The 115343-nt window shown below is 69.4% G+C and carries 87 protein-coding genes and 3 tRNA genes (2 of these 90 cut by a window edge); 38 read left to right on the plus strand and 52 right to left on the minus strand.

The window, feature by feature from the left end:
- The 3 genes in view from BDK92_RS24135 to BDK92_RS24145 are tightly spaced (at most 52 nt apart) and all read right to left on the minus strand, a layout consistent with a single transcriptional unit that may run on beyond the window.
- Window positions 1-145: the beginning of a nicotinamidase gene (locus BDK92_RS24135; protein ID WP_121158757.1), read on the minus strand. It extends 437 nt beyond the left edge of the window; the window shows 145 of its 582 coding nt (coding positions 1-145); the start codon lies at window positions 143-145; its stop codon lies off the left edge, out of view.
- Between the two features lie 28 nt (window positions 146-173).
- Window positions 174-1460: a nicotinate phosphoribosyltransferase gene (locus tag BDK92_RS24140; RefSeq protein WP_121158758.1), complete on the minus strand. Its 1287-nt coding sequence runs from the start codon at window positions 1458-1460 to the stop codon at window positions 174-176.
- Window positions 1461-1512: 52 nt separating this feature from the next.
- Window positions 1513-4200, minus strand: a complete 2688-nt coding sequence (locus BDK92_RS24145) for a helix-turn-helix transcriptional regulator (RefSeq protein ID WP_121158759.1) — start codon at window positions 4198-4200, stop codon at window positions 1513-1515.
- A gap of 207 nt (window positions 4201-4407) precedes the next feature.
- On the opposite strand from BDK92_RS24145, the gene BDK92_RS24150 reads away from it, so the two are divergent.
- From BDK92_RS24150 to BDK92_RS24160, 3 genes are all read left to right on the plus strand, one after another.
- The gene (locus tag BDK92_RS24150; RefSeq protein ID WP_121158760.1) at window positions 4408-6054 is read left to right on the plus strand and encodes a hypothetical protein; all 1647 of its coding nucleotides are present in this window, start codon (window positions 4408-4410) and stop codon (window positions 6052-6054) included.
- A 91-nt stretch (window positions 6055-6145) separates the two neighbouring features.
- Window positions 6146-6436, plus strand: a complete 291-nt coding sequence (gene clpS, locus BDK92_RS24155; protein ID WP_121162531.1) for an ATP-dependent Clp protease adapter ClpS — start codon at window positions 6146-6148, stop codon at window positions 6434-6436.
- 64 nt (window positions 6437-6500) lie between these two features.
- Complete coding sequence (locus tag BDK92_RS24160; protein ID WP_211349657.1) at window positions 6501-6995, plus strand: DUF2017 domain-containing protein; 495 nt, start codon at window positions 6501-6503, stop codon at window positions 6993-6995.
- 93 nt (window positions 6996-7088) lie between these two features.
- Here BDK92_RS24160 and BDK92_RS24165 read toward each other — a convergent pair whose 3' ends face one another.
- Window positions 7089-7952: an aldo/keto reductase gene (locus tag BDK92_RS24165; protein WP_121158762.1), complete on the minus strand. Its 864-nt coding sequence runs from the start codon at window positions 7950-7952 to the stop codon at window positions 7089-7091.
- Window positions 7953-8080: 128 nt separating this feature from the next.
- Between BDK92_RS24165 and BDK92_RS24170 the strand changes: the two genes are divergently transcribed.
- From BDK92_RS24170 to BDK92_RS24180, 3 genes are all read left to right on the plus strand, one after another.
- On the plus strand, window positions 8081-8569 hold the full coding sequence (locus BDK92_RS24170) for a M67 family metallopeptidase (RefSeq protein ID WP_121158763.1): 489 nt from the start codon (window positions 8081-8083) through the stop codon (window positions 8567-8569).
- A 70-nt stretch (window positions 8570-8639) separates the two neighbouring features.
- A complete protein-coding gene (locus BDK92_RS24175; RefSeq protein ID WP_121158764.1) occupies window positions 8640-8963 on the plus strand; it encodes a MoaD/ThiS family protein in 324 nt (107 codons plus the stop codon).
- A gap of 11 nt (window positions 8964-8974) precedes the next feature.
- A complete protein-coding gene (locus BDK92_RS24180; RefSeq protein WP_121158765.1) occupies window positions 8975-9940 on the plus strand; it encodes a PLP-dependent cysteine synthase family protein in 966 nt (321 codons plus the stop codon).
- Window positions 9941-9990: 50 nt separating this feature from the next.
- On the opposite strand, the gene BDK92_RS38535 is transcribed toward BDK92_RS24180, so the two are convergent.
- Window positions 9991-10713 (minus strand): hypothetical protein, encoded by a 723-nt coding sequence (locus tag BDK92_RS38535; RefSeq protein WP_147457106.1) that lies wholly within the window; start codon window positions 10711-10713, stop codon window positions 9991-9993.
- A gap of 287 nt (window positions 10714-11000) precedes the next feature.
- Here BDK92_RS38535 and BDK92_RS24195 point away from each other — a divergent pair, with 287 nt between their 5' ends.
- The 5 genes from BDK92_RS24195 to rdgB all read left to right on the plus strand — a co-directional run bounded on the left by BDK92_RS24195 (window position 11001) and on the right by rdgB (window position 15649).
- Window positions 11001-11747, plus strand: coding sequence for an MBL fold metallo-hydrolase (locus BDK92_RS24195; protein ID WP_121158768.1), 747 nt, complete (start codon window positions 11001-11003; stop codon window positions 11745-11747).
- A gap of 90 nt (window positions 11748-11837) precedes the next feature.
- Window positions 11838-12983, plus strand: a complete 1146-nt coding sequence (locus tag BDK92_RS24200; protein WP_121158769.1) for a glycosyltransferase family 4 protein — start codon at window positions 11838-11840, stop codon at window positions 12981-12983.
- Entirely contained in the window at window positions 12980-14170 is a 1191-nt protein-coding gene (locus BDK92_RS24205; protein WP_484198852.1) for a glycosyltransferase family protein, read from the plus strand. The genes BDK92_RS24200 and BDK92_RS24205 overlap by 4 nt, the downstream gene beginning before the upstream one ends.
- Before the next feature lie 9 nt (window positions 14171-14179).
- On the plus strand, window positions 14180-14908 hold the full coding sequence (gene rph / locus BDK92_RS24210; protein WP_121158770.1) for a ribonuclease PH: 729 nt from the start codon (window positions 14180-14182) through the stop codon (window positions 14906-14908).
- A 126-nt stretch (window positions 14909-15034) separates the two neighbouring features.
- Window positions 15035-15649 (plus strand): RdgB/HAM1 family non-canonical purine NTP pyrophosphatase, encoded by a 615-nt coding sequence (rdgB, locus tag BDK92_RS24215; protein ID WP_121158771.1) that lies wholly within the window; start codon window positions 15035-15037, stop codon window positions 15647-15649.
- Between the two features lie 66 nt (window positions 15650-15715).
- Here the strand turns inward: rdgB and hutH are convergent, their stop codons facing one another.
- From hutH to BDK92_RS24245, 6 genes are all read right to left on the minus strand, one after another.
- Window positions 15716-17254 carry a histidine ammonia-lyase gene (hutH, locus tag BDK92_RS24220; RefSeq protein ID WP_121158772.1) on the minus strand — a complete coding sequence of 513 codons (1539 nt, stop codon included), beginning with the start codon at window positions 17252-17254 and terminating at the stop codon, window positions 15716-15718.
- Window positions 17245-18462: an imidazolonepropionase gene (gene hutI / locus BDK92_RS24225; protein WP_121162533.1), complete on the minus strand. Its 1218-nt coding sequence runs from the start codon at window positions 18460-18462 to the stop codon at window positions 17245-17247. Before hutI ends, hutH begins: the two co-directional genes overlap by 10 nt.
- The gene (locus tag BDK92_RS24230) at window positions 18459-19820 is read right to left on the minus strand and encodes a formimidoylglutamate deiminase (protein ID WP_121158773.1); all 1362 of its coding nucleotides are present in this window, start codon (window positions 19818-19820) and stop codon (window positions 18459-18461) included. Before BDK92_RS24230 ends, hutI begins: the two co-directional genes overlap by 4 nt.
- Complete coding sequence (locus BDK92_RS24235) at window positions 19817-21097, minus strand: allantoate amidohydrolase (protein ID WP_121158774.1); 1281 nt, start codon at window positions 21095-21097, stop codon at window positions 19817-19819. Before BDK92_RS24235 ends, BDK92_RS24230 begins: the two co-directional genes overlap by 4 nt.
- An 11-nt stretch (window positions 21098-21108) precedes the next feature.
- Window positions 21109-22758 (minus strand): urocanate hydratase, encoded by a 1650-nt coding sequence (gene hutU / locus BDK92_RS24240; protein WP_121158775.1) that lies wholly within the window; start codon window positions 22756-22758, stop codon window positions 21109-21111.
- Between the two features lie 66 nt (window positions 22759-22824).
- Entirely contained in the window at window positions 22825-23658 is an 834-nt protein-coding gene (locus tag BDK92_RS24245; RefSeq protein WP_121158776.1) for a MurR/RpiR family transcriptional regulator, read from the minus strand.
- Window positions 23659-23812: 154 nt separating this feature from the next.
- On the opposite strand from BDK92_RS24245, the gene BDK92_RS24250 reads away from it, so the two are divergent.
- Both BDK92_RS24250 and BDK92_RS24255 read left to right on the plus strand, forming a co-directional pair.
- Window positions 23813-24646 (plus strand): class I SAM-dependent methyltransferase, encoded by an 834-nt coding sequence (locus BDK92_RS24250; protein WP_121158777.1) that lies wholly within the window; start codon window positions 23813-23815, stop codon window positions 24644-24646.
- 69 nt (window positions 24647-24715) lie between these two features.
- Window positions 24716-25255, plus strand: a complete 540-nt coding sequence (locus tag BDK92_RS24255) for a GNAT family N-acetyltransferase (protein WP_121158778.1) — start codon at window positions 24716-24718, stop codon at window positions 25253-25255.
- 12 nt (window positions 25256-25267) lie between these two features.
- Here BDK92_RS24255 and BDK92_RS24260 read toward each other — a convergent pair whose 3' ends face one another.
- The 4 genes from BDK92_RS24260 to BDK92_RS24275 all read right to left on the minus strand — a co-directional run bounded on the left by BDK92_RS24260 (window position 25268) and on the right by BDK92_RS24275 (window position 28931).
- The gene (locus BDK92_RS24260; RefSeq protein ID WP_121158779.1) at window positions 25268-26101 is read right to left on the minus strand and encodes a protein phosphatase 2C domain-containing protein; all 834 of its coding nucleotides are present in this window, start codon (window positions 26099-26101) and stop codon (window positions 25268-25270) included.
- Window positions 26102-26295: 194 nt separating this feature from the next.
- Complete coding sequence (locus tag BDK92_RS24265; RefSeq protein WP_121162534.1) at window positions 26296-27501, minus strand: serine hydrolase domain-containing protein; 1206 nt, start codon at window positions 27499-27501, stop codon at window positions 26296-26298.
- A 151-nt stretch (window positions 27502-27652) separates the two neighbouring features.
- Window positions 27653-28291, minus strand: coding sequence for a flavin reductase family protein (locus BDK92_RS24270; RefSeq protein WP_121158780.1), 639 nt, complete (start codon window positions 28289-28291; stop codon window positions 27653-27655).
- A gap of 118 nt (window positions 28292-28409) precedes the next feature.
- Window positions 28410-28931 carry a GNAT family N-acetyltransferase gene (locus BDK92_RS24275; RefSeq protein ID WP_121162535.1) on the minus strand — a complete coding sequence of 174 codons (522 nt, stop codon included), beginning with the start codon at window positions 28929-28931 and terminating at the stop codon, window positions 28410-28412.
- Window positions 28932-29088: 157 nt separating this feature from the next.
- On the opposite strand from BDK92_RS24275, the gene BDK92_RS24280 reads away from it, so the two are divergent.
- Both BDK92_RS24280 and BDK92_RS24285 read left to right on the plus strand, forming a co-directional pair.
- On the plus strand, window positions 29089-30084 hold the full coding sequence (locus tag BDK92_RS24280) for an aldo/keto reductase (RefSeq protein ID WP_121158781.1): 996 nt from the start codon (window positions 29089-29091) through the stop codon (window positions 30082-30084).
- 10 nt (window positions 30085-30094) lie between these two features.
- Complete coding sequence (locus tag BDK92_RS24285) at window positions 30095-30682, plus strand: TetR/AcrR family transcriptional regulator (protein WP_211349354.1); 588 nt, start codon at window positions 30095-30097, stop codon at window positions 30680-30682.
- A 7-nt stretch (window positions 30683-30689) separates the two neighbouring features.
- Here the strand turns inward: BDK92_RS24285 and BDK92_RS24290 are convergent.
- Window positions 30690-30770: transfer RNA gene (locus BDK92_RS24290), tRNA-Leu, on the minus strand.
- Window positions 30771-30883: 113 nt separating this feature from the next.
- Window positions 30884-31357 (minus strand): thioredoxin-dependent thiol peroxidase, encoded by a 474-nt coding sequence (gene bcp, locus BDK92_RS24295; protein WP_121158783.1) that lies wholly within the window; start codon window positions 31355-31357, stop codon window positions 30884-30886.
- A gap of 144 nt (window positions 31358-31501) precedes the next feature.
- On the opposite strand from bcp, the gene BDK92_RS24300 reads away from it, so the two are divergent.
- Genes BDK92_RS24300 through BDK92_RS24315 form a run of 4 tightly spaced genes read left to right on the plus strand, consistent with a single transcriptional unit; the run spans window position 31502 to window position 34169 of the window.
- The gene (locus BDK92_RS24300) at window positions 31502-32218 is read left to right on the plus strand and encodes an energy-coupling factor ABC transporter permease (protein ID WP_121158784.1); all 717 of its coding nucleotides are present in this window, start codon (window positions 31502-31504) and stop codon (window positions 32216-32218) included.
- Window positions 32215-32628 carry a PDGLE domain-containing protein gene (locus BDK92_RS24305; protein WP_121158785.1) on the plus strand — a complete coding sequence of 138 codons (414 nt, stop codon included), beginning with the start codon at window positions 32215-32217 and terminating at the stop codon, window positions 32626-32628. The genes BDK92_RS24300 and BDK92_RS24305 overlap by 4 nt, the downstream gene beginning before the upstream one ends.
- On the plus strand, window positions 32629-33399 hold the full coding sequence (cbiQ, locus tag BDK92_RS24310; RefSeq protein ID WP_121158786.1) for a cobalt ECF transporter T component CbiQ: 771 nt from the start codon (window positions 32629-32631) through the stop codon (window positions 33397-33399).
- Entirely contained in the window at window positions 33396-34169 is a 774-nt protein-coding gene (locus tag BDK92_RS24315) for an energy-coupling factor ABC transporter ATP-binding protein (RefSeq protein WP_121158787.1), read from the plus strand. Before cbiQ ends, BDK92_RS24315 begins: the two co-directional genes overlap by 4 nt.
- Here BDK92_RS24315 and BDK92_RS24320 read toward each other — a convergent pair.
- The 4 genes from BDK92_RS24320 to BDK92_RS24335 all read right to left on the minus strand — a co-directional run bounded on the left by BDK92_RS24320 (window position 34130) and on the right by BDK92_RS24335 (window position 37322).
- The gene (locus BDK92_RS24320; protein WP_211349355.1) at window positions 34130-35242 is read right to left on the minus strand and encodes a hypothetical protein; all 1113 of its coding nucleotides are present in this window, start codon (window positions 35240-35242) and stop codon (window positions 34130-34132) included. The two genes, BDK92_RS24315 and BDK92_RS24320, sit on opposite strands and share 40 nt — an antisense overlap.
- On the minus strand, window positions 35239-36093 hold the full coding sequence (locus BDK92_RS24325; RefSeq protein ID WP_121158788.1) for a DsbA family protein: 855 nt from the start codon (window positions 36091-36093) through the stop codon (window positions 35239-35241). The genes BDK92_RS24320 and BDK92_RS24325 overlap by 4 nt, the downstream gene beginning before the upstream one ends.
- Window positions 36086-36604, minus strand: a complete 519-nt coding sequence (locus tag BDK92_RS24330; RefSeq protein WP_121158789.1) for a MauE/DoxX family redox-associated membrane protein — start codon at window positions 36602-36604, stop codon at window positions 36086-36088. The genes BDK92_RS24325 and BDK92_RS24330 overlap by 8 nt, the downstream gene beginning before the upstream one ends.
- 115 nt (window positions 36605-36719) lie before the next feature.
- Complete coding sequence (locus BDK92_RS24335) at window positions 36720-37322, minus strand: sigma-70 family RNA polymerase sigma factor (RefSeq protein WP_425462253.1); 603 nt, start codon at window positions 37320-37322, stop codon at window positions 36720-36722.
- Between the two features lie 109 nt (window positions 37323-37431).
- Between BDK92_RS24335 and BDK92_RS24340 the strand changes: the two genes are divergently transcribed.
- The 4 genes from BDK92_RS24340 (at window position 37432) to BDK92_RS24355 (ending at window position 42276) form a co-directional block, all read left to right on the plus strand.
- Entirely contained in the window at window positions 37432-38085 is a 654-nt protein-coding gene (locus BDK92_RS24340) for a zf-HC2 domain-containing protein (protein WP_121158790.1), read from the plus strand.
- Between the two features lie 35 nt (window positions 38086-38120).
- Window positions 38121-39782: a copper resistance CopC/CopD family protein gene (locus BDK92_RS24345; RefSeq protein WP_170208876.1), complete on the plus strand. Its 1662-nt coding sequence runs from the start codon at window positions 38121-38123 to the stop codon at window positions 39780-39782.
- A gap of 12 nt (window positions 39783-39794) precedes the next feature.
- Window positions 39795-40544, plus strand: a complete 750-nt coding sequence (locus tag BDK92_RS24350; RefSeq protein ID WP_121158791.1) for a YcnI family copper-binding membrane protein — start codon at window positions 39795-39797, stop codon at window positions 40542-40544.
- Between the two features lie 133 nt (window positions 40545-40677).
- Entirely contained in the window at window positions 40678-42276 is a 1599-nt protein-coding gene (locus tag BDK92_RS24355; RefSeq protein WP_121158792.1) for a hypothetical protein, read from the plus strand.
- 193 nt (window positions 42277-42469) lie between these two features.
- Here the strand turns inward: BDK92_RS24355 and BDK92_RS24360 are convergent, their stop codons facing one another.
- Complete coding sequence (locus BDK92_RS24360; RefSeq protein ID WP_121158793.1) at window positions 42470-43765, minus strand: glycosyltransferase family 87 protein; 1296 nt, start codon at window positions 43763-43765, stop codon at window positions 42470-42472.
- Window positions 43766-43832: 67 nt separating this feature from the next.
- On the opposite strand from BDK92_RS24360, the gene orn reads away from it, so the two are divergent.
- Together orn and BDK92_RS24370 are read left to right on the plus strand one after the other, a co-directional pair.
- A complete protein-coding gene (gene orn, locus BDK92_RS24365) occupies window positions 43833-44429 on the plus strand; it encodes an oligoribonuclease (RefSeq protein ID WP_121158794.1) in 597 nt (198 codons plus the stop codon).
- Window positions 44430-44538: 109 nt separating this feature from the next.
- Window positions 44539-44614, plus strand: a tRNA-His gene (locus BDK92_RS24370).
- Window positions 44615-44748: 134 nt separating this feature from the next.
- On the opposite strand, the gene BDK92_RS24375 is transcribed toward BDK92_RS24370, so the two are convergent.
- Both BDK92_RS24375 and BDK92_RS24380 read right to left on the minus strand, forming a co-directional pair.
- Window positions 44749-46038, minus strand: coding sequence for a L,D-transpeptidase (locus BDK92_RS24375; protein ID WP_121158795.1), 1290 nt, complete (start codon window positions 46036-46038; stop codon window positions 44749-44751).
- A gap of 248 nt (window positions 46039-46286) precedes the next feature.
- Complete coding sequence (locus BDK92_RS24380) at window positions 46287-47555, minus strand: L,D-transpeptidase (RefSeq protein WP_121162538.1); 1269 nt, start codon at window positions 47553-47555, stop codon at window positions 46287-46289.
- A 186-nt stretch (window positions 47556-47741) separates the two neighbouring features.
- Between BDK92_RS24380 and BDK92_RS24385 the strand changes: the two genes are divergently transcribed.
- Window positions 47742-47817 (plus strand) — tRNA-Lys (locus tag BDK92_RS24385).
- A gap of 322 nt (window positions 47818-48139) precedes the next feature.
- On the opposite strand, the gene BDK92_RS24390 is transcribed toward BDK92_RS24385, so the two are convergent.
- A complete protein-coding gene (locus BDK92_RS24390) occupies window positions 48140-51136 on the minus strand; it encodes an N-6 DNA methylase (RefSeq protein WP_211349356.1) in 2997 nt (998 codons plus the stop codon).
- Between the two features lie 262 nt (window positions 51137-51398).
- On the opposite strand from BDK92_RS24390, the gene BDK92_RS24395 reads away from it, so the two are divergent.
- The gene (locus BDK92_RS24395) at window positions 51399-53915 is read left to right on the plus strand and encodes a GmrSD restriction endonuclease domain-containing protein (RefSeq protein WP_121158797.1); all 2517 of its coding nucleotides are present in this window, start codon (window positions 51399-51401) and stop codon (window positions 53913-53915) included.
- Window positions 53916-54385: 470 nt separating this feature from the next.
- Here BDK92_RS24395 and BDK92_RS24400 read toward each other — a convergent pair whose 3' ends face one another.
- From BDK92_RS24400 to BDK92_RS24430, 8 genes are all read right to left on the minus strand, one after another.
- Window positions 54386-55798, minus strand: coding sequence for a hypothetical protein (locus BDK92_RS24400; RefSeq protein ID WP_121158798.1), 1413 nt, complete (start codon window positions 55796-55798; stop codon window positions 54386-54388).
- A gap of 147 nt (window positions 55799-55945) precedes the next feature.
- Window positions 55946-59551, minus strand: coding sequence for a caspase, EACC1-associated type (locus BDK92_RS24405; RefSeq protein ID WP_121158799.1), 3606 nt, complete (start codon window positions 59549-59551; stop codon window positions 55946-55948).
- Complete coding sequence (locus tag BDK92_RS24410) at window positions 59551-59928, minus strand: hypothetical protein (protein ID WP_121158800.1); 378 nt, start codon at window positions 59926-59928, stop codon at window positions 59551-59553. The genes BDK92_RS24405 and BDK92_RS24410 overlap by 1 nt, the downstream gene beginning before the upstream one ends.
- Window positions 59929-60339: 411 nt before the next feature.
- On the minus strand, window positions 60340-60696 hold the full coding sequence (locus BDK92_RS38540) for a hypothetical protein (protein WP_147457107.1): 357 nt from the start codon (window positions 60694-60696) through the stop codon (window positions 60340-60342).
- Window positions 60697-60827: 131 nt separating this feature from the next.
- Complete coding sequence (locus BDK92_RS24415) at window positions 60828-62963, minus strand: UvrD-helicase domain-containing protein (protein ID WP_121158801.1); 2136 nt, start codon at window positions 62961-62963, stop codon at window positions 60828-60830.
- Between the two features lie 85 nt (window positions 62964-63048).
- A complete protein-coding gene (locus tag BDK92_RS24420; RefSeq protein WP_211349357.1) occupies window positions 63049-63282 on the minus strand; it encodes a hypothetical protein in 234 nt (77 codons plus the stop codon).
- A gap of 98 nt (window positions 63283-63380) precedes the next feature.
- The gene (locus BDK92_RS24425) at window positions 63381-63575 is read right to left on the minus strand and encodes a DUF397 domain-containing protein (protein WP_121158803.1); all 195 of its coding nucleotides are present in this window, start codon (window positions 63573-63575) and stop codon (window positions 63381-63383) included.
- The gene (locus tag BDK92_RS24430) at window positions 63568-64449 is read right to left on the minus strand and encodes a helix-turn-helix domain-containing protein (RefSeq protein ID WP_121158804.1); all 882 of its coding nucleotides are present in this window, start codon (window positions 64447-64449) and stop codon (window positions 63568-63570) included. Before BDK92_RS24430 ends, BDK92_RS24425 begins: the two co-directional genes overlap by 8 nt.
- A 295-nt stretch (window positions 64450-64744) precedes the next feature.
- Between BDK92_RS24430 and BDK92_RS24435 the strand changes: the two genes are divergently transcribed.
- Entirely contained in the window at window positions 64745-64981 is a 237-nt protein-coding gene (locus BDK92_RS24435) for a GntR family transcriptional regulator (protein WP_121158805.1), read from the plus strand.
- Window positions 64982-65206: 225 nt separating this feature from the next.
- Here the strand turns inward: BDK92_RS24435 and BDK92_RS24440 are convergent, their stop codons facing one another.
- The 3 genes from BDK92_RS24440 to BDK92_RS24450 form a co-directional block, all read right to left on the minus strand.
- Window positions 65207-69115: an Eco57I restriction-modification methylase domain-containing protein gene (locus BDK92_RS24440; protein WP_121158806.1), complete on the minus strand. Its 3909-nt coding sequence runs from the start codon at window positions 69113-69115 to the stop codon at window positions 65207-65209.
- Entirely contained in the window at window positions 69115-72084 is a 2970-nt protein-coding gene (locus BDK92_RS24445) for a DEAD/DEAH box helicase (RefSeq protein WP_121158807.1), read from the minus strand. The genes BDK92_RS24440 and BDK92_RS24445 overlap by 1 nt, the downstream gene beginning before the upstream one ends.
- Window positions 72085-72168: 84 nt before the next feature.
- The gene (locus BDK92_RS24450) at window positions 72169-78411 is read right to left on the minus strand and encodes a protein kinase domain-containing protein (RefSeq protein WP_121158808.1); all 6243 of its coding nucleotides are present in this window, start codon (window positions 78409-78411) and stop codon (window positions 72169-72171) included.
- A 514-nt stretch (window positions 78412-78925) separates the two neighbouring features.
- Between BDK92_RS24450 and BDK92_RS24455 the strand changes: the two genes are divergently transcribed.
- Window positions 78926-80140, plus strand: coding sequence for a low temperature requirement protein A (locus BDK92_RS24455; RefSeq protein ID WP_170208671.1), 1215 nt, complete (start codon window positions 78926-78928; stop codon window positions 80138-80140).
- Between the two features lie 262 nt (window positions 80141-80402).
- Here the strand turns inward: BDK92_RS24455 and BDK92_RS24460 are convergent, their stop codons facing one another.
- Window positions 80403-83705: a S8 family serine peptidase gene (locus tag BDK92_RS24460; RefSeq protein WP_121158810.1), complete on the minus strand. Its 3303-nt coding sequence runs from the start codon at window positions 83703-83705 to the stop codon at window positions 80403-80405.
- 832 nt (window positions 83706-84537) lie between these two features.
- Between BDK92_RS24460 and BDK92_RS24465 the strand changes: the two genes are divergently transcribed.
- Window positions 84538-86130: an alkaline phosphatase family protein gene (locus BDK92_RS24465; protein WP_246017224.1), complete on the plus strand. Its 1593-nt coding sequence runs from the start codon at window positions 84538-84540 to the stop codon at window positions 86128-86130.
- Window positions 86131-86211: 81 nt separating this feature from the next.
- On the plus strand, window positions 86212-87012 hold the full coding sequence (locus BDK92_RS24470; protein WP_246017226.1) for an FkbM family methyltransferase: 801 nt from the start codon (window positions 86212-86214) through the stop codon (window positions 87010-87012).
- 62 nt (window positions 87013-87074) lie between these two features.
- On the opposite strand, the gene BDK92_RS24475 is transcribed toward BDK92_RS24470, so the two are convergent.
- Together BDK92_RS24475 and BDK92_RS24480 are read right to left on the minus strand one after the other, a co-directional pair.
- A complete protein-coding gene (locus BDK92_RS24475; protein WP_121158813.1) occupies window positions 87075-89402 on the minus strand; it encodes a carboxypeptidase-like regulatory domain-containing protein in 2328 nt (775 codons plus the stop codon).
- A 195-nt stretch (window positions 89403-89597) separates the two neighbouring features.
- Window positions 89598-90998 (minus strand): CBM96 family carbohydrate-binding protein, encoded by a 1401-nt coding sequence (locus tag BDK92_RS24480; protein WP_121158814.1) that lies wholly within the window; start codon window positions 90996-90998, stop codon window positions 89598-89600.
- A gap of 243 nt (window positions 90999-91241) precedes the next feature.
- Between BDK92_RS24480 and BDK92_RS24485 the strand changes: the two genes are divergently transcribed.
- A complete protein-coding gene (locus tag BDK92_RS24485; protein WP_342775844.1) occupies window positions 91242-92582 on the plus strand; it encodes an MFS transporter in 1341 nt (446 codons plus the stop codon).
- Complete coding sequence (locus BDK92_RS24490) at window positions 92579-93595, plus strand: TolB family protein (RefSeq protein WP_246017228.1); 1017 nt, start codon at window positions 92579-92581, stop codon at window positions 93593-93595. The genes BDK92_RS24485 and BDK92_RS24490 overlap by 4 nt, the downstream gene beginning before the upstream one ends.
- Before the next feature lie 29 nt (window positions 93596-93624).
- On the opposite strand, the gene BDK92_RS24495 is transcribed toward BDK92_RS24490, so the two are convergent.
- The 5 genes from BDK92_RS24495 to BDK92_RS39145 all read right to left on the minus strand — a co-directional run bounded on the left by BDK92_RS24495 (window position 93625) and on the right by BDK92_RS39145 (window position 98479).
- Complete coding sequence (locus BDK92_RS24495) at window positions 93625-94758, minus strand: ABC transporter permease (RefSeq protein ID WP_121158816.1); 1134 nt, start codon at window positions 94756-94758, stop codon at window positions 93625-93627.
- Complete coding sequence (locus tag BDK92_RS24500) at window positions 94755-95639, minus strand: ABC transporter ATP-binding protein (protein WP_121158817.1); 885 nt, start codon at window positions 95637-95639, stop codon at window positions 94755-94757. Before BDK92_RS24500 ends, BDK92_RS24495 begins: the two co-directional genes overlap by 4 nt.
- 150 nt (window positions 95640-95789) lie before the next feature.
- A complete protein-coding gene (locus BDK92_RS24505; RefSeq protein WP_121158818.1) occupies window positions 95790-96503 on the minus strand; it encodes a response regulator in 714 nt (237 codons plus the stop codon).
- A complete protein-coding gene (locus BDK92_RS24510; protein WP_121158819.1) occupies window positions 96500-97876 on the minus strand; it encodes a sensor histidine kinase in 1377 nt (458 codons plus the stop codon). The genes BDK92_RS24505 and BDK92_RS24510 overlap by 4 nt, the downstream gene beginning before the upstream one ends.
- Window positions 97877-97891: 15 nt before the next feature.
- Window positions 97892-98479, minus strand: a complete 588-nt coding sequence (locus BDK92_RS39145) for a TetR/AcrR family transcriptional regulator (RefSeq protein ID WP_170208673.1) — start codon at window positions 98477-98479, stop codon at window positions 97892-97894.
- Window positions 98480-98812: 333 nt separating this feature from the next.
- Between BDK92_RS39145 and BDK92_RS24525 the strand changes: the two genes are divergently transcribed.
- Window positions 98813-101038 (plus strand): MMPL family transporter, encoded by a 2226-nt coding sequence (locus BDK92_RS24525; RefSeq protein WP_121158820.1) that lies wholly within the window; start codon window positions 98813-98815, stop codon window positions 101036-101038.
- Between the two features lie 111 nt (window positions 101039-101149).
- Here BDK92_RS24525 and BDK92_RS24530 read toward each other — a convergent pair whose 3' ends face one another.
- The 4 genes from BDK92_RS24530 to BDK92_RS24545 are packed head-to-tail and all read right to left on the minus strand — an operon-like array spanning window position 101150 to window position 106224.
- The gene (locus BDK92_RS24530; RefSeq protein ID WP_121158821.1) at window positions 101150-101371 is read right to left on the minus strand and encodes a formate dehydrogenase subunit delta; all 222 of its coding nucleotides are present in this window, start codon (window positions 101369-101371) and stop codon (window positions 101150-101152) included.
- 1 nt (window position 101372) lies between these two features.
- Window positions 101373-104189 carry a formate dehydrogenase subunit alpha gene (gene fdhF, locus BDK92_RS24535; protein WP_121158822.1) on the minus strand — a complete coding sequence of 939 codons (2817 nt, stop codon included), beginning with the start codon at window positions 104187-104189 and terminating at the stop codon, window positions 101373-101375.
- Entirely contained in the window at window positions 104186-105748 is a 1563-nt protein-coding gene (locus tag BDK92_RS24540) for a formate dehydrogenase beta subunit (protein ID WP_121158823.1), read from the minus strand. The genes fdhF and BDK92_RS24540 overlap by 4 nt, the downstream gene beginning before the upstream one ends.
- Window positions 105745-106224, minus strand: coding sequence for a formate dehydrogenase subunit gamma (locus BDK92_RS24545; RefSeq protein ID WP_211349358.1), 480 nt, complete (start codon window positions 106222-106224; stop codon window positions 105745-105747). Before BDK92_RS24545 ends, BDK92_RS24540 begins: the two co-directional genes overlap by 4 nt.
- A 289-nt stretch (window positions 106225-106513) precedes the next feature.
- Between BDK92_RS24545 and BDK92_RS24550 the strand changes: the two genes are divergently transcribed.
- Window positions 106514-107278 (plus strand): SDR family NAD(P)-dependent oxidoreductase, encoded by a 765-nt coding sequence (locus tag BDK92_RS24550; RefSeq protein WP_211349359.1) that lies wholly within the window; start codon window positions 106514-106516, stop codon window positions 107276-107278.
- An 84-nt stretch (window positions 107279-107362) separates the two neighbouring features.
- On the opposite strand, the gene BDK92_RS24555 is transcribed toward BDK92_RS24550, so the two are convergent.
- Both BDK92_RS24555 and BDK92_RS24560 read right to left on the minus strand, forming a co-directional pair.
- The gene (locus tag BDK92_RS24555) at window positions 107363-109522 is read right to left on the minus strand and encodes an amylo-alpha-1,6-glucosidase (RefSeq protein WP_246017229.1); all 2160 of its coding nucleotides are present in this window, start codon (window positions 109520-109522) and stop codon (window positions 107363-107365) included.
- A 180-nt stretch (window positions 109523-109702) separates the two neighbouring features.
- The gene (locus BDK92_RS24560; protein ID WP_121158827.1) at window positions 109703-110461 is read right to left on the minus strand and encodes an aminoglycoside adenylyltransferase domain-containing protein; all 759 of its coding nucleotides are present in this window, start codon (window positions 110459-110461) and stop codon (window positions 109703-109705) included.
- A 177-nt stretch (window positions 110462-110638) separates the two neighbouring features.
- On the opposite strand from BDK92_RS24560, the gene BDK92_RS24565 reads away from it, so the two are divergent.
- Together BDK92_RS24565 and BDK92_RS24570 are read left to right on the plus strand one after the other, a co-directional pair.
- Window positions 110639-111301: a GNAT family N-acetyltransferase gene (locus BDK92_RS24565; RefSeq protein WP_121158828.1), complete on the plus strand. Its 663-nt coding sequence runs from the start codon at window positions 110639-110641 to the stop codon at window positions 111299-111301.
- Between the two features lie 157 nt (window positions 111302-111458).
- Window positions 111459-112700: an alginate lyase family protein gene (locus BDK92_RS24570; RefSeq protein WP_121162540.1), complete on the plus strand. Its 1242-nt coding sequence runs from the start codon at window positions 111459-111461 to the stop codon at window positions 112698-112700.
- 81 nt (window positions 112701-112781) lie between these two features.
- Here BDK92_RS24570 and BDK92_RS24575 read toward each other — a convergent pair whose 3' ends face one another.
- Window positions 112782-113300, minus strand: a complete 519-nt coding sequence (locus BDK92_RS24575; RefSeq protein ID WP_121158829.1) for an anthrone oxygenase family protein — start codon at window positions 113298-113300, stop codon at window positions 112782-112784.
- Window positions 113301-113427: 127 nt separating this feature from the next.
- On the opposite strand from BDK92_RS24575, the gene BDK92_RS24580 reads away from it, so the two are divergent.
- Window positions 113428-114375 carry an AraC family transcriptional regulator gene (locus tag BDK92_RS24580; protein ID WP_121158830.1) on the plus strand — a complete coding sequence of 316 codons (948 nt, stop codon included), beginning with the start codon at window positions 113428-113430 and terminating at the stop codon, window positions 114373-114375.
- Between the two features lie 66 nt (window positions 114376-114441).
- Here BDK92_RS24580 and BDK92_RS24585 read toward each other — a convergent pair whose 3' ends face one another.
- Window positions 114442-115343: the 3' portion of a pectate lyase family protein gene (locus BDK92_RS24585; RefSeq protein ID WP_121158831.1), read on the minus strand. 163 nt of this gene lie beyond the right edge of the window; only the last 902 of its 1065 coding nucleotides appear in the window; the start codon falls outside the window, past its right edge; it ends in the stop codon at window positions 114442-114444.

The raw sequence follows: 115343 nt of genomic DNA on the forward strand, positions 1-115343 counted from the left end.
TCGCCACGATGTGCCGCCACCGTTGCGGCTCGGCCGCGATCAGGTCGGAGATCGCCGCCGCGACCTCGGCGCCGCCGCCGACCGCGAGCGAACCGCCCTCGCAGAAGTCGTTCTGCACGTCGACGATGATCAGTGCTCGACTCATCTGGGTCGCCTTTCACAGATGTCTTGGTTCAGTTCGTGGGCACGACGGTGACCGGGATCGTCGGATCTCCGGCGGAGAGCTTGAGCCCCTCCCAGGGGATCGAGATGAGGCACTGGCGCAGGTGCTCCCGGGACTCGACCAGTCCGGGCAGCTCCACCGGCTCGCCTCCGACCAGGTAGCTGCGCTGGAGCAGCCGGTCGTTCGGCCGGTGGTCGGGCACCCCCTGCGAGACCACGATCTCCTCGGTCGCGGTCCCGGTCGGCTTGTGGCGGCGGATCGCCACCTTGCGACCGCCGACGGTCGCCTTGTTCTCCGAGCGTTTGACCACCGGGCGCCCGTCGACCTCGACCAGCTTGTAGACCAGCCCGGCGGTGGGGGCGCCCGAGCCGGTGACCACCGCGGTTCCGGCGCCGTACATGTCGACCGGTTCGGCGGCGAGTGCGGCGATCGCGTACTCGTCCAGGTCACCCGACACGATGATCTTCGTCTCGGTCGCGCCGAGCGAGTCGAGCAACTCACGCGAGTGGTGCGCCAGCACCGACAGGTCACCCGAGTCGATCCGGATCGCCCGCAGGTCCGGGCCGGCGACCGCGATCGCGTTCCGGATGCCCTGGGCGATGTCGTACGTGTCGACCAGCAGCGTGGTCCCCTTGCCCTGCGCCGCCACCTGCGAGGCGAACGCGGCCGACTCGTCGTCGTGCAGCAGCGTGAACGCGTGCGCGGCGGTGCCGGCGGTCGGGATGCCGTACCGCTGGCCGGCGGCCAGGTTGGAGGTGAAGCCGAAACCGGCCAGGTACGCCGACCGGGCGGCGGCGACCGCGGCCTCCTCGTGGGCGCGCCGGGAACCCATCTCGATCACCGTACGGCCCCGGGCGGCGGTGACCATCCGGGCCGCCGCGGCGGCGATCGCGCAGTCGTGGTTGAGCACCGACAACGCCAGCGTCTCCAGCAGTACGCACTCGGCGAAGGTGCCGGAGACGGTCAGGATCGGCGAGCCGGGGAAGAAGAGCTCACCCTCGGCGTACCCCTCGATGTCACCGGTGAAGCGGAACCGGGACAGCCAGGCGGCGGTCTGTTCGTCGACCACCCCGGCCTCCCGCAGCCAGGCCAGTTCGGCGTCGTCGAAGCGGAAGTCGCGGACCAGCTCGACCAGCCGGGCGGTGCCGGCGACCACACCATAGCGTCGGCCGGTGGGCAGTCGACGGGTGAACACCTCGAAGACGCACTGGCGGTCCGCCGTGCCGTCACGCAGCGCGGCACTGACCATGGTCAGCTCGTAGTGGTCGGTCAGCAACGAGGAATGAGGAGTGCTCACCCGCCTAGCCTAAGCGCGCGCCAGCGCGACCGGGACAGCATGACCGCAGCGTTCACGGTCTGGCCTTGCCGTCGTGGTCCGGCAGCGCACGCAGCGCCGGCCACAGCTCGCCGCGCCCGGTCACGCCGAGCTTGGTGTAGACCCGCTGGAGGTGGTTCTCCACCGTCCTGGTCGAGATGTAGAGCTGCTCGGCGATGTTGCGGCTCGGCACCCCACCGGCGGCCAGCCGGGCGATCTGGCGTTCCCGTTCGGTCAGTGCCGGCTGCTCGGCGGTCAGCGCCGGTGTGCGTACGGTGTCGCAGCGTTCCAGCAGCGCGCTCAGCCGTACGTTCGCCTCGTGCGCCCGGGGTGACTTGGCCTCGCGGAGCCGGGCCACCGCCATCGCGGTCGCCTCGGCGGCGTACAGGTTCAGCTCCAGCTCGTCGAAGCTGCTCGCCACGGCGAGGAGTTCGTCACCGGAGCGGGCGGCGACCGCCCGGGCGTGTCGGGCCAGCAGCGGGGGCAGAACGCCTTCGACGGTCTCGGTCAGTTCGGTCAGCCGGTGTGCCACGCTCTGCCGTCGACCGTCCCGGGTCTCCCGGCCGACCTCCAGTTGGGCGCGGTCCAGCCGGACCAGGTCGTGTAGCGCCAACACCTCGTGCCCGGTGAGACCGTCCCGCCGCAGGTTCCCGACCAGAGTGGTCAGGTGGTCGACGGCCCCTTCCAGGTTGCCGACCGACGCGAGTACGGCCGCGCGGGCCTGCTCCCGCCACGGATAGAGGATCTCCATCCCGGGCGAGTGTGTCTGGTCGGAGACGGCCATCGCGTCGGTGGCCTGCGTGGTGTCGCCCTGTAGCGCCGCCGCGTGGGCCCGTTCGGCGTGGGCCAGGCCGGCGAAGACCCGACTGGTCGCGAGCACCGCGCACGCGTCGGTGCTGGTCCGCAGCGCCTCCCCGGTCCGGCCGCGCAACCGGGCGGCCTGGGCACGCAGGATTGACAGATAACCGGAGCCGAGCCGGAAGTCGCCGGCCACCGCCAGGTCGGCGAACTCGGCGGCGACGATCTCGTCGATGCCCTTCAGGTCACCGGCGAGCGCGAGTCGGGTACCCCGGGCCAGTTCCAGGGCGAGTTGCAGGTAGGGCATGTCGCCCCGCCACAGCGCCTCGTCGGCCGCCACCCCGGTCACCGCACGCCCACTGTGTTGCAGCTCGCCCTGGGCGGCTTGGAGGTGCGCGATCGTGCACCGGGCCAGTCCCCGGGCGGAGAGTGTCGCCGCCGGCCGGTCCAGCACCGCCCGGCTCAGTCGGAGCGCCTCGGCGAAGTCGAGCTGGTGCAGGCGCATGATGGCTTCGAACGCGCGGACCCGGGCCCGCGCGGGCGGGTCGACGAGCTGTTCGGCCGCCGCCGAGATCTCCTTGACGGTCGACTGCTCACTCAGGCCCCAGTACGTCACCATGCCCCGTACGGTCAGCCACCGGCCGCGTCGCTCGTCGGTGGTGACCTGGTCGGCGACGCCGTCCAGGACGCTGATCGCCCGCTCCGGCTGATCGGTGAACATCAGGATGGTGGCGAGCAGTTCGGCGGCGTCGAAACCGCCGTCGTTCTTGAGCGCCGCCCTGGCCAGTCGGGCGGCGAGCGGTACGTCGAACCGACCGAACGCCTGGCCGGCCGCGCGGAGCAGCAGCCCGGAGTCCTGCACGGTGTCGGAGTCGAGCCGCCACACCGCCACCCGGAGCAGGTCGTCCCTCCGGTTCCTGCCAACCCGCTCCACCAGGTCGGCGAGTTCGGCCTTCAGCCGGCGGGCCCGGCTCGCCGGGCACTGCTTGCGGACCAGGTCACCGTAGAGCGGGTGGGCCAGGAACACGTTCACCCGGCGGTCGTCGTGTTCCTCACGGATCAGCCCACGATTCTGGACGGCGTCCACGTCCGCCGGCTCGGTGACGTCCTGCAACAGCCGGATGCCGATCGGTTCGCCGATGGCGACCAGTTCGAGTACCCGGCGTTCTCCGGGGCTGAGTTGCCCGATCCGGGTGTCGATCAGCTCTTCCAGGCTCGGGCCCAGTTCCACCGGGCCGGAACGGGTCCAGCTCCAGGTGCCGATGTCGTTCCGGACCAGTTCGTTGTTGGCGACCCCGGCGAGCACCAGTTCGCGCAGCATCAGCGCGTTGCCCTGGGCGTGCCGGTAGAGCTTGTCGGCGGAGATGCCGTCCAGGTGACCGCCGAGCAGTTCGTCCAGGAGTTCGTGCGCCTCGGACAGGTCCATCGCCCGCAGTACGGCGTACTCGACCAGGTCGTCCCTCCACAGTGCCCGGATCGAGAGCGGGATCTCCTCGCCGCTGCGTACCGTGCAGAACACCTTGGCGTTCGCGGAGTGTGCGATCAGGTAGACCAGTGCGGCGGAGGACTGGTCGAGCAGGTGGGCGTCGTCGATGGAGAGCACGATGTTGCGCCCGGCGGCCTGCTGCTGGAGGGCGTCGAGGGCCCAGCGCAGCACCCCGGCGGCGGAGAGACCGGCCGGCTGGTCGGCCGGCAGTACCTGGGCCAGGCCGCCGAACGGCAGCCCACTGGTGGCGATGTTGCCGGAAGCCTGCCAAACTGCGAACTTCTCCGGTGGCAGCCGTTCGACAGCTTCCCGGAGAAGTCTGCTCTTGCCGATTCCGGCTTCACCACTGAAAATGAGGCCGCGCCCACTCGAACTGGTGGCGGCGGCGGTGATACGGGCGAGTTCAGCCGCGCGGCCGACGAAGTTCCACAGAACCATCCACGCAGCATATCGATCTGACTCGTTCCGAGTGTGGCCCGCGACGCGCCGGAGTTGAGTATCGCTACGGATGCTGATGAGTAGCGGTGGTGCTCGCAGCGTGCGGGTATCGACACGTAGCGTTTTCTTCGTCCGGGGCTGAATGCCGGACTCGTACCCGTCCGGCGCGATCCGTCGGGCGCTCCATCTGGTCAGGGAGGCCGCCGCATGGAGTCCGGACCTCGGTTCACCAACATCGGTTCCGGGCCGGTTCGCACGTTCGCCGACGCCGGGGTGGGCCCGGACCGGCGTCAGGACGTGCCCACGTCGTACGCGGCGCGGCCGGACCATTCCACCACCGTCCCCACCCCACCCGAGCCCGTACGCATCGACCAGCCGCTGATCGACCCCGTACCCGACGAGCCACTCGCGGTGGTCGCCGTCGGTCCCGCCGGTGGCGGTCGCGATGCCGTGGTCGCCGCCCTGCTCGAAGTCACCGAGTCCGCCCTGCGGGTGCCCGAGGGGACGTTCCTGGTGATCCGGCACGGCCCGAGGATCACCGGCTCCGCCTACCTGCCCGGATACCGGGAGCCCCACCCGTACGGCAACGAGGCGACCGGTGCCGGACCGGCGCTCGCCCGGCCGCCCCGCCGGGTCGAACTGACCCTTCCCGAGCCGTTGCTGCGCCGCTTCGACATGGTCGACACCCCGCACACCGGCGAACTCGGACCGGCCGGCACCCGGATCCTGCTCGACGTGGTCGACCGGGCCGGCGCGCTGCTCTTCGTCATCTCCGCCGAGCAGGCGCTGACCGCACCCGATCTCGATCTGCTGACCGAGGTCGCGCGCAGCGACGCGAAGGTCTTCTTCGTGGTGACGCCCGGCGCGGGCGGCTGGCCCGACCCGGGCGAGACCGACCTGGTCACCGACGTCGACTGGACCGCCGGCCTCGACCCGGAGATCGGGTACGTGCTCACCGACGCCGCCACCGACCCGATCCAGGTGATCCTCGACGCCCACCGGGCCGCCCTGCTGGCTGCGGTCCCGTCGCTGGCGGACGCGAAATGGCTGGCCCTGGATCCCGGGCACGAGGACGCGGGCCATCTCCGCCGGGCGCTGACCGACTGGGCCGAGCCGGCGGCGATGCACCGGGTCGCCGCGCATCCCCCGGTCGCCCCGGACGCCACCCGTACCGTCCCGGTCGCGTCGACCGCGCACGACTCGGACTGGGCCGACTGGCTAGACCGGGAGGTGCACACGCGGGCGCACCGGCTACGGCAGCACCTCGCGCTCGAACTCGCCAACATCCACCTCCGCTGTGTGCAGGAACTCGTCTTCGGCGGGGGCTGCCGGGCCCTTCCCGGGGCGCTCGACCGGGAACTGCACGCGCTCTCCCTGCGGGCGGTCGACGAATCCGACCGGGGCGTGGAACGGATCCTGGCCGAGACCCTCACCCGGGTTTTCGGCACACCCCCGGACGAGGCCGTACGGCGACGGGTGGCGGTCGCCGTACGGTGGGGCTTCGACGAGGAGCGCAGCGGACGCGAACTGGCCCGGGTACTGCTGGTCACCAGCACCGGCGGAGTGGCCACGGTCACCGGGGCGGCGGCGGTGGCGGCGCTGGCGGTCTACCCCGGTGAACTGGGCGGCGTGGTGCTGCCGCCGATCGGAGCCGGTCTTTCCGGCGGCTGCTACCAGCACTGGCGCAGCCCCTCGAACGCCGACGTCGCCAAGGCCCGGTCCTGGCTCCAGCGCGCACTGCGGGAGGTCGAGCTGGAACTCGCCCGGGAACTGACCCGGCGGTTCGAAGCGGTCCAGTCGTCCCTCGGCACGGTGCTCCACGACGCGGTCGACCACGGCATCCTGCTCGCCTGAGATGCGCCGGTTCGTCGGTCACGGCGAAGTTCCGGATATCGGCGGCGTTCCGGTTCAACAGTTCCCGCGACGCAGTGGCACGATGGAGGGCATGGCGGCTCCCCAGATCGCACCAGTCGAGACGCCGGACACCGAGGAGGTGCCGGTCTCCGACCGGGCCTGGGTCACCATCGTGTGGGACGACCCGGTGAATCTGATGTCGTACGTCACGTGGGTGTTCCAGAAGCTCTTCGGCTACAGCCGTGAGAAGGCCGAGGAGTTGATGCTCGACGTGCACCACAAGGGGCGCGCCGTGGTCTCCAGCGGGGCCCGGGAGCGGATGGAGCACGATGCCTCCCAGCTGCACGCGTACGGGCTGTGGGCGACGGTCGACCGGTCGTGAAGACTGGGCAACGGGTCGACCGGGCCGGTCGAGCGGGCGAGGGTGACGGGGAAGCGGAGTGAGCATGTTCCGGCGGTACGGCGAGCACTGCGTGGCCACGTTCGCGACGGACGAGATCCGGGTCCTGCGTAAGGTCGCCGGTGAGGTTGTGGGACTGCTCACCGACGGCTTCGACCATGACGATCCGGTGGTCGGTCGGCTCTTCCCGGACATCTACCCCGACGATCCGGGCAACTCGGCCGAGTTCCGCCGCTACACCGAGGGCGACCTCAAGACCGGCAAGATCGATCAGGCCGGGGCGATCCTCGCCGCGCTCCCCCCGGAGACCGGGGGTGAGGTACGTCTCGATGCCGAGGCGGCCGAGGCCTGGCTCCGCGCCCTCAACGACGCCCGACTGGCGATGGGCGTACGGCTGGAGATCAAGGACGGCACCGACCTGAGTGACGAACTCGACCAGGCCCTCGTGGCGGACCCGACCTCGAGCCGGGTCTTCCAGCTCTCCGTCTACGCCTACCTCGGCTACCTCCAGGAGTCCCTGCTCAACGCCCTCGTCGACTAGCTCCGACGCCAAAGTACGTCGACAAGGAAGGGCCCCTTGTTATCGCCAGGCGATAACAAGGGGCCCTTCCTTGTCCGCCCGCGAGCGGGCGGCTCAGCCGAAGGTGAGCGCGGCCAGTTCGTCGTCGTCCAGGGTCAGCGCGGCGGCTGCCACCGAATCGAGGATCGACTCCGGGCGGCTCGCCCCGGGGATCGGGATGACCACCGGCGACTGGGCCAGGTGCCAGGCCAGGCAGATCTGCTGCGGGCTGACCCCACGGGACGCGGCCACGTCGGCGAAGGGCTGGAACCGGCTGCCCAACTGCGCGGCCTGGGCGATGCCGCCCAGCGGCGCCCAGGGCAGGAAGGCGATGCCCAGTTCGTCGCAGAGCATCAGTTCCGGCTCGGAGCTGCGGAACGCGGGGGAGAACTGGTTCTGCACCGAGACCAGTCGGCCGCCGAGGACCTCCTGGGCCTCCCGGATCTGCGCCGGGTTGGCGTTCGAGATGCCGGCCATCTGGATCTTGCCCTCGTCGAGCAGGTCCCGCAGGACGCCGATCGAGTCCGCGTACGGGACCGACGGGTCCGGGCGGTGGTGCTGGTAGAGGCCGATCGACTCGACGCCGAGCCGCTTGAGTGATGCCTCACAGGCGGCCCGGAGCGACTCGGGTCGACCGTCGCTGCCCCAGCTGCCGTCGCCGGGCCGGAACATCCCGCCCTTGGTGGCCACCAGCACGTCCGAGCTGTCGCCCCCGTAGCTGGCCAGCGCCCGCGCGATCAACGACTCGTTGTGGCCGACCTCGTCGGCGTGTATGTGATAGGCGTTCGCCGTGTCGATCAGGGTGACACCGGCGTCGAGCGCGGTGTGGATGGTACGGATCGACCGGCTCTCGTCGTCCGGGCGACCCTCGATCGACATCGGCATACCGCCGAGCCCGATCGCGCTCACCTCGACCGCACCGATGCGGCGGTTCTTCATGGCGGAGCCCTCCTTGCATTGAGTTTCCGCTAACAGCTTCCCTCCCGGTGGCCGGGCTAACCCGGTTGGGGTCCCACCCGATGAGGTGGCCGGAGTTGGTGCGCCGGAACAGGCGGTAGGCTGGTGCCGTGCTGAGCATCGACCGGGCGATCCGCGACGCGATCGTCGCGCACGCTCGTCGGGACCACCCCGACGAGGCCTGCGGTGTGGTCGCCGGCCCGGCCGGCAGTGATACGCCGACCCGACACATCCCGATGGAAAACTCCGCCCGCTCGATGACCTTCTACGAGTTCGACTCGATGGAGCAGTTGCGGGTGTGGCGGGAGATGGACGATCGGGACGAGGAGCCGGTGGTGATCTACCACTCGCACACCGCGACCGAGGCGTACCCGTCCCGCACCGACATCGCTTTCGCCGGTGAGCCGGGTGCCCACTACCTGCTGGTCTCCACCCGCGACCCGGACTCCGAGGAGATTCGCTCGTTCCGGATCGTCGATGGAGTGGTGACCGAGGAGCCGGTCCAGATCGTCGAGGCCGCGGTGGACCCGCACGCCGTGCAGTCCTACATGTTCGGGCAGAGCCCGACGACGGTCGACTACGAGTGTTCCGGCCGCTGACCCGAGATCGCGGGTAGCGCCCTGTCCGTAGTCCCTTCCCCTGAAACCGTCGCACTCTAGGAGTAACGCCATGGCCATCGAGGTTCGCATCCCCACCATCCTGCGCAGCTACACCGGCGGCGCGAAGGTCGTCGAGGGCGCCGGAGACACCCTCGCCGAGCTGCTGTCCAATCTCGACTCCACGCACTCCGGCCTGCGGGGCCGGCTCGTCACGGACGAGGGTGCGCTGCACCGGTTCGTCAACATCTACGTCAACGACGAGGACGTACGGTTCCTCGGTGCCCTCGACGCGAAGGTCGCCGACGGCGACACCGTGACGATCCTGCCGGCCGTGGCCGGCGGCGCGTTCGGCTTCGCGGCGGCGGCCGCGATCCTGTCGCACACCGCCCGCTGAGGGAGATCGCCGTGGCGCGGTACGACAGCCTGCTCGACGCCTGCGGCGGCACGCCGCTGGTGGGTCTGCCCCGCCTGTCGCCGACGGTGCCCGAAGGGGCACCGCCGGTGCGGCTCTGGGCGAAACTCGAGGACCGCAATCCGACCGGCAGCATCAAGGACCGGCCGGCGCTGTACATGGTCCGGGCCGCCGAGGCGGCCGGTCGGCTCCGGCCGGGCGACACGATCCTCGAACCGACCAGTGGCAACACCGGCATCTCGCTGGCGATGGTGGCGAAGCTGCACGGTTACCGCCTGGTCTGCGTGATGCCGGAGAACGTCTCCGCCGAGCGGGTGCAGCTGCTCCGGATGTACGGCGCGGAGATCATCTTCTCGCCGGCCGCCGGTGGCTCCAACCAGGCGGTCGCGACGGCGAAACAGATCGCCTCCGAACACCCCGACTGGGTGATGCTCTTCCAGTACGGCAACGAGGCGAACGCGCGCGCGCACTACGAGACCACCGGGCCGGAGCTGCTCCGGGACCTGCCGACGATCACCCACTTCGTGGCCGGACTGGGCACCACCGGCACCCTGATGGGAACGGGGCGGTTCCTGCGCGAGAAGGTCGACGAGATCGAGATCGTCGCGGCCGAGCCCCGCTACGGCGAACTGGTCTACGGGCTGCGCAACATCGACGAGGGCTATGTGCCGGAGTTGTACGACGCGACCGTACTCAACCGGCGGTTCTCCGTCGGCACCCGTGACGCGGTGCTGCGTACCCGGCAACTGGTCGAGGTGGAGGGGATCTTCGCGGGTTTCTCCACCGGGGCCATCCTGCACGCCGCGCTCGCCGTGGCACACGAGGCGGTACGCGCCGGCCGCCGCGCCGACGTCGCCTTCGTGGTGGCCGACGGTGGCTGGAAGTACCTCTCGACCGGCGCGTACGGCGGCACCCTCGGCGACGCCGAGGAGGCCCTGGAGGGCCAACTCTGGGCGTGAGTCGGACCGGTCGCCCTGGCGGTGCTACGGCCGCTCGGGGCGACCGCCGGCTACAACGCGGCGAGGGTCAGTGCCAGGTTGGCCGCGAGCGGCAGGGTGGCCAGGCTCAGCATGATCCAGGGCAGTCGGGGGTGCCGGATGAAGAGGAACGCGACCATGGTGAGCGCGATCCCGCCGAGACCCATGGCGGCGATGGTTGGTTCGTACCAGTTCGGGGCCAGACCCGCGACCACGGCGACCAGTCCGCGCAGTCCGGCCGCGAGGCCGACCAGGCCCAGGACGGTGGCCCAGCCGCACACCCCGAGGATCTGCCGGCTGGTGCCGCGCGGGCCGGCCCGCCGGGTGCAGATCGGGTGGTCGGCGGTTGGTGCGGCCCAGGGTACGTGCGGCGACCGCACGACCGGCGGCCTGCTCTCCCCGGACGTCGCCGCGCCGGTTGACGCGCCGGTCGCCGCGGTTTCGACCGCCGCCGTCGCGCCGCCCGGCGACGCGGTCGCGACTGCCAGCGTCGCGCTGCCCGTCGACGCGGTCGCCACCGCCACCGCCGCCGTCGCGCCGACCGGCGGCCTCGTCTCGGTGGACGCCGTGGATGCCGTCGCGGCGGCGGGCGCGATCGGGCGCGCGGGCCCGCCCGGCAGCGTGGCGACCGCATGATCGGCGGGCGTCGCCGGTCGGATCGATCCGGTCGCCACCAGCGGCACGGTGCCGACAGCGATCGTCGGCGTGGCCGCCCACTGGGCGCCGGCTGCCGTGGTGTCAGCTTCGGAGGGCACGGTGCACCGTCCTGGTCCAGGTCATTGCCCGCCGGGACCGGCGGACCTCGTCACCTGATGCAACGGTCAGGCGTGACAGGGCGTAACGGCGGGGTCGGTGAAGTCGTTCGGCCCAGGTGTGGGGCGGAGGTCGGACCGGTGTCACCTTGGCGACAACAAGCACGAGTTTTTTCTTGCGTCCCGGTGTCGGAGCGTAGGCTGCGCACCGTGACAGAGGCGCCGACGAAGATCGTCTACACATTGGTCGGCGGCCTGTCCGTGACCATCGGTAACTTCAGGACGACCGGATGCGACTGACAGTTCTGGGTTGTGCCGGGAGCTTTCCCGGTCCCGAGGCGGCGTGTTCGGCCTACCTGGTCGAGGCGGACGGATTTCGACTGCTGGTCGACTTCGGTTCCGGCTCACTCACCGCCCTGCAGCGCTACGCCGGACTGCACGCGGTCGACGCGATCGTCCTCACCCACCTGCACTGCGACCACATCCTCGACGCGGTCACCTACGTCGTGGTGCGCCGGTACGCCCCGGACGGCCCCTATCCACCGCTGCCGGTCTACGCCCCGGCCGGCGCCCCGGACCGGCTCGCCGCCGCGTACAGCCAGGAAGAGACGACCGTCGACGACGTCTACACCTTCTACGGCCTGCAACCCGGCACCTTCCCGATCGGGCCGTTCTCGGTCACCGTCGACCGGGTGAACCACCCGGTCGAGACCTACGGGGTACGACTGGAGCACAACGGCCGCTCGCTGGTCTACTCCTCCGACACCGCCCCCTGCGAGGCGCTGCTGCGACTGGCCCACGGCGCGGACCTCTTCCTCTGCGAGGCGAGCTACCTCGACGGCGTGGACAACCCGCCGGACCTGCACCTGACCGGGCGCGAAGCGGGGGAGATCGCCACCAAGTCGGAGGTCGGACGCCTGGTGCTGACCCACCTGGTCAGCGCCTGGGGCAGTGAGGCGCTGACCCACGAGGCCGCGGCGTCGGCGTTCGCCGGACCGGTGGAAATCGCCCGACCCGGCGCCCGGTACGACATCTAGCCATCGACGGCGACATCTTGTGCGGCACTGTTTGCCGGACGGTCAGCTGACCGTCGCCCGTCGCACCCGCACGGGTTCCACGGTGAGCGCATGCGCATCGCGATCGTCACGGAGTCCTTCCCACCTGATGTCAATGGTGTGGCGCACTCCGTTGTCCGCGCCGCCGAGCACCTGGTCCGCCGGGGTCACACCCCGATCGTGATCGCTCCGGCTCCGGCGTCGGCCACCCGCGACATCGGCGACGACCACCCCTATCCGGTGGTGCGGGTGCCGAGCGTGGCGGTGCCGCGCTACCGCGGTTTCCGGCTCGGCCTGCCCTCCGCCCGGCTCGCCGACACGCTCCACGAGCACGCCCCGGACGTGGTCCACCTGGCCAGCCCGTTCGTCCTCGGAGCCCGGGGAATGGCGGTGGCGAGCCAGCTCGACCTGCCCACCCTCGCGGTCTACCAGACCGACCTGGCCGCGTACGCCCGCCACTACCGGCTCGGATGGGGCGAGGCCGCCGCCTGGCGCTGGCTGCGTAACATCCACAACTCCGCCGACCGGACCCTCGCCCCCTCCACCCGCTCCGCCGCCGACCTGGTCGCGCACGGCGTACAGCGGGTGTGGTTGTGGCGGCGGGGCGTGGACAGTGTCCGCTTCGATCCGGCGCTGCGCAGCACGGCCATCCGAACCGCGCTCGCCCCCAACGGAGAACTGCTGGTCGGTTACGTCGGCCGGCTCGCCGTGGAGAAGCGGGTCGAACTGCTCGCCGAGACCTCCCGACTGCCCGGCGTACGACTGGTCGTCATCGGTGACGGGCCGGCCCGGCGGGACCTGGAGAAAGCCCTGCCCGGCGCGCTCTTCCTCGGCGCCCAGCACGGCGAGCAGCTCGCCCAGCTCTACGCCAGCCTGGACATCTTCGTGCACAGCGGCCCGTACGAGACCTTCGGTCAGACCGTCCAGGAGGCCCTGGCCAGCGGCCTGCCGGTGGTCGCGCCCGCGGCCGGCGGTCCGCTCGACCTGGTCGAACCCGGGGTCACCGGAACCCTGGTGCCACCGGAGGACGGCCCGGCGCTGGCCGAGGCGGTCGCCGAACTCGCCGCCGACCCGGAACGCCGCCGGGCGTTCGGCATCGCGGCCCGGGCCGGCGTCTCCGGTCGGAGCTGGGCGGCGGTCGGCGACGAACTGGTCGGCCACTACCGGGCGGTGCTGGCCGCCTCGGGTGCAGCCACGTCCCGGCGGATCGCCGCGTGACGGCGCTGCGCATCGTCCGGCTGGCGAACTTCGTCACCCCCCGCTCCGGCGGCCTGCGCACCGCGCTGCGCTGCCTCGGCGCCGGATACCGGGCGGCCGGGCACGAACCGGTGCTGGTGATTCCGGGGGAGCGGGCCAGCGACGAGATGATCGGCCCGGACCGGGTCATCACCCTGCCCGCGCCGGTGGTGCCCGGCACCGGTGGCTACCGGGTCCTGGTCGGCCGTGCCCCGCTGCGCCAGCTCCTCGAAGCGCTGGGCCCGGACCGGCTGGAGGTCTCCGACCGGTCGACCCTGCGCTGGACCGGAGCCTGGGCCCGCGCGCACGGCGTACCGTCGCTGATGGTGTCGCACGAGAGTCTCACCGGACTGCTCGGTGTCTGGGGCACCCCGGCTCCGCTCGGCCAACGGCTCGCCGACCGGCTCAACGCGCGCAGCGCGGCGACGTACGACCAGATCGTCTGCACCACCGGCTGGGCCGCGGCGGAGTTCCGGCGGATCGGCACGTCGAACCTGACCCAGGTGCCGCTCGGCGTCGACCTGGAGGCGTTCCACCCGGACCGGCGCAACCCCGAGGTACGCGCCGAGTACGTCGCCGACGGCGAGGTGCTGCTCGTCCACTGCAGCCGGCTCTCCCCGGAGAAGCGGCCCGAACTGGCGGTCGACGCGCTGGCGGCGCTCCGGGCGGCCGGCGTGCCGGCGACCCTGGTGGTGGTCGGCGACGGGCCGCGTCGGGGCGCGCTCGCCCAGCGGGCCGCCGGACTGCCGGTGCACTTCACCGGCTTCCTGCCCGACCGGGACCGGGTCGCGGCGCTGCTCGCCAGCGCCGACGTGGTGGTGGCACCGGGACCGGTGGAGACCTTCGGGCTCGCCGGGCTGGAGGCACTCGCCTGCGGTACGCCGGTGGTGGTGAACGCCGCCAGCGCGTTACCGGAGGTGGTCGGGGACGCGGGGCTGGGCGCCGACGGCACGGGTGCCGCCTTCGCCGAGGCGATCGGTGCCCTGCTGGCCCGGAGCGAGCCGGTACGACGGGCGGCGGCGCGGGCGCGGGCCGAAGGCTTCGGCTGGTCCGCATCGGTCGAGGGCTTCCTCCGGGCGCACGACGCCCCGGTCCGCTCGGACGCCCCGGTCGGCGCGTACGGACGCTCGGGGGTGCCCCAGGGCGGAGAGCTGAGGCCAAACGCATAGGCTGCCCCCATGGCACGACCTGACGGGCGGCAGCCCGATGAACTCCGGCCAGTGACGTTGACCCGGCAGTGGAGCGTGCACCCGGAAGGGTCCGTGCTCGTCGAGTTCGGCCAGACCCGGGTGCTCTGCACGGCGAGCGTGACCGAGGGGGTGCCCCGCTGGCGCAAGGGGTCGGGGCTCGGCTGGGTCACCGCCGAGTATTCGATGCTGCCCCGGGCGACCACCACCCGGTCGGACCGGGAGAGCGTCAAGGGCCGGGTCGGTGGCCGGACCCAGGAGATCTCCCGCCTGATCGGGCGCAGCCTGCGGGCCTGCATCGACCTGAAGGCCCTCGGCGAGAACTCGATCGTTCTCGACTGTGACGTGCTGCAGGCCGACGGCGGCACCCGTACCGCCTCGATCACCGGCGCGTACGTGGCGCTGCACGACGCGGTCGGCTGGTTGGCCGAGCGCAAGGCGCTGGCCGGCAAGCCCGCGTCGGTGATGCACCGCTCGGTCGCCGCGGTCAGCGTCGGCATCGTCGACGGTGAGCCCCGGCTCGACCTGAACTACCTCGAGGACGTGGCCGCCGAGGTGGACATGAACATCGTCTGCACCGGCACCAGTGACTTCGTCGAGGTGCAGGGGACCGGTGAGGCCAACGTCTTCGGCCGGGACCAGCTCGACGCCCTGCTCGACCTCGGGGTGCTCGGTTGCGTGGAGCTGGCCGACGCCCAGCGCAAGGCCCTGGCCGAGTAGGACCGGCGTGCCCCCGGCGGCCGTTCGCCGCCGGGGCAGGCAAGACCCGGCCCGCACGCGCGGGACCGGCGGTGGAATACACCAACCCGGCCGTACGGCCGGACAACCGTGGAGCGAGGAGAGCGGATGACCCGGGTGCTGCTGGCGACCCGCAACGCCAAGAAGTTGGTCGAACTGCAGCGCATCCTGGATGGCGCGCTCGGTCCACAGCGGATCGAACTGGTCGGGTTGAATGACCTGCCGGTATACCCGGAGGTGCCGGAGACCGGTCTGACCTTTGGCGAGAACGCACTGCTGAAGGCACGTGAGGGGGTCCGGCACACCGGGCTGCCGACGGTCGCCGACGACTCCGGACTCGCGGTTGACGCGCTCAACGGCATGCCGGGCGTGTTCAGCGCCCGGTGGTCGGGCAAGCACGGCGACGACCGGGCCAACCTGGAGCTGGTGCTGGGCCAGGTCGGCGACGTACCGGACGAGCACCGGGGTGCCGCGTTCGTCTGCGCGGTGGCGCTGGTCCTGCCCGGTGGCAAGGAGCACCTGGTCGACGGTCGGCAGACCGGTCGCCTGCTGCGCGCGCCCCGGGGTGAGGGCGGCTTCGGCTACGACCCGATCTTCCTGGGCGACGGCCAGGAGAAGACCAACGCGGAACTCAGCCCGGCCGAGAAGGACGCGGTGAGTCACCGGGGCAAGGCGCTGCGTGCCCTGGCCAAGGTGATCGCCAAGGTCCTCCTGCCCAACTGACCCCGCACCGCTACCGCGTAAGGAAGGGCCCCTTGTTAACGCTATGCGTTAACAAGGGGCCCTTCCTTACGCCAGGGGGCCGAGGTGGGACTCGATGGTGGTGCGCAGGTCCCGGGAGATGACGGTGGCGCGGGCGGATTCGAGCGCGGGCGCCAGGAAGATGTCCGGGCCGGGTACGCCCGCGAACCGGGCCACCACGTCGACCGCGGCCCGGCCGGCGGGTGACGGGGTCAGCGGCGCCCGTAACTGGAGCCCGCGTACGGCGGCGAGCAGTTCCACCGCGAGCAGGCTGGTCAGGTTCTCCAGCACCGTACGGAGTTTGCGGCCGGCGGCCCAGCCCATCGAGACGTGGTCCTCCTGCATGCCACTGGTCGGCAGCGAGTCGACCGACGCGGGGGCCGCCAGCCGGCGGTTCTCCGCCACGATGCCGGCCGCCGTGTACTGGGCGATCATCAGCCCGGAGTTGACCCCGGCGTCGGGGGAGAGGAACGCCGGCAGGTCCCGGGAGCGGGTGATGTCGAGCAGCCGGTCCACCCGGCGTTCGGAGATCGCGCCGACCTCGGCGGCGGCGATGGCGAGGAAGTCGGCGGCGAAGCCGAGCGGTGCGCCGTGGAAGTTGCCGGTGGACTCGACCCGGCCGTCCGGCAGCACCACCGGGTTGTCGACCACCGAGACGAGTTCCCGGGCGGCGACCGAGGTGACGAAGTCGAGGGTGTCCCGGGCCGCACCGGCGACCTGCGGGGCGCAGCGCATCGAGTAGGCGTCCTGGACCGCGTGCACCAGGTCGTCCCGGTGCGAGTCCATGATTCCGGAGCCCTGGAGCAACCGGTGGATGTTCGCCGCCGACACGGCCTGCCCCGGATGCGGGCGGATGCGGTGCAGTTCGGGCTGGAACGGCCGGTCGGTGCCGAGCATCGCCTCGATCGCGAGCGCGGCGGTCACGTCCGCCATGGTGAACAGGTGGGCGGCGTCGTCGATCGCCAGCAGCAGCATGCCGAGCATGCCGTCGGTGCCGTTGATCAACGCCAGCCCTTCCTTGGCGGCCAGCTCGATCGGGGCCAGCCCGGCCCGGTGCAGCGCGACCGAGGCGTCCTCGCGGGCACCGCCCTTGCCCAGGGTCCAGCCCTCGCCGAGCAGCGCCAGCGCGCAGTGGGCCAGCGGCGCCAGGTCACCGGAGGCGCCGAGTGACCCGTGTTCGGGCACCCACGGGGTGATGTCGTGGTTGAGCAGGTCGACCAGGGACTGCGCGACCAGTGGGCGTACGCCTGAGTGGCCGAGCGCGAGCGAACGTACCCGCAGCAGCATCATCGCCCGTACCACCTCGCGCGGCATCGGCGCGCCGATGCCGGCGGCGTGCGAGCGGATCAGCGCGTGTTGCAGCTCCGCCCGGCGTGACGGTGCGACGAAGGTGTTCGCTAGTGCGCCGAAGCCGGTGGAGACGCCGTAGACCGGGCGTCCGTCCTGCTCGATCCGGTCCACGATCGCCCGGCTGGTCTCCATCGCCTCGATGGTGGCCGGGTCCAGGACGACGGTGGCGGTGCCTCGGGCGACGGCGAGGACGTCGGAGGGGGAGACGCCGGTCGGCGTCACGGTGACTACTGACATTGCGGTACTCCGTTGTGCAGGACCTGGCGGATCAGCGGTACCCCCGGCCGGTAGGCCAGGTGCAGATGGGAGGGGGCGTCGAGCAGGGTCAGGTCGGCGCGCGCGCCCCGGCGGAGCACACCGATGTCGTCGCGGCGCAGCGCCCGCGCCCCACCGGCGGTCGCGGCCCAGACCGCCTCCGCCGGGGTCATACCCATTTCGCGTACGGCGAGCGCGACGCAGAACGGCATCGAGGAGGTGTACGACGAGCCGGGGTTGCAGTCGGTGGCGAGCGCGACCGTGGCGCCGGCGTCGAGCAGGCGTCGGGCGTCCGGGTAGGGCGACCGGGTGGAGAACTCCGCCCCGGGCAGCAGGGTCGCGACCGTCACCGGCTCCGCACCGGAAACCCAGTCGACCTTCGTCGAGGCGAGCGCGTCGATGTCGGCGCCGGTCAGGTGGGTGCAGTGGTCGGCGCTGGCCGCGCCGAGTTCGACCGCGAGCCGTACACCCGGTCCGGGTCCGAGTTGGTTGGCGTGCAGCCGTACGCCGAGGCCGGCGTCCTGGCCGACGGTGAGGATCGCGCGGGCGTGGTCGGCGTCGAACGCGCCCCGTTCGCAGAAGACGTCGATCCAGCGGGCGTAGGGCAGTGCGGCGCGCAGCATCGGCCCGCAGACCAGTCCGACGTAGTCGTCCGGGCGGTCGGCGTACTCGGCCGGGACGACGTGCGCGCCGAGGAAGGTGGTCTCGGTGGTGAACTCGCCGGCGATCCGCAGCGAGCGGGCCTCGTCGGTGACGCTGAGCCCGTACCCGCTCTTGATCTCGATCGTGGTGGTGCCCTGCCGCAGCGCCTCCATCCGCAACCGGGACACGTTGGCGCGCAGGGTGTCGTCGCTGGCGGCGCGGGTGGCGCCGACCGTGGTCCGGATGCCGCCGCCGGTGTACGGCTGCCCGGCCATCCGGGCCCCGAACTCGGCCGCCCGGTCACCGGCGAAGACCAGGTGGGAGTGGCTGTCGACGAAGCCGGGCAGCACCGCCGCGCCGTCGGCGTCGATCCGCCCGTCGGCGGCCGGGGCGTACTTCGCCGGCCCGATCCAGGCGATCCGGCCACCTTCGATCAGCACCGCCGCCCGGCGTCGGATGCCGAGTGGGCCACCCTCGCCGTAGGGCTCGTTGGTGACCAGTTCGCCGATGTTGTCGACCAGCAGGCTCGGTCCGGTCTGCGCGTTCACGGCCACACCCCGCGGATCGACCGCCCCAGTTCGGCGGCGACGTCGACCGAGACGTGCCGGCCGTCGCGGACCACCACCCGCCCGTCGACCAGTACGTCGGTGACGTCGGCGGCGGTCGCGGCGAAGAACGCGCCACCGGGCGGGACGGCTGCCGTCCGTACGCTGTCCAGGCGGACCGTGACCAGGTCGGCGCGGGCGCCGACGGCGATGGTGCCGGCGTCGGACCAGCCCAGTGCGGTGTGCCCGGCGGCGGTGGCGGCGTGCGTCAGCTCCTCCGGGGTGAAGTGGCCGCGACGTTCGGTACGCAGCCGTTCGTCGAGTTCGACCGCACGCGCCTCCTCGAACAGGTCGATCACGGCGTGGCTGTCCGAGCCGAGGCTCAGCGGGCTGCCCGAGTCGGCCAGCGAGCGGGCCGGTCCGATGCCGTCGGCGAGGTCCCGTTCGGTGGTCGGGCAGAGGCAGGCACCGGTCCGGGTGGAGCCGAGCAGTTCCAGGTCGGCGCCGCTCAGGTGGGTGGCGTGCACCGCGGTCGCGGTCGGGCCGAGTACGCCCATGTCGGCGAGGAGCTGGGTCGGCGTACAGCCGTGGGCGGCGAGGCATGCCTCGTTCTCGGCCCGCTGCTCGGAGAGGTGGAAGTGAAGCGGGTCGCCCTGGTTGCGGTAGGCGAAGGTGGCGAGCGCGCTGAGCGGGACGGCGCGCACGGAGTGCAGCGCTGACCCGATCCGGGCGTGCGGGGCGGGACGCAGCAGGTCGTGCCGTTCCGACCAGGCGTCGAGGTCACGGTCGCCGAAGCGGCGCTGGATCCCGTCCAGCGGCTGGCCGTCCACGGTGGAGGTGAGGTAGAGCGTGTCGAGCAGGGTGATCCGGATGCCGGCCTGGGCGGCGGCTTCGACCAGCGCGGCGCCCATCACGTTCGGCTCGGCGTACGGGCTGCCGTCCGGTTGGTGGTGCAGGTAGTGGAACTCGCCGACACAGGTGATCCCGGCGAGCGCCATCTCGGCGTACGTGGCGCGGGCCAGGGCCAGGTACCGCTCCGGGTCGAGCGTGCCGGCGACCTCGTACATCCGGTCCCGCCAGCTCCAGAACGTGCCGCGTTCGGTGTGGGTGCGCCCGCGCAGCGCCCGGTGGAACGCGTGCGAGTGCGCGTTCGCGAGGCCGGGCAGGGTGACCCCGGCCAGCCGGGTCACGCCTGGCGGCGCCGCCACCCCGGCGCTGACCGTACGGAACCTGCCCTGTTCGACCTCGATCAGTACGTCCAGGCTCGGCTGCTCGTGCCCGGGGAGCCAGGCGTACTCGGCGTGGAACCGCCCGTCCGGCGGTGGTCCGGCTGGTCCGGCTGGTTTGGTGTTGGTGGTCATGGCGCGTCCCCTGGCTCGGTGTCGGGGGTGGTTTCCGGTCCGGTGGCGAGGGTGGTGAGTACGTCGGCGAGGCGGGCCACTCCGGCGGCGCAGTCGATGTCCTCGGCCGTCTCGGCGGGCGAGTGCGACACCCCGGTCGGGTTGCGGACGAAGAGCATCGCGGTGGGCAGGTGTCCGGCCAGCACCCCGGCGTCGTGCCCGGCGGCGGTGGGCAGCACCGGTACGCCGCCGTGCAGGACGCGCTGGAACAGGTCGATCAGTCCGCCGTCGAACTCGACCAGCGGGGTGACCGACTCGCGGGTGAGCCGTAGCGCGGTGCCGTCGCGTACGGCCCGCTCGGTCGCCTTCTGCCCGATCGCCTCGATCAGGGTGTCGAGCGTGGCGACCTCGGCGGCGCGAGCGTCCAGCCAGCCGCGGACCAGCGACGGGACGGCGTTGGTGGCGTTCGGTTCGACCTCGACCCGGCCGACCGTGGCCTGGGCGCCGAAGCGGCGGGCCTCCTTGTTCGCGGCGAGCACGGTGAAGGCGTACGTCAGCATCGGGTCGCGCCGGTCGGCCATCCGGGTGGTCCCGGCGTGGTTCGCCTCGCCGGTGAAGTCCATCCGCCAGCGACCGTGCGGCCAGATTCCGCTGGCCACCCCGACCGGTGCGGCGAGGTCGACCAGGGCCCGCCCCTGTTCGACGTGGAGTTCGACGAAGGCGCCGATCCGGGCCAGCAGGTCGGGGCGGGCACCGGCCGGTTCGTCGCCGAGCGCCTTGGCGAGGGTGATCCCGTCCCGGTCGGTCAGCGCCGCGGCCCGGTCGACGTCCAGTTCACCGGTGAGCAGTCGGGAGCCGAGGCACGGTACGCCGAACCGGGCCCCCTCCTCTTCGGCGAAGGCGACCACGCCGATCGGTCGTCGCGGTGCCGGCCCGTGTTCGCGTATCCGGTCCAGGGCGAGCCAGGCGCTGACGATGCCGAGCGGCCCGTCGTAGGCGCCGCCGTGCGGGACCGAGTCGAAGTGGCTGCCGACCAGGACCGCGTCCCCGGCTCCGGGGTCGCCGTACCAGGCGATGAGGTTGCCGTTGCCGTCGGACTCGACCGGCATGCCCCGGTCGGCGGCCTGTTGCCGGAACCAGTCCCGTAGCCGCAGCTCCGGTTCGGTGAAGGCGAACCGCAGGTAGCCGCCGCTGACCGGGTCCCGCCCGACGGGCGCGATCTGGTCCCAGAGCTTCCGGAACGCGGCGACGTCCCCACCGTTAGGAAGGGGCCCTTCTACAACGGAATCCGATAACAAGGGGCCCCTCCTTACGCCTGGGTCATGGGGACGGTGAGAGCGGTACGGGTGGCGACGTCGGCGGCGGCGGGGTAGCCGGCGTCGACGTGGCGGAGCACGCCCATCGCCGGGTCGTTGGTGAGTACGCGTTCGATCTTCTGCCCGGCGAGCGCGGTGCCGTCGGCGACGCAGACCTGCCCGGCGTGGATCGACCGGCCGATGCCAACACCACCACCGTGGTGGATGGAGACCCAGGACGCGCCGCTGGCGGTGTTGACCAGTGCGTTGAGCAGCGGCCAGTCGGCGATGGCGTCGGAGCCGTCGGCCATCGCCTCGGTCTCCCGGTACGGCGAGGCGACCGACCCGGCGTCCAGGTGGTCCCGCCCGATCACCACCGGGGCGGAGAGTTCACCGGAGGCGACCATCTCGTTGAACCGGACCCCGGCCCGGTCCCGTTCGCCGTAGCCGAGCCAGCAGATCCGGGCCGGCAGCCCCTGGAAGGCGACCCGTTCGCCGGCCATCCGAATCCACCGCGCCAGTGATTCGTTCTCCGGGAACAGGTCCAGCACGGCCCGGTCGGTGGCGGCGATGTCGGCCGGGTCACCGGAGAGCGCGGCCCAGCGGAACGGGCCCCGACCCTCGCAGAAGAGCGGCCGGATGTACGCCGGCACGAAGCCGGGGAAGTCGAAGGCGCGCTCGTATCCGGCGAGCTGCGCTTCGCCCCGGATCGAGTTGCCGTAGTCGAAGACCTCGGCCCCGGCGTCGAGGAAACCGACCATCGCCGCCACGTGCCGGGCCATCGAGGAGCGGGCCCGGTCGGTGAACTCGGCCGGCTTCGCGGCGGCGTACTCGGCCGCCTCGGCGAGTTCGACCCCGACCGGCAGGTACGACAGCGGGTCGTGCGCGCTGGTCTGGTCGGTGACGATGTCGATCTCGACGCCGCGTACCAGCAGCTCGGGGAAGACCACGGCGGCGTTGCCGACGACGCCGACGGAGAGGGGGCGGCGCTCCCGTTTCGCGGCCAGCACCGCCTCGATCGCCTCGTCCAGCGAGTCGGCGACCTGGTCCAGGTAGCGGTCCCGGACCCGGCGGGCGAGCCGCTCGGGGTCGACGTCGACGATCAGGCAGGCGCCGCCGTTCATGGTCACCGCGAGCGGTTGGGCGCCGCCCATCCCGCCGCAGCCGGCGGTGAGGGTGAGGGTGCCGGCGAGGGTGTCGTTGAACCGCTTGGCGGCGACCGCGGCGAACGTCTCGTAGGTGCCCTGGAGGATGCCCTGGGTGCCGATGTAGATCCACGATCCGGCGGTCATCTGGCCGTACATGGTCAGGCCGAGCTGTTCCAGGCGGCGGAACTCGGGCCAGTTGGCCCAGTCGCCGACCAGGTTGGAGTTGGCCAGCAGGACCCGGGGCGCCCATTCGTGCGTACGCAGCACCCCGACCGGCCGACCGGACTGGACCAGCATGGTCTCGTCGTCCCGGAGCTCGGTGAGGGTCCGGATCAGCGCGTGGTACGAGGGCCAGTCCCGGGCGGCCCGCCCGGTGCCGCCGTACACGACCAGATCCTCGGGGCGCTCGGCGACCTCCGGGTCGAGGTTGTTCATCAGCATCCGCATGGCCGCTTCCTGGGCCCACCCCACGGCGGTACGGGTGCTGCCGCGCGCGGCGCGAACGGGTTGGTACATCGGGGTCTCCTCCGCAGCGTTGGGGAGTGGTCGGGATTCGGGTGCGGTTGGTGGTGGCGCGTCGGTTCAGTTGAGGAACACCTGGCGGCGGGCGGCGGACTGTTCGAACTCCTCCAACCGGCGCTGGGTGTGGCTGGGGGCCGCGTCGCAGATCGCCTGGAGCAGCACCATGGCCAGGGTCATCGGGGCGGTGTGCAGGTCGAAGACGAGTTGGGCGCCGACGGCGGCGGGGAGCACGATGTCGGCGTACTCGGCGGCGGGGCTGACCGCCGAGTCGGTGATCACGACGACGGAGAGTCCGGCCAGCCGGGCCTCGCGGAGCGCGTCGAGCGATTCGCGCGGGTAGCGCGGCAGCACGATCGCCAGCAGGGCGGTGGCCCCGGCCGTCTGGGCCTGGTCGAGCCGGTCGGCGAGGAGGCTGCCGCCGGTGTCGAGCACCCGTACGTCCGGGTGCACCTTGGCCGCGAAGTAGGCGAAGTACGCGGCGAGCGGGGCGGCGGCGCGCAGGCCGAGCACCGGCAGGGGGCGGCTGTTGGCCAGCAGTGCCCCGGCGGCGGTCACCCGGTCCGGGTCGACCAGCTGTTCGGCGAGCCGGTGCAGGTTCTCCACCTCGTCGCGGACCGCCCGCTGGAGTTCGTTGCCGACGGGTACGTCCGCGGCTGGTCGGCCGTGTCCGGCGGCGGTGATCTCGCGGAGCCGGCGGCGTAGGGCCGGGTAGCCGTCGTAGCCGAGCGCGATCGCGAACCGGGTCACCGAGGGTTGGCTGACCTGGGCGAGTTCGGCGATCTCGGCGGCCGACAGGTAGGCCGCCGAGGCGGCGTGCTGGACGAGGCTGTGCGCGATCCGGCGCTGGGTCGGGGTCAGCCGGACGCCGTGGAACAGGTCGAGCACCTGGTCCATGGGGGCTGCCGCACCGGAGACGAAGACCGCATCCCGGACAAGTGAATCCTCATTCACATGCGCACTCTATGCATGAAAACATTCACATGGCAATGAGGCGCCGCCGAACGTGGCGGGACCGTGACCCGCGCGGCGACGTGATAAAACCAACCCCGTGGATGGGACCCGGTTCCGACGCACGATCGCCCGTACCCCCCTCGCGCCCGTGGCGGCCTTCCCCAAACGGCTGCTCCGGGTCGCCCGACACGACGCCCGGGTGCTCAGCGTCTCGGCCCGCTGGCTGCTCACCTCGCGCGAACACCACAACTACACGTACGACCTGACCCGGCTGAGCCGTGAACACCTCGCCTGGTTCGTCAGCGTCCTGACCGACACCCCGGTCAAGCAGGTCCGCGACTACCTCGCCGAGATCGAGTCCGACCAGGCGCTGCGGCAGCACATCGAACGGACCACGGCGACCTCGGCGCGGCGCGGCCTGGCCGACCGCCAGGTGCGCTACGCGCGACGGATCGGCTGGTACGCGATCGTCCGCGCCACCCGACCGGCGCACGTGGTCGAGACCGGTGTGGACAAGGGACTCGGCACCTGCGTGCTCGCCTCCGCACTGCTCCGCAATGCCGCCGAGGGCCACCCCGGCCGGGTCACCTCGCTCGACATCAACCCGGAGGCCGGCTACCTGGCCCGGGTGGAGCCGTGGGCCGGCGTGGTGGACCTGGTCATCGGCGACTCGATCGCCTCGATCCGGGCGCTGGATCGCCCGGTCGACCTGTTCCTGCACGACAGCGACCACAGCGCCGGTCACGAACGCAACGAGTTCGAGGCGGTCGAGTCGAAGCTGTCGCCCGACGCGATGCTGCTCACCGACAACGTCACGGTGACCAACGTTCTTGCCGAGCACGCCGAGCGGACCGGTCGCCGCTTCCTCGCCTACCGCGAGACCCCGGCCCGGCACTGGTTCCCCGGTGACGGCATCGGGGTCGCCTGGTAGACCCGGCGACCTACGGCCCGCACACTCGACTGAACCAGCTATCGCAACGCCTGTGGTAGCAATGTCGCCATGCCCGAGTTGAGCCTGCCTACCGTACGCGTGCGTCGATCCTTCCTTGACGCCATGGCCGAGTTCCGCGGCGAAGGGCGGGGAGATCCCGCCGACACCAGCATGATCGGCAGTGAGCTCCGCGATTTCGGGCACCGTTGGTCGTCGCCGGACGGCTTCTCCACGTACGTCGACTGGCTGCGGTCCCAGGTGCGGGAGGACTCACCCCGGCCGGACGGCCACGTGCCGTCGACGACACTGTGGTGGGTCGAGGACGACGACTACCTCGGTCGCCTCGCGATCCGGCACCGTCTGACACCCGGCCTGCTTGAGTACGGCGGTCACATTGGCTACGACGTTCGGCCATCGGCGCGGCGCCGTGGTTACGCCACCGCGATGCTGCGCGCCGCGTTGCCGGTGGCGCGGGGCCTGGGCATCGAATCCGCGTTGGTGACGTGCGACGTCACCAACGTCGCCTCCCGCAAGGTGATCGAGGCCAACGGCGGGGTCCTCGAGGATCAGCGCGGTGACAAGTGGCGCTTCTGGCTGCCGACCTCCTGACCTTTGGCCGGGTCACGGGCCAGGTAGCAGGGCGGGTTCCGCGTGCGGCGGTCGGGCCGTGCCGAGGTCGGTGCAGTGCGCGATCGTCGCGTCGTCCGCCGCCACCGCGTGACGCGCCTCCGCCTGCCGGACCCGGCGGATGATTTCGGCGGGCCCGCTCGATGCCAGCACGGCCATGACCTCGGGCCAGTCGGCGAGGCGGAACCGGTCCACGATGCGGCTGGCCCCATTGCTGAGTAGGACCGCGCTGGTCAGCTCGGAGATCGGAGAGCTTCCGGTGATCGCCTCGTCCGCCGCGCTCGGATCGTCCTTGGCCACCCAGAATCCGCCCGGCTGGTTCCGGTTGGCGCGCAGGTCCCGGAGAACCCGGTGGTACTCGTCGCTACCCTCGCCGGCGGCCTCGAGCGCGGGCAGGTACGACCGGCTGATGACCACCTCGCGAGGATCGGATACGACGTACGGCGGACCGTCTGCTCTGTCCAGCACGAGGACCGAGTCACCGAGCACCAGGTGCTCGATGAGGCCGTCGGACAGGCGCAGGATTGCCACGGTCGCCGACGGGCTGATCGGGTCGGCGACGTCGCAGGTGTGCCGGTGATCGTCCGTCACCTGCTCGATGGCCTCGGCGAGCAGCGCCGAGAGGCTGCGGCCCGGTACGCGTGACAAGAGGCCGAGCAGGCTGCCGCCGAGGCGGTTGGCGTACCAGGCCACGCCGTGCCGGCAGATCGATTCGGTGCCGGGGATGCCGGCCCCGTCGATCAGCACCGCTGCCGTCGGTACGGCGCCGGTGAAGTCCTCGTTCGCGCGTCCAGCCCGTGCTGCGGCGCTCGTCATCGTCACCCGCATCTCCGACCGCCTCCCTCCCCCCCATCAAACGCCTGCCCCCCCGCCTCCCTCCCCCCGCCCCCCGCCCCGCGATCTAGGGCGAAACCGCGTGGATCGATCTTCGACGGCAACGATTTGCCCTAGATCGGCGAGGCGAGGCGGGTGGGCGAGGGGGGAGGGCGAGGGGGGAGGGGGGAGGGGGTGGTGCTTGGGGGTTAGCGGAGCTGGGCGGGGGGTAGGAGGCCTGGTGCCGGGGTGAGCGGCAAGCCCCGCGGTACGGAGATACGCGCCGCGTCGACGGTCTCACCACCACAGAGTGCGGCGTCGACGAGTTGGATCGTCGCCGCGCTGATCGGGTCTGCGGGGTACTGGTAGTGGCTGACGTTCAGCGCCACGCTCACCTGCCGTTTCCCGTCCGGGGAGTGCAGCGACAGCGTGTGGTAGCCGAACACCTGACCGTCGTGTCCGTACGCGTCGCCGCAGGCCAGCGGCAGCGACAGGAGGCCGAGTCCGTAACGCAGGCCGGTCGGGTCGGCCGGGTTGGTCGGCAGGAACCGCAACAGTTCGGCCTGTTGGGCCGCGCGCAGTAGTCGGCCGTCGAGCAGCGCGCGGTAGAAGCGGTCCAGGTCGGCGGTGGTCGAGACCAGCTCGCCGGCCATCTGGCCCCAGGACATGTTGTAGTCGGTGAAGTCCCGCAACTCGCCCTCGTACCAGGGCACGTAGCCCCGGCTGTGCGGGCCGGTGATGCGCGGCTCGGTGCCGGGGAAGTAGGTGTCGCGTAGTTCCAGCGGGCGCAGGATCCGGCGGCGGATCTCCTCGGCGGCCGGTCGGCCGGTGACCCGCTCGACGATCAGCCCGGCCAGGATGTAGTTGGTGTTCGAGTAGGCGAAGGCGGCACCGGGCGGGTTCGTGCGCGGCATGTCGAGCCCGGTCCGGACCAGTTCGCGCGGAGTGAACGTGGTGGTCCGGTGCTGCTCGACCTGCTCGGCGGTGGCGAAGATGACCTGGTCGTAGCTGCCGATCCCGCTGCGGTGGTTCAGCAGCATCCGTACGGTCACGGCGTCGTCCGGCATCAGGCCCGGCAGGTAGCGCCGGACCGGTGCGTCGAGCGAGATCCTGCCCTCGCCGACGAGTTGGAGCACTGTGGTGGAGACGAAGGTCTTGGTGATGCTGCCGACCCGGTGCCGGTAGTCGGGGCGTACCGGTCGGCCGGTGGTGATGTCGGCGATGCCGCCGGCGCCGCGCCAGGTGGCCCGGCCGTCGCGTACCTCGGCGAAGACCCCGACCATGCCGGCATCGGTGATTTCCCGCAGCGCCGCGTCGAGCGCCGCGACCGGCAGCCCGCCGTCGGTGTGACCGGTGGCTGCCGGCTCCGCGGCCGCCGGGGCCGTCAGACCCCCGACGAGTACGGCTGTGGCCAGCGCTCCGGCCAGCGACGAGGACAGCTTGCGTGGTGGTTTCCGCATGTTTCCTCCCGGATGGACGATCCGGGGACGACCGTAGTAACGCTTTGCAACTCTTTGCCGCGATCGACGTCGGCTGTCCTGTTCGCCGTACGTCCTGTGCGCCGGTTCAGCCGACCGTCCGCTGGAGCTGGTGTGGCATGTTCCAGCCGTCGGCGAGCCGGGACGGGTGCACGTTCTTCCCGCCCCCGAAGAACTCGCAGAACTTCATGATCAACGGGTCCCAGCCGATCGGGTCGACGTGACGCGTACCGGGAATGACGAGGCTCTCCTCGACATGGGTGCGGAGCACCTCGACCTGGAAGGCGGTGCATTCGGGCGTCGGACCACCGAACGGGTACGACGAGACGACCCGGCACTCCAGTTGGATCGGACACTGCGCCACCCGGGACGGCTGAACCAGTTCTGACGGCTGTTCGGTCAGCCCGGCCAGGGCGAACTTGTTCGGCTCGTACCGGTAGCCCTGTTCGCGTTTGTGTACGGGCACCGCCGCGCGACCGGTGGTGAGTGCGATCCGGTCGACCGCGTCGACCATCGACGACGACGGCAGGTTGAGTACGCACTCGCGCTCGCGGAGCAGGTTCGCCGTCGTCTGTCCGCTGTTGCCGAGGCCGAGCATTGCCGACTGGTCCAGCCACCAGGCCGAGGAGATCGGGGCCAGATTGGTGCTGCCGTCGGGGTTGCGGGAGCTGATCAGCACCACCGGGGTCCCGAAGTACAGCACCTTGAGTCCGGGAACAACGTGCATCGTCGCGCCTTTCGCGAGAGTGGGGGAGCGGTCCGCGTTCCGCGACGCCGGCCGTCAGCCACTCTTCGCGCCCGTACCGCCGTTTGCTGGCGGTGTTCGGACTTCGCGTTCCGGCTGGTCAGACCAGCGGCAGCCACATCAGGATCTCGTCGCGGTCGTCGCCCGGCGACAGGCGCAGTGCGGCCGGCAACCGGCCCACCTCGCGGTAGCCGCACCGCTGGTAGAACCGTTCCAGGTTCAGCCCACCCCGGACGGTCACCTGGAGCGCCTCCAGCCCCAGTTCGCGGCCGACCCGTTCGGCCTCGGCCATCAGTGCCACGCCGTTGCCGGTGCCCTGGAGGCCGGGGTGGACCATTACCCGCTTGAGCACCTGCCAGTGTTCCTTCAGCGCGAACCGGTTCGAGGTGAAGATCAGGAAGGCGGCCGGTCGGTTGTCGTCGGTGTAGCCGACCAGCAGGCGGTCGGGACCCTCGGCGATGCCGGCGAAGGCCGCTTCCGCGACGGTGCGGACCTCGTCCTCGCTCACCGGGGCGACAAAACCGACCGCACCGCCTGCGTTGGTCACCACCGTCCAGAGCGTGACGATCTGTTGCCGTAGCTCTGTGGTCAGCTCGGGATCGAGTGCGAAGCGGAGGGTCACCGGGTCATCTTCGTCGGATTCGTACGGGGCGTCGGGCGGGCGGCCGGGCATGGTGACGGCGGTAACAGCGATGACCGACTGACAAAATTTGAAATCTGTCATCTGTCGTTACATACTTGGCTCCGTACCTGAGGGCGTTTCGGGAGGAGAACTGATCATGGAAAAGCGCAAGCTCGGCTGGACCGGTCCGCAGGTGTCCGCCATCGGCCTCGGTGCCATGGGGATGTCCGACCTCTACGGCCCGGCCGACGAAGCGGAGAGCACCGCCACCATCCACGCCGCCATCGACGCCGGAATATCCCTGATCGACACCGCCGACTTCTACGGCATGGGCCACAACGAGATGCTGATCGGCCGGGCGCTGCGCGAACGGAACCGGGACGAGGTCGCGATCAGCGTCAAGTTCGGTGGGATGCGCGACCCTGACCTCGGCTGGCGCGGTCTCGACGGGCGCCCCGAGGCGGTCCGCAACTTCCTCGCGTACTCGCTGCGCCGGCTCGGCACCGACTACATCGACGTCTACCGAATCACCCGGCCCGACCCGAAGGTCCCGTTCGAAGAGACCATCGGGGCGATCGCCGAGCAGGTGGAGAAGGGCCACGTACGCCACATCGGCCTCTCCGAGGTCGGCGCCGACACCATCCGACGGGCCCAGGCGGTGCACCCGATCAGCGACCTCCAGATCGAATACTCGCTGCTCTCCCGGGGCATCGAGGCGGAGATCCTGCCCACCGTCCGGGAACTCGGCATCGGCGTCACCGCCTACGGAGTCCTCTCCCGGGGCCTGCTCAGCGGCCATTGGGGCGCCGAACGGGAACTCACCCCCGGCGACTTCCGCAGCTTCGTACCCCGGTTCAACGGCGACAACCTCGCCGCGAACCTGCGCCTGGTCGACTCGTTGCGGGAGATCGCCGATGCCCGGGGCGCGAGCGTCGCGCAGGTCGCCATCGCCTGGGTGCTCGCCCAGGGCGAGGACATCGTCCCGCTGGTCGGTGCCCGCCAGCGGGACCGGCTGACCGAGTCGCTCGGTGCGCTGGAGTTGACGCTCAGCCCCGACGACCTGGCCGCGATCGAGCGTGCCGTGCCGGCCGGATCGGCCGCCGGAACCCGTTATGCCGCCCCCGACATGGCCCGCCTCGACAGCGAACGGTGAGATGGTGCCCATGGCCGACACCACTCTGACCTCCGGGCAGATCCTCGAAGCGGCGGAGGACGTCCTCCGCCGCTTCGGCCCCGCCAAGACGACCGTGGTCGACGTGGCCCGGGTCCTCGGGGTCAGCCACGGCAGTGTCTACCGGCACTTCCCCAGCAAGGCGGCGCTTCGGGAGGCGGTCGCCGAGCGGTGGCTGGAGCGAGCGCACGCGCCGCTACCCGCGCTGACCAGCGCCGACCTGCCCGCATCACAGCGGTTGCGGGCGTGGCTCACCACGCTCGCCGCCGAAAAACGCACCAAGGCGCTGGAGGACCCGGAGCTTTTCGCCACCTACATGGTGCTGGTGCGGGAGAGCAGCGCGGTGGTCGCCGAACACGTCGAGGACCTGATCCGGCAGATCGCCCTGATCATCGAAGACGGCGTGGCGGACGGAGACTTCGCCGCGACGGACGTGCACCGGACCGCGCGGGCGGTGCTCCAGGCCACCGCCCGCTGGCACGACCCCGTGCACGCACCTGACTGGGTGGAGCCCGGCGTCGCCGACGCCCTGGAGGCGGTCTGTGACCTGGTCCTCGACGGCCTACGCGTACGGAACTGACTGCTCGTGCGGGAGAGGGGAGTCGAACCCCCACGCCCGAAGGCACAGGAACCTAAATCCTGCGTGGCTGCCATTACACCACTCCCGCTGGCGGTACGAGTCTAGAGCCTGTACGGCGACCGCGTGCACGTACATCCGGCGGGCGGCTTCGGCTGACCGGACCGCCACGCCCCGGCGACGGTCCGCGACGAACGGAGCGAATCAGTCCAGGCCGAGATCGCGGCGAAGCTTCGCCACGTGCCCGGTCGCCTTGACGTTGTAGAGCGCCCGTTCGATCCGGCCGTCAGCGTCGATGACGAAGGTGGAGCGGATCACTCCGGTGACCGTCTTGCCGTAGAGCTGCTTCTCGCCGTACGCGCCGTACGCGGTCAGCACCGCCTTGTCCACGTCGGCGACGAGCGGGAACGTGATCGCGTCACGTTCGCGGAACTTCGCCAGCTTGGCCGGCTGGTCGGGGGAGATGCCGACCACCTCGTACCCGGCGGCCTGGAGCGAGGCCAGCGAGTCCCGGAAGTCGCACGCCTGCTTGGTGCAGCCGGGCGTCATCGCGGCCGGGTACGCGTAGAGCACGACCTTCCGTCCGCGTAGCTCCTTCAGGGCGAGTGTCTTGCCGTCGTCCGTCGGCAGCGTGAATTCTGGCGCCAAATCGCCCGGCGTGAGGCGAGGACTCGTCATGGGACGTGACATTACCCGCTCCCACCAGGCACGATCTTGAACGGTCTTCCTCGTTGTTGCAAAATGCTGGCAACAGAGGCCGTTGGGCAAATACGCTGAGTTCCCGCTGGCGCGGACCCCCTCGCCGCGGATGGGGAGGATGTAGTGCAGAACATCGCGATGCACATCTCCAACGGGATCATCAACGGTCCCGTTGCCGCGATCTACGCGGCGTTCGCGCTGGTGGTGCTCACCTTCTGCGTGATTCGCGGCCGGCGCGACCTGGACGACCGGCTGGCACCGATGGCCGGACTGGTGGCGGCGTTCATCTTCGCCGTACAGATGCTCAACTTTCCGATCTTCACCGGCGCGGTCAGCGGACACCTGCTCGGTGGGGCGCTCGCCGCGATGCTGGTCGGCCCCTGGGTCGGCGCGCTCTGCGTGTCCGTGGTGCTGATCGTCCAGGCACTCGTCTTCGGCGACGGCGGCGTCGCCATGCTCGGACTGAACATCACCAACATGGCGATCATCGGCACCGCCGCCGGTTACCTGCTGATCGCCCTCCTGCTCCGGGTCCTGCCGCGTACGCCGGCCGGGCTCGCGGCGACCGGCTTCGTCTCCGCCGTGGTCAGCGTCGTGGTCGCGTCGCAGGGCTTCATCCTGCAGTACTGGCTCGGCGGCACCACCGATCTTGGCGGCTCGCTCGGCGGGCTCGCCGGCACCATGGCCGGCGCGCACCTGCTCATCGGCATCGGCGAAGGGCTGATCACGGCCACCACCGTGGTCACCGTCGCCAAGGTACGACCCGATCTCGTCTACGCCCTGCGCGGCCTGCGGACCGTGCCGGCGCTCTCGAACCCGGTTACCGGAGGTGCGCGGTGAAGCAACGACACTGGGGATTCATCGTCGGCGGACTGATCGTCGCGTTCCTGCTCGCCGGGGTGGTGAGCAACTTCGCCTCGTCCCACCCGGACGGGCTCGACTCCTCACTCCGTGCGGGCTGCACCTTCGACGCCGACGACAACATCACCGGCGGAAGCTGCCCGGCTCAGCAGACCAGGGACCACGAACTCGCCGACAGCCCGCTCGCCGACTACGGGGTGAAGGGGGTGGAGAACGCGTACCTCTCCACCGGTCTCTCCGGGATCGCCGGAGTGCTGATCACCTTCGCCCTCGGCGGCGGCCTCTTCTGGCTGACCCGTCGCCGGGGCACCCGCGCCGACGGTACGGAGCCGACCGGCGCCGACATCCCCATGGCCGGCGCCACCGCCGGCACCGAAGCGGTGAAGTAGGTGGGCGCCGGGCACGCGCACGTGCTCTACCGGGCCGGAACCTCGCCCGTGCACCGGCTGCCCGCGGAGGTGAAGATCACGGCGATGGTCGCGTTCAGCATCGCCGTGGTCGCCACCCCGCGCGAGGCGTTCTGGGCGTACGGCGGCTACGCCCTCCTGATCGCGGTGGTGGCCACACTCGCCCGGATCGGCCCGGGCTGGCTGCTCAAGCGCTCCCTGATCGAGCTGCCGTTTGTCTTCTTCGCCTTCGTGCTGCCCTTCCTCGGCACCGGGGAGCGGGTCGAGTGGCTCGGCCTGCACCTCTCCGTCGACGGCCTGTACGGCGGCTGGAACATCCTGGCCAAGGGGACGCTCGGCGTACTGGCGTCGCTGCTGCTGGCCGGGACCACCACCATGCGCGACCTGATCCTCGGCCTGGACCGGCTGCACTGCCCGCAGATCCTCACCCAGATCGCCACGTTCATGCTGCGCTACCTCGACGTGCTCGGCGGCGAGGCCCGGCGGATGCGGGTGGCCCGCATCTCCCGGGGCGACGACCCGCGTTTCCTCTGGCAGCTGCGCGGCTTCGCGGCCGGGGTCGGCGCGCTCTTCCTGCGCGCCTTCGAACGCGGCGAGCGGGTCTACCTGGCGATGCTCTCCCGGGGGTACGACGGCCGGATGCCGACCATCTGGCAGTCCGCCGGTGCCGCCACCGCCGGCCACTGGGTAGTTGGCGCGACAGTGCCGCTGACCGCGGCCGGCATCGCCGTCACCGCGCTGGTGCTGTCATGATCGGTGCCGTGGAGACTCCCGCCTCGCTGGACGTACGTGACCTGTGGTTCGCCTACCCCGACGGCCACGTCGCCCTGCACGGGGTCGACCTGAGCGTGCCGAAGGGCGAGCGCGTCGCCCTGCTCGGGCCGAACGGCGCCGGCAAGACCACGCTGGTCCTGCACCTGAACGGGATCCACACCCCGACCCAGGGCAGCGTTACCGTCGGTGGCCTGACCGTCGACCGCGACCGGGGCACCCTGGCGGAGATCCGGCGCCGGGTCGGCATCGTCTTCCAGGACCCGGACGACCAGCTCTTCCTGCCCACGGTCGCGGAGGACGTGGCGTTCGGTCCGGCCAACCTCGGGCTGCGCGGTGCGGAACTCGCGGCCCGGGTCGACGAGGCGCTGGCGGCGGTCGGGATGGGCGAGCACCGGGACCGGGCACCGCACCACCTGTCGTTCGGGCAGCGCCGCCGGGTGGCGGTCGCCACCGTACTCGCCATGCACCCGGAGATCCTGGTCCTGGACGAGCCGTCGTCGAATCTCGACCCGGCCGCCCGGCGTGAACTGGCCGAGATCCTGCGCGGGCTGCCGGTGACCCTGCTGATGGTCACCCACGACCTGCCGTACGCGCTGGAACTCTGTGACCGGTCGGTGATCCTGGACGGCGGCCGGATCGTCGCCGACGGGGGCACCGCCGAGGTGCTCGCCGACGCCGACCTGCTCGGCCGGCACCGGTTGGAACTGCCCTACGGGTTCGACCCGGTGGCGGCGGCCAGCCGGGGCTGATCGTCGGTCCCCGCCGGGGGTGCCGTCCGGTCGGGTGGCGTGGCCCGCAGCCGCAGCACCCCGACCAGGGTGCCGCCGACACCGATCACGATCACCGCGGCGACCAGGAGTCGGGCCGACCCGGCGGGCCAGCTGACCGGTGCCACCGACCGGCCGAACACCGCCGCGTTCGCCACCCCGGCGAAGAGCGCCAGGCAGGCCCCGGCCAGCGCCAGGGCGAAGTCGGCGGCCGGCCGTCTGGCCAGCGCGTACGCCGCCGCCGCGACCGCACCGAGCCCGGTGAGGACCGGCCAGATCTGCCCGGCGAGCAGCCCTTCGAGCACCCCGCCGGCCCCGGCCGCCCCGGCGTCGAGTTCCCGGCCCACGGCGAGTACGACCGCACCCGCACCGGCCAGGGCGAAGCCCACGGCCAGGGCGGAGGTCACCGTACGGCCGGCCCGGCCGGCGGTGGGAAGCAGCCCGAGTGCGCCGACCAGGAGCGCGCCGACCACGCATGCGAGCCACCATGTGCCCGGGTTCGGCGGCGGCACCCAGTCCAGGGTGCCGCGCAGTTCGATCGGGGTCACCCCGTCGCGCAGCGGCACCGTCCAGTCCCGGATCCGGTGGGTGTGCCCCGGGTCGGCGCTGACCTGGGGCGGCCGGCTCTCCTCCACCCAGTGCGTACGCCGGTCGTGCCAGCGGGCCACCGGCTCGGTGCCGGTCCGTTGCCAGGCCGGGGGGAGGGTCGGGTCGGCGCTCGCCGGTGGTTCGGTGTCGGCGTCGAGGGTCTGGTTGATGTACGTGGTGGGGGAGTTGCGGTTCTCGTACGCCCCGTCGGGCCGGATCTCCAGGTAGGGCTCGCCGGAGTAGCCGAGCACCTCGATCGTGCGACCGGTCCGGTTGGTCAGCTCCAGCCGGGCGCCGGCCTCGATGAGACGCACGGTGAGTCCGGGCAGGTCCGGGGCGAGTGTGGTGACGGTGGTCCGGAAGTCGGTTCCGTCCGGTGCGTCCGCGCCATGGGCGAGGGCGGGCGTGCCCACCGCGAGCGCGCCGAGCAGGCCGGCGGCGCACGCGGTGAGCAGGCGTCGGATCACTTGGTGGCCGCTGCCACGGCTGCCTTGACGTCGTCCGGGTTCGGGTTGACGCCCTTGCCGTTGACCAGCACCGTCGGGGTGCTGTTGATGTTCGCCCGGCTCGCCGCCTCGGTTACATGCGCGGTCCACGGCTTGAACGTACCGTCACGTACGCAGGAGCCGAAGGCGCCCCCGTCGAGGCCGACCCCGGTGCCGATGCTGATCAGCTCGTCGTCGCTGAGTCCGGCGCTTCCCTCGGCCGGCTGACGGTTGAACAGCGCCTCGACGTACTCCCGGAATTTGCCCTGGTTCGCCGCGCAGCCGGAGGCGGCCGACGAACGGGTGGAGTACTCGGTGGAGGAGGCCCGGTCCAGGTACGCGACCGGGTGGTACAGGATCCGGACCTTGTTCTCGCTGACGAGCTGGTCCAGCGTGCTCCCGGTCGACTTCTCGAACTGCCCGCAGAACGGGCAGATGAAGTCCTCGTAGATGTCGATGGTGACCGGCCCGGTGCCGACCGCGATCGCGTTGCCGTCGGTGGTCGCCCCGGCCGGGGCGGTGAAGTCGCTCGTCGATTGTTGGCTGGACAGGACGCTCCAACCGATCAGGCCGGCGACGACGAGCACCACCACCGCGATCAGTGAGGTCCAGAGCGTGCGGCGGCGGCGTCGCTCCCGGGCCAACTGTTCCCGGACCACCCGGGCCGAGCTCTTCTTCGGGGCCTTCTGCGGCTGCTGCTGCGCTCCGCGTTGTGCCTTCTGCGGCGGCTGTGGTCCGCGTTGTGCCTTCTGTGGCGGCTGCGGTCCCTTCTGGGCTTTCTCCGGTTTCCGTCCCGGGCCGCCCTGGCGGCCCGCTCCCCGTGGACTACTCATCCTCGTCCTCCAGACGCTGCCCGCCGGCCATCCACCGGTCGATCGAAAACGGGCTGCGTGGCCAGCGCAGCAGGAAAGCCGCCATGATCAGGAAGCCGATGTCCCGAAGGATCTCCGGCAGGTAGCTCGGGGTCTGGCCGACGGCGAGCGGACCGCCCTCGCTGAAGCAGCCGCAGTCGATGGCGAGGCCCCTGATCCAGGCCGAGCTGATGCCGGCGATGAAGAGCAGCATCAGGAGCGCGGAGATGCCGGCGGCCAGTCGGATGGCCAGACCGAGGAGCAGGAGTACGCCGAGCGCGATCTCGACGAACGGCTGTGCCGCCCCGATCGCCCTGGCGACGTCGAAGGGAAAGATCTGGTACGCGTTCACGGCGCGCCCGGCAGCGGCCAGGTCACCGATCTTCGTGCTGCCGGCCCAGAACCACACCGCCGCGAGTCCGAGCCGGACAGCCAGCCCGAGCCACGGTTGGACCAGATCCCAACGCGCGCGTGCTGAGGTCACCATGGTCATGGTCCCTTAGTCGCCGGGCAGGATCATGAGGTTCCGTTTCCCAGCCAAGTACCAGCCAGTCCCAGGAACCTCCCAGCCGGCCGTGTTCCGCCTCGCCCGGCCGGCCGTGTCCGGTTCAGCTCGCCAGCGCATCGCCGACCGCCTCGACCAGTTCCGCCCGCGCCCGGGCCACCCGGGAGCGGATGGTGCCGACCGGGACCCCCTCCACCGCCGCCGCCTCCGCGTACGACAGGCCGAGCACCTGGGTCAGGACGAACGCCTCCCGCCGGTCGGCCGGCAGCCGCCGGAGCAGGTCGGTGGCGCCGAGCTGCCCGGCCGGATCGGGGTACGGGTGGTCGGTGTGCGCGGCCACGGCCATCCGCTCGTCGAGCCGGCGTCGCCGGACCACGGTACGGAGATGGTCGGCACAGGCGCGCCGGGCGATGCCGAGCAACCAGGTCCGGGCACTGGACCGGCCCTCGAACGCGGGCAGGGCCCGGAACGCCCGCAGGTACGTCTCCTGCACGAGATCGTCGGCGCTGTCCCGGTCGATCAGCGCGGCGGTGAAGCGCCACACCTCCGCCTGGGTGGCCCGGACGAACGCCGCCTGGGCCACCGGATCTCCGCCCTGGGCACGTAGGGCCCAGTGGGTGGCGTCGTCCAGGGCGCGGGTCCGGTCCACCACCGCGGCATCGACAGCGGCGCTGACCAGGGCGGATTCGCGCGGAACGGGGATCACGCCATCCGAGGTTACGCGTGCGACCGGAGCACGGGGGCGGCCTTGCCGGGCTTCGGTGCGGTTGCGCACCTCCGGGAACTTTTCTGCCACGTACGCCGACTATTTCCCCATGACCTGCGACGAGGTACGGGTCGCGCTGTCGGCGCGGCTGGACGGGGAAGATCCGCGCGCGCCGATGGAGGCGCTCGACGCGCACACCGTGACCTGCCCGGGGTGCCAGCTCTGGCTGGCCCGTGCGGAGGAACTCGACCAGGTCATGCACCGGGCGCAGGCGGTCGAGGTGCCCGACCTCACTGCCACCGTACTCGCCGCCGTGGCCGCCGACCCGGTCACCGCCGCCGCTGCCCGCCGATCCGCCTCGGCCGCGTACGGCCGCCGTCAGATCCTCCGGGTGGCGGTCGCGGTCGCCGCCGTCGCCCAGTTCACCATCGCGCTGCCGATCCTGCTCGCGGGCTTCGGTGTCCAGGTCGACCTGCACACCAGCCGGGAGATGGCATCGTTCGACGTGGCGCTCGCGGTCGGGTTCGCGCTCGCCGCGTACCGACCGGAGCGGGCGCAGGCGTTCGTGCCGGTTGCGTTCGTGCTCGCCGTCTGCCTCGCCGGGACCAGCGCGGTCGACATTGTGAACTCGACCACGGCGGTGGTGCACGAGATCGGTCACCTGGCCACGGTGGTCCAGGCCGGGCTGCTCTGGGCGCTCGGCCGGGTCAGCCGGCGGACCGATCCGCCGCTCGCGGCGGTGCCGGTGACGGGGCGCGGGTGACACCAGGTCGCGCCATGGCGGGTTTCTGGGCGAGCATGTCCGGCATGACTGCCGCACAACGACGATGGGTGTCGCGCGCCGGCGCGATGCTCGGCCTTCTGCTGGCGACGTTCGCCCTGCTGTTCGGACCGGCCAGCCCGGCGAGTGCCCACGCGGTGCTGGTGAGCAGCAGCCCGCTCGCGGACGCGGTGCTGCCCAGCGCGCCCAGCGAGGTGGTGCTCACCTTCAGTGAGGGTGTCCGCAACGTTCCCGACAAGATCCGGGTGCTCGGCCCGGACGGCGCCCGGGTGGACCGGGGTGAGCCCGCCTTCGACGGCGCCGTGGTCACCATTCCGGTCGACCCCGGCGGACCCCGGGGCACCTATCTCGTCAGCTACCGGGTGATCTCCGCCGACAGCCACCCGGTCGCCGGCGCCTACACGTACTCCGTCGGGGCCCCGTCGAGCCCGCCGGAGGACACCGCGAACGACACCGTCGACCCGGGCATCACGGCCGCCGTCGCGGTCGGCAAGTACCTCGGCTACGCCGGACTGGTTCTGCTGGTCGGTCCGGTGCTGGTGCTCGGCCTGCTCTGGCCGAGGCGACTGGACCGCACTGGGCCGGCCCGGCTGGTCTGGACCGGGTTCGGCCTGGTCGCCGCCGCGACCCTGATCGGGATCTGGTTGCAGGTTCCGTACACCACCGGGGGCGGGCTCTTCTCGATCAGCGGCAGCGCGCTCAGTGATGTGCTGGCCAGTACGTTCGGCGCCGTGTTGCTGGTCCGGCTCGGCATCCTGGTGGCCGCCGCCATCCTGCTCCGGCCGCTGCTGCGGGGCAGCGCCGGTCGTGCCGACCACATCCTGCTGGCCGTACTCGGGGTGGCCGGGATCTTCACCTGGCCGCTCGCCGGGCATGCCTCGGCGTCACCCGTACCGGCGGTCTCGGTGCTGGTCGACGCGGTGCACGTGGGGAGCATGGCGGTCTGGCTGGGTGGGCTGCTGATGCTCGTCGGCTTCCTGCTGCGCCGGGCCGACGAGCGGGAACTCGCCGCGATCCTGCCGATCTGGTCCCGCTGGGCCGCGGTGGCGGTTTCCGCGCTGCTGCTCGCCGGGATCGTGCAGGCGCTGATCGAGGTGGCCACCCCGAGCGCGTTGATCGACACCACCTACGGTCAACTGATCATCGCGAAGGTGGTGCTCTTCGCCCTGGTCATCGGGGTGGCGGCGTACTCGCGACGGCTGGTCCAGCGCCGGCTCGTCACCGAACGGCCGGGACGGATGCGTCGGGCGGTCTGGACCGAGCTGGGCGTCACCGCGGTGATCCTCGCCATCTCCGCCGTACTTGTGCAGACCCCGCCCGGCCGGACCGCCGAGTCGAGTGACGCGGCCGCCGGTGGGGGCATCTTCACCACCACGCTGACCAGTTCGCTGCTCTCCGTCCAGGTGGAGGTGGACCCGGCCGAGACCGGCAGCAACTCGATCCACCTGTACGCGTACACGCTGGAGAACAAGCCGCAGCCGGTGGTCGAGTGGACCGGAACGGCGGCGTTGCCGGCCAAGGGGATCGAACCGATCGAGATCCCGCTGCTGCCGTTGACCGACAACCACGCCACCGGCGAGATCAGCCTGCCCACCCCGGGCGACTGGCAACTGCGCTTCACCGTACGTATCTCCGACATCGACCAGGCCACGGTGACCGCCACCGTGCCGATCACGTAGGAAGGCGACTCCATGATCCGTCCCCGGCGTACCGCGACCGCGGCAGCCCTCGCCCTCGGCGCCACCCTTGTCGGCGTGTTGGGCCTTGCCCTGCCGGCCTCCGCGCACGTCACGGTGAACCCGAAGGAGGCGAGCCAGGGTGGCTACGGCCGGGTGGCCTTCCGGGTGCCGAACGAGAGCGACACCGCGTCGACCACCAAGATCGAGGTGAACCTCCCGGAGAACGCGCCGATCGCGTCGGTGTCGACCATTCCAGTGCCGGGCTGGACGGTGGAGTTGGAGAAGCGCAAGGTCGACCCGCCGCTGGAGGTGCACGGCAGCAAGGTCACCGAGGCGGTGGCGAAGATCACCTGGACCGCCACGGCCGACGCGGCGGTCAAGCCGGAGCAGTTCCAGGAGTTCGGCGTCTCGATGGGTCCGCTGCCCGAGGTCGACCAGTTGATTTTCAAGGTGTTGCAGACCTACTCGGATGGCGAGATCGCGCGCTGGATCGATGAGCCGGCGGCGGCCGGTGCCGAGGCTCCGGAGCACCCGGCGGCGGTGTTGAAGCTGACCCCGGCGGCGGCTGCGGCGTCGGCCGGCGCTACTCCGGGAGCCTCGGTGGCGGCGGTCGCCCGTACCGAGGGCGACGACGAGGACGAGGGGAGTTCGGCCGCGCTCGGGCTCGGCATCGCCGGTCTGGTCGCGGGTCTGGCCGGCCTGGCGCTCGGCGGTCTGGCGTTCGCCCGGACCCGTCGTCCGGCCGCTCCGCCGACGGTCTGACCTGCGCTGATCCCACCCTGTTCGCTGGCCCGTCGGTGATCCGGCGGGCCAGCGCCGTTTTGGGCAATAAGACGCGTTAGACCCATTTAGGTCGGTATCGTCTGAAGATACATTGATCAGGGGGGAATAGCGCATGCGCGTCGTACGCACCTTCGCCGGGGTGCTGCTGCTCACGGTCGGGTTGGCGGTCCTGCTCGTCGGCAGTGCACTGTGGATGGTCGCGGAACAGCGTGGCACCCGCGACGCCTTCGGCGCGTCGCTGGAACGGGTGGAGACACCCGGCCGTGCCGTCGTCGTACCCGACCTGGACGCACTGCTGCGCCGGGACGCCCCGTTCACCCGTACCGCCGGAACCCGGCTGCGGATCAGCGCCGGAACCGACGCGCGGCCCGCCTTCATCGGCCTCGCCCCCACCGCCGAGACCGGCCGCTACCTGGCCGCGATGCCGTACGCGCAGATAGAACGGGTGAGCGTGACCCGGGGACGACTGCCGGTCCAGGTCGCCTCGGTGTCGCGGGTCGGGGTACCCGCCGCCGCCGTCGCGACCCCGGGTGAACAGTCGTTCTGGGTACGTCAGGCAGCCGGCACGCTCGACCTCTCCCCGGCCGACCTACGCGGGCAGCGGCTCAGCCTGGTGGTGATGTACCCCGACGCCGGGAGCGGAGTCGCCCTCGACCTCCGCACCGAACTGCGGGTCGGTTGGATCGAGCCGACCACCTGGGGACTGCTCGCCGCCGGCACCCTGTTCGCCCTGCTCGGTGTCGCCATCCTGGTCTGGCCGACCCGGCCACGGGAGGTGGTCTTCGTGGTCGAGCCCAGCCAGTTGCCGCTGCTCAGCGCCCGGCTCGGCGTACGCGCCCTGGACGATCTCGGACGGCCCACCTCCGGTACGCCCAGGACCCGCGAGCCACTCCGGTCCGGGTCGTCCGCACCCGTCGCCCCAGCCGGTCCCGCCACCGGTGCCGTGCCACCCGGCTGGCCGCTTCATGCGAACCTGCCGACGGCGACGCGGCCGGCGACGCTCGCCGACCTCCTCGCCCAGCCTCAACCGAACTCGTCCCGGACGGGCAGGCCGACCGGGGATGCCCCGACGGCCCGCGAGACGGGCGTCATCGTGCCCGCCCCGGTGGACCGTCCCCGGGTCGACCCTGACACTGTCCCGGCCGATACCGCTCACCCCACCGCCCCGGCTCACGGCGCAGCCGATCCTGCTGTCCCGGCCGAGGCCGCTCGACCGGGAGGTGTCGGTGCTCATGCCGTCCCGGGCGACGACGATGGCGGCCAGGCCGGCGGCGATGGCGGCCACGCTGACGGTGCGCCGGCCGGGCGCGCTTCCCACCCCGCTGTCTCCGCGATGAGGGAGAACAACCTCGCGCATGCCTGGCCGGCGAGTAAACCGCCGCCGGCCAAGCTCGCGCTGAACTGGCCGCCGCGCGCGGCGGACAAGGCGCCCGCCCCGGCGGTGGATCCGGCCCAGGTTCTGGACCCGGTGCACCCGCCGCAGCCCGTTCCCACGACCAACGTCGCGGGCCGAGCGGCGACCAGCGGCCGCCCCAGGAAGTGCAAGCCCGGGTCGCCGGAGGCGGACGGGACGGAGGCGTCGATCGACAACCGGCCGGAAGACCCGCGCAACGGCGTCCGTACGCCGCAACCGGTGAACGAGCCGGCCGGACCCGTCGAGCCGGCACCTGGCAGCGAGGCGACGGCGGGCAGCGGTCGGGTTCCCGGCTGACGCACGGTCCCGGGGCTGTGCGCCCGTACCCGGACCGGCAAGCGGCCCTCCGTGCTGCCGACACGAAGGGCCGCTCTCACCGGGGGATCGGTGTAACTGAAGAAACGTTTCTGGCGTTGGTTCTAGATTAGCCCCAAGGGGACAAGTAAGGGAGATCTGTCCAATTGGTGCAACTTTTGCTGTTACCGGACAGTCAGCGGGTGACCGGGACACCGCTGCGCGGCGGACTGCTCGCCGGTGCCATCCGGACCAGGTGCCGGGTCGGGAGCACCACCAGCAGCACCACGGCCAGCAGCACGTACATGTTGCGCAGGACGAACTCGACCGGCGAGTTGGTCGGCTCCGGGGCGCTACCCCAGTCGTGGAACGAGACCACGCCGTAGACGACGCTGCCGTACACCACGGCGGCCAGGACGAGCAGGGTTCGGCGGCGGCGTCGGCTGGTCCCGGCGGGCTCCCAACCGGGCGGCGACGCCATGCCCGCGTCGGCCAGCACCAGCACCGCCGGGATGAACCAGTAGACGTGGTGGGTCCAACTGATCGGACTGACCAGCGAGCCGACCAGCCCGGTCAGGGCGAGTCCGGCCAGCCCGTCGCCCCCGCGAGCGGCCCGGCTCGCCCGCCAGAGACCGTAACCGCCGACCACGGCCACGAGTGACAACCAGAGCAACTGGTCGGGCTTGTCGGGCACGGTGAAGCGGCTCAAGAGGCCGAACAGGGACTGGTTGCCGGTGTAGTCGGTGCGGCCCACCCGGTTGGTCGACCAGAGTTCGTGGGTCCAGAACCGCCATGAGTCACCGGGTGCGACAGCGGCGGCGAGCAGGGTCGCCACGGCGGCGGTCGCGCTCGCCACCGTCGCATCCCGCCACCGCCGGGCGGCCAGCAGGTAGATGATGAAGATGCCCGGGAAGAGCTTGAGCGCCGTCGCCAGCCCGATGCCGACGCCGGCCCAGCGCGAGTTACGGGGTACGGCAAAGAGCAGGTCGGCCAGGATCAGCACCACCAGCAGCATGTTGATCTGGCCGAACGTGATCGTCTCCCGGGTGCTCTCCGCGGCGAAGACCAGTGGAATGGCCGCCCCGGCGGCGAACCAGCGGGGGATGCCGCGCCGGTCCGCGATCGGCTTCATCAGCCACCAGGTGGTCACCACCACCGCGAGCGAGGTGAGGATCGTGAAGATGGCGACGGTCACACCGAGCCGCAGGTCGGCGAAGGGACGCAGGAGCAGTGCGCTGAACGGCGGGTAGGTGAAGTAGAGCTCCCCCTGCACCCGGTCGGGTTGGGCGTAGTCGTAGAGGGGGTGGCCATCCGCCCAGAAGCGCATCGCCTTCATGTAGATCTTCAGGTCGAAGAAGTTGTGCGGCGTGCCGAGCAGATAGACCACCGGGACGACGGCGGCGAGCACCACCGTCACGACGAGCCGGCGGGCGGTGCGACCACCTGGGTCGTCCGCGGCTGTCGTGGGTGGGGCGGGGTGATCGGCTGACACGGGAAAACCCTAGCGGTCGGTTATGGCTGCCGCGTTGAGGCGCGGGTTGCCGGGCTGCGCGTAGTCTGTGGCGGTGGCTGATCTTCTTGTCTGGATCGACTGTGAGATGACCGGGCTCGATCTCGGCAAGGATGCACTGATCGAGGTCGCTGCTCTGGTTACCGATCCGGATCTCAACGTTCTTGGTGAAGGTGTCGACGTGGTGATCCACGCCGACGAAGAGGCGCTGGCAGGGATGCCGGAGATAGTACGGGCTATGCATGAACGCTCGGGCCTGACCGAGGAGGTACGTCGTTCCGCGGTGAGTCTCGCCGAGGCCGAGGACCTGGTCATGGAGTACGTGACCAGCCTGGTCAAGGACCCGCGCAGCGCTCCGCTCTGCGGCAACTCGATCGCGACCGACCGGGGTTTCATCGCCCGGGACATGCCCCGGCTCGACGGGTACCTGCACTACCGCATGATCGACGTCTCGTCGATCAAGGAGCTGTGCCGGCGCTGGTACCCCCGGGTCTACTACGGGCAGCCGGCTAAGGGGTTGGCCCACCGGGCGCTGGCCGACATCCGGGAGAGCGTCCGGGAGCTCGAGTACTACCGCCGTACCCTCTTCGTGCCGTTGCCCGGCCCGGACGTGGAGACCGCGAAGTCGATCGCCGCCCAGCTCTGAGTCGTACCGGCAGGGGCGGTGCCAACCCGCTCGACGCGGTGCGGGTGGGTGTGGCTATGATTGGTCGTCGCACCGCCCGGGGTTCGGATTTCCGGGCGTGGACGGCATGGTGGCTGTAGCTCAGTAGGCAGAGCACCGGGTTGTGGTCCCGGGTGTCGTGGGTTCAATTCCCATCAGTCACCCCACGTCAAGCCCCCTCTTCGGAGGGGGCTTGTTTCGTTTCCGGGTGTTGGTTGCCCGGTGCTGGTGAAACGGCGGGCAGGAAAACGGCGCGGGCCGGACCGGGGAGCCTCCCGGACCGGCCCGCGCCGTTCTTCGCTCAGTTGGTGGGCGTGCTGCTCGGGTCGGCCCCGGCCGGCTCGTCCGCCGACGGCGGCTCGTACGGGATCGCACTGCCCTTGATGTACTCGTCCCAGCTCATGTTCCAGTCGGTCCAGCCGTTGCCGTTCTTGAGCTGGACCTCGGTGCCCTTCACGGTGATCGGGTCACCGATGGTGGTCACACCGAAGAGCCAGGCCGCGTTCTCCTGGGACATGTTCACGCAGCCGTGCGACACGTTGGTATGCCCCTGCTGCGCCACCGACCAGGGCGCTGCGTGGATGAACTCGCCACCCCAGGTCAGCCGCTGGGCGTACTCGATGTCGGTCTTGTAGCGGTTCTCCGGCTTCGGGTCGTCCATCGTGTCGAAGACGGTCTTGCGCAGCTTCTCCATCACGATCATGGTGCCGCTGGAGGAGGGGGTGCTCGGCTTGCCGAGGCTGATCGGGAAGGTCTTGAGGACCTTGCCGTCCTTGGTGACGGTCATCTTCTTGGTCTTGTTGTCGACCGTCATCACCACCGCCGGGCCGATCTTGGCGTCGATGGTGAGGTCGGCGCGTCCGTACCAGCCGTCGCCGAGCGGCAGGCCGCCGGCCTGGATCTTGTAGTCCAGCTCGGTGTTGGCCTTCCAGAAGGTCTTCGGCCGGTAGTGCACCTCGGTCGGGCTGATCCACCGCCAGGAACCCTCCTGCGGAGGGGTGGTGGTCACCGTCATCCGGCGCTGGAGGTCGTCCCGGTACTCCTCCGGAATGGCCCGGGAGAACTGGACGATCGCCGGCATGCCCACCCCGACGACCGAGCCGTCGCCGAGGAAACTGGTGACCCGGACCTGGTTGGCCGGCTTGGCCATGGTGGTGAAGCTGCTGTTGACCGTCGCCGGCTTGCCGTCGTCGCCGGTCGCGGTGACGGTCGCGGTGTAGGTCGTGCCGTACTCGAGCGCCCCGCTCGGGAGGAAACTCGTACCCTCGGCGTTGACCTTGCCCTCGACGACCTTGCCGGCGCCGTCCTTGAGCTCGAACTTCGTCTCGGTGGCGTCCTTGCTGCCGAAGGAGATCTCGGTCGAGGCGGGCACGTCCTTGGCGTCAGCGGCCGGACTGGTGACCACGGCGCTGGCCTTCGGGAGTTCGGGGGCCTTGCCACCCTGCCAGGCCGGTGAGTTGCCACCGCCGCCGCTGCTGCAACCGGCCGCGAGTGCGAGCACCCCGGTCAGCACGACCGTCACGAGCGTGCGTGCGGTTGCCCGACGCCGTCTCGCGGTCTGCCTCATCAACTGGTCTCGACTCGCGCGCATTGTCCCCTCACAGTTCTCATCCCCACGTCTCATCCTCTCCCAAAGACGCCACGCGGCAAATTTTGGTTTCACGACGTGGCGAGAAACCCATATTTGGGAGTTGAGATGTCGGTATAGTGGCTGATTTGTCCTTGCCGATCTTGCCTGCTGGGGCCGTGGATCAGCAGCTTGGCGTCGGGCATGAACTACCTCTGCCACCACCGGGGAAAGGTACGAAAAGTGCCGCTCGCCGAAAATGATTACTGAAATCAGGAACTGGGCGTCACACCGGCCGACGGGCTGGCCGGAGCGCTCCCCGTGGCGGCCGGAGCCGTCGAGACCGGCAACGCGCTGCCCTTGACGAACTCGTCCCAGCTCATGTCCCAGGCGGTCCAGCCGTTGCCGTTCTCGAGCCTGCGCTCGGTGCCCTTGACCGTGACCGGGTCACCGATCTTCGTCCGCTCGAAGAGCCAGCGCGCGTTCGGGGTGGAGAGGTTGACGCAGCCGTGCGAGACGTTCGTACGGCCCTGCTGCTCCACCGACCAGGGTGCGGCGTGGATGAACTCGCCACCCCAGGTGAGGCGCTGCGCGAAGTCGATGTCGGTGACGTACCGGTTGGCCGGGTTCGGGTCGTCCCTGGTGTCGAAGACCGTGGTCTCCTTCTTCTCCATCACGACCATCGTGCCGCTCGACGACGGGGTGGCCCGCTTGCCGAGGCTGACCGGCATGGTCCGGACCAACTTGCCGTTCTCGAAGACCGTCATCTGCTTGGTCGAGTTGTCGACCTTCATCTCGAAGCTGTCGCCGATCCGGGTACTGGCCTTCCGGTCGACGTTGCCGTACTTGCCGTTGCTCAGCGGAATGCCCTCCAGGCCGATCCGTACGGTCAGCTTCGTCTCCGGCTGCCAGAACTTCGGTGCCCGGTAGAACGCCTGTGTGCCGTTCGCCACCCAGTGCCAGGCGCCCGGCTGCGGCGGGTCGGTCCGCACGAACATCCGACGCTGCACCGCCGCCCGGTCCTTCTTCGGGATGCCGGGGGAGAACTCGACCACGACCGGCATCGCCACCCCGTAGACCTTGTCGTCGAAGAGGTAGAGCCCCGAGCCGATCTGGGAACGCGGCTTCGCCATCGTGGTGAAGGAGGTGGTCTTCGTCTCGACCTGCCCGGACGGACCGGTGGCGGTGACCGTGGCCTCGTACTGCTTCGCGTACTTCAGCGGTCCGTCCGGCACCCAGGAGGTGCCGTCCTCACGGAGACTGCCGGGAACCTTCGTGCCACCGGTGGTCAGCGTCACATCGGTGATCTTGCCGCCGGTCACGGTGGTGCCGATCTCCGTGCTCACCGGCTGCTTGGCGGCCCCGGTGGCCGGGGTGATCGCCAACACCACCGGTTCGGCTGGTGGAGTGGGACTCGTCGTGGGCTGGCCGGTGGCGTTGACGAAGCGTGGCTTCTCGCCCTCCCCGCACCCCGCCAGGGCCATCGGTGCGACCACCACCAGGGCAGCGATCATCGCCCAGGCCCGCCTGACGTTAGCCATCCCCACCCCGTTCATCCGCATCCTGGGCCACATCGTGCACCATCCGTACCAAAGTCCGGGGCCCCGAAACGACCCTCGGCAGGGTTTCGCCCGCTTTGCTGGCACCACCGCCCGTACGGCTGGTCGGGGGTATCTGATTGGAGTCGGCTCCCAGGTGCGTGCTAGGGTTTCACCCGTTGTCAGAGAGCGCCGCTAGCTCAACTGGCAGAGCAGCGGACTCTTAATCCGCGGGTTCGGGGTTCGAGTCCCTGGCGGCGCACCACTGAGATAGGCCCCGATCCGGCGTTAAACGCCGGATCGGGGCCTTCTTCATGTCGTGCCAAAGGTGGAGTGCTCGACGGGTGCTCGGAAGCGGTTGGACCGCCGCGCGGGCCGGTGGACGGCGTCGTGATCGTGGACAGGAGCCGATCGAGCCCTGTGTTGCGGTGGGTGCGCTGGGTGTCGGCGATAGTGTGACGGCCAGCGGGTGTGACTCGAAGGCATCGGGATCGGGCCGGAGGATCAAGACGTTGCGTTCTCGCCGGTGCTGGCCAGGGTCGCTGCGCTGTGGCTGGAGGAGTGGTGGCAGGAGACACTCGAGTCCGTCACTCGAGTAGCTCCGTGACGATGGCCTCGACCTCCGAGGCGGCCGGGTGCCGGGCGAGTTCGCCTCGGACCCGGCGGCGCATCGTCACGAAGTTCATGCCTTCGTCGAGACTGAGTCCAGCGACAGCCTGGGATTGGTCACGGCCGAGATCCGCGAGCCGTTGATGTGCTGCGTTCCCAGCGTCGTACATCGGGATGGGCAGGTTCCACAGATGCTTATCGATGTGCCGCTCGTCCTTTCCATAGGACATCAACGGACGGGCGAGCGAAGTGAGGATGGGGCTGTTGAGAATCGCGCTGAGGTAGTGGCCTTCGGCTCGTGTGTAGATGGCGCAGTAGTAGAGGCCGTGCTCGATGATTGCGGCTGGGTCGTCGACGATGGCGGCGGCGACGTGCATGCCGGATGCGGCATAGGCCAGTCGCAGCGATGGCGCGGGCAACTGGGCGGTGAGTTTGTGTCGGAAGTCGAGCTGCTCGGCGAGGGTGAGGCGGTCGCTGCTTCGATGCACTCTCCAGAGCGCTTCCGCCTGCCGCCACCAGTCAGCGAGACCTGGATGGTAGTCGAGCCGGGAATCGGTGCCAGTTAGCAGGACCGAGCCGTCGAGCGGGAGAACCGCTTGCCTGGCGGGCAGGATCTGGTACGGCAACAGGTTCTCGCCGAGCAGGACCCGCCGGACGAACTCCGCCTCCACGACCCCTTGAAGGGTCGGTAGGTCCTTCCACGGCGCCTTCTCGAGATTGCTGCGCGCCGAGCGTACGGCGCGGCGGCCGGCACTGAGGCCCAGCCTTCCTCCGGAGTCTGCTTCGACGAAGAACAGGACCTTGGGGAAGATCGTCGCCCCGTTCTTCACCTGTGGCTTGTACGGTGACTCGGCGAGAGACGCCCGCCTCTGCGCCAGGTCGACGCGCTCGCGGTGAATCAAGGGCTCGACCTGCTTCCACGTTTTGGCATCGGCAGGAAGGCGTCCGGTCCACTGCTCGGTGATCGAAGGCAGTCGGTGGTAAGTGCTCCAGGTGGCACGATCGCCGAAGATGACGCTGGCGCCTCGCGGAAACGGGTGCGGGCGTAGCCGCCGCAGGTCCCAGGAGTCGCTGAAGGCGACGGCAGCGGGCTCAATCTCGTCCTTGTACCACCCTCTGCGGAAGCCCTCGTAGTGTTCGCGATCGAGCGCAGCGTTAGGCAGGACGAAGGCGAACGTCCCGCCGTCGGTGAGGTACTGCTGGATCGCTCTTGCGACGAACAGGCCGGAGAGGTCCTGCTGTGTTGCAAAGTGTCTGCCGTGCCACAACCCGCGGTCGTGGGAGAGCTTCTTGAAGGTCGTCTGCATATCGCGCGGCATGTGGCGGTAGGAGAGCCACGGCGGGTTGCCGAGCAGGACGTCCACCCGGTTTTCGTCCTTCGCTAGCCAGACCGGCCGGGCCAGGTTGCGCAGATAGTAGCTCCAGATGTGGTCGCGTCCCTCATCGTGTAGTCGGCACATCGCCTCGAAGGTGCCGAGGATCATCGGCTGGTCGCCAGACACGATCTTCATCCGATGGAAGAACCCGGCCAGCGAAGGCGGACTGTCTGCATCCCGTGGTTTTGCCGCGATGCTGGCGAGCCCCGCGACGATCTGATCGAACCGGCTCGGCTCCTTGAGCAGGTCCTTAGGGAAGCGGAGCCAGTCCTCGACCTGGCTCGCGTTGTGGCCGGCGCTGATGCGTACGTGGTCCTCAGTAAAGAGGTCTCGGCGTTCCCGCCACTGCATGCTGTCGCCGAGGTAGACCGGGATGGTCATGGCCCCTCGCTGATCGGTCAGGCGCTGGTGCCCGATGGCGAGCAGGTAGGTCACCCGTGCGAGCGCTACGGCGACGGGGTGCAGGTCAACACCGATCACTTGGTGGGTGAGCCGCGTCAGCGCGATGTCGAGCGGAACGCCTGCCTCCTCGGCCGCAGTGAGGTAGCGGCGTACGGCGTGGAAGAGGAAGGTGCCTGAGCCACATGCGGGATCCAGCACCCGTTGCCGCAGCGGGTCGGTGACGACGGTGTCGACGAGATGTTCGGCAAGCCAGTCCGGTGTGTAGTACTCGCCCATCCGTTTGCGCGTTTCTGCGCCAATCATCGACTCGTACAGCACCTTCAGGATGTCGTGGTTGGCCCTCGCCCAATCGAACCGCGCCAACCGGCGGGCGAGCCCGTGGATGAACTCGCGACCGCCGGCCACCTCCGTGGTCCAGCCGAAGAAGTCGTGTTCGACGACGCCGAGGATGCCTGCCTGGTCGAACCGTTGCCCGGTGATCAGATCCTGCGGCTGCAACTCCATGACGTCAATGCCGACGACCAGGTGCGCGATGATGTGCGCGCTGTTCATGAGCAGCGTGTGCTCCACGAAAAGGTCCGGGTCGTTGACGAACTGCGTACCCAGCGCACTGTCCAGCAGCTCTGCCCACAACTGTCGCTTCAACCGCACCGTTGGCGACTGTGCGTGCTCTTCGTAGAGAGCGGCCAGCGCCGTGCGGTCCAATTTGTGGGACATGCTCGCCGAGCCGAGTCGGCGGGCTACCTCGGCGGGGCTCGGGGGAACGCGCTGGCTCGTCGCCAGTACGCCCTCCAGCCAGTAGAACAGGGCCAGCCCGTCGGGGCGGGCGAGAGTCACGGCGTGGCTGTCGACCAGGGCCAGAGCGCCGGCCCGCAGCTGGTAAGCACGCCAGGTGACGCCGTCAGTGAGGATGCCGACGTACCGTTGCCCGGTTTCCTGGCTCCGCGACCTGACATAGCCCGCCAGTTGGTGCTCGGCCTCCTGGAGGGTCCGGCCGGGCTGGAGCCGTTTCTTGACCTCGATGACGGTGAAGCCGATCTCGACGTCGATGCGGCGGCCACGGCCGGCCGGAGCTTCGAGGTCGACGTCGACTTCGAAATCGAAGAGCCCGAAGTCTCCGGCCAGCAGAAGCTGTCGGATGTCGGCCTGGAGGGTCGCCTCGCTGCGAGGGGTACGGCGATCGGCGATGCGTGCCACCAGGGATTGCAGCGAATCCGGGAGCCTATTCGAACTCTCCTCGGGCCTGACCGAATTGTGGCGGCTCCGGGTTCCGTTGGGCGTACCGTCCAAGCGAGCCATACATCAGTTTGGATATTGAGCGTCGCCGGATCCAAGTGGTTGTGAACTACTGTCAGGTTTTCGACAGCTACCGGTCGTGACTGTAGGTTGCTCCGCTGACCGATGCTCTGGTTGTCTAGCCGACTTAGGGACGGTCCACAGTGATTGAGGAGCCGGTTACATGGTGGCGGCACACGAAACGACGCTGCGGGAGTTGCTAGAGGGCGCGAAGCAGTATCGGGTGCCGCTGTACCAGCGGACGTACTCGTGGACGGACTCCCAGCTCGACCGCCTCTGGGAGGACATCCGCAAGCTCGCCGAGGAGCGGATCGAAGACCCAACCCTCACGCACTTCATCGGCTCGCTGGTACTCGCGCCCAGCCCGAACCATGGGCCGGCGGTCTCCGAGTTCTTGGTGGTGGACGGTCAGCAACGACTCACCACCCTGTCGATCCTGCTCTGCGCCATCCGCGACCATCGGGTGCAGCACGAGAACCCAGATCATCGAGATCGCATCGACCAGGAATATCTGATCAACAAGTACAAGCCTGCTCACCGGTTCAAGCTCGTCCCGACTCAGGCTGACCGGCCGGCGTACGAGGCATGCCTCGATGCGACCCCGCAGGCGGGCGGAACGGACCGGGTCGGTGCGGCGTACCGGTTCTTCAAGTCACAGCTCGCTGCCGTCACCCCGGACGACTCGTTGGACATCGAGCGCATCGAGGACGCCGCTATCTCCGGGATGGCGCTGGTGTCGGTCGTCGCGCAAGCGGGCGACAACGTCTACCGAATCTTCGAGTCGCTGAACAACACCGGCCTCAAGCTCACTCAGGCCGACCTGCTGCGCAACTATCTCTTCATGCGGTTGCCGAACCGGGGCGAGGCCGTCTACGGCTCCCTGTGGTTCCCGCTGCAGCAGCAGTTGGACTCCGGGGAGCTTGAGCAGTTGTTCTGGCTCGACCTGGTGCACCGCAATCCCGAGGTCAAGCAGACCGACACCTACACCGGTCAGCAGGCGCGGCTCAACCGCTTGCACACCGAGGCGGAGATTGAGGCAGAGGTACGCCGGTTCTGTCGGCTCGGTGCCCTGCTGCGGATCATCCTTCACCCCGAGGAGGAAGGCGACCCGGAGGTGCAGCGGCGGCTGGCCCGGCTCAACGCCTGGGACACGACTACCGTGTACCCGCTGCTGCTGCACCTTTTGGACCGTCGGGAGCAGGGGACGGCGACGTCGGAGCAGATCGCCTCGGCGATGCTGTATGTGGAGAGTTACTTCATTCGGCGCCTGCTGATCGGCCGGGCCACCGCGAGCATTAACCGGATCCTGCTACGCGTCGTGACCGACATGGGCGCGGATTTGCCGGTCGACCAGGCGGTGCGGAAATACCTGTCGGTTGGCCGGAAGTACTACGCCAGCGACGCCAGTGTTCGGGCGGCGATACGGTCCATCCCGTTTTATCTAAACGGGCGCGCCACCCAGCGGAAGCTGGTGCTCCAGTGGCTGGAGGAGTCGCATGGCAGCAAGGAGCCAGTGGCGTCGGACTCGCTGACCATCGAACACGTCATGCCGCAGAGTCCTACTGCGGAATGGCGGCAGGTGTTGAGTGAGGATCTGCAAGGCGAGGAGAGCTTTGCCGAAGTGCACGAGGCCCTGGTCCACACGCTGGGCAACCTGACCCTCACCGGCTACAACGCCGAGCTCAGCAACAGCTCCTTCTTGGTCAAACGGGCCAAACTGGGCAAGAGCGGGATCTCGCTCAACCGGGACATCGCTGAGCAAAAGCGTTGGGGCCGCCCGGAGATCTACGCCCGCGCCGATGCGCTTGCCGAGCAGATCATCGTCCATTGGCCCGGACCTACCGAGGAGGCAGGCAGCCGGTCCGAGGTGCCCTGGGACGTCATGAACAAGGCACTCGCCGCACTGCCAGCCGGCTCCTGGACCGCGTACGGCGATGTGGCCGCGCTGATCGGCAGTCACCCCGTGTCGGTCGGCGCCCGGCTGGCCAGCCAGACGGCGCCGAACGCACACCGGGTGCTCCAGGCCGAGGGCACCGTGTCGCCCGGCTTCCGGTGGCTCGACCCGTCCCGGACCGAGGACCCGCGCGATTTGCTGCGCGCCGAGGGGGTCGAGTTCGACAAGTACGGGCGGGCCAGCCAGGCACAGCGCTTTGGCGTTGAGGAACTGGCCCAGGTTGCCGGCATGCCACAGCAGGATGCGTCCGGGCAGCTGGTTCGCCCACGATCTCGTCGTAACGATCTGCTGGATGACCGGTTCGTCGAGCAGTTGACGGATCTGCAGGATGCGCAGGTGGTGGTGGGCGCGCTTGCCGTCATCGAAGCCTGGACCGAGATGGGCGGCAGTCCGCTCTACGGTTCGGGCGGCGAGACGTCTTGCTTTCTAATGGCACGGGGGAAGGACCACGAGCTCGGCAGCATCTGGCCCGCGACGATTTACCCCAGCGGGAAGTTCGAGGTTGTGTTCCAGCATCTGAGCATTCGGACACCGTTCGACGAGATTGCGCTCCGCGAGGAGTTCCGCCAGCGGTTGAGCGAACTGCCGGGCGTGAAGATCGCTGCCGCCAAGCTCGCCCTCCGCCCCGGTTTCCCCCTGGACGTCCTTGCCGACGCCAAGACCCGCGCGGCACTGATCGACCACCTCGCCTGGTTCTACCAACAGGCGGTGCGCCCCGGAACCTGACCTCACCTCCCTGCCTCGTCCCACCCCTTGAATGCCTCTCGTGCCGCACCTTGCCTTCGCCAAATGATCAGTCGCCCGGCGAGTGACAGAGGTAGCTGGAATATCGCGGTCGAGCGCACACCGGATGCTGGTCTGGTCTGGTTGCACGGAACAGGGCTTGTGAGCCGGTGGCTGTTCCGAGGGGACGCCACCACACCTGGGGTACGACGCGACAGCCCTGGGCTCTGGGTTACTCGGCCGGGATCTCTCGGCTTCCAGACACCCGGGCCCCTGCGGGGCGGGCAGCGGCGCTGGAGCGTGTGCCATCTGCTCGCCCTGCTGTCCAGGAACGTGTCGCGGCAGAATCTCGGTCGGCGTGAGCTGTTCCGGCGCTTGCCAGCGTCGCGCGTGGGTGAGGTCTTTGCCAGAAACGCGATGGTGTTGGGACGTCGATGGAAAGAGGAGGGTGCTGCGGATGTCGGTGAGGGCGATTAGAAAAGCGGATCCTGCGGATGCGTCTGGTGCGCGTATCGCCTGGCTTTCGTGCCACGGCTACGTGTGCGTTTCGCGCGTTCCCTGTTCGACTCGTTGCTGCTTTCTCTAGCTAAGACGACGCTCCGGCCTTCCTCAACGCGTCTCATTACTAGGTTGCGCAGTTGGGTGACGCTGGTCCCGACGGTTCCGGTAAGTCCATGTTTGACCAGTTCGATGAATTGGGTGTTGACGAGGTGGCGCTCGACCTGGTCGTACCCGAGGAGTCGGGCCTGGCTTCCTGTTCTGCTGCCCAAAGTGCAATCGTCGGCAAGGAGTAGGCGAACGTAGGAGACCGGGAGGTACATGCCCGGTGTAAGCCCCTTAAGCGAGGGTGAGTCGTATCCGGCGGGCCAGTAGGCAAGCTTGAGAAAGCAGGGGTCTTTTCCGAGTCGCCACTCGGCCGGTCGTTCCGGTGTACCGCTAAGTCGGGTCAGCTCTTCAAGTCGATCGAGTTGCCGGAGCAGCCTGTCGTCAACGCGCGTCGAACGCTTGTGTGGGTCGAGGCGTTTGTACTGAACAAGCACGAAGCTTTTCGTCGGCTCGTGGTAGTAAATCATGTCGGTTCCGAAACGAGCTTCGACTCTCGTTGCGTTGACATTCACCACCTCCAGGCGCCGACCTTGGTCGTCTTGCAGCACGTGGATGTCGCACCTGCCATCATGCTGGCTCAGCCACTCGCGGGACAGGCCGAACGCATCTCCGGTGACACGTATGTCGTGATCGATTAGGCTGTGCTCCACGGGCTGAGGTATTAGCCCGGCGAGGTAGGGCGCATCCCTCGACTCAGGGCGCCGCCAGGCCGCGAAGGCGGCGCTTGGAAAGTCCGCGATGCGTACGACGGTGCGCGTGGCGTCCTGCTGCTCCTGCCACGCCCGATCGGCGGCGTCGTCGCTGTTCAGTGCCGGAGGGCTTGCCTGGGCGATTAACCAGTCCAGTAGGGGTATCAGTCCCGGATGCATTGTGCGGAGGGCCCTGTCGAACGCTTCCCAAACCGTGCGATTGCATTCGCCTACTCCGCCGTGCGGAGCGCCTCGCTCAAAATCGTCTCGCAAGTTCTTTGGCAGAAGTGTGAGTAGCCCTTCCTGTCCGTCGAGGAGAATCAGCTCGCGGCATTCCCGTAGCGGATCTACGGTAATGCTTTTATCCACTGCGCCCACTACGCCGTGTTTGTCGACAACTCCCAACCATGCGAGATGGCGAAGTCCTTCGTTGTCGCCCGGTTTGCCCAGCACTAGGACCAAGGGTGGACCGGCCATCGTTGAGTCTAGGGGCACTCCTTTCGGAAGGGCCTTGGTGAGTCGCTGTTCGATTCTCAATCGTTCCTTCAGCGATGCCAGATTGTCGGAGTCGAGCGTTACAACGTAGGCCACAGTTGCAGCATATCGTCGTTGCTGACAGCGGCCTGGGGGCCCGCGCAGGTTCCATACGGGCGACGAGTCTACGTTTCGGGCGGTACGGGCGGGCCTCAGTCGATCTGCGCAAATTAAGGACCAGGCGGGGGTAGCCGCAATGCCGTGCTAACGGTCGTTCGGGGCAGCTGGCGTGCTTCCGAGCAACCGGTCGAGGTGCTCCGACAACTCTGCTGCCACCTGCTCCGGGTCGGCCAGGCAGCGCCATGCTGGCACCCGTCGGACGATTGTATGGTCGGCGGCGATATCGAGACGCGCGAGTACCTTGCGTAACGTGCGGCCGTCGGAGTCGCCCGCCGGGTCGTCGATGAAGAGGGCGACCTCCGAGCCGGCCCGCCGCACAACCAGGTCGGCGGTTTGCCCAGACACGATGACGTCCCGCTGGACGGCGAGGCCCGCCTTTCGTAGGGCAAGATGAAGCCGGTCGGCGGGTCCCGGCGTGGCGTCCGACGCAGCCACGGGTGGCCGTGGGCCGGCGGCCAGGGCGGTCAGCAGACCACGCTGACCGGACCACCACGACCGGTCGCCGACCACGACGAGCTGGGACCGGGCCCGGGTGATGGCGACATTCCACAGGTTCGTCTGGTGGACAAGCCAGTCCCGGGTGCGGTCGCGGATGCCGTGCGCTCCGACCGGCGAGACGACCATGATGTCGCGTTCGCTGCCCTGAAACCTGTGGATGGTCGCGCAGAGCAGATTCTCATCGAGGCCGGCGGAATGCAGGGCTGCGGCCAGGCCACGCTGATGCGCCGCCAGCGGTGTGACGACCCCGATCGACGCATCGGGGTACGACGCCCGCAGCTGCACCACCTCCGCCACCACCTCGACGATCTCGGCGTCATTACGTCCCGACCCGGTGGGCCCATAATTGAACGTTCCCGCCACGTCCCGCCAGCGCACGGCTGGGTCGGCCCAGGCGGTGAGCCGGGCCGGGTTGGTCAGTACCGTGAGGCGGCCCTGGTACACCTCACGGTTGGGCACGTCGACGATGTCCGGATGGCACCGGTAGTGCTCGTCGAGGAGGTGGGTCGCGCCGGACGCGGCGGCAAACGCGTCGTATGCGGAATGGCGCGCGTAGCCCAGCCTGCGGGTGGTCAACCACCCCGTTCCCAGGCCGGCTTTGGCCTGCTGCGCGAGGTCATCGGCCTCGGGAAGGTCGACGACTGGCGGGAGCTGGCGTGGGTCTCCGATGATTAGCGCACGCTTGGCGCGGTAGAGCATCGGCAGGATCGCCGGCACGGTGCACTGGGCCGCCTCGTCGATCACCACCAGGTCGTACATCGCGGGAATCCTGCGCAGCCGCCGCGCGGACAGTGCGGTGACGGCCCAACCCGGTAGCACCCGTAGCAAGTCAGGGAAGTACGCCCAGCTGTCGGACTGCGGCTTGGCCATTTCATCGGCCCGGTTCTGCAGCAGCCGTACGTCCGCGGCCACGCGTCGGGCGATCTGGGCACGTAGTAGCCCAACGCTGACGGCGGGTCGATCGGTGCCGACAAGTTCGACCAGTCGTCGCCAGGACGCGTCGGTTTCGGGCAGCTCGGCGAGGCGCTGCCGACGTTCCCGCCAACGCAGCTCGATCACGGCCCGTTCGGCGAGTGACCCGATGGCGTCGCGGTCGGCTACGCCGTGCCGGCGTAGCCGCCACCGGTACCACCAGCCGAACCATCGGCTCGCCAGGGCGCGATCGGTCAGGTGGACGAGCTGCGTCAGGGCGGTGTCGTCGGCCGGCAGGGGAACCACAGCGGCCCGCTCGGCCTGGCGTTCAAGCGCCAGGTCCGCCAGGTCTCGCTCGATCAGGCGCCGCTCGTCCAGGGTCCGTCGCAGGTCGCCGGCCTCGTCGGCCAACAGCCGCAGTTCGTGTACGGGCGTACGCTCGTCCAGCTCCCGGAGCTGCTCTGCCGGCGGATAGGCCGCAAGTATGTCCGAGATGTGTTTCGGCTCCTGTAGCCGGTGTTCCTTGTTACCGGTACGCAGTATCAGGCCGGGACCGATTAGGTCGATGACCCGGTCGACCACGGAGTCGACAGCCTGGTTGCTGGTGGAGCCGATCAGCACGCTCTGTCCGGCGGCTGTGGCGGTAGCCAGCAGGGCGGTGAGCAGCTGACTCTTGCCTGTTCCGGGTGGGCCCTGCGCGACGGTCATCCGCTGTGACATGGCCGCTTGAATGATCTCTTCCTGTGCCTCGTTCACGGGGCTCAGGGTCACCGTCAAAGCCGGCGCTGGGACGACGGCGGCCGAGCGCAGCGCCAGCGCGCCCAGTGCGGTTCGCTCGATGAGTTTCGGGTTTTTGACCATCCCCTGCAGGTCCTCGACGAGCTGTCGCTGCGGCGAGTCTGCGGCGTCGACCGTGTAGAGCACCGCCGCGTTCTGCACCCGGTCTAGCGGCGCCGGCCGCACGGTACCGGAGAGCGTTGCCGCGTCCAGGTCGACCACCGGGGTCAGGCCAAACGTCTTCATCAGCAGATCGACGGTGGCAGCGAGGGCTTCCGGGTTACCAGGAACGAAGACCTGCTCGATTCGCAGCACCAGCTCGTCGGCCTCCACCTCGGAGAGCTGAAATAAATCGAGCAGCGCGGGGCTCGGGCGGGGTGGGAACATGGGGTGCAGGACGTCGTCCGTACCCACGGTCACGTCGCAGACCAGCAGTGGGGCGAGCCGTACCGGCTTCTGCCTGCTGGGGCGTACGGCAACAACCGGATAGCCGTACTGCAACTCCTTACCGTCGGCGCGGGCCCGGGTGGCCAACGCGGACGCGCGACCACTGAGCTGCACCGGTGCGGTGGCCGTAAAGACGGCCTCGGCGCCGGACGGGGCCGGGATGTACGTGTCGCTCGCCTGTGGGTCGATGAAGGACTGGAGGGCGGTCGAACGTTGCATACAGTTGATGTAGTACGCGACCAGTCGACGCCATTGGTCGGTATCGAAGGGGGCGTCGTCTGTAGGGGGCTCGACGGCGACCATGGTCTGACGGGCGGCGGCTTCGGAGCCCGGCGCGGCGACCAGGCGAATCGGCTCGGAGACGCCCTCGCTCGACTCGACCGGTGTGTGCTGCCGGCGCCGAGCCATTTCGGCCAGAACGTACCGGGAAAGATCATTGGTAGTGATCCAGCCGTCGTCCGCCGTCCCCGCGGCCGCACCCCGCAGCCCATCGAGGAGCACCTCGGTGAAGACCGACGGGCGGTTCGAGTCCTGCGCCTTTGACGACTTCATGTGATTGCTAGAGGTCAGAATGACAGTGCCACGCTCGCGCTTGGCGCGACGCGGTTCCTCGCGTACGCCGCCGCGGAAGCGGTGTCGTGCGGTGAAGGCGCCCGAAAAGCAGCAGTCGAGCAGAACCACCTTCTGACTGGCCTTGGTGATGTTGAGAAGGTGGCGCAGGGTGCCGTCAACGTCGAAGGCCGTCGTGTGTGGTTGGCCGACTACGGTGTCCGTAGCGGCCAGAAACAGCGACTGCTGGTCGTCGTGCAGCACCCCGTGGCCGGAGTAGTAGAGCAGCGCCAGGTCGCCGGTGCGGCGTGCGCCATAGAACTCTTCGATTGCCTGGCGCAGGTGCGCGGCTGGCAGATCCAGCCCGTCGTCCACGGTGTCGAATCCGCCGGAGCTGTCCAGCAGAGTCTTGAGCTGCGTCAGGTCCTGACGTACGGATGGGAGCGGCTGGAGCTGGCGGTCGGCGTGGTGAACGGCGGTTCCGAGCAGCAGCGCATGGCGGCCCATCAGCGAGACCGATCGATTGCGGCCTGGATGGTCCGGATTAGCTCGGCGGTCTCGTTATGGGTTGGCTGATCGATGGTCAGCTCAATGTCGCCCACCCGCAGGTGGACGCGGCGGCCGGTGTGACGCTGTAGGAACGCCACAACCAGGTCAACCATGGCCTGCACGTAGCCTGGGTCGACACCTGCCAGCACGGTCACGGTGTTGAGCGTGAGCTCGGCGATGCCCTTGTTGTCCGTGCCCGAGACCTGCTTTCGGACACGCTCTACCAGACCGATCTCGCGGAGCTGGTCTGTCAGCTCCTCGGTCAACTGGTCGAGAACGAACTCGTCGTCCTCGACCAGCGGCGTGAAGTTGATCTGAATGCGAACGTACGACACCCGACCTCCCCGTCCTCAGTCATCAGAGGCTACGGAGGGGCCGCCGGGAGCGGTTGAGTTTGTCGGCTATCGGATGAACTTCCGGTCGGCGTTGACGGGCGTACGCGTCGCAGCGGCGATTGCAACCGGGATCGGACGCCGCCGGCCCGGCGTGGATCGGACCTACCGCTGGACGTGTCGAAAATTGGTGTCGAGACTTGCCGACGTCCCGAGATTGTGTTGGCGGGTGCCGGCAGCTCGTCCCGACAACGAGGTAGAACCCGCAGACTGCGTGCGCCAATTGGCGGCACCGCGGTTTTGCCTGCTCACCGTCTGGGTCATCGCATCGTCTCCCGGCTCCCCGTCCGTGGACGTACCCGGGCCTCATGTCGAACTTCTATGTCGTGGGTATTCGACACGCGGTTGTAGGGCTTAGCTGAAGTGGTCGCGCAGGGCTCCCCGGCGAAACGCCACCAGGGTGAGCACTTCACTCGAGGCTTGTGAACCCACCGTGGTCTGGGCGAGCTTCCTCAGTATGAAGGGGTTCCACAGATGCCAAAGCAGTACCCGAGGGATGCACGGAATCATGCGGCGCGATTGGTTATCAAACGACGTCTGACCGTCAGCTACGGCTGCGACGGACTCGGCCGCCGCTCCAACCGCGAAAACGCAGGCACCAACAGCAAATTCCTGTATGACGGCACCGACACACTCGGCGGACGCTGGATCGACGCCGTTGAACTCCGCCACGGCCAATGGCTCAAAACCTCCGCCGGCCACCTCGTCCAAGTCGCAGGTACCAACGCCCACACCCAACACGCAACCGTCTACAACCTCAGTTTGATTGGGAAGGTGCGGATAGCTGGCTGGGCCGCCTTGAGGGCGGGTGCGGGATGTTGCCGCCCTGGAGTGTGCGCGTCCTATGGCAGGAAGGGACTCGCCGTCCCGTTCCAGGAGACATGCAGCGCTTCCCGGGCCCGGGTGCAGGCGACGAAGAGCACGCAGCGTTCGCGGAGCAGGTCGCTGTCGTGCTGAATGCGGTCTACCTCTGGTGGGGTGATCTCCTTGGCGAAAGGCACCGCCTTGGCGGTCACCCCCAGCACCGCGACGCAGCGGAACTCCAGACCTTTCATCGCATGCATGGTGGCGAGGCGTACGCCGTCGACGTCCGCACCGGGCTGGTCCTTCACCCGGACGGTAGGAATTCCCGCCCCTTCCAGCTCGTCGCCCACCCGGTCCAGCAGCAGGTTGAACCGGGTGCAGACGGCGATCTCGCTCGGCCTGACTCCCTGGTCGAGCCATTCCCGTACCCGTTGCGCCAGCGCTGAGACCTCGTCCTGCTCGCTCGGGTGACCTCCGGCGTACGGACGCCTGCCGTGCAGCAGAGAGCGGTATCCCGCGAGGCTGTCGCTGCCCTCCCCGCCGAGGTCCTCGACCCGCGAACCGTCGAGTAGCCCGGTCGACCACGTGAGGATCTCCTCGGTGCTGCGGTAGTTGACGCGTAGCCGGCTGCTGCGCCCGGCGGTGGCGATGCCGAGGGCGCCAAGCGCTACCCGCGAGTCGTAGATCCGCTGATGCGGGTCACCGGTGATGAACAGGTCGTTCGGCCCGTTGGGTACGGCCGCGCGCAGCACCCGCCACTGCGCGGGGTGCAGATCCTGTGCCTCGTCGACCACCACGTGCTCGAAGCCGTGCGTGGCGAGATCGGCCTCGCCCAGCAGCCGGGCCGCCTCGGCGCAGAGTTGCAGGTGGGTGCTGGTGCCGGTCGCGTTCAACTCGGCCTGGAAGACCCCGATCGCCTGCCAGACGCGTTCCCGCTGCCGGGGGCCGATCGTCGAGCCCCGGCCACGCCGGACGACCCGCTGGTATCCGGCCAGGTCGTCGATCTGGTGGGCGAGGATGACGTGCCGGAACTCCTGGGCCAGGAACTGTTCCGTCCAGGGCAGGTCGAGCTGGCGGCGTACGCGTCGCCAGACCTGCCGTTCGTCGGCGTCGCCGATCAGGGACGGCACCCGCCCGACCAGGTTGCGGACGGTACGCACCGCGAAGGCGTTCACGGTGGTCACCTCCACCCGGTCGAGCTGTTTCGCGTCGTGGTCGAGGAGCAACGCCAGGTTTTCCCGCAGGGTCCCGGCGAGCGCGTTGGTGTAGGTGGTGAGCAGCACCCGGCTGTCGGGGGAGCGGGCGAGCAGGTGCTTGACCCGGTGCAGCGCCACCACCGTCTTGCCGGTGCCGGGTCCGCCGGTCACCTGCGCCGGCCCGTTGTACGAGCCCCGGTAGGCGACCCGCCGCTGGGACGGATGCAGGAAGACTCGCCACGCCGCGAACGGCTTCTCCAGGATCTCGGCCAGGTCGTTGGCGCTGGTCACGAGGGTGATCCGGCTGGTGGTGTTGGCGATCGCCATGGCGAGGCTGTCGACCGTGTGATCGTCGGCGTCGGCGGGCCGACGTTCGGCGACCACGTCCCGGTAGACCTCGTCGGGGGTGAAACCCTCGGCGAGGTATTGCAGGACCTCGAACTGGTCCTCCGGGAAGAGCGCGCTGAACGCCTCCAGCTGCGGCTTGTCGATGATGGTGCGTACGGCGCGGAGCACCTGGTCGTCGATGCCGAGCTGGCGCAGCACCTTGTCGGAGCGGTTGGCGAAGAGCAGCGCCGACGCGTTCGCCGCAGCCTGTTCCAGCGCCGGGGTGAGTTGTTCGATCGCGACGACGTTGCGCACCTCCAGCGCCCGGGTGGCGGTGTTGACCGTGTAGAGGCGCTTCGCCGCCCACCCGTACGCGTCGTTGTGCGGCACGACGTAGAGCAGGAGGAACGTGTCGCTGCCGTCGTCCGGGGCGAGCACCACACCGCGCCAGAAGTCGCTGATCCGGATGGTCCGCATGCGCGGGTCCCGCGCGTTGTGGACCGATTCCAGGTGCAGACCCTTGTCGGCGTGCAGCTCGGCGATGGTGAGCTGCTGAAATTTCGCCATCGCCTTGCGTACTCCGGCTTTCACCGGTTTTTCGAGCACGTCGTAGCTTTCCCAGAAGCTGTTGGCGAAGGCGAGTTGCGGCACGGGCGGGACCTCCGGCGTGGTCGATCGATGACGGCGGAAGCGACACTACCCATCGCGTACGAGTCGTGACGGCCCGGTGGGGCACCTACACGCGTCCGAAGTCGCCTTCGGGTTCGCGGTGGAGGATTTCCAGCAGCGCTGGGTCGCTGTGCACCTCGGCGGTGTGCCGCCACTGGATCAGCAGGACGGCTACCGGGGTCAGGTTGTCCAGGGAGGAGGCCCCCTGCGTCACCGTCACCAACTCGGACAGGAGTTGGTCGACGTCTGGCTCGGGGAGCGCGGTGACCCACGGCAGTGCCTCGGCCAGGACTCGGCGCACCGTATCCGAGGCGTCGGACCGGATCAGGCCCGGGAGCAGCCGTGCGCTGAAGTCGGCGCCCGGCGGTTCGCCGGGCGCCGTGCTTCCGGCGTACGGTGTCAGCGCCTCGACCTGGCCGCGTGGATGAAGGCGGTCCAGGCGCCGGGGGAGAAGGTGAGCATCGGCCCGGCCGGGTCTTTGCTGTCGCGTACGGCGACGATGTCGGCCAGGTTGTCGGCGACCTCGACGCAGTTGCCGCCGTTGTCGCCACTGCGGGTGCTCTTGCGCCAGTGGGCGCCGGTCAGTTCAGCCATGGTAGATCTCCTCGATGGTTTTGTTGATGAGCTGTCGGGACTGCTGCTCGTTCAGGGCGAGCGTTTCGAGGCTGGCCCAGACCTGCTCGTAGGCGGCTAGTTCTTCCTTGCGGTCGAGGTAGAGCGCCCCGGTCAACGACTCGCTGTAGACGACCGAGGGTTCGGGTTCGACGCGTTTGCCGGGTGGGAAGTCGAGCAGCACGAAGGCCCCGGCGACCGTGCCGAAGTGCGGGCCGGCGGCGAGTGGCACCACCCGGATCGAGAGGTGGGGGAGGCGGCCCATTTCCAGCAGGTGCCGGAGTTGTTCCGCCATCGTCGCCGAGCCGCCGACAGTGCGCAGCAGCACCGCTTCGGAGAGCATGACGTCGAGCCGGGGCGGGGCAGGCAGCCGACGCCGGAGCAGGGCCTGCCGTCGCAGCCGCAGCCCGACCAGGCGCTCCCGTTCGTCGTCGGCCATGCCGGAGCGGTTGCCATAGAGCCCGAGGGCGTAGGCGCGGGTTTGCAGGAGTCCGGGGATCAGCGCCTCGTCGTGTTCCCGGAGTCGACAGGCGGCGGACTCCAGGCCGACATACAGCTCGAACCACTCGGGGACGGTGTCGCCGTACGAGTGCCACCAGCCTTTGGTTTTTGTCTCGCCGGCCAGGGCGATCAGCGCGCCGGTCAGCTCGGGGGTGGCGGCGTACAGCTCGCACATCGCGCGGACGTCGAGGGCCCGCACGGGGCCGAGGCCGTATTCGATCCGCCACACCTTCTGCCGGCTGCACTGCAACGCCTCCGACGCACCGTCGAGCGTCATCCGCGCCTCGGTGCGCAGCTCCCGCAGCTCCCGCCCGAGTTGCCGTCGAGGCACCGTCGACCCCATGTCGTCAACCATCCGCTCCCCGCCTCCCGCGCCACTCCGCCGCGCCGTCGCACCGCGAGGTCGCCTGAAGATCGGGTACGACATGCGCCACCGTCAGCCGCCGCCAGCGCACCGGCACATCCCCGTCCGGCGCCACCTGCCCGACCAGGTCAACCCCGACCTCCCCCGGCCGCAAGAACCACTTCCATCGCCTGCCCATGTCCCCCCTGCCGTCCTCGTACGACGAGCCTACCTCAGGCTAACTAGGATTCCTAGCAAACCCAGGGTTACTCGTCTACCTGCTGATCCAGAGTGATCCCATCAAGCTATGCCTTACGCCACGCCCCTCTGGAGATCCATACGTGATGATCTTCGGGCCAGGATCAAGGCGGGCTTGTTGAAGCCGGGTGAGAAGATCCCGACGACGCAGAAGCTCATGGATCAGTACTCGACAAGCTCCGCAACTGTTCGGAGAGCTGTAGACCTGATGATTGAGTCCGGCGAGCTTGTCGGCCGGCAAGGATTAGGCGTCTTTGTCGCTGACGCCTCTGAGCGAAATTCTTAATGCGCCAACGAAGGCTCCCCCCTCGATCCTTGATTCATCTATGGGGCCGCCGTCTCTCCTTTCGGGTCGCTAACCGTAGCCTGCTTCCGGCTTATTTATTGGTGGAAGCAGGACATGATCTCCGAATAGCAACCGCTGCTGCCTTCGGTTGAACTGGTCCATCATCAGATTGACGAGGTCAAGCGTTTGCTTGCCAGATGTAACGGCAGCCTTTCGTATATTGCGTCATGCTTTGTCGAACGCGTTCAGGACGAGGTCCCGAGTTCGGTAGGTGCCAAATTTGCGGTTTTCCTTACGTTCGAGTGTAGGAAACGTCGTAAGAATGTGTGCTAACTGAGTGCGACTGACCTTGAACACGTGCTTAGCAAGTATGGCGTCAATGGCTGCTTGCGCTTCGGCTCGGGCGTTGTCGTCAATGAGTGCTTCGGGTGAAATTTGTCCCTCCGGCACGGGGGGCACCCAATTGAACTGAGCCATCCTGTTCCAAAAGGGAGTCATTTCTGGGCCGGTGCATGTGAGGCGAAGGGTGAGTGGAGCAAGGCGGTCGACAATCGGGTTGCCCGGGTGAAGGCGTGGGAAGGGAAGACTATCGAGCACGCCCAGCTGAATATGCAGCGATACCTTTTTGCGAGCGAGGAAATCGAGGCATAGTGAATTCGCCGCACCTAGCCAGAGGAGATACGACCATTCGAACTCTTCCTCGAAGGTGATCGTTGGAACCGAATGGCCGCAGATTACTTGAGGTGGGATTAAGGTCGCTACTAGTGATCGCTCATTTCGGGGCGAGGTGACATCACAGAAACCTAAACGGAATCGATTGATGCGATCCTTGACCTTGTTCGGGATGTTTCGTGTCGGCACTACCCACTGTGGTGCTATGGCTTTCTTCGCGGAGCCAAACTCCAGTTCATCCCAGACTGCGGACCGGCCTCTGCCGGAGACGTAGGCCTTTGCTCGATGATCATACTGTGCTACCATCCTTCCTTCGTAGAGAGGGAGACCTGGTTCCTCGTCTGTATACCGATCACGGTCATTTCCCATGTGAATCTCTGTTTGGTATGCGCGACGTGGGTAATCATCCGAAATTATCGCGAAGGCCGGCCATTGGCGATATAGGTGATCAGTGATCTCGGCATCATCTCCTCCGATAGTGTCACTGATCGCCAGTGCCTCCTCCGATTGGCTACGTACGGTTTCAACCAAGAGTCGAGGCGGGTTCTCCAGCGCGGCAGCTAGGTCACCGGGGTCCTTGAGCTGGAATCCGACGGAGAATTCCGTTGTGCTGCCCGCCCGACGTGCTGAATAAGCACCGAAGCGCATGGTGCTATCGGCTCCGTCAAACCACTCTTCACCTTTGTTGATAAAGCCCAACATGAGCTTTAGCTCCCAACGGTTGAAGAGCTCAGCTCGGATCGCCTGCGCGTTGGCGCCGTTATAGATGCCCGACGGCGTGACCTGTGCAACTGTACCGTCTGGACCGGTCAGGGCGAGGGCGGTCTCCACGAACATTCGATAAACGTTGAAGTCGCCCTTACCTAGGTTGCCCTGAGAAAATAGGCGATAGCGCTCGCTCCGCTTGATGAAGTGGACCAAGGCATAGATGTCACGTCGTGACGTCTGCCACCGTTCCTGGATTGCCGGGCTTTGCGTAAGTCGGGCGACGGCTGCTTGGCGCTCATCCTTTTTCAGGCCTCGGAAGTTCGGGTCGTAAGTAGAAAAGAATTCCTTTTCGTCTGGGCTTAAGGTGTCCCAGGGGGGATTTCCTAGTAGGCATGAAAAGCCGCCTGTCCATCCAGGGGAATCTGCCTTCTCGTCATCAGAAGACACCCGGAATATTTCGGGAAATTCGAGGTGCCAGTGGAAAAAGCTGTATCTGTCAGCTAGTTCCATGATCTTTTGGCGTGTTTCCTTCGGAATTCCATCACCGTCTTGGGTCGTTAGAGCTCGAAAGATCTCTTGTGTCACCGGACGTGGAGCATCCTTCGTCTTCTCCCAAAAGAAAGAGGAGCACCAGGCGTCGGCTACGTGAACGGCATGTAAGAACGTTTGGGTGTTCTGCAACCTGTGGAACGCTGCGGCTTGTGCCCGTACGTCTCTCAAAGTTTCGGCCCTGCGGGTGGTGATGCTGTGTAATTCGTCTGCGAAAGTTGCATTAGAGATTGGAATTTCGCGCCTGGTATCGGACAGAAAAAGGGTCACGCGGCCTTCGTGTTCCCTTTTGTTGATGCTTTTTAGGTCGGTGGCGAAGTATTCGTCGTCACCCTCGATTGAGGTGAATGCAACTGTGGGGATTCCCCGAGAAAGGAGGGCGGGCGTTGCTCCAACGAGCGCATTTCCCTGTTTGATGTGAGCATCGAGAAAGCCCAATGGTTTGCCCGGCTCCAGCGCCTCCAGCCATAAAGACACCTTGGCTAGCTCGACCGCCATTGGATTCTTGTCTACGCCGTATATGCAGTGAGTTACCACTTCCCCCATTGCTCCACGCAGGGCTTCCGCGGTCGGTTCTGGACTACTTTCCCGAATTGCCGCGAGCCGCTTCGCGATGCGGCGAGCGGCGGCGACGAGAAAATGACCCGATCCACAGGCGGGATCACAAACCGTCACTCCCAGGAGTTCCTCGATAATGAAGGCCGTTTGGTTAGCGTTTGCCGACAAATCGGCCCGCCTAAGGCCTCGCTCCACGGCGTCGTTTAGTACGGGGTCGAGCGCGGAATCGAGTAGGCACTCGATGATCGCGGAGTGGGTGTAGAAAGAACCTGTAGTTTTCCGTGCATTGCCACCGACTTCAACCATCTGAGCGGCACGCTTGTTGGCAGATGAAATTAGGCGGAGTTCAAGTAAAAACTCATAAATTGATCCAAGTTCATCTGCACCTAAATGTTGGTAGTCTATTGCGCGGTAGCGATTTGAGTTCGTGTCTCTTATTTGAGATATCTGTCGGATAGCAGACAGAAGAGCCTGGTTCGAAAGTGAAAGGCCGTCCAGTGGTCGGTCTGCGTCGGTTTCCTCAAATATGCCACCGAGAGCCGGAAGTCCTAGTTCTGCCCGCCCCTCGTTCCTCCCCAAGCTGTCCAGAACAAGTCTCAGGGCCAGATATAGGTCCGTATGTTGACTGCCTCTTCGTCGCCGTGCGACCTGCCGTAGTCGAGCGGTCGACGCATATTGCGCATATCGTTGTGCGATCTTCGCGTCGGTGCTTGGGGGGTGCAGAATGCCACGGTCCTCGGCCACGAAGACGAAGAGTAAGCGATAGACGAAGCGTAGTAGCGCGTGTTGTAGCGCGTCTGTATCTAAGTCCTTTCGAAGGCGATCGTTGGCTGGATGCTGCAAGAATCCCGTCGCGAGCAACGCGATAGCTTCCTGAACTCCAATACGAATCTGCTTAAGCGCCCGGATGCCTGTCTGAATTGCTTCCGTGCGCCACTTCTCCAGCCAGCAGGTCGACGGGGCGGTGCCTTCGGCCACGTCGAAGCGGGAGACGTGCAGCAGGCGGTAGAGCAGGACGAACTCGCTGAACAGTTCGCCGTCGAAGATCGCTTCCAGGTCGAATTCGACGTACGCGGCGGTCGCGAGCGCGCTGGAGTCGCGCAGCAGCCGAAGCTGGCGGCCGTTGGTGAGCACGGCCCACAGGTGCGACTCGGAGCGGTTCAGGCACTCCTGCACCAGCGACTGCGCCGGCACCGTCCCGGCACCGCCGGACCGCTTGTCCAGGATCGCGTTCCAAGGGATCAGATGCAGCGGTACGTGATTCCAGCGGTGACTGATCGCGAACGTCTTGCCGCCGTCGTCGGCGGTGATGCCGGGGGCCCCGATCTCGGTCAGCCGGCCGAAGCCCAGCTCGGAGAAGAGGGGTTCGAGCCACTGCGTGACGGCGAGCCCGGTCGGGTCGGCCGGGGCTGCCGCCTCCTGGGCGACCGGGAGCTTCTGCCGCAGGTCGGCCCAGACCGACTTGAGATAGTCCCAGTGCCGTTCGGCGTCGTCGCGCACCGACCGGGTGCCGACCAACCGGTAGTCGGCGGGGGAGGAGCCCTTGACGTCCCGGCCCTCGGAGATCCGGACCAGCATGTCGGCGGGAATGAGCCCACCGATCGTGTGTACGGCGGAAAAGACCTGGTTGCGGGCGATGGCGGACATCAGGCGTTGCCTCCGGCAGCGGCGACGGTGGGGGTGGAGGAGACCGGCAGGTAGACGTACGCGCCGAGGATGTCGGCGGGCCGCTGCGCGGTGACGTTGACGCCTCGGACGATCTCTCCGGCGGCGCTGCGGACCCGGCGGTGCGAGGCGAGCAGTTCGGCGGCCAGCTCCTCGCCGTACGCCTCCAACCGGCCGTTGACCTCGGGCAGTGCGTCGAGCAGCCGGCTCATGGTCCGTTCGCCGAACGTGGGGTCGGTGTTCTCGTCGGCGGTCGCCTCGAGCAGCGCCAACGCGTCCTCGGTGGAGAGCCAGTCGGCGTTGCCGGGGGAGCCCCGGAAGGCCAACAGCCGGGCGTCCTCGGCGACGAGCTGCCGGGTGTCGGCTCGGGACGGCAGGGTCAGGTGGAAGCGGTAACGGACCAGCAGCAACGTCGTACGACCCGATACCGCCTGGGTGCGGATCACGCCACAGCGGCGGGCCGGGCGTGGGCCGGCGGCCTGGTCGTCCAAGGCGGCGTTCAGCACGTAACCGGCGAGTGCCACCACCGCCGGATCGGTCCGGACGAGTGCGGCCTCACCGCGCGCGACGGCTGCCGTGGCCCGGAACGGCACCGGGCGGCCCAACTCGACGGCGTCGCCGCCGAGCACCGGCGCCAGCGCGTCGCGTAGCCCCGCCGGGGTGCCGCTCACGTCCGCGCTGAAGTCGCCGACATTGTCGGGATCGCCGCGCAGCACCCCGCCGAGCGCCCCCAGCGACTCGCGTACGAAATCTTTGATCTCACCGGCCCGGCCCAGGGTGTCGCGGATCGCGGCGACCTCCCGGGCGACCTCCTCCGGGTGGATGGAACGCTGGGCAAACCGGGACCGGGACGTTTTCTCCCGCTCCGCCGCCGACTGCCACTCCGCTGCCAGCTTCGCGGCCCGCTTGTCGACCTCGCGGTACTCCGCGACGTCGAAGAGGCTCGCCTGTGCCTCCTGCCGGCCCCGCAGCAGCAGCCATTCGACGATCGCGTTGGTGACCCCGCTCGACGCCGCGTCCGGGACCGAGACGGAGACGCCGAGGTCCTTGCGGATCTGCCGGTGCTTGCGGATCAGGACGTCGAGGACCAGGCCGTCGATGCCGTTGTCGCCGCCGTAGAGGGTGATGACCCGGACGATGTTGCGCCGCTGGCCGTACCGGTCGACCCGGCCCTCGCGCTGGTCGTGCCGGGTCGGGTTCCAGGCCAGGTCGTAGTGGACCACGGCGTCGAAATGATGTTGGAGGTTCACGCCCTCGGAGAGACAGTCGGTCGCGATCAGGACCCGCCGGGCTGCCGGGTCGTCGCCAGCCGCCTCGGCCAGCTCCTCGATCCGTTGCAGCCGCTGCTGCGGGGAGAGCGTGCCGGTGACCGCCCGCACCACGGTCTTCTTGCCCAGCTTGCCGTCCAGGTGCTCGGCGACATATTCGGCGGTCGGGATGTAACGGCAGAAGACGATCGGGTGATAGCCGTCCTTGAGTAGCTCCTTGAGGTGCTTGACCAGCTCCCGCAGCTTCCGGTCCTCGTCCGGGCCCTCCAGCTTCGCGGCTCGGTCGGCCAGCTCGGCCAGCCGGTTGCCGGCGACCAGGGTCGGGGCCCCGCCGGGACCACCGGCCTCGCCGGTGTCCGCGCCCGGTGCCACGTCGAGCCCTTCCAGGGCGTCGCTGTCAGCGGAGTCGCTGGTCAACGGGGCGCCGAGCCGGTCGGCCTCCTCGGCGGTGTTGGCCGTCGCCGCCGCCGAACGGGTCCGCAGCGTCTGGGCGGCGGCGCGCGGCGACGAGACCAGCGAACGCAGCAACGCGATCGCCGACCACCAGGCAATCCGGGCCTCCCGCCGACCCTTGCGGTCCGCGGCGGTCACCCGCTCGCTGGCGTACGCGATCGCGTCGTCGAGCAGAGCCCGATACTCCGGCGAAAGCTTGTACGTCTCATCCCGGAAAAGCCGGTCGGCCGGGAAAGCGGTCTCCTCGGCGAGGCTGTTGTCGGCCAGCCCGTCGTCCTTGGTGAGATATTGCCGCACGTCGGCCCGCCTGCGGTGGACGAAGTGCGCGGCCAGCAGCCGCCGGCCCGCCTCCGAGTCCAGCTCGACCGTGGCCAGCTCCGGCCGGATCAGGCCGAGCAGGTTCCGGAAGGCAGTCTCCTTGCCGCTGTGCGGGGTCGCGGTCACCAGCAGCAGGTGCCGCTCGGTGTCGGCGGCGATCCGTTGCAGCAGCTCAAAGCGGAGCTGGTTCTGCGTCGAGGTGGTGTCGTCGGCGGCAACGCAGGTGTGCGCCTCGTCCACGATTACCAGGTCCGGGCAGTGCCGGACGAAGTCGTCGCGGTGCCGGGTCGACTTGATGAAGTCGGTCGAGACCACCACGTACGGGTGCTTGTCAAACAGTGACTGGCCCAGATCCAACCCGCGCTCCAGCCGGGAGACCGTGGAGGCGAGCACCAGCTCGGCATCGATGCCGAACTTCGTCCGCAGCTCCTCCTGCCACTGCTCGGCCAGGGCCGGCGCACACAGCACGGCGAGCCCTCGGGCGCTGCCCTGGGCGAGCAGCTCACACGCGATCAGCCCGGCCTCGACGGTCTTGCCGATGCCGACATCGTCGGAGATCAACATCCGTACGGTCCGCTGCCGCAACGCCATCAGCAGCGGAACGAGCTGATAGGCACGGGGCTCGACGGCGATCCCGGCGAGGGAGCGGAACGGGCCGGCGCCGGAGCGGAAACCGACCCGCAGCGCGGAGCGGAGCAGCCCAGCGGCGCGGGCGTCACCGAGGTCGCTGGCGGACGGGGGTGCGAACTCGGCGCTGCGCACCTGCTCGAAGGTCGGGAAGACGGCGGCGATGTCGTCGTCCGACCCGCCGAGCGGACGAAGCACCAGCATGTCGGCGGCGCTCTCCGGGAGCACGACCCAGTCCCGGCCACGGGCGGAGACGAGGGAACCAACGGCGTACGGGGTGGTCATCAGGAGGGGGCTTCCTGTCGAGGGGGAGGGGTGTCGTCGGTGCGGCCGCCGGACAGGGGGGTGCCGGGGCAGCCGACCGGGAGGTCAGCCGCTCACGCCGGTCCCAAAGTAGGTCGGGTGCCGCTTCGCGATCGCCGACCAGTCGGCGTCATGCGGGAACCGGACAACCTCCCAGCCGCGGTCGTACAGACGCTCCTCCGCCTCACGGTCGCGCGCGGTGATTGCGGCGTACTCGTGGACCGGCCCGTCGACGAAGACCGCGACATTGGCGCCGGGCAGCCGAAAGACGAAGTCCGGGTGGGCCAGCGCCTCTGGCAGGAAGACCTGGGCGTCGTCCGGCAGACGCAGGCCGCGCTCCTTCAACCAGGTGATGAACTTGGCCTCAAGTGCGGTGTCCGAGTGGCTGGTCAGTCGGGCCAACTGCTCCGTCCGGGATTCCCCCGCGCCGGTCGTCCTTGCCTTGCCGGCGGCGAAGCGCAGCAGCAGGTTTCGGACCTTGTGCCGGTCGATGAGCGCGTGGTTGAGCTGGTTGCCATAGGTGAGCAGGCACTCGTAGCAACCTCTTGCACACGGACGGTCGGGGTGCGGGCCGCCCCGGTCGGTGCCGTCGGCGTCGAAGTGGCAGATCGCCAACGCCTCGGCGGCGGCCCGGGCCAACGCGCCCCGGTCGGACTGCATCAACCGCAGCACCCCGGCGCCGCCCTCGGCCGCCTCGGTGAACAGGATCCGGTCCCGAGGGCCGTCCACCGGCGGCAGCAGCTCACTGGTCAGCTCCGAGTCCTCCAACTCGAAGGCGGCCTCGATGCCGCGCTCCAACGCGTACATCAGGGAGACCGCGACCGGCTCCGACAGCGGCTCGTCTAGCTTCAGCACCAGGATGTTGCGCCGGTCCTCGACGTACGGGATGACCCGCTTTTTACGGCGCTTCTCGTTGCCGGCGGTGTCCACGACCGGCATCTCACTGGAGTCGCCGGACGCTTCACCCGCATCCCGCTCGTTCATCCAGCGCCCGTCGGCCGGGTCGAGCCAGAAACCGTCCGGCTCTTTGGGCTTGACCCGCACTCGGCCGATGTTGGTGATCCGTACGGTCGCCGAGTCGCCGTACGACAGGGTGGCGAGCTGGCCGGCGCCGTCGATGACGATCGCGTCCTGCCGGCCGAGGCGGGCGCCGTGGTCCTGGAAGCGGTAGGAGGTGACAAGCCGGAAGCCAGCACGACGCCGCTCCTCCTCGTCCGAGGAGATCCGCTCCCGGCGTTGGGTGTAGACCGTGTGCAGTTGCAACATGCCGGGGGTCGGGGCCGGCAGCGGTTCGTGGCACATCTGACACCGGTCGGCGCGGTCCCGGACGTCGTGGTGGTATCCACACCGCTTGCACCGGGTGGCCTCCGTGGTGACCACCTCGCCCGAGGAGTCCGGCGGCAACTGGATCCGGGTGACCTGGTAGCGGGACCCCTCGTGGTAGATCAGCGCGCCCGGCCCGAACTCGCGGATCGCGAGGAACCGGGGCCGCTGAAGGTAGTCACCCTCGCCGAACCGGCGCCCCGAGGTCGGGATGTACGCGGCGAGCGGCAGCCGGGGGAACGAATAACCCGGCAGGAAACCCTCACTGGCCAGATAGCGGTACGGGTTGAAGTCCGAGAGCACCGACTTGCTGTCCACACTCTCGTTCTTGAGCAGGTTGAGCTGCGTCTCGGCCTCCCGCCGCCGGCCGACCGCGTGCTTACGGTCCCGCTCGGAGAGGGTGTGGTCCAGCACCCGTCGGTTCTGCTCGGCCTGGTCGACGAGGGCGGCCTTGAACAGGTCCCGCCAGCGGTCGAAGGCCTCCCCGAACCGCTCGGGCGCGGTCCGGACCTTGTCCTCGATCCACTGCTCGTCCCACCAGGTGGTGGCCCGGAAGTCGGTCAGCAGGCCGCCGAAGACCTGCCGGGCGGCCACCGCGGCCCGTCGTTGGGCAGCGGTGTCACGCAACGCCGCCTCGACGTGATCGAGCAGTTCGAGCCTGGGGTCGGGCTTACGGGCGTCCTCGGCATAGCTGATGTCGATCACGTCGGGGATCGCACGCCCCAGCTTGAGCCCGGTTTCAGCGAGCCAGATGGCCTGCACATGGGAGCGGACCAGGTCCTCGTTCGCGAGGTCGAGCCGGGGTGGGGCGACCGCCCCGGCGACCATTCGCTCCGAGCGGCGGAAATAGTACTGGTCGTGGCTGTTGCCGGTGGCGCAGTAGGTGGTGACGAGTGCGGGTTGTCCCGACCGGCCGGCCCGACCGCTGCGCTGCGCGTAGTTGGCCGGCGTCGGCGGCACGTTGCGCATCATCACCGCGTTCAGCTCGGAGATGTCGACGCCCAGCTCCATCGTCGGCGAGCAGTAGAGCAGCTTAAGCTCCGCTTTGCGGAACGCCTCCTCGCGTTTCTCCCGCTCCTCGGGGGCGACCTGCGCGGTGTGCTCGCGGGCGGCGAGGCCACCGAGAGCGCCGGCCGCGTTCCGGTACAGGTCCCGGAAGAAGACGTTGACCCGTGGGCCGTCGCCGCTGGCGTAGGTGCGGGTAAGCGGGTCATGGGCACCGGTCTCGCCGGTCCCGGCCCGCCAGATCAGACAGGCCGCCGATACGCGGTAGCCGGTGACGGCCGGGCCGGCCGCTCGGGCGAACCGGCCCGCGCGCTGCGGGGTAGCCTGGACCTTCTCCACGAAACCCGCCTTGGCCAGCACCTCTAGCAGCTCCGCGATGATCTGCTGGCTCTCCTCGGTCGGCTGCGCCGAGCCGAAATGCACCCGCCGCAGATATTTTCCGAACTTGCCGCGCCCCGACAGGAACAGACCGGAGCGGTCCAGACCGGGCTTCGAGCCCTGCGGGTACGCGGTGCCGACCCGGGGTTTGTCGCTGGTGGTGAGCCCCCAGGGATCGATCAGGCGTTCCTCGCTGGCCCGCTGGAGTGTGTCAAAATCCTCCCGGAAGTGCTGCACGTCGATCGCCAGCGACCGGCGCATCTCGTCCAGCAGCGTCCGTATGATCTCGGCCCGCTGACCGCCCTCGGCTTCACGTAGCAGCCGATGGCAGCCGGTCCACCGTTCCTGCTGGTCGGCGAGCCAGTCGAGGTCGGCGTAGTCGATCTGGAGCAGGCCAGTCTGCTCCAGGTTGGGCATGGTGACCCGCCAGCCGCGTTCGAGGTCCAGATAGAGCCGGAACGCGATGACGTCCCGCAGCGTCTTCGCCGCGTTGCGGGCCAGCATGGGGGTCGGGTCCGGGGCGCTGACATAGTCGGCGATCTCCAGGTTGAGCGCCTCGGAGACCTCCTTGGCGAGGTCCTCGTGGGCGATGCCGGTCTCGCCGGCCTTGACCGCCGCCTGGTAGAGCGCGCCCCGGAGCTGAACGACCTGTACGAAGTCGTTGAAGTGACCGGCCTGCAGCGAAGCGTCCTGCCGGTTATCGACAAAGGTCAGCAGCTTGCGGGCCTTCTTGTCCAGCGCCTCGGCCGGCGCCTCCTTCAGCGAGCGGACGATGGAGGCGGAGACCAGCGAGGTCGCCGACGAGCGGCCCTCCTGGTCTAGGGTCGCCAACTTGGCGAAGTCCCGGCCCCGAGTCTGCTCGTAACTCACCCCGCAGTGCAGGCAGAACAGAAACGGCGAGGGGATGAAGGCTGCCTTCAGCCCGCCACGTCCCTCGAAGCCGTACGGGTCAACGGTGATCGCCTTCGGCAGCCGGGGCCGGTACGACTCACGGACCAGCTCGTTACCCTGCTCGTCGGCTTCCAGCCAGGAGTCGGGCAGCCGGCGGTTGTCGATCGCCTGTTGCGCGTTATCCGGCCAGGGACGGTCGGAATCGATGTAGAGGTAGCCGTCCCCGGCCCGTCCGCCCGACGCGTTGGTGTCCCGGCGCGGCTCGAAGAACACACTGCCGTGCTTCTCCGTACGCCACACCGTGAGGTATTCCTGGCCGCACTCCCGGCAGAAGGCCAACGGCAGCAGGATCTTTCCGTCAGTGCCGGGTTGGACGAGCTGATAGTCCCGGGTTCGGTACCGGGTCTGCTTGTCTTCGAGGGTGACGTAGACTGTGTCGCCCTTGGAGAGGAACTGGTGCAGCCGGAAGGCGAACAGCGGGCGCTCAGTGACCGGGTTCCGCGCCTCCGAGCCGGCCTTCAGGGTGTCCCGGATCGCCTTGACGCAGTCGGCCTCGGGCACCCCGCTATCCCGCGACAGTGCGGCGGCGGCTTCCTCGATCTTGGCGGGTTTTTGCCGTACGAGTTGCCCGGTCGAGTCCGAGGTCAGGCCGAAGTGGGTTTCGATCCACCGGGCCAGCGGGTCCTTCACCAGGTCGGCGTAGGCACGCGGAGCGTCCGGGGCCAGGAGCCGATCGGCCGGGACTGTCGCCGGCGCCTCGTCGGTGGCGCGGACCAGCGTTTCGCCGATGATGTTCTCCTCGGCCACCTCGGTGCCGAACAGGGTGCTGGCGACCCGGGCGACCACCTTCCGCTGGTCCTTCGCGCTGCCCTCGCTGGAGATGGTGGCGGAGGTGCCGATGCACTGAAGACTTTCGGCCTGGCAGGCCTCGCGCACTCGCCGGATGAGCAGGGCGACGTCCGCGCCCTGACGGCCCCGGTAGGTGTGCAGCTCGTCGAAGACGAGGAACTCCAACCCCTTCGCCATCTCGATCAGCGAGCTTCGGTCACCCGGACGGGTGAGCATCAGCTCCAACATCACGTAGTTGGTGAGCAGGATGTCCGGTGGATTCCTCCGAATCTCCTGACGCTGCTCGTCGCCCTCCTGACCCGTGTACCGGGCGTAGGTGACCGGCTCGTGGCCGGCGCCGTAGCCGTCACGCAGGTACTTGTCGAGCTCCTTGAGCTGGCTGTTGGCCAGCGCGTTCATCGGATAGACGATGATCGCGCGTACGCGCTTGCGGGCCGTGCGTGGCTGCCGCTCTCGGTCCCTTAGCACCTTATCGACGATCGGCACGATGTAGGCGAGCGACTTTCCTGAACCGGTGCCGGTGGTGAGCACGTAGGAAGCGCCCGACGCCGCCACGTCGATCGCCTCACGCTGGTGACGGTGCAGGGTGAGCGGACGCCCGTCGCACTTAGAGCTGCCCTCGGTCTTCTTCGCCTGGAAGATTCGGGCACACTCGGGGTGCAGCACCCCGCTGGCGGCGAGCTCGGAAACACTGCCACCGGAGGCGAAGAACGGGTTCAGCGACACCCACGGATCGGGCCACTGCGATTTCGCGTTCAGCGCGTTCTCGACGAAGGCGGCGATCCGCCCGTCCCGGATCACCGTGCCGCCCTCGGTGAACGCGCGGTAATCCTCGATGAGCTTGCGATGTACGCCGAAGACATCCATGCTGGCGCCGCTTAACCGGCCTTCGGTGGTGTACGCCGGCCCGGTGCCAGGTCCCGAGACCCGGTTCTCGGCCCGCACGGCCGCCAGGTGGCGTACCGGATCGAAACCTTCCCAACCGATGACCGATGCCTCGCCGAGGGCAAGCGGCAGCAGCGCCTCCCGGACCGCGACCGCGTCGGCGGGCCGATCGGCTGGGTCCTTGGCGAGCAGCCGTTCGACGAGCCGAGCCAGATCGCTCGGTACGTCGCGCCGGAGGAGCCGCACCGGAGGCACCGGCTCTTTCTGGTGCTTCTCCCCGAGCTCATAGGCGGACTCGCTGACGAAGGGCGGAGCCCCGGTCAGCAACTCGTACAGCACGCAACCGAGCGCGTACAGGTCGGCGGCCTGGGTTACCGTCGAGGAGGTGAACTGCTCCGGCGCCATGTAGCGGGCCGTCCCGACCGTTACCCCGGTGCTGGTCAGACGGCCAGCCTCGATGTCGTCGACGATCCGCCCCATCCCGAAGTCGAGGACCTTGACCACTCCGCCGCGCAGCAGCATCGCGTTCGCCGGTTTGAGATCGCGGTGGATGACACCGACGCGGTGCGCGTCGGAGAGGCCGTCCGCGATCTGCGCGCCGAGGGCCGCCACCCAGGAGACAGGCAGCTGTGGATATTCGGCGATCAGGTCTCGCAGGGTCTCCCCGTCGAGCAGTTCCATGGCGAGGTAAGGAAGGCCGTTGTCGTCCACACCGCCCGCGATGGTGCGGGGGAGGTTGGGATGGTTGAGCCCGCGCGTGATGCGGACCTCGCGGGCGAAACGTTGGACGGCGTCGTCATCGGCGCGAGAGTCGATGAGCGCACCAGAGCGGCTGCGCAGGACCAGCTTTACCGCGACCACGCGGTCCGGAGAGCCCTCAGCAATCTGCGTATCTTCGGCCCGGTGGACCTCTCCCATGTTGCCCTTGCCGATCGCCCCCAGGAGACGGAACCGACTCGCCACCCAGTCCGGGTTCACAGAAGCTCCTCGCTCGCACTCGCTGGGCCAGACGGCCGACCAGCATTGGCAGATCCTGCCTGGACGTCCAAAGTCGACAGAGGCACGTTTTGCCAGAATACATCGATGGATGGCGCAATGGCGTCCGCGATCCGGCCGGCCTCGGCCGAGTTAGGCCAGAAAATCTGGGCAAGTAGCCGATGGCGCTGACTACGAGCTCGGGTCGCCCGGGAGCCGACCTCGCGGCGATTGACTGAGTGAATTCGGGAAATTCAAGTCACGATTACTCTAAGCGACCGAGATGGCTCGTACTCGAGGTCGATCCTGCGATTCATCATTGGAGGCCGTCGGCGCCCGGGCAATCCCGGTCACCCTGACCGCAAGCCGCAATGTCGTGGCCCCGCCGGTCAACGCCCGCTAGGCATTGATCAACGGCGCCGTGCGCTCCCCGCGCGATCATCAACCACGTCCGCCGAGTGGGGCCAGTCGGCCGGAAGCGGCTACGTCCCGGCCGGTGCCCCGATATGGTGTGGCGGTGGGACGCCAGCCGGCGGAAAAGCCGGTGACCTGGGAAGAACTCTTCTTCGACCTGGCCTTCGTCTTCGCCCTCACCCAGTTCTCCCACCTGCTGCACGAGGAACACACGTGGGCAGGGCTCGGCAAGACCCTCATCCTCTTCATCAGCGTCTACTGGATCTGGGGCGGGGTCGTCCTCTACACCGACCAGCAGGACGTCGGCAGGTCGCCGGGGCGGGCCGTGGTCCTCGCGCTCGGCTTCGGCAGTCTGCTGCTGGCAATGACCATCCCCGAGGCGTACAGCGACCGTGGTCTGCTCTTCGTCTCTGTCACCCTGGCCGGCCGGATCCTGCTGGGTGTCGTGACGTTTCGTAGCTTGCCCGTCTGGTGGGGCTTTCTCCACGGACCGCACGGGGTGGTCCTGGTGACCGGGCCACTGCTGCTTGCCGGCGCCCTGACGGAGGGGGCGCCCCGAATCGTGCTCTGGGCGGTCGCCGCCTGTGTCGACCTGTTGAGTCCCCGGTTGGCCCGCCGGACGGTGGGGAAGATCCGGGTCCAGCCACGGCACTACACGCACCGTTATGGGCTCCTGATCATGCTCGTGTTCGGTGAGTCCGTGATCGAGGTCGGTGCCGTGTCCGTCGGCGAACCGTTGACCGCCGTACGGGTGACTGCCATGGCCGCCGCGTACGGCCTGGTCTGCGCGCTCTGGTGGGTGTACTTCGGGTACGGGGTGTCGGCATTCCGGCGGGCGTTGGAGCGGGCCGAGGACCAGGCGCGCCTGCGGCGGGCGATCCTGGTCTACGGGCACCTGCTGTTCAGTCTGGCGATCATCGGAATCGCCGACGGGTTGGGCGGTGTGGTGAGACAGCCGGAGGAGCCGTTGCCCGGCGGCGAGGTGGGCCTGTTTTTCGGCGGTGCCGCCCTCTTCCTGGCCACGTTCGCCTACGCCGGATGGCGAATCCGTCGGGGGGTCGCGTGGCGGCGGGTCGGTGCGAGCGTCACCTGCCTGGCCCTGCTGCCGGTGGGCGCCCTGCTGCCGGCGTTGGCCGCACTCGGGGTGCTGATCCTGGTGGTGGTCGGGCTCGGCGTGACAGAGGAGATAATCCGGCGCCACGCGGTGGCTGGCTCCGGGGTGAGCCGGCCGGGCCGGCGCCCCGACCCGAGTTCTACGGAGGAAAACGACCACGGCGCCCCGGACCAACTGGACCGGGGCCCGGTGGCGGGCGACTGAACAAATGAGGCACTGAACCAGTCGAGGCCCGGTCGTCGGTGACCCGGACGGGTTCCGTGACGCCGGAGCGCCGCCGTCAGTTCACCGCGAAGAGGACGAAGGTCTGCGCCGTGTCGAGTCCGTGGAACGCGTCCTTCAGGGGCCCCGCTGCCCAGCCGGCCCGGGCGATCTCCTCGGCGATGCCCGAGACAGCCGTGCGCCGTGACCGGAATCCCGATCACGGCGCACGTTGTCGCTGAACTGTTGGTTCTTCCCGCCCGGTCTAGCGGCGGATCGGTACCTCCGACTTGACCACGGTCACGCCGGGCAGTGCCGCGCCCGCGACCTCGGTCGTGACCACACCCTTGCCGACCTCGGCAGGGACAACGTCCACCGTGTACGACACCGAGGCGCCGGGGGTCTGCGCGCTGCTGGTGATCCGCAGATCCTCGGTCGGCAGTACGCCGACCGGCAACTGCTCGCCGCCGGAGCCGTCGGCGTTCTCGGCTCCGACGATGAACGGCTGCTCACCCGGTGCGGCCGGCAGTGCCGACGGGTCGTACGCGAAGACGACGTCCTCTTCCCCGTTCAGCCCGATCCAGACCTGGAAGTGCCGGTTGGAGTTGGTGCCGAAGACGTTGACCTGCCACTCGACCACCAGCCAGTTGCCCACCCCGTCGTTGAGGAGCTCGTGGCGGATCCCCTCGGCGCCGGTGCCGTCCAGGTCGGTCCAGAACGGCGCCAGCACGTTGTTGGGGCGGACCGGGTCCGGCACCGGCGTCAGCTCGCAGCAGTTGTTGTCCTCGGAGGTGGCACCACCGACAACCAGGTAACCGTTGGAGTTGACGCCGATCTTCGTGTACGGCTTGCCGCCGTAGACGAACTCCGGCACCTCGTAGTTGAGGAATTCCTCGTCCCCGACCGACACGGCAGGGGTGCCGAAGGTGGACAGCGGGATGTACCCGGCGGTCGTGCCGGGCGCCAGCGACGGTGCGCCAGGCACCGCGCCGGTGAGCGCGACACCGTTCTTCGTCGCCGTACGCGGTCCGCTCTGCGTCGCACCGTCCACGCCGACGATCTTCAGGTTGTCGTTGACGGTGGTCGTGAAGTCGGCCACCGCGTCGCCGAACGAGTCGTTCGTCGCCGTGATCGTGCAGGTGTCACGCTGGTCGACCGTGAGCTTGTCCGGGCAGTCGCTGGTCACCTTGACGCCGGTCTGCTGCGGCACGAACGCCACCGGCACCCGCAGGGTCGGCAGGTCGGACTGCACCGGGTCAAGGACGATCTGGCCGAAGTACTGACCGGTGGGCGCCGTCGACGTGATGGTGATGGTGAGCGTCTTCGACTTGCCGGCCCCGAGCGTGAAGCTGTTCGGGGTGACCGTGATCTTGCTCTTCGTCGGAGCGTTGACGTGCACCGCGTACGTCTGGCTGCCGCTGGTCACGTTCTTCACGGTGCGGGTCGTGGTGAGTTTGCCCGGCAGGACCGGGGCGTTCACCGACGGCAGGTTGAGGTGCACCGCGTTGACCGGGTCGTTGCCCAGCGCCAACATCCGCGCGGCCGTCTCGTCAATGGTCAGGCCGGGCTTCTGCGCCTTCTTGAGGTCGATCCGACCGCTGCCGACGTCGAACGGGTCGGCCGGGGTCTTCAGGTCCTCCTTGACCACGCCCTGGGTGGCCGTGGTCATCATCGCCGACTTGATCTGCCCCGGGCTCCAGCCCGGGTGCAGCGCCTTGAGCAGCGCCGCCGAACCGGCGACGTGCGGCGCGGACATCGAGGTGCCCGCGATCGCCTGGTAGTACTCGCCGGCCGGGCCCTCGTCGGCGGTGTCCGGGGTCGGCGTCATGCCGGCCAGGATCTGCACGCCGGGCGCGGAGATGTCCGGCTTGATGCCGAAGCCACCCGGGCCACGGGACGAGAACGCCGCCATCGCGTCGGCCGTCCCGTTCGCCTTGACCCCGGCGGTGAAGGTGCCGGTGACCGTGGCGTGCGCGGTCATGAACGCCTTGAACTCCGTACCGTCGGCCAGGTGCACCGCCGGCAACCAGTGGTTGTCGGTCTCGATGTCGGCCAGGGTCGGGTTGTAGAGGACCATGCCGGCCGCCCCGCCCTGCGCGACGTTGTACCCCTTGTTGATCCGGGCGTTCCCGCCCCGCTCGCAAGCGACGATCTTGCCGGTGAAGACGCCCGGGGCCGCCGGGGTGTCGCACAGCGACCCGTAACCGGCGAGCGACTCTGCCAGCACGACCGGGGTCTCTGCGGTGACCCCGGCGGTGATCGAGGCACCCGTCAGGGTGACCGTGTCGTCGCCGCCGTGCAGGACCAGCGTCGAGTTGAACTCGCGGGTCTGGGTCGACGCCGCGACGGTGGTGACCCACGGTCCGACGTGGTCCGTGGTGGCCGCGCCCGGTCCGCTGTTGCCGGCGGACGCCGACACGAACACACCCGCGGCGTACGCGTCGAGGAACGCCAGCTCGGCCGGGTCGGTGAACGGGCTGCCGCCACCCGAGATGGAGTAGTTGATGACATCCACCCCGTCGACGACGGCCTGGTTGATCGCCGCGGCCAGGTCGGAGGCGAACCCGCCGCCCGCACCGAGGGCCTTGTAGACCGAGACCCACGCGCCGGGCGCCACACCCTGGACCGGGCCGCGCTCCACGCCGAGCACCTTGGCCGAGTCGACGACGTCACCGGCGGCCGTGGACGCGGTGTGCGTACCGTGTCCACCGCTGTCGCGCGCGGTCACGTACTTCTCGTCGTCGTTGACGGAGAGGTACGTGTCGAGGAAGGCGGCGCCGCCGATCAGCTTGTTGTTGCAGACGAAGACGTCGGTCTGCGGGGTCAGCGGGTTGTCGCCGAAGTCGCACTCGCGGGCGGTGCCGTCACGCTTCGCCGGCGCCGGGTTCAGGTTGCCGTTGTCGGCGAAGGAGGGGTGCTCCGGCCAGGCGCCAGTGTCGATGACGCCGACGATGATGCCGGCACCGGCGTTCTTCTTGCCGCCGAGGGCCGGGTAGGTGCTGGGGGCTCCGATGAAATCGGCGCTGGAGTCGGTGAGCGGCTGACGCAGCTCGTCCTTCTGCACCGCCACCACACCGTCGACCCGCAACAGGTCACGGACCTTGTTCGCCGGTACGGTGGCGGCGACGCCGCCGTACACGGTGCGCAGCCGGTTGCCGACCCGGGCGCCGGGAACCGCCTTCGCCAGGTCGGTGACGAACTTCTGCTCACGGTCGGCGACATACCGCCCGTACGCCTTCTCGGCGTTGCTCTGGCCGATCTTCTGACCGGTCTGGGCCGGGCTGGTGGCGGCCAGGCCCGCGACGCCACCGCCGTAGGTGGCGACCGAGTCGTAGTCCAGCTTCACCAGAACCGGGATCCGCTCCGACGAGGTGCTGTCGAGCAACGTCGGGTCGGTCTGGGCCATGCGGCTGGTCGGTGCCTTCTCGGCACTCACCCGCTCGGTCACCGGCACGGGGGTGGCGGTGAACCTGTCCGCCGCCGACGCCGAGCCGGTCCAGCCGGCCACCGCCAGCGGGGGAATCAGCGCGGCTGCGAGTGCGCCTCGCAGCCACTTTGGTTGTCGCATCGGTTCCCTTTCGAAAGGAATAGCTATACATAACTTCATCGTTGTTTGGCGTACACCAGGAACATCGACGAGTTACGCCGGGGGGTGCGGGCATCGTTCCACGCGTCCCGTCGATCGCACCAGAGCATTGGGAGCCGCGTACGCAAATTGTTGTTTTCTCCCCGTTGCCAGGGGGACGCCTGCTCATAACGCTACGAACATGATGACGACGCGTTCTGCCTCCCGTCGCAGGATGCGACCTTCGGGGGTGTCCAGAGTGGTGTAACGGTGCGCAACCGGTTGCCGAAAATCGATGCTGTACGATTGATTGGGCTCTCGGGCAAAGGTGGTCGCGATAGTCGGCCTGGTGCAATTCCGATTCAGGATGGCCGCGCGGGTCGACCGCATCCATCGAAGAGTGCGCAATTCACGATCCACGCTCGTGGTGCGGGGCGGCGGGCCCGGCGATAGCGCCGATCCGCGCGAGAAGCAACGGACCGGCCGGCCCCGGTGGCATGTCCGAGGGCGGTGTGGTGGTCGAGAGCGGGATCTCGTCGGGGCGGCGCGTCAGCCGCCAACCGGTTCGTGCCGGGGCGACCGAACCGACAGGCCGCGTTCTGCGTACTCATGATGGGGGTCGTATCCGCCCATCCTGGAGAAACCGCACCACCGACGCACACCGCGCGCGGGCTGACGCGGTGCGACCGCGAGTCGGATCAGCACCGCGCATCACATGGAAGGCCGTGACATGTCGCTTCTCGCCCGCTTTCGTCGGTTGTCGAGGCAGGACCGGACGGAAGCGGTGGATGACCCGGCAGGCGATCCGGCGACCGGCCGCAGTACGAAGCGTCGGGTGGCGACGGCTGTCGGCACCGTACTGAGTTTCCTGTTCGTGCTCTTCGCCCTGATCGCGCCGAACGACGTCAACCGTTTCACGCCGGGCGCGTTCGTACGCATCCCGCTGGAGGCCCTGCTCGGAGCGGCCCTCGTACTCGGGCTGCCGGCCGGGGTGCGGCGGCCGGTCGTGGCGGTGGTCGGGGCGGTTCTCGGGCTGCTGCTCGTACTCAAGATCATCGACATGGGGTTCTTCATGGTCCTCGCCCGACCGTTCGACCCCGTGCTCGACTGGACCTTCATCACCGCCGGTGTGGACTTCCTGACCGAGTCGATCGGACGGGCCGGCGCGATCGGCGCCGTCGTCGGGGCGGTGGTCCTCGTCGTCGCCGTACTCGTCCTGACGATCCTGTCGGTCCTGCGGCTGGCCCGGGTCGTGGTCGCGCACCGGAAGACGACCACCCGTACCGTGGTGGTCCTCACGATGGCCTGGGTGAGCTGCGCCGTGCTCGGCGCGCACATCGTCCCCGGGGTGCCGATCGCTGCCGACAGCGCGGCCATGCTCGCCTACGACCACTCGCAGCAGGTGCGCGCGGGCCTGCGGGACGAGGAGGTGTTCGCCGCCCAGGCGGCCGACGACATCTTCCGCGACACCCCGGGCGACCAGTTGCTGACCGGCCTGCGTGGCAAGGACGTCATCATCTCCTTCGTGGAGAGCTACGGGCGCGTGGCGATCGAGGACCCGGAGCTGGCGCCGCAGGTCGACGCGGTGCTGGACGAGGGCACCCGGCGATTGCGGGCCGCGGGCTTCGCCTCCCGCAGCGCCTTCCTCACCTCGCCGACGGCGGGCGGCGGGAGTTGGCTGGCGCACGCCACGCTGCTCTCCGGTGTCTGGGCCGACAACCAGCAGCGTTACAACAACCTGGTCACCAGTGACCGGCTGACCCTCAACGGCACCTTCCGGCGCGCGGGCTGGCGCACCACCCTGGTCATGCCGGCCCTCACCCAGGCGTGGCCGGAGGCCGACTTCTTCGCTTCCGACCGGGTCTACGGCGTCGACGACCTGGGTTACCAGGGTCCGAAGTTCAGCTTCGCCCCCATGCCAGATCAGTACACGCTCTCCGCCTTCCAACGCCTCGAACGCGCGCAGCCGGATCGTGCCCCGGTGATGGCCGAGATCCCGCTCGTCTCCAGCCATGCCCCCTGGACACCGATCCCGCAGCTCGTCGACTGGAACGACGTCGGCGACGGTTCGATCTTCGGGCCGATGGCGAAGGGCGCGGACGTGGCCGATGCCGGGCGGGGCGACTCGAGCCGGGTCCGCACCCAGTACCGACGTTCGATCGAGTATTCACTGAACACCCTGATCTCCTACGTGGAGACGTACGGTGACGACAACCTCGTGCTCGTCTTCCTCGGAGACCACCAGCCCGCCCCGGTGGTGACCGGTGCGGGCGCCGGTCGGGACGTACCGATCACGATCGTCGCCCATGACCCGGCGGTGCTCGAACGGATCTCCGGGTGGGGCTGGCAGGACGGGCTCAACCCCGACCCGAAGGCTCCGGTCTGGTCGATGGACGCCTTCCGGGACAAGTTCCTGAAGGCGTTCTGACCAGCCGACCGAATCTTCCCGGGTCGGTTGTCCGCACCCGCCCCGACCATGAACCCGCACCCCGCGACGAGAGGACAACCCGTGAGATCCGATCGGTGGCACGTGCAGCGCACGCTCGGCCGAGTCTGGGGCATGACCCGATCCATGGTCATCTACCACGGTCAGCCGAGCAAGCACCGGCGAGCGCTCCGGCTCTACCGCGAGTTCCTCGGACCGGGCGACATCGGCTTCGACATCGGCGCCCACGTGGGGGGCCGGGTCCGGATCTGGCGGCGGCTGGGCGCGCGGGTGGTCGCGGTCGAGCCACAGCCCGACTGCCTCCGCGTGCTGCGGTTCCTCTTCCGTCGGGACCGGGACGTCGTCATCGTGCCCGAGGCGGTCGGCGCCCGGACCGGGCGGGCGAACCTGGCCGTCTCCACCGCCACACCCACGGTCTCCTCGATGTCGCCGGACTGGATCGAGTCCGTCACGGCTGACCGCAGCTTCGCCCGGGTGCAGTGGGACAGCTCGGTCGAGGTGCAGGTGGCGACCCTGGACGATCTGATCGCGATCCACGGCACCCCGGCCTTCTGCAAAATCGACGTCGAGGGTTTCGAGGCCGACGTGCTGGCCGGGCTCAGCCAGCCGCTGCGCGCGCTCTCCTTCGAGTACCTGCCACCGGCGCACGACGCCGCCCTCGCCGTACTGGACATGGTGCAGCGGCTCGGCGCGCAGGCGGGCGGGTACCGCTACAACTACTCGCCGGTCGAGACGATGCGGTACGCCAGCGACCACTGGCTCGACCTGCCGGAACTGGTACGGCTGCTCGAGCAGTATCGCCCGCTGGGCCGCTCCGGCGACGTCTACGCCCGCCTGGCCAGCGCCGGTGACGCAACCGTGTGACGTGACGCGAGCAGGGGCACCCGCGGCGGGTGCCCCTGCTGCTGATCGTGCTGCCGTACGGGTCAGCTCGCCGGGAAGGTGACCTGGACCGATCCGGACCGGGGGATGGCGACCGCCGTGGCGCTGTCGAAGTCGGTGCCGCCGTACCAGCGGACGGGCCCGGCGTCGCGGAACTCCAACTTCACCTTCTGGGCTCCGATCACCGGGAACCGCACACCGGCCGTGAAGGTCTCGCTGTCGACCACCGCGATCGGGTCACCGGTGACCGAGTTGCGGATCGTCACCCGCCCCCAGCCTGACGTACCGGGCACGGTGACGACCACGGTCGTACCCCGCTTGAGCTGGTAGTCGTAACGGGTTGCCGGGCCGACGGCAGCCGTCACCAGTTCGGCGATGAGCCGGTTGCCGACACCGCCGCTCCACTGGATCGGGTGGTCGGCCGCCTCGAACTGCAACGGCCACCGGTACGGGCCGAGCCAGTCGATCCGGTAGGTGCCGTCGGCGGCGACCTGCGCGTACCGCGTGTCGACGCCGGCCGCGGGTGGGACGATGCCCACCGTCCCCTCGCGGACCGGTCCGCCGTCCGCACCGGTCACCGTGCCGGTGATGGCGGCGCGGGGGTCCAGCTTGACCGTCGGTACGGCCTCGGTCTCGCCCTCGTCGAGGGTGACCTGGCGGGCCTGGCCCTGGTCGCCGGTGCCGCCGTCCTGACCGACCCACTGGGCCCCGTACGGGCTGCTGGTGCCGGGCAGTACGAACAGGTTGTAGGTGCCTGGATCGTCGACCTTCAGGCTCACCGCGCCGGTGGGCCCGGTGAGGGCACTGCACCCGTCCGGGAAGGCGAACGTCCTGGTCTTCCGGACGATGACGCAGATCCCCGCGACCGGTGCGCCGGTGGCCCGGTCGGTGACCGTGGTGTTGATCGTGCCAAGGCGGTGCAGGGTCAACTGCACCTCGCTCTGCTGGTCAGCGTGGACGGTGACGGTTGCTGCCGAGTCCTCGTACCGGTAGCCGTTCGCCCTGGCGGAGATGGTGTGCGTGCCGATCGGTATGTCGGAGAGGATGAGGGAACCGCCCGCACCGCTCCCCGACATGCTGCCGATCTCGGCGGAGAAGTTGCTGATCGCCGAGCCGGTGACGCTGTCCTTGGCGGTGATCCGGACCGTGCCGGTGGGCAGCCGGCTGTCGTCGACCGTGGTGGTCTGGTTCGCCACTACCGTGATCGGGTCGGCCGTCTCCGGAGTCAGCTTGCCGTAGGCGTACTGGACCAGGTTGATCCGCCAGCCGTTGAACTGCACCTCGTAGCTGCCGGGGAAGACCCCGTCGATCCGGTAGCGGCCGTCGTTCCCGGTTTCGGTCGAGAGGTAGTCGCCGCCGCCGGAGAGGAGCACCTGTACACCCGCGATGCCCTGGCCCACGCGGTCGGTGAAGCGGCCGTCGACCGCCCCGCTCGGCAGTAGCTGCTCGTCGACCGTGGTCGACGAGCCGGCGGTGACGTCGTACGCCCGGGCGGTGTCCTGGTCCCGGGTCTGCGGTGACCACTGCCGGGCACCGGAGGGCAGTTGGAAGTAGACCCGGTAACTCGCGGGTAGGAGATTGGTGAGCTGGTAGACGCCGTTGTCGTCGGTGGTGGCGTACCCGAAGTCCGTGTTGCTCTCGGCCGCGACCCGGTAATCCGCGGCCGGGCTGCCGTCCGCCCGGGTCAGCCGGCCGGTGATGGTCCCGGTGGTCAGCTTGGTGTCGTTGACCGTCACCGTCTCGCCGACCGTGACCTGGATCGGTGTCGCGGTGTCGGGGGTGGCGGCGCGGTAGGCGTACTGCACGCCGTTGCCGAAGCGGAAGGAGACCCGGTAGGTGCCCGGCAGCGCGGCGACCGAGTAGGAGCCGTCGACGTCGGTGTGTACGCCGACTCCGACTCCGACACCGTCGCCGTCGAACGGGCTGGCCTCGACCCAGGTGCCGGCCACGCCGTTGCCGGCCGAGTCGGTGAACCGGCCGCTGATGGTGCCGGTCGGCAGCAGGGTGTCGTCGGCGATCGTGCGTCCACCGGCCGTGACCGAGTAGCGGGTCGCGGACTCCTCGTCGACCTGGCCGGGGACGTACTGGCGCGGGTGGCCCGGTGCCTCGATCATGATCAGGTACGCGGACTCCGCCGCCGGCACCTCGGAGAGTTCGTACTGGCCCAACGCGTTGGTGACCGCGCTGCCGTTGAATCCGTCGTCGCTGGTGACGTAGACCTCGACGGTCGGCACCGGAGCGCCATTGTCGGTGATGGTGCCGGCGATCACGCCGGTCGCCTCGGCCGCATGCGCTGGTGCGGCCAGGGCGAGGGTGGCGACGAGCGTCGCGACCACCACCGACCCGAGCCCGCGCAGACGTGAGCTGCTCATGCTTCTTCCTCTGGCTGTGAGGGAAAAGGGCACGGGGTATCGATCGAATGCCGAATCCCCGTGCGGTGCACCCTAGCCGCGCGGTACGACTTGATGATCGACAGCCGTGCGCCCGCACTGCCGCCGCGTACGCCGGAAGACGCTGTGGGCGGTGCGCCCCGCTGGCCGGGTCACACCGCCCACAGGAGACGGAAATCAGTGGCAGGCGCTGGTGCCGCTGTCGTTGTAGGTCTTGCCCGCCTCGGGCACGAACTGCCAGTCGTAGCTGTTGGCGTGCAGGGTGAACTTCAGTACGCCGAACGTGTCGCTGTTACGCGCCTCGCTGTTGGCCTGGATCGTGCCGAAGCTGTAGTGGTCGGCACCACCCATGCCGGCCACGAACGAGCGCAGGCCACGGCTGGTGTCCCGGCCGCCGGTCGGGTTCTGCGGGGCGAACCGCTCGTACTGGTGGTTGTGGCCGAAGACGACCACGTCGGCGTTGTAGTCGTACAGCGCCTGGTAGAGCGGACGGGTCGAGGCGGACGGGGCGTGGTTGGCGCCCGAGGTGAAGAGCGGGTGGTGCCAGTACGCCAACGTGCACGACTTCGGGTTGGCGGCGAGGTCGTTGCGCAGCCACGTCTCCTGGGCCGAACCCGCCGACATGCTGATGTTCGAGTTCAGCGACACGATGTGCCAGTTGCCGAGGTTGTACGAGTAGTACCCCTGACCGGACGGGCCGGCGACGGAACCGAAGTAGCCGTAGTAGCCGGAGGCGCCGGAGGTGTTGTAGTCGTGGTTGCCCGGCGACGGCTTCGTACGCGCCTTGTGCCGGCCCCAGGTCGGTTGGTAGTAGCTGTTGAACTCCGAGGCGGTGCCGTTGCTGTAGACGTTGTCGCCGGTGGTGAAGACCGTTCCGGAGATGTTGTCCAGCAGCGCTGCGGTGGCGCTGTCGCCGGAGCCCGAGGTGGCGATGTCGCCCGCTCCCACCAGGACCGGGTCACCCGAGGGCGGGGCCGTGGTCGGGGTCGGCGACGGGGTCGAGGTGCCGGTCGTGATCACCAACTGGGGTGCGTCGGCGCCGCTCTCCCGGCTGTCGTAGTAGGCGCCGTCGGTGCTGGTGGAGGAGGCTCCGAAGCTGAAGGTCCCGTTCCCCTTCACCGCCGAGGCCACGTTCACCTCGTACCAGCCGTCGGCGGTGACCGAACCGATCGAGCCGAGCGACGCGCCGTCGATGGCCGGCTGGTTGTTCCAGGTCGTACCGGTCTCCGACCAGGTGTTGCTGGAGACCACCTTGAACGCGCCGCCGTTGTTGCTGCCGTCGTTGCCGCTGATCGTGCGCAGCCGCAGCTTGGCGCTGGTCACCGTGCCGCTGACGCCGGTCACGGTGAAGCGCAGGAACATCCGGCGTACGGGCGAGTTGTCGACCGTGATCTGGTTCGACGTGCCGTAGTTGGTCGACGCCGCGTCGCCCTGCACGTACGTGTCGGCGACGGGTGTGAACGTGGACGTGGCGGCCGAGGCGGGGCCGGTCGCCGTGAGCACGGCCGTGGCGGTGGCCGCGACCAGGACCACCGCTGTGCCGGCGGTCAGTCCCAGTCGAATGTGGCGGGTACCCATTCAATGTTCCCTTCGAGCGAAGTGGGGTACGGCGGTCGGAATCTAGGGAATTGAATGGAACGGGATACCCGCCTACGGGTGAACTTTCAGGTGCACAGTGGGCAAAGCCCGCGACGATCCGGATTGTTCACCGAACGCATACCTTCCCGGCGCCTGTCCTGGGTTGTCCGACCGGTTCCGCGCATAGACAGTGGTGCACCGGCGGCGCGAGCCGCGACCGGAACTGGAGGAGGTGCGAGGCGCTTGTACCTGTCGACCATCGGCCGGCCCAAGACCGCGGACGGTCCACCGACCGCCGAGGGGGGCCGGTCCGACCGCCAGCGGCGTCGGCGCCTCGCCCTGGTGAGCGGCAACGTCGTCGCCCTCGGCACGGTCAGCCTGATCACCGACGTCTCCGCCGAGATGGTCAGCGCCGTACTCCCGCTCTACCTGGTGCTGGGATTGCAGCTCAGCCCGCTCGCGTACGGCATGATCGACGGCATCTACACCGGTGCGACCGCGGTGCTGCGCATCGTCGGCGGTTACCTCGCCGACCGGGTCCGGGCGCGCAAGCTGATGGCGGGCATCGGGTACGCGCTCTCCGCCGTGGCGAAGCTGGGCCTGCTCGTCGCCGGCCGGTCGATGGGAGCGATCGGGTTCGTGATCGCGGTCGACCGGATGGGTAAGGGGATCCGCACCGCTCCCCGGGACGCCCTGATCACCGCGTCCAGCCCGCCGGAGGCGCTGGGGCGGGCGTTCGGCGTGCACCGGACCATGGACGCGATCGGCGCCTTCCTCGGACCGTTGGTCGCGCTCGCCGTGCTGGCCGCCGCCGGGCAGTCGTACGACGCGGTCTTTGTCGCCAGCTTCTGCCTGGCCACGCTCGCCGTGGTGGTGCTGGTCCTCTTCGTACGCGACCACCCCGGGTCGGCGCCGGAGCGCGCCCTGCCGGTGCCGGTGCCGGACCGCGCCCTGCCGGTGCCGCGTCGCGAACCGGTCAGTGTGCGCGAGGCGTTGACCCTGCTGCGCGCCCGGCCGGTCCGCCGGCTCACCGCGGCCGCCGGTCTGCTCGGCCTCGCCACGATCGGTGACGGCTTCGTCTATCTGCTCCTGCAACGCCGGGAGGAACTGAGCGTGGTCTGGTTTCCGCTGCTGGCGGTCGGCACCAGCCTGGGTTACCTGTTGCTGGCGGCACCGCTGGGCATGCTCGCCGACCGGTTCGGCCGGCTGCCCGTGATGGTCGGCGGCTACGTCGCGCTGACGGTGACGTACCTGCTGCTCTTCGGGCCGATCGGCGGCTGGCCGCTGCTGGGGCTGGCGCTCGCCCTGTACGGGCTCTTCTACGCGGCCACCGACGGCATCCTGATGGCACTCGCCGGCCCGGTGCTGCCGGAACGGCTGCGCGCCACCGGGATCGCCCTGATCCAGACCGGTCAGGCGCTGGCGTACCTGGTCTCGTCGGTTCTCTTCGGTCTCGCCTGGCAGCAGTGGGGGCCGGCGGTGGCGAGCCGGCTGGCGGCGGCGTGCGTGGCGGTGGCGGTGGTGGCCACCGGATGCCTGCTCGCCACCGAGCCGGCCCTGAGCCGCCGGCGGGTGACCTCGTGAACGGGTTGACCTCCCGGGGCCGGGTGGTGGTGGCCGCGGTCAGCGCGGTGCTCCTCGCCGCGGTCGCGGTCGGCTACATCCGGTTCGCCGCCGACCGGGACGCCGCCGACCGAGACGACGCCGACCGGGCGGTACGGACCTCGGCCCACGGTGAACAGTTGACCCTGGCACCGGGGCCACGGCTGTTGGCCGTGACCGACCGGCACCTGGCCGTCGTCGCGGCCGACGACCCGTCCGGCGAGCGCACCGTCTCCGACGTCGAGTGTGTCCGGGCGTACGCGGCCGCCGGCACCGGCGTCTGCCTCCGTCCCGACTCGCAGTGGGCGTACCGGCTGGTGGTGCTGGACGCACGGCTGGCCGAGACGCGGTCGTTCCCGATCCCGGGGCTGCCGAACCGGGCCCGGGTGTCGGCGAGCGGGCGAATGGTGGCGTGGACGACCTTCGTCGGCGGCGACTCGTACAACAGCGGTGGGTTCTCCACCCGTACCGGAATCCTGGACACCCGCGCGGGGACCCTGGTCAACTCGTTGGAGGAGTTCGCCGTGGTCCGGGACGGGCACCCGTACCGGTCGGTCGACGCCAACTTCTGGGGCGTCACCTTCGCCGGTGACGACAACCTCTTCTACGCGACCATGTCGACCGGTGGGCAGCGTTACCTGATCCAGGGCGACTTCGCGGCGCGTACGGTGCGCACCCTGACCGGCAACGTCGAGTGCCCGTCGCTCTCTCCGGACGGCACCCGGATCGCGTTCAAGCAGGCGATCGGGGGCGACCCGACCAAGGGGTGGCGGCTGAGCGTGCTCGACCTGGCCACCATGGCGACCAGGCCGCTGGCCGAGACGAACAGCGTGGACGACCAGGCCGCCTGGCTCGACGACGCCACCGTCGCCTACACCCTGCGGCAGGCCGACGGCCGGCCGGACATCTGGTCCGTGCCGGCCGACGGGTCGGGCTCGCCCCGACTGCTGGTTCCCGAGGCGGAATCGCCGGCCACTCTCGCCCCGGTCGGCTGACCGGGGCGGGAGCGGCCGGGTCGAGCGGTTCAGCCCCGGTCGCGCCAGGCCGCCGCGAGGGTCGTCCGCCCGTTGGTCCGCAGCAGCGAACCCTCGTAGAGGCGGGCGGCGAGCAGGAGTACGGCCACCGCCCCGGCGAGCAGGACCACCAGCGCCAGCACCGGCTCCCAGGGGGCCGCCTCGCCGAGGAAGAGCCGTACCGGCATGGCGGTGGGTGCCGAGAACGGCACGTACGACAGCACGGTCATCAGGGTGCTGTTGTCGTTGCCGAAGACGACCGCGAAGAACGGCACCAGGACCAGCAGTTGGACCGGCATCGAGACCGATCCGATGTCCTCCTGGCGGCTGACCAGGGCTCCGGTCACCGCCCAGATGGCGGCCAGCAACACGAAGCCGACCACGAAGAACGGGATGAACCAGCCGATCGCCGGGGCGAGTTGGCTCATCATGGTCCCGCTGTCGGTGACCGCCATGCCGACCACGGCGGCGAGTGCGATCAGGACGATCTGCGCGATCGCCAGGGTGCTGGCGGCGACCACCTTGCCGGCCAGCAGTGCGCGTACGGGCACGGTGGCGACCAGGATCTCGACGATCCGGGTCTGCTTCTCCTCGGTGACGCTCTGCGCGATCTGGACCCCGAAGGTGATCGACGTGAAGAAGAAGATCATGCCGAACGCGAGCGGGATCAGGGTGCGTACCACCGGGTCCGCCGCGTCCGGGTCGAGCAGTTGCACCGGGGGAGCGCTGCTCAGCGCCCTGACCACGTCGGTCGGCGCCTCGTCGAGTGCCAGCACCCGGACCCCGGTGGCGTCGGCGACCACGGCCGCGTCGACCTCCTCGTTCAGCACCAGGTCCCGGGCGGCCTGCTCGTCGGCGACCGTGCGCACCTCCAGCCCGGCCCGGTCGAGCGCCTCCGTGGCCTGACTTCCGACCACGGCGACGCTCGACGGCCCGCCGGCGAGCAATGCCGGCAGCACGGTCGCGGCGAGGGTGGTGAGGAGGAAGAAGATTGTGCTGAACAGGAACGCCTTGTCGCGCAGCTTGGTGCTGATCTCACGGCCGGCGACCAGGCCGACGGCCTGCCAGAACGAGGTGGTGGCGCGGGGTGTCCCGGTGCCGGTGGTGGAGGTGTCGACCGGCCGGGTCTGGTTGGTCAGCGTCATTGTGCGATCTCCCGGAAGATTTCGGCGAGCGACGGAACGATCGGGCGGAAGGCGCGGACCGGTTCCCGTTCCAGGACCCGTCGCAGCACCTCCTGGTCGTCGCTGGGCGAGTGGATGTCGATGACCGCCCGCGCCCCGTCGAGGTCGACGATGGTGACGCCGGGCAGGTCCCGTACCCATCCGGCGTCGGTGTCGACGACGAGTTCGTAGCGGGGCGACGCGTGCTGCCGGCGGAGGCTGTCGCGGCTGCCAGCGGCCCGGATGGTGCCGTCCGCGATGATCACCAGGTCGTCGCAGAGCCGTTCCACCACGTCGAGTTGGTGACTGGAGAAGAGGACCGGTACGCCACGCGCGGCCCGGTCCCGCAGCACCCGGACGATCACGTCGACCGCGAGCGGGTCGAGCCCGGAGAAGGGTTCGTCCAGGACCAGCATGACCGGGTCGTGGACCAGCGCCGCGGCGATCTGCGCCCGCTGTTGGTTGCCGAGCGACAGCGTGTCCAGGGTGTCCCCGGCCCGCTCGGTCAGCCCCACCTGCTCCAGCAGGTCGTCGCTGCTGCGCCGGGCCGCCGGGGCGCTCATCCCGTGCAGCCGGCCCAGGTAGACGAGCTGCTCGCGGATCTTCATCTTCGGGTACAGGCCGCGTTCCTCGGGCATGTAACCGAAGCTTCGGCGCGTTGTCCTGGTCAGCGGAGCGCCGTCCCAGGTGACCTCACCCGAGTCCGCGGCGAGGACGCCGAGGATGATGCGCATCGAGGTGGTCTTGCCGGCACCGTTGGCCCCGACGAAACCGGTCATCCGACCCGCCTCGATGGCGAACGAGATGTCGTGCAACACCCGGCGGTCGCCGAACGTCCGGCTCACGGACGCGACGCGGAGCATGCGGTCTCCCTCTGCTGGCGTGGCTCCGGGCCGGGCGGCCCGGAACGTCTTCGCTGAGCGTAGGGGGAGCGACCCGCGTTGACGTCCGGCCCGCGGCGGACCCGCCGGGTCCGCCGCGCGACGGACCCGGCGGGCGCGCCGGGGTCGGCCTCAGCCCTCCGACGTACGCGGGGTGACCACGCCGTGTTCGTACGCGAAGACAACGGCCTGGGTACGGTCGCGCAGTCCCAGTTTCATCAGCACCCGCGACACGTGGGTCTTCACCGTCGCCTCACCGAGCAGCAACTGTTGCGCGATCTCGGCGTTCGACGCGCCCCCGGCGAGCAGCACCAGCACCTCGTGTTCCCGTTCGGTCAGCCCGGCGAGCGGCTCGGCGGCCCGCGCGACCCGGGGCACCGGCACCGCCCCAGCCGCCGGCATCCGCGCTGGCGCCGGTGTGGCGAAGGTGGCGATGACCCGCTTGGTGAGCTGCGGGGCGAGCAGGGCGTCGCCTCGGGCGACCACCCGTACCGCCTCGACCAGGTCCTCCGGGCTGCCGTTCTTGAGCAGGAAGCCGCTCGCGCCGGCCTGTAACGCCGCGAAGAGGTAGTCGTCGCGGTCGAAGGTGGTCAGAATCAGCACCGAGGCGCCGCCGGTCGCCGACCCGGCCACGATCCGCCGGGTGGCTTCCAGGCCGTCCATCACCGGCATCTCGACGTCCATCAGCACCACGTCGGGGCGGTGCCGGATGGTGAGTTCCACCGCCTCCGCACCGTCGGCGGCCTCGCCGACCACCTCGATGTCGTCCTCGATTTCGAGGATGACCCGGAAACCCGCGCGGACCAGACGCTGGTCGTCGACGAGCAGTACCCGGATCGGGTTCATCCGGCCGCCACCCCGCTCTCCGTCACCCGTGCCCCCGTTTCCGGGGCCTCAGTTTCCTGACCCGCCGGGATGTCCGTCTCCGCCTCCAGGGGGAGGCGGGCCCGGACCCGGAATCCGCCGCCGGGTCGGGCGCCCAGTTCCAGCACCCCGCCGTGCGCCGCGACCCGCTCCCGTATGCCGATCAGTCCGAGTCCGCTGCCGGTCGGGTGCGGTCCGCCGTCGGCGACGGGCGCGTGAGCGGTCGCCGGTGCGCCGTGACCGTTGTCGGCCACGTCCACTTCGATCTCCTTGCGCAGGTATCGGACGCGTACGTCGATCAGGCTCGCGCGGGAGTGTTTGATGGTGTTCGTCAACGCTTCCTGCATGATCCGGTAGATCGCCAGCGAGAGCGAGTCGGTCAACGGCACCGGGTCGCCGAAGGTGCGGTAGTCGACCGTCAGGCCCGCTTCCCGGGCGCCGTTCAGCAGTGTCTCCACCTGGTCCAGCCGGTGCCCGGTCAGCGCCTCGGGGCTGGAACGGTCGGCCTGTCGGAGCACCCCGAGCAGGCGCCGCAACTCGTCGATGGCGGTACGCGCGGTCTGCTCGACCGAGGCCAGGGCGGTCTTCGCCTTCGGCGGGTTCTGGTCCATCACCCGCCGTGCGGCGGCGGCCTGTACACCCATCACCGCCACGTGGTGGGCGACGACGTCGTGCAGTTCGCGGGCGATCCGTACCCGTTCCTGGATCACCGCGCGTTCGGCGAGTTCGGCCTGTGACCGGCGCAGCGCCTCGGTCTGCACCTGCACCTCGTGGTGGCGCAGCGCGGAGAGCCACGCGGTGTTTCCGAACAGGTACGCGAAGACGAAGAACATCAGGTTGAACAGCACCGACATGCCCAACGCGGCGAGCAGTGGCGGCACCGGACCGCTGGCGCCCTCGAACGCGTCCGGTGGAATGTCCGCCACCGACCGTACGGCGCCGAACGCGAGCCAGCAGAACATGGCCACGATGACGACGATCCGGAGTACGGCGGAGCGTCGACGGTTCCGGCCCCAGGCGCCGAGGGTGTAGATGGCGACGAAGAGCGCGACCGGTGAGGCCAGGGTGTCGACGGTGGCCCGTGCCTGGGCGCCGATGAAGAACGCGGCGGTCAGCAACGTGGTCGCCTCGGGCCAGCGGCGTCGCCAGGCCATTGGTGCGGTGACTCCGAGTATCCAGGCGATCTGTTCCGGCCACGATGGCGGTGGGCCCAGCACGAACGTTCCGGAGCTGTTCAGCAGCAGCACGCCGAGCAGGCCGCAGCCGGTCAGCAGCACGCTGAGTTGCCAGTCGTGCCGGCGCTGTCCGGCGGTGGGTCCGGGACGTGCCCAGGCTTGCGTCACCTGCTCGGTCATGGTGCCGGAGCCTAGCTAGCTGGACCGGGGTCGGCGCAATCCGAGGATCTTCCGGCCGACGTCCAGGAGCAGGTCGCGCAGGGTCTCGTCGTCGAGTTCGCGCAGCTCCGGAGTGGACGCCGCGCCGACGATGCCGAGCAGCGCCACCTGGGCGCAGACCTGCCGGCCCGGTCCGGAGAGGTGGCTGGCGAGCAGGTCGCGCGGCTGGTCCAGCAGGATCGAGGCGTTCTGTTCTTCCTTCAGGTGCGGCTTGACCGCGGGATCGGTCTGGAGCAGGCCGATCAGGGCCCGGTGTCGCAGCGCGAGATCCACCCAGCCGGTCAGCATCCGTTCCGCCCGCGCGGTCGGCGTGCGTTGGGCCGAGGCCTCGGCGATCAGGTTCTTCACGTCCTCCACCGCCGGCCGGATCACCGCCGCGAGGATCTCGTCCCGGGTCTTGAAGTGGTGGTAGACCGCCGCCTTGGTGACATGCAACTGGTCGGCGATCATCTGCAACGAGGTGCCGGCGAAGCCGCAGTGGGTGAACAGGTCCAGGGCGGCGTCGATCAGACGGGCACGGGTGCCCTCGGCGGCGACCGGCGCACGCGACGTACTCGAGGTCATCTCTCCTCCTCGAAGGTGCTCGGCAGGACGCGGCCCTAAGCCTAGCCTGCCGCTCAGCAGGCGCTCAGCTTGTCGATCGACAGGCCGCGAGCTAGTCGATCGACCGGACGATAGCTTGCCGATCGGCTAGGTGCCAGCTAGTCGATCGTAAGGTTCGTCACTTGCCGATCGGCTAGTATCGTCCTTGCCGATCGGCTAGCTTCAGGGCCTACCGGCGACACCGTGCCACCGTCTCCTGCTGCTCCTTCGACAGGGCACCCGCCGGCCACGTACGACGCCTTGCTGCCACGAGGCACAAGGACGACATCCCTATCTGTCTCAGGAGCGGATCCCGTGGCAACGTTTCTCTACCGGATAGGCCGGTTCTCGTACCGTCGTCGATGGCTGGTGACCGGCCTCTGGGTGCTGCTGCTGGCGCTGCTGGGCGTCGGCGCGGCAACCATCTCCGGCACCATGTCCAACTCGTTCAGCGTCCCCGGCACCGAGGCGCAGCGCGCCATCGACCACCTCGCCGAACGTTTCCCACAGGCGAATGCCAGCGGTGCCACCGCCCGGGTGGTCTTCGCGGCACCCGCCGGCCAGCAGCTCACCGACCCGGCGAACCGGGCAGCGGTGGGCGACGTGGTCAGGGAACTGGCCCAGGCGCCGAAGGTGGTCAGCGTGGTCGACCCGTTCCAGGCCAACGCGGTCTCGCCCGACGGGCGGTACGCGGTCGCCCAGGCCCGGTACGCCGTACAGGGGCCGGCTCTGGAACCGGCGGACCGGGACGCGCTGACGCACACCGCCGAGGTCGGCCGCGCGGCCGGTCTGACCGTCGAGATCGGTGGCGACGCCCTGCAGACCTCACCCGAGACCGGGATAACCGAGGTGATCGGCATCGTCATCGCCGCCGCCGTGCTGGCGATCACCTTCGGGTCGCTGCTCGCCGCCGGCCTGCCGCTGCTCACCGCGCTTGTCGGAGTCCTGGTCGGACTCGCCGGCATCGCCGTCGCCAGCGGGTTCGTCGACATCAACTCCAACAGCACCATCCTGGCACTGATGCTCGGCATCGCCGTCGGCATCGACTACGCCCTCTTCATCGTCTCCCGGTTCCGGCACGAGGTCGCGGTCCGCCGGGACCCCCTCGAAGCCGCCGGACGGGCGGTCGGCACCGCCGGCTCCGCGGTCGCCTTCGCCGGGCTGACCGTGATCATCGCCCTGGCCGGGCTCTCCGTGGTCGGCATCCCGGTGCTGCGCTCGATGGGGCTGGCCGCCGCCGTCACCGTCGCCATCGCGGTGCTGGTCGCCCTCACCCTGCTGCCGGCCCTGCTCGGCTTCGCCGGCGGTCGGGTCACCGCCGGTCGCCGGATCACCTCCGGCCGGCGCGCCCGCGACCCCGAGTCCGACCTCGGGCCGGCGCCGATGGGCGAGCGGTGGGCCCGGTTCGTCACCCGTCGGCGGGTGCCGGTGCTGGTGCTCGCCGTGCTCGGGTTGGCCCTGGTCGCGGTCCCCGCGGCCGACCTGCGGCTCGGTTTCCCCGACGACGGTACGGCGTCCGCCGAGACCACCCAGCACAAGGCGTACGAGCTGCTCACCTTCGGATTCGGGCCGGGATTCAACGGCCCGCTCACGGTGGTGGTGGACGCCGGTGACGGTGCCGCCGGCGCGGCGGCCGCCGAGGCGACCGGCACGATCAAGGGGCTCGACAACGTCGCCTCGGTCAGCCCACCCGTGATCAGCCCGGACGGCGGCACCGCCCTGCTCAGCGTCATCCCGGGCACCGGTCCCAACGACCCGGCCACCACCGACCTGGTCAACGACATCCGGGCACACCAGGCGGAGCTGCGTACGGCCACCGGCGCCCAGGTCTCGGTCACCGGCTCGACGGCGGTCAACATCGACGCCTCCGACCGGGTCAACGACGCGTTCCTGCCGTACCTGGGGCTCGTCGTCGGCCTGGCGTTCCTGATCCTGCTGCTGATGTTCCGTTCCGTGCTGGTTCCGTTGAAGGCGACCCTCGGCTTCCTGCTCAGTGTCGGGGCCACCTTCGGGGCCATGGTCGCGGTCTTCCAGTGGGGCTGGCTCGGGTCGGTGTTCGGGGTCGAGGAGGCGTCGCCGATCGCACCCATCGTGCCGGTGCTGCTGATCGGCATCCTCTTCGGCCTGGCCATGGACTACCAGGTCTTCCTGGTGACCCGGATGCGTGAGGACCACGTGCACGGCCGGTCGGCCCAGGAGGCGATCGTCACCGGTTTCCGGCACGGCGCACGGGTGGTCACCGCCGCCGCGATCATCATGATCAGCGTCTTCGGTGGCTTCATCTTCGGCGACCAGGTGATGATCCAGTCGATCGGCTTCGCGCTGGCCTTCGGCGTACTCGTGGACGCGTTCGTCGTACGGATGACGATCGTGCCGGCGGTGATGTCGCTGCTGGACCGGGCCGCCTGGTGGCTGCCCCGGTGGTTGGCGCGGATCCTGCCCGAGGTCGACGTCGAGGGGGAGAAGTTGGGCCGGTCCGAGCCGTCGGCCGCGACCAGCCCCGTCGTCGACCCCGAGCTCTCCGCCGCCGGCACCCGCTAGCCGCCAGCCGGCGCCCAGCACGTCTCGCCGACCTGGCATCCGGCACACGGAAGGCGCGCGAACCTGGACCTGAGGTTCGCGCGCCTTCCGTATCGGGTTATGCCGGTGGAACTACTTCTCTGCGAGCAACCGGGCCGCCGCGAGCGCCAGCGGGTCCAGCTCGTCGGGTTCGGACTCGACCCGACGATCCAGCTCGGCCCGCATCCGCGGGTCCCAGAAGAGGCGGATGTGCTCGGCGATCTGGGCCGCCGCCTTCTCGGGTGTCTCGTGGTGGAAGTGCGCCGCGATCTCGTTGGCGAGCCGCACCGAGGGCGAGGTGACCTGATGTGCCATGTCAGTCCGCCAGCACCGGGATGAGCAGTTCGTCCTGCGCGGCCTGGGCGGCGGGCTTGGGGTGCTTCAGCCCGACCTGGACCGCGGTGACCTTGTACTCCGGGCAGTTCGTGGCCCAGTCGGAGTTCTCGGTGGTGACCACGTTCGCGCCGGTCACCGGGTGGTGGAAGGTGGTGTAGACGACGCCGACCGGCATCCGGTCGGAGAGGACCGCGCGCAGCGAGGTGGCGCCGACCCGGCTGGCCAGGGTCACCTCGTCACCGTCGCTGATGCCGCGCACCTCCGCGTCGTGCGGGTGGACTTCGAGTACGTCCTCGGAGTGCCAGGCCACGTTCGCGGTACGCCGGGTCTGCGCCCCGACGTTGTACTGGCTCAGGATCCGGCCGGTGGTCAGGATCAGCGGGTACTTGCGGGTGCTGCGTTCCCGGGTCGGTACGAACGGGGTCTGCACGAACCGCCCCTTGCCGCGTACGAAGCCGTCCACGTGCATCGTGGGCGTTCCCTCGGGAGCGGCCTCGTTGCACGGCCACTGCACACTGCCGAGCTTGTCCAGCTTCTCGAACGAGACACCGGAGAAGGTCGGGGTGAGTGCGGCGATCTCGTCCATGATCTCGCGCGGGTGCTGGTAGCTCATCGGGTAGCCCATCGCCTCCGCGATCTCGCAGACGATCTGCCACTCGTGCTTGCCGGTCTTCGGTGCCATCACCGGCCGTACCCGGTTGATCCGGCGTTCGGCGTTGGTGAAGGTGCCGTCCTTCTCCAGGAAGGAGGTCCCGGGCAGGAAGACGTGCGCGAACTTCGCCGTCTCGTTGAGGAAGAGGTCCTGGACCACGACCAGTTCCATCGCGCCAAGCGCGGCGAAGACGTGCTTGGTGTTCGGGTCGGACTGGGCGATGTCCTCACCCTGTACGAAGATCGCCCGGAAGGTTCCCTCGACCGCGGCGTCGAACATGTTCGGGATGCGCAGCCCCGGCTCGGACAGGAGCGGCCGGCCCCACATGTTCTCGAACACCGTCCGTACGGCGTCGTCGGAGACGTGCCGGTAGCCCGGCAGTTCGTGCGGGAAGGAGCCCATGTCGCAGGAGCCCTGCACGTTGTTCTGGCCGCGCAGCGGGTTGACGCCGACGCCCTCGCGACCGATGTTGCCGGTCACCATGGCGAGGTTCGCCATGCCCATCACCATGGTCGAGCCCTGGCTGTGTTCGGTGACGCCGAGGCCGTAGTAGATCGCGGCGTTGCCGCCGGTGGCGTAGAGCCTCGCCGCGGCCCGCAGTTCCTCGGCCGGTACCCCGGTGATCTCCTCGACCGCCTCGGGGCTGTTCTCAGGCCGGGAGATGAACTCGGCCCAGCCGTCGAAGTCCTCGCACCGCTCGTCGACGAAGGCCCGGTCGTAGAGGCCCTCGGTGAGCACCACGTGGGCCAGCGCGTTCACCACGGCGACGTTGGTGCCGGGGGCGAGCTGGAGGTGGTGGGTGGCCTCGATGTGCGGCGAGCGGACCAGGTCGATCCGGCGCGGGTCGATCACGACGAGCTTCGCGCCCTCGCGCAGCCGGCGCTTCATCCGGGAGGCGAAGACCGGGTGTCCGTCGGTGGGGTTCGCGCCGATCACCAGGATCACGTCCGCCTGGGCGACCGAGCGGAAGTCCTGGGTGCCGGCCGAGGTGCCGAAGGTCTGCTTCAGCCCGTACCCGGTGGGGGAGTGGCAGACCCGGGCACAGGTGTCGACGTTGTTGTTGCCGAACGCGGCCCGGATCATCTTCTGCACCACGTACACCTCTTCGTTTGTGGTGCGTGAGGAGGTGATGCCGCCGATCGCGCCGACGCCGTGCCTGGTCTGGATGTCGAGCATCCGGGTGGCGACGTAGTTGATCGCGGTGTCCCAGTCGACCTTCTGCCACTCGTCGGTGATCTTGTCCCGGACCATCGGTGAGAGCTGCCGGTCGGGGTGGGTGGCGTAGCCGAAGGCGAACCGCCCCTTGACGCAGGAGTGGCCCTCGTTGGCGCCGCCGTCCTTGTACGGCACCATCCGGACCAGTTCGTCACCGCGCAGTTCGGCCTTGAACGAGCAGCCGACCCCGCAGTACGCGCAGGTGGTGATGACGCTGCGGCTCGGCATGCCGAGCTGTACCACCGACTTCTCCTGCAGTGTCGCGGTCGGGCACGCCTGGACGCAGGCGCCGCAGGAGACGCACTCGGAGTCCATGAAGAGCTCGCCGGCGCTCGCGCTGACCTTGGAGCCGAAGCCGCGCCCCTCGATGGTCAACGCGAAGGTGCCCTGGATCTCGCCGCAGGCGCGTACGCAGCGGGAGCAGGCGATGCACTTGGAGGACTCGAAGTCGAAGTACGGGTTGCTGGTGTCCTTGGGCGCGTCGAGGTGGTTGGCGCCCTCGTAGCCGTAGCGCACCTGGCGCAGCCCGACCGCCCCGGACATGTCCTGGAGCTCGCAGTCGCCGTTGGCGGAGCAGGTGAGGCAGTCCAGTGGGTGATCGGAGATGTAGAGCTCCATCACGCCCTGGCGGAGCTTCTCCAGCTTCGGGGTCTGGGTGCGTACCTTCATTCCGGGGGCGACCGGGGTGGTGCAGGAGGCGGGGGTGCCGCGCCGGCCGTCGATCTCCACCAGGCAGAGCCGGCAGGAGCCGAACGCCTCCAGGCTGTCGGTGGCGCAGAGCTTCGGGATGTCGACCCCGCTCATGGCCGCCGCGCGCATCACCGAGGTGCCCTCGGCCACCGTGACCGGCATGCCGTCCACTTCGATCGACACCGTTGCCGGTCCGGGTTTGGCCGGGGTGCCGAGGTCGGGTTCCTTCAACAGGCTCATGGTTGTTTGGCCTCCTCGTAGCGGGCGGTGAAGTCGTCGGGGAAGTGCAGCAGCGCGCTGCGTACGGGATTCGGCGTCAGCCCACCCATGGCGCACAGTGATCCCTCGGTCATCAGCTCGCAGAGATCACCCAGCAGGGCCAGGTTCCCGTCCGGGTCCTCACCCGCAACTATCCGGTCGATCACTTCCACACCGCGTACCGCACCGACCCGGCAGGGGGTGCACTTGCCGCAGGACTCCTCGGCGCAGAACTCCATCGCGAAGCGGGCCATCGATGCCATGTCCACGGTCTCGTCGAAGACCACGATACCGCCGTGGCCGAGCATCGCATCCGCTGCGGCGAACGCCTCGTAGTCCATCGGCAGGTCGAGATTGGACGCCGGCAGGTACTGCCCGAGCGGTCCGCCGACCTGGACCGCGCGGACCGGGCGCCCGGAACGGGTGCCACCGCCGTACTGGTAGATCAGGTCGCTCAGGGTGATGCCGAAGGCGGTTTCGAAGACCCCACCCCGGGCGATGTTGCCGGCGAGCTGGAACACCTGGGTGCCGCGTGAGCGCTCGACGCCGAGGTCCCGGTACGCGGCGGCCCCGTCGGCCAGGATGGCCGGCACCGAGCCGAGCGTGAGGACGTTGTTCACCACTGTCGGCTTGCCGAAGAGCCCGGTGATCGCCGGGATCGGGGGTTTGGCGCGGACCATGCCGCGCTTGCCCTCCAGGCTCTCCAGCATCGCGGTCTCCTCACCGCAGATGTACGCCCCCGCGCCGACCCGTACGAAGAGGTCGAAGCGCAGCTCCGAGCCGAGCACGTGCTCGCCCAGCCACCCCTGGGTACGGGCGATGTCGATCGCCTGCCGGAGCGCGCGTACGGCGTCGGGGTATTCGGAGCGGACGTAGATGTAGCCCTCGCTGGCCCCGACCGCGTGGGCGGCGATGGTCATGCCCTCGATCAGGGTGAACGGGTCGCCCTCCATCAGCATCCGGTCGGCGAATGTCCCGCTGTCGCCCTCGTCCGCGTTGCAGCAGATGAACTTGAGCGGGCCGGGGGTGTCGAGCACGGTCTTCCACTTGATGCCGGCGGGGAAGCCGGCGCCGCCGCGTCCGCGCAGGCCGGATTCGGTGACCTCGGCGACCACCTCGGCCGGGGTCAGGCTCAGCGCCCGGCGGAGCCCGGCCAGGCCGCCGTGCGCGACGTAGTCCTGCGGGGAGAGGGGGTCGGTGACCCCGACCCGGGCGAAGCAGAGCCGGGTCTGGTCCCGTAGCCACGGCAGGTCCTCGACCACGCCCTGGCAGAGGTCGTGGTCGGCGCCGTCGAGCAGTCCTTCGGCGACGAGTCCGGCGACGTCGTCCGGTCCGACCGGCCCATAGCCGATCCGGCCGCGTTCGGTCTCGACCTCGACCAGGGTTTCCAGCCAGAGCATGCCGCGTGATCCGTTGCGGACCAGTCGGATCGGTCGGCCGGCGGCTGCCGCCTCATGTTCGATCGTCGCGGCGACCAGGTCGGCGCCGACGGAGAGCGCGGCCGAGTCGCGGGGTACGTAGATCGTGACCGGGGTCGTCATGAGCTCACCGTTTCCGTGACCAGGATGGCGTCCAGCCGCTTCGCGTCGACCCGGCCGAGGACCCGGCCGTTGACCTGGGCGGCCGGGCCGAGGGCACAGTTGCCGAGGCAGAACACCTGTTCGAGGGTGACCGAGCCGTCCGATGTGGTCTGTCCGACCTTGATGCCGAGCACCTGTTCGGCATGTGAGACGACCTGTTCGGCGCCGACCGACTGGCAGGCTTCGGCTCGGCAGAGCTTGATCGTGGTGCGGCCGGCGGGTTCGGAGCGGAAGTCCGAGTAGAAGGTGATCACGCCGTGGACGTCGGCGCGGGAGAGGTTCAGCTCCGCGGCCAGCACCGGCACGATCTCCTGGTCGACCCAGCCGAATTCCTCCTGGATCCGGTGCAGGATCGGCAATAGCGCCCCTCGATCGCCTCGGTGTGCCGCGACCAGCGCACGCACCCGGTCCTTGACCGAGGTATCAGGACTGTCCACTGCCATCCCACCTCCACATTGCCCACCGCTACCGGTGTTTACAATACTGTAGCCTGAATATCGTATGCAATACTGGCTCGTTTTGCCCCGCCACACGGGCCGGCACCAGCCGGCTGACCTGGGGTCCCTGCCGCACACCGAAACGATTTCCGGATGTGCCGTGGGTGGCATTCGTACCCCCGGGACGGTCGGGGTCGTGCCGACGAGGCGGCGTCCTGCGTCCATCATGCTGCACCGGACGCCACCATGACAGGTTGATCTTTGTTGAGATATGTGCGACGTTGCGCCGATGGGGATTCGGCAGCGGGCACTCGTCACCGGCGGATCACGCGGCGTCGGCGCGGCCGTCGCCGTCACACTCGCGCGGGCCGGCTACACGATCGCCGTGCAGTGCCGGGCGGACATCACGTCGGCCCGGTCGGTCCTCGAATCGCTCCCCGGCGACGGGCACACCATCGTCACCGGTGACCTGGCCGACCCGGCCGGGGCGCAGGCGTCGGTCACCGCCGCGGTCGAGGCGCTCGGCGGGGTGGACCTGCTGGTCAACAACGCCGGCCGGTACGTCGAACTCCCCGTCACCACCACCTCGTACGCCGACTGGCAGGCGAACTGGCGGGAGACCCTCGACGTCAACCTGCACGGCGCCGCGAACGTCACCTGGTGCGTGGTGCACCACCTGCTCGGCCGCCCCGAGGGTCCGGCGGGTGGACGGATCGTCAACATCGGTTCCCGGGGCGCGTTCCGGGGCGAGCCGCACGCGCCCGCGTACGGCGCCAGCAAGGCCGCACTGCACTCACTGACCCAGTCCCTCGCCGTCGACCTCGCCCCGCACGGCATCGCCGTCGCGGCGGTCGCGCCGGGCTTCATCCGTACCGAGATGGTCGCGCCCCTGCTCGACGGCCCGGACGGTGACGCCGTCCGGGCGCAGAGCCCGTTCAACCGGGTCGCCGAGCCGGCCGAGGTCGCCGCCGCGGTCGCCTGGCTCGCCGCACCGGAGGCGGTCTGGGCCAGCGGTGCGATCCTCGACCTCAACGGCGCCTCACACCTCCGCTGACCGGTGCCCCACGACGATGGGCTGAGCCTGCGACACGCGACGGGGCCTGCGGCACGCGACGGGTCCTGACCCCGGGCCGGGGCGTCAGGTCATCGCCTGGACGGACGCCTCCGACCCGGCCGCCTCGACGTTCCACTGTTTACCGAGAGCGGTCAGGCCCTCCAGGGCGATCCGCCCGTACTCGACCGGCACCTGCGGGTCGGCGACGAGTCGGCCGTCGTGCACGTCGAGGCCGAGCATCGTACGGACGAAGAGCATCGGCGCCGCCGCCGACCAGGCCTGCGGGCTGCACGCGGTCGGGTACGGCACCGGCAACCGGCCGTACGAGCGGTCGTAGCCGGAGAACGCCTCGGGCAGCCGGTAGCCGGAGTACTTGGCCGCCTCCATCATGGCCATGATGATGCGGTTCGCCTCCTGCCGGAAGCCGTAGCGGGCCAGGCCGGCGGCGATCAGCGAGTTGTCGTGTGGCCAGACCGTGCCCGAGTGGTAGCCGATCGGGTTGAACCCCCGGTCCTGGCTGGAGGTGGTACGGATGCCCCAGCCGGAGAACATCGCCTCCGACATCAACTGGTTCGCCAGGATGATCGCCCGCCCGGGTGTGACGATCCCGCTCCAGAGCAGCTGACCCATGTTCGACGTCATCGAGTCGATCTTGCGCTTGTCGCCGTCGAGTCCGACCGCGTAGTACCCGCCGCGCTCGTCGATCCAGAAGTCCCGGTTGAACCGCTCGTACAGCTCGGCGGCCTGGGCGCGTTGCCGCTGGGCCAGCTCCGGGTTGCGTAACGGACCGTCGGCCAGCTCCGCGACGCGCCTTCTCGCGTCGTAGGTGTAGCCCTGGATCTCACAGGTGGCGATCGGCAGCACCGGGATGGACCCGTCGGCGAACTTGATCCCGTCCCACGAGTCGCGCCAGCACTGGTTGCCGAGTCCCTGGCTGGAGCGGGTGGCGTACTCGATGTAGCCGTCCCCGTCCGGATCGCCGTAGTGGTCCATCCAGTACAACGCGGCGTCGATGTTCTCCCGGAAACCGAGCACGAACTCGTCGTCGTGGGTCCACCGCCAGTACTCGGAGAGCAGGATGAGCCAGAGCTGGGTGGCGTCGGCGGTGCCGTAGTACGGGTCGTGCGGCTTCTGCTTCAACTGGGTGAGCTCGCCGCTGCGGATTTCGTGCAGGATCTTTCCGGGCTCCTCGTCCCGGAAGTCGTCGAAGTGGCGGCCCTGGGCGGTCGCGAGCGCGAGCAGCGTGCCCCTGGCCAGGGTGGGCCCGAAGGCCATTGTCTGATAGGCACTGATCAGGGAGTCGCGGCCGAAGATGGTGAGGAACCAGGGCAGCCCGGCCGCGGGGAGGATGATCGGTACCCCGCCCGCGGACTTCTCGATCCGGAGTGCGCCCAGATCCGACTTCGACTTCTCCATCACGTCGCGGAGCAGTTCCGACTCGAGCCGCCAGGTGGGACACTCCCTGCTCCAGGTACTGATCGCGTCGTCCCGATCGCTGTCGAATGCCTCACCGAAACGCCGATGTTTCGGCGCCACCTGCAGCGGGCCGAACTCGAGCGGGATCGTGAGTTCGCAGCGCCATGCCTGGTCCGGTTCGAGGTCCACCCGCCAGATCAGTTCGTCGCCCTCGGTCCGGTCGGCCGGCGGCACCGCCTGCACCCGGGTGCTGGCACGGAAGGTGCCGTTCGTATATGAGAAGTCCAGGTACGTGCCATCCGACCCGTGCCGGCGGGTGATCGTCTCAGAGCGGTCCGAGATGCACTCCTTGATCTCGAAGAGGTCGGCGAAGTCGGTGCCCGCCGACAACCTCAGGTCGAACGAGATCGGTTCGTTCGTGAAGTTCTCCAGTTCGACCCGCTCGTGCATACCGTCACTGATGAAGCGCTGCCGCCGTACGCCGATGCTGCTCGACGGTATGCCGTCGATGTCGGCGTTGGTGAGGAAGAAGGCCGCCGAGTAGTCCTCCACCGTCCCGGAACTCAGCAGCAGGAGCGGTTTGTCCGCGATGCGGAGTTCCCACCGGCTGAGGAACCGGGTGTCGTCGTGGACCAGCCCGCCGATGGAACCCTGCGGAATGTCGCCGGTCGCGTCCGAGATCATGAACGATCTGCCCTCGACCACCGCGACCGCGTCCGGGCCCAGCTCCGGCGGCAGATCGCGGACAACCGCGCTCGGTACCTCGGTTTCCGAGACCACCCCGGGCATCGGGTCGGCCGGAGTTGGCCTGCGCGCTCGGTCTGTCACGTACGCCTCCAGGGAAGAGGAACGGTGACGCCATCAGCTTGGTCCAGCCTAGTTCCCGTCGTAGCGGGCAGTCGGACAATCCAGCTGCTGAGCAGCGGAGACAGGGCTGCCAAGGGGGATCACCGCAGCGGGCGGGCTGCGGGAGAACGGGACGGCCGGGCCGTTGTCACCGAGGCGGCGCTAGTCCTCGCCGGTCGCGGCGAGCAGAGCGCGGGCCTCGGCCACGAAGCGGGCGCCGGGGCCGGACAGCACCCGCCGGTCCCCGCTCTGGTGCAGCACCAGCGCCTCGGCGACCAGCGGATGGTGCGGATGTCGGGAGAGGTACCAGCGGCCCGCCTCGACCTTGGCGCAGAGGCGCCCGTCGGCGGCGAACCGCAGGGCCCGACACGCGTTGAGTACGGCCTCACCCTGCCTGCCCTGGGCCAGTGCCCAGTCGAGCTGCTGGCAGATGGCCCAGCGCAGCCGTTGCGCCGGAACCGGGGCGAAGACCCGGTCCGGCGGCGGGCCGGTCACCGCCAGGCCGTACCGGCGGCAGACCTCGACCTGGAGTACCAGTTCGGGGCTTCCCGGATGGCCGGTACCGGGGATGACGTGGGCGCTGCCGTCGGTGGCACCGGTCACCCGTACCTCGAACGGGCAGGTGCCGAGCGTTCGGGCGGTGGCGGTGGTGACGGCGGTCAGGTCCAGTCCCCGGCCCGGGCAGCGGTCGATCGTCCGGCCGAGCGCGGTCCCGACCCGGAACTGGTGTGCCGCGCTGCCGGCGCGGGCCACCACCGCCAGCACCTCTACATCGCTGTGCGGGGGAGCGAATCCTCCCAGCACCGCCGAGCCGTGCAGATAGAGGCCGATCAGGTCGGCACCGGACAGGGTGTGCATGACCGTGGCGAGCTGCCGCGCGTACCCGACCACCCGGTGAGGGGCGCGCGCAGCGACGGTCATGAGTACAGATGGTAGTGGTCAATCGATTCCCGTCCGACCCGCCAACGGTCAGACCGATCTGCCGATAACCTGGTCTGCGCCGCCAGCCCCACGCCGCCGCGTTAGGAAGGGCCCCTTCCTATCGAAAGCGATAACAAGGGGCCCTTCCTTACATCGGGTCGTAGCGCGAGGAGCCGCATGCTCGACACACGCCTGTTCCACCATCTGGTGAGTTGGCTGGGGCAGTGGCCCACCCGACGGCCGTTGCACGTGGTGGGCTCGGAGCGGCGGATCCTGCCGGCGTGGGACGGTCAGGTCCGGCCGGCGCTCGGGGTCGCCGCCCCCGAGGGCACGGTGCTGTCGGTCCCGCCCGACCGGGTGGCTGCCGTACGAGAGTTGACCGACCGCCCCCTCGACGACCTGCTCGCCGCGCTGCCAGCGGCGGTCGGCGACACCGGTTGGCGGACGTACCCGGCGGTGTTCCGGTACTCGCTTGCGCCGACACCGTTGCCGGACGCGGGGCAGTGGGTCCCCGCGGACGATCCGACGCTGCCGGCGTGGCTGCGCCCCTTCGGTGACGTACTGGTGGCCCGGGACAGCGACGGCGAGTACCTCGCCGGGGTGGGGATCAAGCGGCACGACCGGTACGGCCACGAGTTGTCGGTCGGCACCTCGCCGGCCGCCCGGGGGCGGGGTCTGGCCCGGCGTCTGGTGGCGCAGGCCGCCCGCCGGGTGCTGGACGAGGGCGCGGTTCCGACCTACCTGCACGCCCCGGAGAACGCCGCCTCGGCCCGGGTCGCGGAGGCCGCCGGGTTCCCGTCGCGCGGGTGGATGTCGTACGGGGTCTTCAAGGCGGAGTAGTCCCGATCTGGATCTGCTGACCGGTTCCCTGGTGGGTCACCGGTTTCCTTTGGTTGGGCTGTGGTGGGTTGACAACGTATCGACCAGGATGGTCGTATCGATAGCAGTTAACACTCCTTACAGTTTGATGTCGGCCGATCCTGACCAGGAGGACCTGATGTCCCAACCATTCCGGCGCGGACGGTGGGCGTTCGCGGTCACCGCCGCGACCGCCCTGCTCTTGACGATCGCCCCGGCCGCCTCCGCGCGTGAGACCGGCGCGGCGGACGGCTCGGCCCGGACCGGCGACGTCGTGGCCGCCGCACCCGCCACCTTCACCCACCCGGGGGTGCTGGTCAGCCGCCCGCAGCTCGACTTCATCCGGTCCCGGGTGAACGCGAACGCGCAGCCGTGGAAGGCCGCCTACGACCAGATGATGGCGAGCCGGTACGCCTCGCTGACCCGTACCGCCCGGCCACGGGCAGTGGTCGAGTGCGGGTCGTACTCGAACCCGAACAACGGCTGCACCGACGAGCGTGAGGACGCGCTGGCCGCGTACACGCTGGCGCTCGCCTGGTACATCACCCAGGACAGCCGGTACGCCACCAAGGCCATCCAGATCATGGACGCCTGGTCGGCGACCATCCAGGACCACACCAACAGCAACGCGCCGCTCCAGACCGCCTGGGCCGGATCGTCCTGGCCGCGCGCCGCGGAGATCATCCGCTACACCTACAGCGGCTGGTCGGCGGCGAACATCACCCGCTTCGGCACCATGCTCCGCAACGTCTACCTGCCCGAGATCATCAACGGGAACACGTACAGCAACGGCAACTGGGAACTGAGCATGATGGAGGCGTCCATCGGCATCTCGGTCTTCCTCGAGGACCGGTCGGTCTACGACCGGGCACTGGCCAAGTTCCGTGCCCGGGTGCCCGCCTTCATCTACCTGACCAGCGACGGCGCCTTCCCCCGTGGGCCCGCCGGCAGCACCATCGACACCCGGGCCGAGGTCGCCAGCTACTGGCAGGGGCAGAACACCTTCGTGGACGGTCTGTCCCAGGAGACCTGCCGCGACTTCACCCACACCGGGTACGGCATCTCGGCCATCGCGCACGTCGCCGAGACCACCCGCCACCAGGGCCAGGACATCTACCCCGAACTCCAGGACCGGCTGCGGCACGCGCTCGGCTTCCACGCCAAGTACCAGCTCGGCGAGGCGATCCCGAGCTGGCTCTGCGGCGGCAGCCTGACCACGGGCCTCGGCCCGGTCACCGAGGTCGGCTTCAACGCGCTGAACAACCGGATGGGCATCGCGATGACCAACACCCAGCGGCTCACCGAGCAGCAGCGGCCCGCCGGCACCAACAACCTCTTCGTCGCCTGGGAGACCCTGACCCACGCGGGCAACCCCAACTGACCGTACGGCGCCACGGGAAGTCGCCGGCACATCCGCGCCCACGGGTGTGCCGGCGCACCCGTACCGGTGCGGCGCCCCCGGTCAGGGTTGGCCGTCCGGCAGTGTCCAGAACAGCAGGCCCGCACCGACCAGCAGCAGGCTGACCAGGCTGGCGACGGCGCGTAGCGTGTTCCAGCCGGTCCAGCGGGAGGCGTACTCCGCCCAGCGTCGCGCCGCCTCCGCCGGATCCGCCGGTACGCCCGCAGCCGCCAGCGCCTCGTTCATCGGCACGTTGACCAGCATCGTCGGCAGGAACGCGCCCAGCAGGTAGGTCGCCGAGGCGAGCAGGAACAGCAGGGCCGCCGTCCGCTGCCCGAGCACCAGCAGAAGTACGCCGGTGAGCGCCGCCGCGATCGGCGTACCGACGAAGGTGAGCAGGAAGACCGGGTTCAGGATCTTCTGGTTCATGCTGGTCATGCCCCGGATCGCGGTCTGCGCGTCGGTGCCGGTCAGGCCCGGCAGCACCGAGTTCGAATAGGCGAGGAAGACGCCGCCCACCGCCCCGGTCAGGGCCACGGTCACCGCCGCCGCGACCGCGACCAGCGTGTTCGTCGTACTCATTCCGGCTCTCCGCTCTCCGTCATGCCACCGAGTCAACCCGGGCACAACGGCAGCGGGAATCCGTCAGGCTCTCGCCCCCATACGTCGGCGTCCACGTCACCGCTCGCCCGGCGCTAGCCTGGCCCGTATGGACGCACTCGCCGGGTTGCTGGACGGGCCGAGGGCACGCGGTGCGTTCCTGATCCGTTCGGTCTTCGACCCACCCTGGGCGGTACGGATCCAGGACGGCGCACCGCTGACCCTGATGTCGATGCAACGCGGTACGGCGTGGGTGCTGCCCGAGCGGGGCGAACCGGTCCGGCTGCGCCCCGGCGACGTGGCCATCCGGCGGGGGCCGGAGCCGTACACCGTCGTCGACGATCCGGCCACCCGGCCGCGTGCGGTGATCCATCCGGGCGAGCGGAGCACCAGCCCGGGCGGCGACGAGCTCTGCGAGGTGATGGACCTCGGCGTACGCACCTGGGGCGAGCGCGCCGACGGTGCGGCGGTGCTGCTCAGCGGCACGTACCAGTTCGAGGGGGAGGTGAGCCGGCGGCTGTTGCGGGCGCTGCCGGACCTGCTGGTGCTGCCCGGCGAGGCGTGGCACAGCCCGCTGGTGGGCCTGCTTGCCGAGGAGATGACCAGGGACGAACCGGGTCAGGAGGTGGTCCTCGACCGGCTGCTCGACCTGCTGCTGATCGCCGTACTCCGGGCCTGGTTCTCCCGTCCGTCGGCGGCGCCGGCGTGGTTCCGGGCGCACGGCGACCCGGTGGTGGGGCGGGCGCTGCGGTTGCTGCACGAGGACCCGGCACGGTCGTGGACGGTGGCGGAGTTGGCCGCCGGGACCGGGGTGTCCCGGGCGGCACTGGCCCGTCGCTTCACCGACCTCGTCGGGGAGCCGCCGATGGCCTATCTGACCGGCTGGCGGCTGGCGCTCGCCGCCGACCTGTTGCGGGAGCCGGACGCGACGATCGGTTCGGTGGCCCGCCGGGTGGGTTACGGCAGCCCGTTCGCGCTCAGCGCGGCGTTCAAGCGGGTTCGCGGACTTTCCCCGGCTGAGTACCGCCTCCAGGGACCGGCAGGGAGCGGATGCTGAACCGGCCGGCGGACGGGTCCGGGACGGTGTCGCCCCGGACCCGGCCCGGCCGCGGCGGGCGGCGGCTCAGAGGCCGATCCTGCCCACGCCCACACCGGCCGAGACGGTGGCCGGCACCGTTGCCGGATCGTCCACGGTGTACGGGTAGTAGGTCCGGGGCTCGACCACCGTGCCGGCGGTCTGCGGCGCACCGGAGTTGACGTAGCGGTTGTTCCGTTCGACCACGCGGCCCGGTCCGCTCTTGTCGTAACCGACGTAGATCGGATGGGCCACGTTCTCGAAGTAGTTGCCCTCCACCATCAGGCCGGCGTTCTCGGTCGACGCTATGCCGTAGAGAGCGTTGTTCCGGTAGTAGTTGTTGAACACGTGCACCGGGTCGGCGAAGCGCACCCGGGGGTGTCGCTGGTCGGTGCCGTCGAAGAAGTTGTGGTGGTACGTGACCCGCAGCTTGCCGATGTCGGCCGGGTAGTTGTCCGAGTGCCCGACCAGGCTCGACTTGCTGTGGTGGTGGAAGTGGTTCCACGACACGGTGACGTAGTCCGACTCGCGTTTGATGTCGAGCAGACCGTCGTACCCGTCGGAGAGGTCGTTGTGGTCGATCCAGACGTGGTGGGCCTTGTTGGTGACGCTGATCGAGTCGTCCTCGGCGCCGGTGAACCTGATGTTGCGGATGATGACGTTGTTGCCCGGCCGGGTGGTGGAGCCGAGTTGGAGGCCGCCGCCGGTGATCTCGGCGGTGCTGCCCACGCCGAGGATGCTCTTGTTGGCGACCACGGTGACCATGTCGGAGATCTGGATCCGGCCGGAGACCCGGATGACGTACGGCCCGGCCCGCCCGACGTAGTCCTCCAGGGCGGCGCCGGTGGTGACGGTGACGGTGGGTCCGCCAGCGCCACCGGTGGTGCCGTTGAAGCCGAGGGCGTTCACCGAGGCGAATCCGATCGGGGTGTCGGCCAGCGCGTTCGTGG

The organism is Micromonospora pisi (genome assembly GCF_003633685.1).
Classification (GTDB): domain Bacteria; phylum Actinomycetota; class Actinomycetes; order Mycobacteriales; family Micromonosporaceae; genus Micromonospora_G; species Micromonospora_G pisi.

Coding starts and splice junctions, on each gene's coding strand:
- BDK92_RS24145 (WP_121158759.1), bottom strand. CDS start 4,200: ATGGTTCTGTGGAACTTCGTCGGCCGCGCGGCTGAACTCGCCCGTATC.
- BDK92_RS24150 (WP_121158760.1), top strand. CDS start 4,408: ATGGAGTCCGGACCTCGGTTCACCAACATCGGTTCCGGGCCGGTTCGC.
- clpS (WP_121162531.1), top strand. CDS start 6,146: ATGGCGGCTCCCCAGATCGCACCAGTCGAGACGCCGGACACCGAGGAG.
- BDK92_RS24160 (WP_211349657.1), top strand. CDS start 6,501: ATGTTCCGGCGGTACGGCGAGCACTGCGTGGCCACGTTCGCGACGGAC.
- BDK92_RS24165 (WP_121158762.1), bottom strand. CDS start 7,952: ATGAAGAACCGCCGCATCGGTGCGGTCGAGGTGAGCGCGATCGGGCTC.
- BDK92_RS24175 (WP_121158764.1), top strand. CDS start 8,640: ATGGCCATCGAGGTTCGCATCCCCACCATCCTGCGCAGCTACACCGGC.
- BDK92_RS24195 (WP_121158768.1), top strand. CDS start 11,001: ATGCGACTGACAGTTCTGGGTTGTGCCGGGAGCTTTCCCGGTCCCGAG.
- BDK92_RS24200 (WP_121158769.1), top strand. CDS start 11,838: ATGCGCATCGCGATCGTCACGGAGTCCTTCCCACCTGATGTCAATGGT.
- rph (WP_121158770.1), top strand. CDS start 14,180: ATGGCACGACCTGACGGGCGGCAGCCCGATGAACTCCGGCCAGTGACG.
- rdgB (WP_121158771.1), top strand. CDS start 15,035: ATGACCCGGGTGCTGCTGGCGACCCGCAACGCCAAGAAGTTGGTCGAA.
- hutH (WP_121158772.1), bottom strand. CDS start 17,254: ATGTCAGTAGTCACCGTGACGCCGACCGGCGTCTCCCCCTCCGACGTC.
- BDK92_RS24230 (WP_121158773.1), bottom strand. CDS start 19,820: ATGACCACCAACACCAAACCAGCCGGACCAGCCGGACCACCGCCGGAC.
- hutU (WP_121158775.1), bottom strand. CDS start 22,758: ATGTACCAACCCGTTCGCGCCGCGCGCGGCAGCACCCGTACCGCCGTG.
- BDK92_RS24245 (WP_121158776.1), bottom strand. CDS start 23,658: ATGGACCAGGTGCTCGACCTGTTCCACGGCGTCCGGCTGACCCCGACC.
- BDK92_RS24255 (WP_121158778.1), top strand. CDS start 24,716: ATGCCCGAGTTGAGCCTGCCTACCGTACGCGTGCGTCGATCCTTCCTT.
- BDK92_RS24260 (WP_121158779.1), bottom strand. CDS start 26,101: ATGCGGGTGACGATGACGAGCGCCGCAGCACGGGCTGGACGCGCGAAC.
- BDK92_RS24270 (WP_121158780.1), bottom strand. CDS start 28,291: ATGCACGTTGTTCCCGGACTCAAGGTGCTGTACTTCGGGACCCCGGTG.
- BDK92_RS24280 (WP_121158781.1), top strand. CDS start 29,089: ATGGAAAAGCGCAAGCTCGGCTGGACCGGTCCGCAGGTGTCCGCCATC.
- BDK92_RS24285 (WP_211349354.1), top strand. CDS start 30,095: ATGGCCGACACCACTCTGACCTCCGGGCAGATCCTCGAAGCGGCGGAG.
- bcp (WP_121158783.1), bottom strand. CDS start 31,357: ATGACGAGTCCTCGCCTCACGCCGGGCGATTTGGCGCCAGAATTCACG.
- BDK92_RS24315 (WP_121158787.1), top strand. CDS start 33,396: ATGATCGGTGCCGTGGAGACTCCCGCCTCGCTGGACGTACGTGACCTG.
- BDK92_RS24325 (WP_121158788.1), bottom strand. CDS start 36,093: ATGAGTAGTCCACGGGGAGCGGGCCGCCAGGGCGGCCCGGGACGGAAA.
- BDK92_RS24330 (WP_121158789.1), bottom strand. CDS start 36,604: ATGACCATGGTGACCTCAGCACGCGCGCGTTGGGATCTGGTCCAACCG.
- BDK92_RS24340 (WP_121158790.1), top strand. CDS start 37,432: ATGACCTGCGACGAGGTACGGGTCGCGCTGTCGGCGCGGCTGGACGGG.
- BDK92_RS24345 (WP_170208876.1), top strand. CDS start 38,121: ATGTCCGGCATGACTGCCGCACAACGACGATGGGTGTCGCGCGCCGGC.
- BDK92_RS24350 (WP_121158791.1), top strand. CDS start 39,795: ATGATCCGTCCCCGGCGTACCGCGACCGCGGCAGCCCTCGCCCTCGGC.
- BDK92_RS24355 (WP_121158792.1), top strand. CDS start 40,678: ATGCGCGTCGTACGCACCTTCGCCGGGGTGCTGCTGCTCACGGTCGGG.
- BDK92_RS24375 (WP_121158795.1), bottom strand. CDS start 46,038: ATGCGCGCGAGTCGAGACCAGTTGATGAGGCAGACCGCGAGACGGCGT.
- BDK92_RS24380 (WP_121162538.1), bottom strand. CDS start 47,555: ATGGCTAACGTCAGGCGGGCCTGGGCGATGATCGCTGCCCTGGTGGTG.
- BDK92_RS24395 (WP_121158797.1), top strand. CDS start 51,399: ATGGTGGCGGCACACGAAACGACGCTGCGGGAGTTGCTAGAGGGCGCG.
- BDK92_RS24405 (WP_121158799.1), bottom strand. CDS start 59,551: ATGGGCCGCCATGCGCTGCTGCTCGGAACCGCCGTTCACCACGCCGAC.
- BDK92_RS24425 (WP_121158803.1), bottom strand. CDS start 63,575: ATGGCTGAACTGACCGGCGCCCACTGGCGCAAGAGCACCCGCAGTGGC.
- BDK92_RS24430 (WP_121158804.1), bottom strand. CDS start 64,449: ATGGTTGACGACATGGGGTCGACGGTGCCTCGACGGCAACTCGGGCGG.
- BDK92_RS24435 (WP_121158805.1), top strand. CDS start 64,745: ATGCCTTACGCCACGCCCCTCTGGAGATCCATACGTGATGATCTTCGG.
- BDK92_RS24440 (WP_121158806.1), bottom strand. CDS start 69,115: ATGTCCGCCATCGCCCGCAACCAGGTCTTTTCCGCCGTACACACGATC.
- BDK92_RS24445 (WP_121158807.1), bottom strand. CDS start 72,084: ATGACCACCCCGTACGCCGTTGGTTCCCTCGTCTCCGCCCGTGGCCGG.
- BDK92_RS24460 (WP_121158810.1), bottom strand. CDS start 83,705: ATGCGACAACCAAAGTGGCTGCGAGGCGCACTCGCAGCCGCGCTGATT.
- BDK92_RS24475 (WP_121158813.1), bottom strand. CDS start 89,402: ATGAGCAGCTCACGTCTGCGCGGGCTCGGGTCGGTGGTGGTCGCGACG.
- BDK92_RS24480 (WP_121158814.1), bottom strand. CDS start 90,998: ATGGGTACCCGCCACATTCGACTGGGACTGACCGCCGGCACAGCGGTG.
- BDK92_RS24495 (WP_121158816.1), bottom strand. CDS start 94,758: ATGACGCTGACCAACCAGACCCGGCCGGTCGACACCTCCACCACCGGC.
- BDK92_RS24500 (WP_121158817.1), bottom strand. CDS start 95,639: ATGCTCCGCGTCGCGTCCGTGAGCCGGACGTTCGGCGACCGCCGGGTG.
- BDK92_RS24505 (WP_121158818.1), bottom strand. CDS start 96,503: ATGAACCCGATCCGGGTACTGCTCGTCGACGACCAGCGTCTGGTCCGC.
- BDK92_RS24510 (WP_121158819.1), bottom strand. CDS start 97,876: ATGACCGAGCAGGTGACGCAAGCCTGGGCACGTCCCGGACCCACCGCC.
- BDK92_RS39145 (WP_170208673.1), bottom strand. CDS start 98,479: ATGACCTCGAGTACGTCGCGTGCGCCGGTCGCCGCCGAGGGCACCCGT.
- BDK92_RS24530 (WP_121158821.1), bottom strand. CDS start 101,371: ATGGCACATCAGGTCACCTCGCCCTCGGTGCGGCTCGCCAACGAGATC.
- fdhF (WP_121158822.1), bottom strand. CDS start 104,189: ATGAGCCTGTTGAAGGAACCCGACCTCGGCACCCCGGCCAAACCCGGA.
- BDK92_RS24540 (WP_121158823.1), bottom strand. CDS start 105,748: ATGACGACCCCGGTCACGATCTACGTACCCCGCGACTCGGCCGCGCTC.
- BDK92_RS24550 (WP_211349359.1), top strand. CDS start 106,514: ATGGGGATTCGGCAGCGGGCACTCGTCACCGGCGGATCACGCGGCGTC.
- BDK92_RS24560 (WP_121158827.1), bottom strand. CDS start 110,461: ATGACCGTCGCTGCGCGCGCCCCTCACCGGGTGGTCGGGTACGCGCGG.
- BDK92_RS24565 (WP_121158828.1), top strand. CDS start 110,639: ATGCTCGACACACGCCTGTTCCACCATCTGGTGAGTTGGCTGGGGCAG.
- BDK92_RS24570 (WP_121162540.1), top strand. CDS start 111,459: ATGTCCCAACCATTCCGGCGCGGACGGTGGGCGTTCGCGGTCACCGCC.
- BDK92_RS24575 (WP_121158829.1), bottom strand. CDS start 113,300: ATGAGTACGACGAACACGCTGGTCGCGGTCGCGGCGGCGGTGACCGTG.
- BDK92_RS24580 (WP_121158830.1), top strand. CDS start 113,428: ATGGACGCACTCGCCGGGTTGCTGGACGGGCCGAGGGCACGCGGTGCG.